The organism is Rheinheimera soli (assembly GCF_021290985.1).
In the GTDB taxonomy this organism is placed as follows: Bacteria; Pseudomonadota; Gammaproteobacteria; order Enterobacterales; family Alteromonadaceae; genus Pararheinheimera; species Pararheinheimera soli.
The window spans coordinates 115,344-230,336 of sequence record NZ_JAJOYU010000002.1 but is presented as its reverse complement, the minus strand read 5'-3'; the positions used below and the strand labels follow the sequence as shown (position 1 = coordinate 230,336).

General features: G+C 46.5%; 111 protein-coding genes and 2 riboswitches (2 of these 113 running past the window's edge). Of the genes, 64 read left to right on the top strand and 47 right to left on the bottom strand.

Translation table 11 applies throughout. From position 1 onward, the window contains the following. Window positions 1-2,044, bottom strand: partial view of a TonB-dependent receptor gene (locus tag LSG37_RS03225; protein ID WP_233078412.1) — the 5' portion only. 1,178 nt of this gene lie to the left of the window's left edge; only the first 2,044 of its 3,222 coding nucleotides appear in the window; its start codon is at window positions 2,042-2,044; its stop codon lies beyond the left edge, outside the window. A 544-nt stretch (window positions 2,045-2,588) separates the two neighbouring features. Here LSG37_RS03225 and LSG37_RS03220 point away from each other — a divergent pair. The 4 genes from LSG37_RS03220 (at window position 2,589) to LSG37_RS03205 (ending at window position 6,237) form a co-directional block, all read left to right on the top strand. Beyond that, complete coding sequence (locus LSG37_RS03220; protein ID WP_233078442.1) at window positions 2,589-4,796, top strand: YgiQ family radical SAM protein; 2,208 nt, start codon at window positions 2,589-2,591, stop codon at window positions 4,794-4,796. A 5-nt stretch (window positions 4,797-4,801) separates the two neighbouring features. Continuing rightward, window positions 4,802-5,320, top strand: a complete 519-nt coding sequence (locus tag LSG37_RS03215) for a GNAT family N-acetyltransferase (protein WP_233078411.1) — start codon at window positions 4,802-4,804, stop codon at window positions 5,318-5,320. A gap of 63 nt (window positions 5,321-5,383) precedes the next feature. Then, a complete protein-coding gene (locus LSG37_RS03210; RefSeq protein WP_233078410.1) occupies window positions 5,384-6,019 on the top strand; it encodes a hypothetical protein in 636 nt (211 codons plus the stop codon). Beyond that, window positions 6,004-6,237, top strand: a complete 234-nt coding sequence (locus LSG37_RS03205) for a hypothetical protein (RefSeq protein WP_233078409.1) — start codon at window positions 6,004-6,006, stop codon at window positions 6,235-6,237. The genes LSG37_RS03210 and LSG37_RS03205 overlap by 16 nt, the downstream gene beginning before the upstream one ends. Window positions 6,238-6,252: 15 nt before the next feature. Here the strand turns inward: LSG37_RS03205 and ygiD are convergent, their stop codons facing one another. The 3 genes from ygiD to LSG37_RS03190 all read right to left on the bottom strand — a co-directional run bounded on the left by ygiD (window position 6,253) and on the right by LSG37_RS03190 (window position 13,497). Continuing rightward, window positions 6,253-7,035, bottom strand: coding sequence for a 4,5-DOPA-extradiol-dioxygenase (gene ygiD / locus LSG37_RS03200; RefSeq protein ID WP_233078408.1), 783 nt, complete (start codon window positions 7,033-7,035; stop codon window positions 6,253-6,255). 95 nt (window positions 7,036-7,130) lie between these two features. Then, window positions 7,131-10,097: a ligand-binding sensor domain-containing diguanylate cyclase gene (locus LSG37_RS03195; protein ID WP_233078407.1), complete on the bottom strand. Its 2,967-nt coding sequence runs from the start codon at window positions 10,095-10,097 to the stop codon at window positions 7,131-7,133. 220 nt (window positions 10,098-10,317) lie between these two features. Further along, window positions 10,318-13,497 carry an amidohydrolase family protein gene (locus LSG37_RS03190; RefSeq protein WP_233078406.1) on the bottom strand — a complete coding sequence of 1,060 codons (3,180 nt, stop codon included), beginning with the start codon at window positions 13,495-13,497 and terminating at the stop codon, window positions 10,318-10,320. 183 nt (window positions 13,498-13,680) lie between these two features. Between LSG37_RS03190 and LSG37_RS03185 the strand changes: the two genes are divergently transcribed. From LSG37_RS03185 to LSG37_RS03175, 3 genes are read left to right on the top strand one after another with little or no spacing between them, the layout of a single operon-like run. Continuing rightward, window positions 13,681-13,932, top strand: a complete 252-nt coding sequence (locus LSG37_RS03185; RefSeq protein ID WP_233078405.1) for a DUF1289 domain-containing protein — start codon at window positions 13,681-13,683, stop codon at window positions 13,930-13,932. After that, entirely contained in the window at window positions 13,929-14,489 is a 561-nt protein-coding gene (locus LSG37_RS03180; RefSeq protein WP_233078404.1) for an MgtC/SapB family protein, read from the top strand. Before LSG37_RS03185 ends, LSG37_RS03180 begins: the two co-directional genes overlap by 4 nt. 23 nt (window positions 14,490-14,512) lie before the next feature. Beyond that, complete coding sequence (locus tag LSG37_RS03175) at window positions 14,513-16,054, top strand: cation:proton antiporter family protein (RefSeq protein WP_233078403.1); 1,542 nt, start codon at window positions 14,513-14,515, stop codon at window positions 16,052-16,054. 46 nt (window positions 16,055-16,100) lie between these two features. Here the strand turns inward: LSG37_RS03175 and sugE are convergent, their stop codons facing one another. From sugE to LSG37_RS03155, 4 genes are all read right to left on the bottom strand, one after another. Next, on the bottom strand, window positions 16,101-16,415 hold the full coding sequence (gene sugE, locus LSG37_RS03170; RefSeq protein ID WP_053423655.1) for a quaternary ammonium compound efflux SMR transporter SugE: 315 nt from the start codon (window positions 16,413-16,415) through the stop codon (window positions 16,101-16,103). A 148-nt stretch (window positions 16,416-16,563) separates the two neighbouring features. Further along, window positions 16,564-17,208 carry a pyroglutamyl-peptidase I gene (gene pcp, locus LSG37_RS03165; protein ID WP_233078402.1) on the bottom strand — a complete coding sequence of 215 codons (645 nt, stop codon included), beginning with the start codon at window positions 17,206-17,208 and terminating at the stop codon, window positions 16,564-16,566. 10 nt (window positions 17,209-17,218) lie between these two features. Then, on the bottom strand, window positions 17,219-18,157 hold the full coding sequence (locus LSG37_RS03160) for a DUF979 domain-containing protein (RefSeq protein WP_233078401.1): 939 nt from the start codon (window positions 18,155-18,157) through the stop codon (window positions 17,219-17,221). Continuing rightward, window positions 18,150-18,875 (bottom strand): DUF969 domain-containing protein, encoded by a 726-nt coding sequence (locus tag LSG37_RS03155; protein ID WP_233078400.1) that lies wholly within the window; start codon window positions 18,873-18,875, stop codon window positions 18,150-18,152. Before LSG37_RS03155 ends, LSG37_RS03160 begins: the two co-directional genes overlap by 8 nt. A 332-nt stretch (window positions 18,876-19,207) precedes the next feature. On the opposite strand from LSG37_RS03155, the gene tig reads away from it, so the two are divergent. From tig to ppiD, 6 genes are all read left to right on the top strand, one after another. Continuing rightward, window positions 19,208-20,518 (top strand): trigger factor, encoded by a 1,311-nt coding sequence (tig, locus tag LSG37_RS03150; RefSeq protein ID WP_233078399.1) that lies wholly within the window; start codon window positions 19,208-19,210, stop codon window positions 20,516-20,518. Window positions 20,519-20,687: 169 nt separating this feature from the next. Next, window positions 20,688-21,311 carry an ATP-dependent Clp endopeptidase proteolytic subunit ClpP gene (gene clpP, locus LSG37_RS03145; RefSeq protein ID WP_301331808.1) on the top strand — a complete coding sequence of 208 codons (624 nt, stop codon included), beginning with the start codon at window positions 20,688-20,690 and terminating at the stop codon, window positions 21,309-21,311. A gap of 65 nt (window positions 21,312-21,376) precedes the next feature. Further along, complete coding sequence (gene clpX, locus LSG37_RS03140; RefSeq protein ID WP_233078398.1) at window positions 21,377-22,651, top strand: ATP-dependent protease ATP-binding subunit ClpX; 1,275 nt, start codon at window positions 21,377-21,379, stop codon at window positions 22,649-22,651. Between the two features lie 151 nt (window positions 22,652-22,802). Then, window positions 22,803-25,199 carry an endopeptidase La gene (lon, locus tag LSG37_RS03135; RefSeq protein WP_233078397.1) on the top strand — a complete coding sequence of 799 codons (2,397 nt, stop codon included), beginning with the start codon at window positions 22,803-22,805 and terminating at the stop codon, window positions 25,197-25,199. Between the two features lie 209 nt (window positions 25,200-25,408). Beyond that, window positions 25,409-25,681, top strand: coding sequence for a nucleoid-associated protein HU-beta (gene hupB / locus LSG37_RS03130; RefSeq protein WP_008898812.1), 273 nt, complete (start codon window positions 25,409-25,411; stop codon window positions 25,679-25,681). A 190-nt stretch (window positions 25,682-25,871) separates the two neighbouring features. Further along, entirely contained in the window at window positions 25,872-27,785 is a 1,914-nt protein-coding gene (gene ppiD, locus LSG37_RS03125) for a peptidylprolyl isomerase (protein WP_233078396.1), read from the top strand. Between the two features lie 68 nt (window positions 27,786-27,853). Here ppiD and LSG37_RS03120 read toward each other — a convergent pair whose 3' ends face one another. The 6 genes from LSG37_RS03120 to pspF are packed head-to-tail and all read right to left on the bottom strand — an operon-like array spanning window position 27,854 to window position 34,219. Next, window positions 27,854-28,624, bottom strand: coding sequence for an ATP-binding cassette domain-containing protein (locus LSG37_RS03120; protein ID WP_233078395.1), 771 nt, complete (start codon window positions 28,622-28,624; stop codon window positions 27,854-27,856). Then, on the bottom strand, window positions 28,621-29,613 hold the full coding sequence (locus LSG37_RS03115; protein WP_233078394.1) for a peptide ABC transporter ATP-binding protein: 993 nt from the start codon (window positions 29,611-29,613) through the stop codon (window positions 28,621-28,623). The genes LSG37_RS03120 and LSG37_RS03115 overlap by 4 nt, the downstream gene beginning before the upstream one ends. Continuing rightward, on the bottom strand, window positions 29,613-30,506 hold the full coding sequence (locus LSG37_RS03110; protein ID WP_233078393.1) for an ABC transporter permease subunit: 894 nt from the start codon (window positions 30,504-30,506) through the stop codon (window positions 29,613-29,615). The genes LSG37_RS03115 and LSG37_RS03110 overlap by 1 nt, the downstream gene beginning before the upstream one ends. Before the next feature lies 1 nt (window position 30,507). Beyond that, a complete protein-coding gene (locus LSG37_RS03105) occupies window positions 30,508-31,527 on the bottom strand; it encodes an ABC transporter permease (RefSeq protein WP_233078392.1) in 1,020 nt (339 codons plus the stop codon). Beyond that, complete coding sequence (locus LSG37_RS03100) at window positions 31,524-33,140, bottom strand: ABC transporter substrate-binding protein (protein ID WP_233078391.1); 1,617 nt, start codon at window positions 33,138-33,140, stop codon at window positions 31,524-31,526. Before LSG37_RS03100 ends, LSG37_RS03105 begins: the two co-directional genes overlap by 4 nt. Further along, window positions 33,137-34,219, bottom strand: coding sequence for a phage shock protein operon transcriptional activator (gene pspF / locus LSG37_RS03095; protein ID WP_233078390.1), 1,083 nt, complete (start codon window positions 34,217-34,219; stop codon window positions 33,137-33,139). The genes LSG37_RS03100 and pspF overlap by 4 nt, the downstream gene beginning before the upstream one ends. Before the next feature lie 183 nt (window positions 34,220-34,402). Here pspF and pspA point away from each other — a divergent pair, with 183 nt between their 5' ends. The 14 genes from pspA to LSG37_RS03025 all read left to right on the top strand — a co-directional run bounded on the left by pspA (window position 34,403) and on the right by LSG37_RS03025 (window position 47,040). Beyond that, window positions 34,403-35,071: a phage shock protein PspA gene (gene pspA, locus LSG37_RS03090; RefSeq protein ID WP_233078389.1), complete on the top strand. Its 669-nt coding sequence runs from the start codon at window positions 34,403-34,405 to the stop codon at window positions 35,069-35,071. Window positions 35,072-35,096: 25 nt separating this feature from the next. Beyond that, window positions 35,097-35,333 carry an envelope stress response membrane protein PspB gene (gene pspB, locus LSG37_RS03085; RefSeq protein WP_233010168.1) on the top strand — a complete coding sequence of 79 codons (237 nt, stop codon included), beginning with the start codon at window positions 35,097-35,099 and terminating at the stop codon, window positions 35,331-35,333. Continuing rightward, a complete protein-coding gene (gene pspC, locus LSG37_RS03080; RefSeq protein WP_233078388.1) occupies window positions 35,326-35,736 on the top strand; it encodes an envelope stress response membrane protein PspC in 411 nt (136 codons plus the stop codon). The genes pspB and pspC overlap by 8 nt, the downstream gene beginning before the upstream one ends. Before the next feature lie 35 nt (window positions 35,737-35,771). Further along, a complete protein-coding gene (locus LSG37_RS03075) occupies window positions 35,772-37,151 on the top strand; it encodes a YcjX family protein (protein WP_233078387.1) in 1,380 nt (459 codons plus the stop codon). Continuing rightward, a complete protein-coding gene (locus LSG37_RS03070; RefSeq protein WP_233078386.1) occupies window positions 37,148-38,161 on the top strand; it encodes a TIGR01620 family protein in 1,014 nt (337 codons plus the stop codon). The genes LSG37_RS03075 and LSG37_RS03070 overlap by 4 nt, the downstream gene beginning before the upstream one ends. 139 nt (window positions 38,162-38,300) lie before the next feature. Continuing rightward, entirely contained in the window at window positions 38,301-39,506 is a 1,206-nt protein-coding gene (megL, locus tag LSG37_RS03065; RefSeq protein WP_233078385.1) for a methionine gamma-lyase, read from the top strand. A 151-nt stretch (window positions 39,507-39,657) separates the two neighbouring features. Continuing rightward, window positions 39,658-40,458 (top strand): phenylalanine 4-monooxygenase, encoded by an 801-nt coding sequence (gene phhA, locus LSG37_RS03060; protein ID WP_233078384.1) that lies wholly within the window; start codon window positions 39,658-39,660, stop codon window positions 40,456-40,458. A gap of 27 nt (window positions 40,459-40,485) precedes the next feature. Next, the gene (locus LSG37_RS03055; RefSeq protein WP_233078383.1) at window positions 40,486-40,827 is read left to right on the top strand and encodes a 4a-hydroxytetrahydrobiopterin dehydratase; all 342 of its coding nucleotides are present in this window, start codon (window positions 40,486-40,488) and stop codon (window positions 40,825-40,827) included. Between the two features lie 209 nt (window positions 40,828-41,036). Beyond that, window positions 41,037-42,599 (top strand): transcriptional regulator TyrR, encoded by a 1,563-nt coding sequence (gene tyrR, locus LSG37_RS03050; RefSeq protein WP_233078382.1) that lies wholly within the window; start codon window positions 41,037-41,039, stop codon window positions 42,597-42,599. Between the two features lie 218 nt (window positions 42,600-42,817). Then, window positions 42,818-43,882, top strand: coding sequence for a 4-hydroxyphenylpyruvate dioxygenase (gene hppD, locus LSG37_RS03045; RefSeq protein WP_233078381.1), 1,065 nt, complete (start codon window positions 42,818-42,820; stop codon window positions 43,880-43,882). 2 nt (window positions 43,883-43,884) lie between these two features. Next, window positions 43,885-45,027, top strand: a complete 1,143-nt coding sequence (locus LSG37_RS03040; protein WP_233078380.1) for a homogentisate 1,2-dioxygenase — start codon at window positions 43,885-43,887, stop codon at window positions 45,025-45,027. Window positions 45,028-45,036: 9 nt separating this feature from the next. After that, entirely contained in the window at window positions 45,037-46,053 is a 1,017-nt protein-coding gene (locus LSG37_RS03035) for a fumarylacetoacetate hydrolase family protein (RefSeq protein WP_233078379.1), read from the top strand. A gap of 84 nt (window positions 46,054-46,137) precedes the next feature. After that, the gene (gene maiA / locus LSG37_RS03030) at window positions 46,138-46,776 is read left to right on the top strand and encodes a maleylacetoacetate isomerase (protein WP_233078378.1); all 639 of its coding nucleotides are present in this window, start codon (window positions 46,138-46,140) and stop codon (window positions 46,774-46,776) included. A gap of 63 nt (window positions 46,777-46,839) precedes the next feature. After that, window positions 46,840-47,040 (top strand): hypothetical protein, encoded by a 201-nt coding sequence (locus LSG37_RS03025; protein ID WP_233078377.1) that lies wholly within the window; start codon window positions 46,840-46,842, stop codon window positions 47,038-47,040. Window positions 47,041-47,060: 20 nt separating this feature from the next. On the opposite strand, the gene LSG37_RS03020 is transcribed toward LSG37_RS03025, so the two are convergent. The 3 genes from LSG37_RS03020 to gloB form a co-directional block, all read right to left on the bottom strand. Further along, complete coding sequence (locus tag LSG37_RS03020) at window positions 47,061-47,549, bottom strand: hypothetical protein (protein ID WP_233078376.1); 489 nt, start codon at window positions 47,547-47,549, stop codon at window positions 47,061-47,063. Between the two features lie 35 nt (window positions 47,550-47,584). Next, the gene (locus LSG37_RS03015; RefSeq protein ID WP_233078375.1) at window positions 47,585-49,168 is read right to left on the bottom strand and encodes a lytic transglycosylase; all 1,584 of its coding nucleotides are present in this window, start codon (window positions 49,166-49,168) and stop codon (window positions 47,585-47,587) included. Window positions 49,169-49,235: 67 nt separating this feature from the next. Beyond that, window positions 49,236-49,991: a hydroxyacylglutathione hydrolase gene (gloB, locus tag LSG37_RS03010; RefSeq protein WP_233078374.1), complete on the bottom strand. Its 756-nt coding sequence runs from the start codon at window positions 49,989-49,991 to the stop codon at window positions 49,236-49,238. A 45-nt stretch (window positions 49,992-50,036) separates the two neighbouring features. Between gloB and LSG37_RS03005 the strand changes: the two genes are divergently transcribed. After that, the gene (locus LSG37_RS03005) at window positions 50,037-50,777 is read left to right on the top strand and encodes a class I SAM-dependent methyltransferase (RefSeq protein WP_233078373.1); all 741 of its coding nucleotides are present in this window, start codon (window positions 50,037-50,039) and stop codon (window positions 50,775-50,777) included. Here LSG37_RS03005 and LSG37_RS03000 read toward each other — a convergent pair. From LSG37_RS03000 to LSG37_RS02980, 5 genes are read right to left on the bottom strand one after another with little or no spacing between them, the layout of a single operon-like run. Then, entirely contained in the window at window positions 50,774-51,229 is a 456-nt protein-coding gene (locus LSG37_RS03000; RefSeq protein WP_233078372.1) for a YaiI/YqxD family protein, read from the bottom strand. The two genes, LSG37_RS03005 and LSG37_RS03000, sit on opposite strands and share 4 nt — an antisense overlap. After that, window positions 51,213-51,731: a GNAT family N-acetyltransferase gene (locus LSG37_RS02995; protein WP_233078371.1), complete on the bottom strand. Its 519-nt coding sequence runs from the start codon at window positions 51,729-51,731 to the stop codon at window positions 51,213-51,215. Before LSG37_RS02995 ends, LSG37_RS03000 begins: the two co-directional genes overlap by 17 nt. Beyond that, on the bottom strand, window positions 51,728-52,588 hold the full coding sequence (locus LSG37_RS02990; protein WP_233078370.1) for a TraB/GumN family protein: 861 nt from the start codon (window positions 52,586-52,588) through the stop codon (window positions 51,728-51,730). Before LSG37_RS02990 ends, LSG37_RS02995 begins: the two co-directional genes overlap by 4 nt. 30 nt (window positions 52,589-52,618) lie before the next feature. Then, a complete protein-coding gene (arfB, locus tag LSG37_RS02985) occupies window positions 52,619-53,047 on the bottom strand; it encodes an alternative ribosome rescue aminoacyl-tRNA hydrolase ArfB (protein WP_233078369.1) in 429 nt (142 codons plus the stop codon). Beyond that, window positions 53,041-53,583 carry a DUF2058 domain-containing protein gene (locus LSG37_RS02980; RefSeq protein WP_233078368.1) on the bottom strand — a complete coding sequence of 181 codons (543 nt, stop codon included), beginning with the start codon at window positions 53,581-53,583 and terminating at the stop codon, window positions 53,041-53,043. Before LSG37_RS02980 ends, arfB begins: the two co-directional genes overlap by 7 nt. Window positions 53,584-53,721: 138 nt before the next feature. On the opposite strand from LSG37_RS02980, the gene LSG37_RS02975 reads away from it, so the two are divergent. Beyond that, window positions 53,722-55,038: a DEAD/DEAH box helicase gene (locus LSG37_RS02975; RefSeq protein WP_233078367.1), complete on the top strand. Its 1,317-nt coding sequence runs from the start codon at window positions 53,722-53,724 to the stop codon at window positions 55,036-55,038. A 289-nt stretch (window positions 55,039-55,327) separates the two neighbouring features. After that, window positions 55,328-55,540, top strand: coding sequence for a cold-shock protein (locus LSG37_RS02970; RefSeq protein WP_008898286.1), 213 nt, complete (start codon window positions 55,328-55,330; stop codon window positions 55,538-55,540). A gap of 117 nt (window positions 55,541-55,657) precedes the next feature. On the opposite strand, the gene dinB is transcribed toward LSG37_RS02970, so the two are convergent. Then, window positions 55,658-56,710: a DNA polymerase IV gene (gene dinB / locus LSG37_RS02965; protein WP_233078366.1), complete on the bottom strand. Its 1,053-nt coding sequence runs from the start codon at window positions 56,708-56,710 to the stop codon at window positions 55,658-55,660. A 234-nt stretch (window positions 56,711-56,944) separates the two neighbouring features. Here dinB and glyA point away from each other — a divergent pair, with 234 nt between their 5' ends. The 10 genes from glyA to LSG37_RS02915 all read left to right on the top strand — a co-directional run bounded on the left by glyA (window position 56,945) and on the right by LSG37_RS02915 (window position 67,196). Further along, on the top strand, window positions 56,945-58,198 hold the full coding sequence (gene glyA, locus LSG37_RS02960) for a serine hydroxymethyltransferase (protein ID WP_233078365.1): 1,254 nt from the start codon (window positions 56,945-56,947) through the stop codon (window positions 58,196-58,198). Window positions 58,199-58,273: 75 nt separating this feature from the next. Next, a complete protein-coding gene (gene nrdR, locus LSG37_RS02955) occupies window positions 58,274-58,726 on the top strand; it encodes a transcriptional regulator NrdR (RefSeq protein WP_233078364.1) in 453 nt (150 codons plus the stop codon). Further along, window positions 58,727-59,851 (top strand): bifunctional diaminohydroxyphosphoribosylaminopyrimidine deaminase/5-amino-6-(5-phosphoribosylamino)uracil reductase RibD, encoded by a 1,125-nt coding sequence (ribD, locus tag LSG37_RS02950; protein WP_233078363.1) that lies wholly within the window; start codon window positions 58,727-58,729, stop codon window positions 59,849-59,851. After that, on the top strand, window positions 59,836-60,486 hold the full coding sequence (locus LSG37_RS02945; protein WP_233078362.1) for a riboflavin synthase: 651 nt from the start codon (window positions 59,836-59,838) through the stop codon (window positions 60,484-60,486). The genes ribD and LSG37_RS02945 overlap by 16 nt, the downstream gene beginning before the upstream one ends. Before the next feature lie 30 nt (window positions 60,487-60,516). Beyond that, a complete protein-coding gene (ribBA, locus tag LSG37_RS02940; RefSeq protein ID WP_233078361.1) occupies window positions 60,517-61,626 on the top strand; it encodes a bifunctional 3,4-dihydroxy-2-butanone-4-phosphate synthase/GTP cyclohydrolase II in 1,110 nt (369 codons plus the stop codon). 128 nt (window positions 61,627-61,754) lie between these two features. Beyond that, window positions 61,755-62,219 carry a 6,7-dimethyl-8-ribityllumazine synthase gene (gene ribH / locus LSG37_RS02935; RefSeq protein ID WP_233078360.1) on the top strand — a complete coding sequence of 155 codons (465 nt, stop codon included), beginning with the start codon at window positions 61,755-61,757 and terminating at the stop codon, window positions 62,217-62,219. Between the two features lie 9 nt (window positions 62,220-62,228). Further along, the gene (gene nusB / locus LSG37_RS02930) at window positions 62,229-62,642 is read left to right on the top strand and encodes a transcription antitermination factor NusB (protein WP_008898294.1); all 414 of its coding nucleotides are present in this window, start codon (window positions 62,229-62,231) and stop codon (window positions 62,640-62,642) included. Between the two features lie 32 nt (window positions 62,643-62,674). After that, entirely contained in the window at window positions 62,675-63,634 is a 960-nt protein-coding gene (thiL, locus tag LSG37_RS02925) for a thiamine-phosphate kinase (protein WP_233078359.1), read from the top strand. Further along, the gene (locus LSG37_RS02920; protein WP_233078358.1) at window positions 63,634-64,128 is read left to right on the top strand and encodes a phosphatidylglycerophosphatase A family protein; all 495 of its coding nucleotides are present in this window, start codon (window positions 63,634-63,636) and stop codon (window positions 64,126-64,128) included. The genes thiL and LSG37_RS02920 overlap by 1 nt, the downstream gene beginning before the upstream one ends. A 32-nt stretch (window positions 64,129-64,160) precedes the next feature. Then, window positions 64,161-67,196 carry a diguanylate cyclase gene (locus tag LSG37_RS02915; RefSeq protein ID WP_233078357.1) on the top strand — a complete coding sequence of 1,012 codons (3,036 nt, stop codon included), beginning with the start codon at window positions 64,161-64,163 and terminating at the stop codon, window positions 67,194-67,196. Between the two features lie 130 nt (window positions 67,197-67,326). Here the strand turns inward: LSG37_RS02915 and dxs are convergent, their stop codons facing one another. From dxs to LSG37_RS02900, 3 genes are read right to left on the bottom strand one after another with little or no spacing between them, the layout of a single operon-like run. Then, window positions 67,327-69,192 carry a 1-deoxy-D-xylulose-5-phosphate synthase gene (gene dxs, locus LSG37_RS02910; RefSeq protein WP_233078356.1) on the bottom strand — a complete coding sequence of 622 codons (1,866 nt, stop codon included), beginning with the start codon at window positions 69,190-69,192 and terminating at the stop codon, window positions 67,327-67,329. 13 nt (window positions 69,193-69,205) lie between these two features. Beyond that, entirely contained in the window at window positions 69,206-70,093 is an 888-nt protein-coding gene (gene ispA, locus LSG37_RS02905) for a (2E,6E)-farnesyl diphosphate synthase (RefSeq protein WP_233078355.1), read from the bottom strand. A 1-nt stretch (window position 70,094) separates the two neighbouring features. After that, complete coding sequence (locus LSG37_RS02900; RefSeq protein WP_008898300.1) at window positions 70,095-70,340, bottom strand: exodeoxyribonuclease VII small subunit; 246 nt, start codon at window positions 70,338-70,340, stop codon at window positions 70,095-70,097. A 210-nt stretch (window positions 70,341-70,550) separates the two neighbouring features. Between LSG37_RS02900 and pomA the strand changes: the two genes are divergently transcribed. The 3 genes from pomA to thiI all read left to right on the top strand — a co-directional run bounded on the left by pomA (window position 70,551) and on the right by thiI (window position 73,818). Then, on the top strand, window positions 70,551-71,324 hold the full coding sequence (gene pomA / locus LSG37_RS02895) for a flagellar motor protein PomA (protein WP_233078354.1): 774 nt from the start codon (window positions 70,551-70,553) through the stop codon (window positions 71,322-71,324). 8 nt (window positions 71,325-71,332) lie between these two features. Then, window positions 71,333-72,277 (top strand): flagellar motor protein MotB, encoded by a 945-nt coding sequence (locus LSG37_RS02890; RefSeq protein ID WP_233078353.1) that lies wholly within the window; start codon window positions 71,333-71,335, stop codon window positions 72,275-72,277. Between the two features lie 80 nt (window positions 72,278-72,357). Continuing rightward, the gene (thiI, locus tag LSG37_RS02885; RefSeq protein ID WP_233078352.1) at window positions 72,358-73,818 is read left to right on the top strand and encodes a tRNA uracil 4-sulfurtransferase ThiI; all 1,461 of its coding nucleotides are present in this window, start codon (window positions 72,358-72,360) and stop codon (window positions 73,816-73,818) included. On the opposite strand, the gene LSG37_RS02880 is transcribed toward thiI, so the two are convergent. Both LSG37_RS02880 and LSG37_RS02875 read right to left on the bottom strand, forming a co-directional pair. Further along, a complete protein-coding gene (locus LSG37_RS02880) occupies window positions 73,800-74,708 on the bottom strand; it encodes a ketopantoate reductase family protein (RefSeq protein WP_233078351.1) in 909 nt (302 codons plus the stop codon). The genes thiI and LSG37_RS02880 overlap by 19 nt on opposite strands. Then, complete coding sequence (locus LSG37_RS02875; protein ID WP_233078350.1) at window positions 74,687-75,037, bottom strand: VanZ family protein; 351 nt, start codon at window positions 75,035-75,037, stop codon at window positions 74,687-74,689. The genes LSG37_RS02880 and LSG37_RS02875 overlap by 22 nt, the downstream gene beginning before the upstream one ends. Before the next feature lie 90 nt (window positions 75,038-75,127). Between LSG37_RS02875 and LSG37_RS21360 the strand changes: the two genes are divergently transcribed. Next, window positions 75,128-75,283, top strand: a complete 156-nt coding sequence (locus LSG37_RS21360) for a nucleotide-binding YajQ family protein (protein ID WP_366515541.1) — start codon at window positions 75,128-75,130, stop codon at window positions 75,281-75,283. Window positions 75,284-75,442: 159 nt separating this feature from the next. On the opposite strand, the gene LSG37_RS02870 is transcribed toward LSG37_RS21360, so the two are convergent. Continuing rightward, window positions 75,443-75,925 (bottom strand): YajQ family cyclic di-GMP-binding protein, encoded by a 483-nt coding sequence (locus tag LSG37_RS02870; protein ID WP_269836442.1) that lies wholly within the window; start codon window positions 75,923-75,925, stop codon window positions 75,443-75,445. Window positions 75,926-76,120: 195 nt separating this feature from the next. Continuing rightward, window positions 76,121-76,339: riboswitch (cobalamin riboswitch) on the top strand. A 34-nt stretch (window positions 76,340-76,373) separates the two neighbouring features. On the opposite strand from LSG37_RS02870, the gene LSG37_RS02865 reads away from it, so the two are divergent. Beyond that, entirely contained in the window at window positions 76,374-78,191 is a 1,818-nt protein-coding gene (locus tag LSG37_RS02865; RefSeq protein WP_233078348.1) for a TonB-dependent receptor domain-containing protein, read from the top strand. Window positions 78,192-78,246: 55 nt separating this feature from the next. On the opposite strand, the gene msrA is transcribed toward LSG37_RS02865, so the two are convergent. Then, window positions 78,247-78,780 (bottom strand): peptide-methionine (S)-S-oxide reductase MsrA, encoded by a 534-nt coding sequence (gene msrA / locus LSG37_RS02860; RefSeq protein WP_233078347.1) that lies wholly within the window; start codon window positions 78,778-78,780, stop codon window positions 78,247-78,249. Between the two features lie 75 nt (window positions 78,781-78,855). Between msrA and LSG37_RS02855 the strand changes: the two genes are divergently transcribed. From LSG37_RS02855 to LSG37_RS02840, 4 genes are all read left to right on the top strand, one after another. Beyond that, window positions 78,856-79,857, top strand: coding sequence for an NAD(P)/FAD-dependent oxidoreductase (locus tag LSG37_RS02855; protein WP_233078346.1), 1,002 nt, complete (start codon window positions 78,856-78,858; stop codon window positions 79,855-79,857). Beyond that, window positions 79,854-80,594 carry an SDR family NAD(P)-dependent oxidoreductase gene (locus LSG37_RS02850; RefSeq protein ID WP_233078345.1) on the top strand — a complete coding sequence of 247 codons (741 nt, stop codon included), beginning with the start codon at window positions 79,854-79,856 and terminating at the stop codon, window positions 80,592-80,594. The genes LSG37_RS02855 and LSG37_RS02850 overlap by 4 nt, the downstream gene beginning before the upstream one ends. A 77-nt stretch (window positions 80,595-80,671) precedes the next feature. Beyond that, window positions 80,672-81,049, top strand: a complete 378-nt coding sequence (locus tag LSG37_RS02845; protein ID WP_233078344.1) for a PH domain-containing protein — start codon at window positions 80,672-80,674, stop codon at window positions 81,047-81,049. Continuing rightward, window positions 81,012-81,932 carry a hypothetical protein gene (locus tag LSG37_RS02840; protein WP_233078343.1) on the top strand — a complete coding sequence of 307 codons (921 nt, stop codon included), beginning with the start codon at window positions 81,012-81,014 and terminating at the stop codon, window positions 81,930-81,932. Before LSG37_RS02845 ends, LSG37_RS02840 begins: the two co-directional genes overlap by 38 nt. A gap of 148 nt (window positions 81,933-82,080) precedes the next feature. On the opposite strand, the gene LSG37_RS02835 is transcribed toward LSG37_RS02840, so the two are convergent. The 9 genes from LSG37_RS02835 to LSG37_RS02795 form a co-directional block, all read right to left on the bottom strand. Continuing rightward, window positions 82,081-82,734 (bottom strand): DUF5610 domain-containing protein, encoded by a 654-nt coding sequence (locus LSG37_RS02835; protein ID WP_233078342.1) that lies wholly within the window; start codon window positions 82,732-82,734, stop codon window positions 82,081-82,083. A gap of 77 nt (window positions 82,735-82,811) precedes the next feature. Beyond that, window positions 82,812-83,669, bottom strand: coding sequence for a cobalamin-binding protein (locus LSG37_RS02830; RefSeq protein WP_233078341.1), 858 nt, complete (start codon window positions 83,667-83,669; stop codon window positions 82,812-82,814). After that, entirely contained in the window at window positions 83,666-84,277 is a 612-nt protein-coding gene (gene cobO / locus LSG37_RS02825; protein ID WP_233078340.1) for a cob(I)yrinic acid a,c-diamide adenosyltransferase, read from the bottom strand. Before cobO ends, LSG37_RS02830 begins: the two co-directional genes overlap by 4 nt. 21 nt (window positions 84,278-84,298) lie before the next feature. Beyond that, on the bottom strand, window positions 84,299-84,901 hold the full coding sequence (locus tag LSG37_RS02820) for a histidine phosphatase family protein (RefSeq protein WP_233078339.1): 603 nt from the start codon (window positions 84,899-84,901) through the stop codon (window positions 84,299-84,301). After that, window positions 84,888-85,418 (bottom strand): bifunctional adenosylcobinamide kinase/adenosylcobinamide-phosphate guanylyltransferase, encoded by a 531-nt coding sequence (gene cobU, locus LSG37_RS02815; protein ID WP_233078338.1) that lies wholly within the window; start codon window positions 85,416-85,418, stop codon window positions 84,888-84,890. The genes LSG37_RS02820 and cobU overlap by 14 nt, the downstream gene beginning before the upstream one ends. Next, a complete protein-coding gene (locus LSG37_RS02810) occupies window positions 85,415-86,200 on the bottom strand; it encodes an adenosylcobinamide-GDP ribazoletransferase (RefSeq protein ID WP_233078337.1) in 786 nt (261 codons plus the stop codon). The genes cobU and LSG37_RS02810 overlap by 4 nt, the downstream gene beginning before the upstream one ends. Continuing rightward, window positions 86,197-87,249 (bottom strand): nicotinate-nucleotide--dimethylbenzimidazole phosphoribosyltransferase, encoded by a 1,053-nt coding sequence (gene cobT, locus LSG37_RS02805; protein ID WP_233078336.1) that lies wholly within the window; start codon window positions 87,247-87,249, stop codon window positions 86,197-86,199. Before cobT ends, LSG37_RS02810 begins: the two co-directional genes overlap by 4 nt. Before the next feature lie 27 nt (window positions 87,250-87,276). Then, window positions 87,277-88,275 (bottom strand): FecCD family ABC transporter permease, encoded by a 999-nt coding sequence (locus tag LSG37_RS02800; protein WP_233078335.1) that lies wholly within the window; start codon window positions 88,273-88,275, stop codon window positions 87,277-87,279. Further along, window positions 88,272-89,057: an ABC transporter ATP-binding protein gene (locus LSG37_RS02795; RefSeq protein ID WP_233078334.1), complete on the bottom strand. Its 786-nt coding sequence runs from the start codon at window positions 89,055-89,057 to the stop codon at window positions 88,272-88,274. Before LSG37_RS02795 ends, LSG37_RS02800 begins: the two co-directional genes overlap by 4 nt. A gap of 105 nt (window positions 89,058-89,162) precedes the next feature. Next, window positions 89,163-89,324: riboswitch (cobalamin riboswitch) on the bottom strand. Between the two features lie 208 nt (window positions 89,325-89,532). Here LSG37_RS02795 and LSG37_RS02790 point away from each other — a divergent pair. Beyond that, the gene (locus LSG37_RS02790; RefSeq protein WP_233078333.1) at window positions 89,533-90,252 is read left to right on the top strand and encodes a substrate-binding periplasmic protein; all 720 of its coding nucleotides are present in this window, start codon (window positions 89,533-89,535) and stop codon (window positions 90,250-90,252) included. Here LSG37_RS02790 and LSG37_RS02785 read toward each other — a convergent pair. From LSG37_RS02785 to LSG37_RS02775, 3 genes are all read right to left on the bottom strand, one after another. Further along, entirely contained in the window at window positions 90,242-91,849 is a 1,608-nt protein-coding gene (locus tag LSG37_RS02785; RefSeq protein WP_233078332.1) for an L-lactate permease, read from the bottom strand. The two genes, LSG37_RS02790 and LSG37_RS02785, sit on opposite strands and share 11 nt — an antisense overlap. Before the next feature lie 182 nt (window positions 91,850-92,031). Beyond that, a complete protein-coding gene (locus tag LSG37_RS02780; protein WP_233078331.1) occupies window positions 92,032-95,145 on the bottom strand; it encodes an efflux RND transporter permease subunit in 3,114 nt (1,037 codons plus the stop codon). Window positions 95,146-95,147: 2 nt separating this feature from the next. Continuing rightward, entirely contained in the window at window positions 95,148-96,077 is a 930-nt protein-coding gene (locus tag LSG37_RS02775) for an efflux RND transporter periplasmic adaptor subunit (RefSeq protein WP_233078330.1), read from the bottom strand. 334 nt (window positions 96,078-96,411) lie between these two features. On the opposite strand from LSG37_RS02775, the gene LSG37_RS02770 reads away from it, so the two are divergent. The 13 genes from LSG37_RS02770 to LSG37_RS02710 all read left to right on the top strand — a co-directional run bounded on the left by LSG37_RS02770 (window position 96,412) and on the right by LSG37_RS02710 (window position 107,498). Then, the gene (locus LSG37_RS02770) at window positions 96,412-97,080 is read left to right on the top strand and encodes a DUF2982 domain-containing protein (RefSeq protein ID WP_233078329.1); all 669 of its coding nucleotides are present in this window, start codon (window positions 96,412-96,414) and stop codon (window positions 97,078-97,080) included. Window positions 97,081-97,144: 64 nt separating this feature from the next. Then, window positions 97,145-97,480 carry a hypothetical protein gene (locus LSG37_RS02765; protein WP_233078328.1) on the top strand — a complete coding sequence of 112 codons (336 nt, stop codon included), beginning with the start codon at window positions 97,145-97,147 and terminating at the stop codon, window positions 97,478-97,480. Window positions 97,481-97,579: 99 nt separating this feature from the next. After that, window positions 97,580-99,256: a flagellar assembly protein A gene (locus LSG37_RS02760; RefSeq protein WP_233078327.1), complete on the top strand. Its 1,677-nt coding sequence runs from the start codon at window positions 97,580-97,582 to the stop codon at window positions 99,254-99,256. Window positions 99,257-99,407: 151 nt separating this feature from the next. Beyond that, window positions 99,408-101,084 (top strand): Lcl C-terminal domain-containing protein, encoded by a 1,677-nt coding sequence (locus LSG37_RS02755; RefSeq protein ID WP_233078326.1) that lies wholly within the window; start codon window positions 99,408-99,410, stop codon window positions 101,082-101,084. Window positions 101,085-101,093: 9 nt separating this feature from the next. Then, window positions 101,094-101,606 (top strand): Lcl C-terminal domain-containing protein, encoded by a 513-nt coding sequence (locus tag LSG37_RS02750; protein WP_233078325.1) that lies wholly within the window; start codon window positions 101,094-101,096, stop codon window positions 101,604-101,606. Between the two features lie 243 nt (window positions 101,607-101,849). Then, entirely contained in the window at window positions 101,850-102,623 is a 774-nt protein-coding gene (locus tag LSG37_RS02745) for a DUF2884 family protein (protein WP_233078324.1), read from the top strand. 50 nt (window positions 102,624-102,673) lie between these two features. Next, window positions 102,674-103,006 carry a DMT family transporter gene (locus LSG37_RS02740; protein WP_233078323.1) on the top strand — a complete coding sequence of 111 codons (333 nt, stop codon included), beginning with the start codon at window positions 102,674-102,676 and terminating at the stop codon, window positions 103,004-103,006. A 215-nt stretch (window positions 103,007-103,221) separates the two neighbouring features. Beyond that, window positions 103,222-103,647, top strand: coding sequence for a BLUF domain-containing protein (locus LSG37_RS02735; protein WP_233078322.1), 426 nt, complete (start codon window positions 103,222-103,224; stop codon window positions 103,645-103,647). 110 nt (window positions 103,648-103,757) lie between these two features. Continuing rightward, window positions 103,758-104,177, top strand: a complete 420-nt coding sequence (locus LSG37_RS02730) for an MAPEG family protein (RefSeq protein WP_233078321.1) — start codon at window positions 103,758-103,760, stop codon at window positions 104,175-104,177. Between the two features lie 342 nt (window positions 104,178-104,519). Beyond that, window positions 104,520-104,972, top strand: coding sequence for a PA2169 family four-helix-bundle protein (locus LSG37_RS02725; protein WP_233078320.1), 453 nt, complete (start codon window positions 104,520-104,522; stop codon window positions 104,970-104,972). A gap of 185 nt (window positions 104,973-105,157) precedes the next feature. After that, window positions 105,158-105,601: a hypothetical protein gene (locus LSG37_RS02720; protein ID WP_233078319.1), complete on the top strand. Its 444-nt coding sequence runs from the start codon at window positions 105,158-105,160 to the stop codon at window positions 105,599-105,601. 103 nt (window positions 105,602-105,704) lie between these two features. Further along, entirely contained in the window at window positions 105,705-106,016 is a 312-nt protein-coding gene (locus LSG37_RS02715; protein ID WP_233078318.1) for a DUF6172 family protein, read from the top strand. Between the two features lie 189 nt (window positions 106,017-106,205). Next, window positions 106,206-107,498 (top strand): DEAD/DEAH box helicase, encoded by a 1,293-nt coding sequence (locus tag LSG37_RS02710; protein WP_233078317.1) that lies wholly within the window; start codon window positions 106,206-106,208, stop codon window positions 107,496-107,498. Between the two features lie 93 nt (window positions 107,499-107,591). Here LSG37_RS02710 and bdpA read toward each other — a convergent pair whose 3' ends face one another. Further along, entirely contained in the window at window positions 107,592-109,085 is a 1,494-nt protein-coding gene (bdpA, locus tag LSG37_RS02705; RefSeq protein ID WP_233078316.1) for a BAR domain-like protein A BdpA, read from the bottom strand. 228 nt (window positions 109,086-109,313) lie between these two features. Between bdpA and LSG37_RS02700 the strand changes: the two genes are divergently transcribed. Beyond that, window positions 109,314-110,906, top strand: a complete 1,593-nt coding sequence (locus LSG37_RS02700) for an MFS transporter (RefSeq protein ID WP_233078441.1) — start codon at window positions 109,314-109,316, stop codon at window positions 110,904-110,906. Window positions 110,907-110,955: 49 nt separating this feature from the next. Here LSG37_RS02700 and LSG37_RS02695 read toward each other — a convergent pair whose 3' ends face one another. The 4 genes from LSG37_RS02695 to LSG37_RS02680 form a co-directional block, all read right to left on the bottom strand. Beyond that, the gene (locus tag LSG37_RS02695; protein ID WP_233078315.1) at window positions 110,956-112,269 is read right to left on the bottom strand and encodes a TonB family protein; all 1,314 of its coding nucleotides are present in this window, start codon (window positions 112,267-112,269) and stop codon (window positions 110,956-110,958) included. 123 nt (window positions 112,270-112,392) lie between these two features. Beyond that, window positions 112,393-112,764 carry a VOC family protein gene (locus LSG37_RS02690; protein WP_233078314.1) on the bottom strand — a complete coding sequence of 124 codons (372 nt, stop codon included), beginning with the start codon at window positions 112,762-112,764 and terminating at the stop codon, window positions 112,393-112,395. A gap of 126 nt (window positions 112,765-112,890) precedes the next feature. Continuing rightward, the gene (locus LSG37_RS02685) at window positions 112,891-114,762 is read right to left on the bottom strand and encodes a DUF885 domain-containing protein (protein ID WP_233078313.1); all 1,872 of its coding nucleotides are present in this window, start codon (window positions 114,760-114,762) and stop codon (window positions 112,891-112,893) included. Between the two features lie 177 nt (window positions 114,763-114,939). Continuing rightward, window positions 114,940-114,993, bottom strand: the final stretch of a protein-coding gene (locus tag LSG37_RS02680; protein WP_233078312.1) for an amidohydrolase. It continues 1,275 nt past the right edge of the window; the window shows 54 of its 1,329 coding nt (coding positions 1,276-1,329); the start codon falls outside the window, past its right edge; it ends in the stop codon at window positions 114,940-114,942.

The following is a 114,993-nucleotide window of genomic DNA, read 5'->3' as shown; positions in this document are numbered from 1 at the left end:
GGATTTCCAGATCAGCAAGCTCAAAATCACCACGCAGATAAAACTCTGTGCGTTGCTCATTCGAAGAACTGATGTTATGTGCCGCAAAAGGCCCTTCAACACGGTTAGGTTTATCGGCATAAGGGACATAAGTACCGGTACAAACCCCATTATTGGCAGCACTTAACGTGGCGTTGTGCCATCCATCTTTACAGCCCTGACGCAATGAATCAGCATAGTTTTTCACCAGATCCATTTTGGGGAATAAGAAGTTGTTTACATTGCCAACAAGAACCTGGCCATTGTAGTAGTCAGAAAAATCAACACGCTCAAATAACTCAGGTCTGTTGACTGCAGCAGCGGCGTTACGATCATTCATGTCCCACGGTGTGCCGATGGCTGACCAGCCTTCATATGCAGTGTCACGAACAGTCAGGTCTTTATCCGTGTAATAAACACCTGCTTTGATGCTGGAGAAAACTCCGTCCAGTTCATAACTTGCATCAAATTTAAAGCTGTCAGCTTCCGCGGTATTGTGCTCTTCCTGCTCCATACCACTGCCAAGAAACAGGTTAGGCACAGGTCCATTCCAGTCACTATTTGGCGACCAGCCTGGAGTCAGAATATTATCGCTCAGAAACTCTACTGTAGGACGCTCGCCACGCATATCGAGGAAATATGGGGATACCACATGCACATGGTTACCACGGGTTTGACCAGACATGCTGTAGTTGTGTACCACTTTTTCCGAATCAATACGCTGATAATCGAGTTCAAGTTTTAAACGATCTGTTGCTTTTATTTTCAGATTCAGAGAAGTGTCTTCCACTGTATTTTCGTTGTAGTTCCAACGACTGCGATAAAAGAATGGAGTTTCCGGACTAACACCAAGGGCAATACCAGAGGTGACATAGCCATTTTCAGTGGTTAAAGGGTGACCATTGGCAGTATCGTCTCTCCAGTTTTGTGAGGAGCCCATAAAGCCTCTGAATCCCTGAGCAGCCTGGCCAATTTGACGTTCATTCCATTCTAAAGATGCGTCAGAGTTAATATGTTCTAAGGTGGCAACTATGGTGTCGTCGACGTTGGCCCACTGCAAAGAAGAGGTGAAGCCAGTGCGTTCCCGGTCATTATCTGCAGTACTCATGTGGATTGCCACTGGCACATGCCAGACACTGCCTGCAGGCTGACCCGGCAGGCCTGGACCATCTACAGGGGAGCTTGGGTCTACACCTGTAATACCGCCCCACTGATCCGTTGTAGGGATAAAGGAGTCACCACGGGAATGGAAATTACCTAAACCAACACCGTCCCCTCTGGATTTGTATTCGGATTTGGAGGCTGCGATCAGGAAACCAAACTTACCAGCTTGGGTTTCCCAGCTATCAGAGAAAAGGCCAGAAAACGAAGGAGTCACCTCTTCGCGGAAATCGCCGTAATTGGCTTTTGTGCTAAAGGCAACCACGCGTTTACTTGAATCAAAAGGTTTGCGGGTGATGAGGTTTACAGTGCCGGCTATGCCACCTGAGATCAGATCTGCCGTTTGGTTTTTAACCACTTCTACTGAACCCAGTAGCTCAGCTGGAAAGTCTTCATAGCTCAAACCACCCCAAGGGTTTGCACTAAAAGCACCGCGGCCGTTTACTTCAGAGCGCACACGATCCAGACCACGAACCAATACACCTGTTCCCTCATCAGCATAGTGTTTTGGGTCATCAGAAGACGCAAAACGTTCAATGGTGACACCAGGAACGCGTTGCAATGCTTCAGTGACTGATTTATCAGGCAGTGCACCTATGTCTGTTGCAGTGATCACGTCTTTGACTGTATCGGCAAAACGCTTCAGGTCCTGGGCCGTCATGATACTGCCACGGATGCCTTTTACCTCTATGACCTCTACTGGATCAGCTTGGGTTTCATTAATGACACCGCTGTCATTTTTTGGCAAATCTTGCGCAACCAGCCAGGCTGGGCTCATGCCCAGCAATGCAGCTGTCACCGCCAGACTAAGTCTGGCTTTTTTAGTGCTGTGATTATGATCGTTAGTGCTGTTTAATTCAGACATAGTTTAAGTCTCTTCTGTTCTTGTTTTAATTTATGCAACACGGCAGTCAAATAAACACTGACTAAGCCATGAGGTATTGACCCTGCTCTTCCTGTTCAAAGCTTTCATTACTACCACATATGTCAAGCTCTGATGTTACTTTGTACCATGATGATTAAAAAGTAAACATGGTTTGATGAAAAAAGTGCGATAAAAAACATCATATGGTAGCCAAGCTTCTATTTGATATCGATTTTATTATGTTACCAAGTAACAAATTGGTTCTAAATGTTAGTGGTTTGATCTGCAGCTTTTGCAATTCAGGCTAATGCCTGCCACAAAGTAAAACAGAAAGGCGCAGCAGCGGGTTCAGCAGGTATTGGCGTGGTAACTTGCTTTCGGCTAAATTTTAATCGATAAAAGGGCTAAAGCAGTTCAGCTTTGGGTTAGTATTCTCCAACTGAGTCAAGTATAATGCGCGGCCATTTTTGGCAGGCAAAACCGAGCGATACAACAGATGCAAATGAATCAGGTCCCTTTAAGAAAATCCGCAGCAGTGGACCGCATGGCGGCCGAGCGGGGATTGTTTTCTTATCCTAAATACTGGGCTGAGTCCTTTGGTACTGCACCATTTTTGCCAATGAGCAGAGCCGAGATGAAGCAACTGGGCTGGGACAGCTGCGATATTATTCTGGTGGTGGGTGATGCTTATGTCGATCACCCAAGTTTTGGTATGGCCGTGGTTGGCCGTATGCTGGAAAGTCAGGGCTTTCGTGTAGGCATGATTGCTCAGCCGGATTGGTCGTCCAAAGATGCCTTTATGACACTTGGCAAACCCAATCTGTTTTTTGGCGTCTCTGCTGGCAATATGGATTCAATGATTAACCGCTACACAGCGGATAAAAAACTACGTCACGACGATGCCTATACACCAGGCAATGAAGGCGGCAAAAGGCCAGATCGTGCGGTACTGGTGTATTCACAGCGCTGCAAAGAAGCTTACAAAGATGTGCCTGTGATCATAGGTGGTATTGAGGCCAGCCTGCGCCGTATCGCTCATTATGATTACTGGCAGGAAAAAGTTCGTCGCTCCATTATTTTTGATGCCAAGGCCGAGATGCTGATCTACGGCAACGCCGAACGTCCGCTGGTGGAAGTAGCGCATCGTATTGCCAACGGCGAAGATATCAATACATTGCACGATATCCGTGGCACAGCAGTTATCCGCAAAGAGCCTTTGCCTGGCTGGCGTGGTGTCGATTCTACCGCTATTGATAAAGTCGGCAAAATCGACCCAGTGCCGAATCCTTATGGTGCTGATGATGTGGGTTGTGGCACTTTTTCTGAATTTGCGCAGCAGGGTATTGATTTAAGCAAAGCGCCTGAAGTCGAAGCCAAGCCAATACTGGTGCAGCCGCCACGCCAAAAGCCGTGGGAAAAAACCTATGTCAAACTGCCGGCTTTTGAGCAGGTTAGTGTGAATAAGTCCTTGTATGCCCATGCTTCGCGTATTTTGCACCAGGAAACCAACCCTGGTTGTGCCCGTGCTATTTACCAGCGCCATGGTGACCGTCATTTATGGGTCAATCCTCCTGCTTTCCCGTTGACCACAGAAGAGATGGACGGCGTGTTTGGCCTGCCTTATCAGCGTGTGCCGCATCCTGTCTATGGCAAAGCGAAAATTCCTGCCTATGAGATGATCAAAACCTCGGTCAATATTATGCGTGGCTGTTTTGGTGGCTGTTCCTTTTGTTCTATTACTGAACACGAAGGCCGCGTCATTCAAAGCCGTTCGCAGGAATCGATTTTAAAAGAAATTAAAGAAATTCGTGACAAAGTGCCGGGTTTTACCGGTGTGATCTCGGATTTAGGTGGCCCAACCGCCAATATGTATCGCCTACGTTGTAAAAACCCAAAAGCGGAACAAACCTGCCGCCGGCCTTCTTGTGTCTATCCGACTATTTGCGAACATATGGACACAGACCAAAGCCCGACTGTGGATTTATACCGTGCTGCACGTAAAGTGGATGGCATTAAGAAAATTCTGGTCGCCTCAGGTGTCCGTTACGACTTAGCTGTTGAAGATCCAAACTACGTCAAAGAGTTAGTGCAGCACCATGTAGGTGGTTATTTAAAAATAGCCCCAGAGCATACCGAAACCGGTCCATTGTCAAAGATGATGAAACCAGGCATGGGCGCCTATGACAAGTTTAAAGAAATGTTCGACCGTTTCAGCCGCGAGGCCGGTAAAGAGCAATACCTGATCCCGTATTTTATTTCTGCGCATCCGGGTACGACAGACAAAGACATGGTGAATTTAGCGCTCTGGCTGAAAGAACGAGACTTTAAACTAGATCAGGTGCAGAACTTCTACCCAAGCCCTATGGCAAACGCGACTACCATCTATCACACCGAGATGAACTCGCTGAAAAATATCAAAGGCAATACCGAAGTAGTGCCTGTGCCTAAAGGTGAACGTCAGCGCCGCTTGCACAAAGCCTTGCTGCGTTACCACGACCCGAAAGGCTGGCCGATGATCCGCGAAGCTTTAGTCAAAATGGGCTTAAAACACCTGATAGGCAGAAGCAAAGGTTGTCTGGTGCCGGAAGAGGGCAAAGAAGACCTATTCCTGCGTACCATCAAAGTACCAGGCAAAAAGCCTGGTCAGGTGGCGTTAACCCGTCACACTGGGGTAAACCCTGCGGCTAAAGCTGTGGAAAAAATTAAACGCTCATCTGGCAAGCCGTCTTTTAGCAAAAAAGCTAAAGGGTAAGACTTATGGCAATGGATGCTGTGCTTGAAACGCCTCGTTTACTAATGCGGGCTTTTACGCTGGATGATGTTGATGCTATGTATCAACTGATGACAGTGCCAGAGGTGATACGTTATGTCGGTAATAAACCAGCTCAGTCGAAACAGGATGTGCTGGATTATTTGCAACAGCATCCGTTGCGGGATTATCAGGTTTATGGTTATGGCCGTTTTGCCTGTGTCTGGAAGGAAACGGGGCAGGTGATAGGTTTTAGTGGCATTAAGTATCTTGAAGAAATTCAGGAAGCCGAGCTTGGTTATCGTTTTTTGCCAGAGTTTTGGCGTAAGGGGCTGGCCACTGAAGCCGGACAAGCTGTGATTGAGTTTGCTCAAGGATTAGGTTTGGAAAGATTAGTGGCAGTGATCCATCCACAGAACGAAGGTTCACAGCAGGTTGCTTTGCGTCTTGGTTTTACTCTGGAAAGTAAAACCAAGCTGTCCTTGATTGAAGAATGCGATTTATTACTATTTTCCCGCGCCATTTAAATAAGCCGCTTTAGTACTGATTCAGGCTCTGTTAAACTTTGCCGCCTTTTGATTGGAGTTTGTATGGCGTTGAAGTTTCAGCTCAATTTACAATCTGTTGCTGCACAGTGGTTGTTCTGCCTGCTACTTAGTGTTGCTGCTATTTATGCTTATCAGGCCAAACCCTGGTTGGCATTTATGCTGCTGCCTGAACCTATGACCCAATCTCAGTTAAATCAAGCTAATGATTTTGAACAAAAAAGTCCGGAAGCTGCCCAAGTGCTTCATGCCTATTTAGGTATTCGAGCTTTGATGGCTAAAGAAAAAGTCTTGTTGGAACACCATGCAAGCTGGGACTCACAGGACAGAGATGAAGGCTGGGCTGAAGCCACCGAATACCTGTTAGCGCATTTGGCGGTAACTACCACTAATAACGAGTTGCGTATTCTTGCCAGCGAATGCCGTAATACCTTGTGTCAGGTTAAATTAATGGCACCTACACCTTTGACAAAAGAATTCACCGCTAAAATTCTGGATTACGCCAAAGTATTAAAAGCGGGTGAGCTGGAATATGCTGATCTGGAAACTTTGCCAGGCGCCGTGTTGTTAAAACTCAAAGCCAACAAGCGCTATAAGTTTGACGAGGCGACCACCAAAAATTTATGGCCAGAAGAGCGGACGCAATGGGAACAGGAGCTGAAAACATGGTACACAAAATAAAGTATCCGGCCGTTTTTCTGCTGGTGTATCTGGTTTGTGCTTTGATTGATTTTGGTACAACCTATTACCGTCAGGCAAAAATTCCTGTAACAGAGCACAGCAGTGCAGAATTGTCCGAAGCTATGCAGCAGTTGATGCAACAACACCGCCTTAGCGGCGCTGAATTGTCGCAGGCTATCAATGATCTGCAACAGCAGAAAAAACGTTACCTTGAGTAAGGCTTATCTGCTGTTTTAATCTCGCTTGCTGGTGTTCAGTTGCACTGACAACATACTCAATGCTCCATACACAATCTCATCGTTAAACAGACTCAGATCATCGCTATCCAGCATGCTGCCAAGCACATAAAGCAAAGGTAAAAAGTGGTCAGGATGTGGTACTGCCAATCTGGCGTGTTCAGCAATATCCTGATATTGGGCTATGGCACTAAAGTTTTTTGTCAGCAAAAGCTCTTTGATCCGTGCGTTAAACTGTTTTGCCCACAAAGGTGGCTCTGTGCTTTGCCAGTCCAGTAAACGCAGGTTATGCACCACATTACCGGAACCCACAATCATCACACCTTGCTTGCGAAGTGGAGCCAGCTTTTTTGCCAACTCCAGATGCTCAGCCGGACTCAAATTCTGATCAAGACTGAGTTGCACAACAGGCACCTCTGCCTGTGGAAACATATGCATCAATACCGACCAGGCACCGTGATCCAAACCCCAGTTCAAATCCAGTTGCACCGGATGAGGGGCTAACAGCTTCTGGATCTCTGTTGCTAGTTCAGGGCTGCCTGGGGCAGGGTATTGCACCTGCTGCAGTTTTTCAGGAAAACCGTAAAAGTCATGAATAGTTCTGGGGGAGGCCATAGCCGTTACCGCTGTGCCTTGGGTATACCAATGAGCAGAAATCATCAGAATGGCTTTGGGTGTATAACTTTGTACCACTGAATGCCATTGCTGCACTGCAGTATTTTGTTCCAGCGCATTCATAGGACTGCCATGACCAATAAAAAAGGCGGGTTCGATCGACATGACATCACTCCAGAACTGAAAAAAGCAGTATAGAAGTTATGGCTTCGACTGAATATGGCTAAATATGCCCGCTTTCTTTCGATTATTTAGCTTAGTTAACCTGGAGCTGTATCAGCCTGATACAGCACTACTTTATTGCGACCTGTTCTTTTGCCCTGATACAAAGCCAGATCCGCGGCGGATTGCCAGCGGATCAGCTCCAGTTGCAAGTCATCCAGTTGAGCCAAGCCCAAAGTTGCTGTGACCGAAATCTGCTGTTCATCATACAGAATGTTCATTTGCGTCAGGCTTTGACGTAGCTCTTCGCAGACAATAAGGGCACCTTCTGCTGAGGTTTCAGGCAATAATAAAATAAACTCTTCACCCCCCCAGCGTGCCAGCACATCCCGTTGACGCAAACGTTGAGTTAAACTTTGCGCCACTTTTGCCAAAACCACATCACCTGCATCATGGCCATAGGTATCATTAATGGCTTTAAAGTGATCAATATCCAGCAGCACTAAAGTAAAAGGCGATTTTTGCCGTATGGCCTGACGTTGCAGTAATTCAAACTGTTCAGAAAACGCCAACCGGTTAGGCAGCTTTGTTAGAAAGTCGGTGCGGGCCTGTTGGTTCAGCGCTAAGTTCGCTTGCTCCAAATCTTTAGTTCGCTGGCTCACAAGTTCGTTGAGCCTGGAGTTTTGTTGATGCAAATTACGGGTCCGTACTTGCCACATTAGCCAGACTGATAACAAGCCAACCAGACAAACAAACAACCAGAGGCGCTTGTCCTGCCATAAAGGTGCTGGGATCACAAAATGCAGTCTGGCAGTGCTTTGCTCTGAATGCTCCAGACTGTTTCGTACTTCAAAGCTGTAACGACCAGGCGGCAATCTGTTGAAGCTGACCTGATGCTGGTGACCTAGGTAATTCCACTCGGGGTCTGAGCCGGAGAATCTGTACTCATACTGGTGGCCATCGGTGAAAAAATACTCCAGAAAACTGAAGTGAATGCTGATCTCTTTGGTATGAGCTGGTAATTCTATTGGACCCTGCTCTGAACTTTGTGGGTCTAGCCATTGTTGCTGATCGGCTTTGAGTTTGCTGATCACCATAGGGGCGTTAAATTTGTAATCCTGCATCAGGCTCGGCGTAAATTGATACAAACCCGCTGCAGTACCTAACCAGAATTGGCCTGACGCAGTGCGGTTCAGCGCTCTGGTTTCCAGTAACAACGCATTGATATTGGCTTTTTCAGCAAAACGCCTGAAGGTTTTACTGGTTAAATTCAGTTCAGCCAGACCTCTTTTGGTACTGACCCAGACTGAACCTGGCTCTTGTGCATTGATGGCCACCACTCTGTTGTCCGGCAGTCCCTGAGCCACCTGATAAAGTTCACTCTGGTTTTGTTTTAAGTCCATAAAAAACAGCCCCTGATTGGTGCAAACCCATAACTGGTATTCGTTGAGTTTTTCAAGGCAAAGCAGAACGTCGCTGGGCAGCTGTATCAGGCTGTTGGCTCCGCTATGGTAGCGCGTGATCATCCCTGTGCTGCGCTCTAAGCTATACAAACCACTGAAGCGACTCACCATCCAGATGCTGTCTGAGGTATCGCTGATAATGCTGATCACGGCGTCGCCTGGTTGTGAAGTAATACTGTAGTGTTCAAGTTGTCCTTGTGGGTTTTGTTGTGGCCACTTCACCAGGCCCTTTTCCCAAATGCCAAGCCATAACGAACCATCAGCATCTGCTGCCACTGAAGTGATGCCGGCAAGCTGCCTGATGGCATCAGGTAAAGCCTGTTGACTGAATTCTTGTTCCGGTGCAACTGATACAAACAACCCCAAATCAGTACCGACCCAATACTGCCCTTGATGATCCCGGGTTACGGCCTGAATTTGATTGTGGGGGCGACGGGTGGGTAAGCGGTGTGTTTGCCAGTGTTGTTGTTTGAGATCGTAACTGACCAGATCATGATCCACCCCAAGCCAAATCCTGTCGTCGATAATGGTCTGACTGTAAATACGTCTTAAGGTTTTTTCTGCCATGCCGGGTTTAAGCGGCAGCGGTACTGCCTTGAAATTTTGAGGCAAAGGGTTCACTTTAAAGACCCCTCTGTTGCGGCTTGCTACCCAAATGACTCCGGTTTGGTCTTTAAAAAACTTACGGATATCTGCGGTTTGCAAAAAGTGTTCTGGCGTTTGAGGTTGCGCCAATCCGGTGTTTATTTTGAACAAACCTGCGCCGCTGCCCACCCAAAGCTGGCCCGGTTCTGGTTGAAACAACGTATTGATCACACCAAATTCAGCCGGGTAACGTGAGGTGACTTGCCCAAGCTCAAAGCTAAAGAAAAACAAGCCAAGCTGAGTACCAAGCCAAATTCCTTGATCTACCAACACCAGGGTGCGGATCTCGGCTGGATTCAGGCTGACATCTTCCTCTGAGAGCGCAGGCAATGGCTTGTGCTGCAACTCTGTTAAATCTTCCGACAAACTGTACAAACCTCTTGAGGTTGCCAGCCACAGAGTACCGTCGTCGGATTGCATCACTTGCCACACCCTTAAATCAGGCAAGAGTTGAACCTGATGCAAGCTGGAAGGATCTGCCGCATGCACATAACGGAGTCCTTCTACTGTACCTATCCATATTCTTTGTTGCTGATCTTCAAAAAAACTCTGAGCTCTGTCAGAAGGGAGTTGTTGTGCCGGATTAGCTTTGGTGTGATAACGCATGCTGATAGTGAGTTGTTGGTCCAACAAGGTCACACCCTGACCCCAGGTACTAACCCAAAGTCGCTGCTGGCTGTCGACTAGTAGCTGGTTGACATTGGCCATAGCGGACTGAAGTTCTTTGTCTGTCAGTATCTTCCTGTGGCTCAATTCATACCCATCAAAACGTTGCAGACCATCCAGCTCACTGGCAAACCAGATGTAGCCTTTCTGATCTTGTTTGATGTCGTAACTGATTAAAGGCGCATCTGGATGCTGTTGTGCCAAAGATGAGAATTGCATGGAGGCCAATAAAGAGCAGGGAAGCAACATCAGCAAAGCGAATAACAACGACCATATGAAAATTGGATGCATAGTAGGAAAAGCCTCGGAAAAACAAAGAAATGGGCTTAAATGCGAATATCTGTTCAGATCCTAGCAGTCAAAATTACAGAAGCAAACTAAGCATGGCAATTTGTTTAAAGAAAAAACCGGCCGGAGCCGGTTTTGGGGGGAAAGAAGTATATCAGCCAAGCAAAGCCGTTTCACTGAAGCTAAGACTGAGCGCATACTTCCAATTCAAACTAATCAACTCTTAGCTTTTTGGACTAAAAAACCAAGGTGCCCGTTGTTTTTTCTCAGGATACACCTGGTTCATCGATTCTGCGTCATACAAACGGCCATTGACCATGGTGTATTTCACTTTGTCAGTGTCCTGAATATTATTCAGCGGATCGGCATCCAGGATAATCAGGTCGGCCAGTTTGCCTGCTTTGATGGAACCTAACTGGTGATCCATGCCAAAAGTCTTGGCTGGATTGATAGTCGCAGTTTTTAAAGCTTCAAGCGGGCTCATGCCCCCTTGCGCAAACATCCAGATTTCCCAATGAGCGCCTAAACTTTCACGCTGGCCGTGAGCGCCAATATTAGTGACCACTCCTAAGTCGGATAACTCTTTCGCCATTTTTGCGATCGAGATATGGTTGTAGTGGTGGTCCGGTGCTTTAGGGCGGCGCATACTACGTGGACGCAGTTCATCAGCCGGCACATACTGGCTTAAGCGTGGATGCTTCCATACGTCGGTTTTATCGTACCAGTAGTTTTCACCAAAGATACCGCCGTACGCCACCACTAAGGTTGGGGTATAGGCTGTGTTGCTTTGTTGCCATAATTGCTTCACGTCATCATAAAGCACAGCAGCAGCCAAAGAGTGCTCCAGCGTGGTATGACCGTCTACCACCATACTGAGGTTATGCTGCATTAAAGAGCCACCTTCAGGCACAACCATCATCTCAAGTTCACGCGCAGCTTCAATCACCTGTTGACGCTGATCGCGGCGTGGCTGGTTGTAGCTCTTGACTGAAAAAGCACCGACTTTTTTCAGCCGTTCCAGATGGAATTTGGCATCGTCCAGGCTGTCAATGTGCGAGGTATACCCTGCACCATAAGCACCATACAAAATAGTACCAGTAGAAAATATCCGTGGGCCCACTGTGATGCCTGCTTTTTGCATCTCACTGGCAGTAAATATTTCCTGAGTATCATTCGACGGGTCATGAATCGAAGTGACACCCAAAGCTAGGCTTGCGTAGTTGGCATAGTTTTGTTGTGGGATCAGCTGATTCACGCCCTGAGCGCCATGCGCATGAGCATCAAATAAGCCTGGCAATAAAGTTTTGCCGCTGATGTCGATGACTTCAGCGCCCGCTGGCACTTTTACCTGCTCTTTAGTGCCCACAGCTTTGATTTTATTGCCTTCGACCAGCACCACTGCATCCTGCAGCACTGTGTCACCTTCCATTGTAATCACCTGACCACCGACAAAAGCGATTTGGCCTTGTGGTTTGTCCATAGGCACAGTAAAGCTAATATTGCTGCCGTTTTTGGCATCGACTTTCACTTTGCTGTTGACGTCAAACAAACCGGCAATGCTGTGGTGGTACAACTCTGGCCCTAAGTGCCAGTACAAGCTGCTGCTGTCAGAGGTCCAGCTGATATCAGTGCCAGCCTTAACCGATAGCTGTTTCACTGGAAATTGCTTGTCTGAGCCGCTGATATCTATCACTGCGCCACGCTCAGTAAAAGGGGTCACGTACACTTTAAAACGATCGACAAAAGCTAAATACTTGCCATCAGGCGACAGCTTAAATTCTGTGCCGTATTTAGCTGTGTATAAAGTGCGTTGCTGCTCTGTGGCCAAATCTATGCTGAGTAGTGTCGGCGATTCGCCATAATCCTGTGCAAAAACTCTTTTGTTGTCTTTGCCAAACATAGGGGCAAAACCATTGCGGCTGATAAGTTTCGGCTGCTCTGCGCCACTAACAGTGACCAGATACAGGCCAGTATTTAGTGACCACTTTTTATCCAGTAAAGAGCCAGCCCCGGATTTACGGTAAACCACAGTGCGGCCATCAGGGCTGAAGGTGGGTTCAACGTATTTACCTGGTTCAGGGGTTAAATCACGGCTTTGACCTGAAGCTAAATCCAGCAGTTTGACCCGACCTTGTTCTGTGTCGTGCCAACTGACATACACCAGCTTGCTGCCATCACGGGAGAATTGAGGGTAAAACTCAAAGTGGTCATTCTGGCTGGTTAAACGTTTGGCTGAACCTGATTTTAAGTCTTTGATATATAAATGACCTAAAGCCGAATACACAGCTTTTTTACCATCAGGCGACATATGCAGGTTGCCCAGCACTTTGACGTCCAGCTGATCTTTGTCTAAATCCTGTTTGAATTTCACCGCAGTTTGTATGGTTTTGCTGCGATCAACAGAAAACGGAATATCTGTTTTGCTTTTGCTGGCAATATCCAGACTGTTGATTTTACCGCCGGCCCAATACACCAGCTTTTTGTTATCCGGTGTCCAGCTTAAGGTTGGATAAACGCCATGAATAGCCCAGGTTTCCTGCATATCACGGTCAAGCTGGTTATCCAGTTGCGTGTGTTCGCCACTTTCTAAATTGTATAAAAATAAGCTGGTTTGGAAATCGACACGGCGGATATAAGCCAGATATTTACCATCAGGGGATGGTGTAGGTCGGATAGCGCCACCAGCACCTTGCAACAGCACATCAATTTTGCCGGTTTCACGCTCAAAACGTTTAATAACATAAATGCCTTGTTCTGAGTCTTTGCTGTAATGGAAGGTTTTGCCCGGCGTATCATCCTGAGAAAAATAAATGTAGTTACCATCAGGTGAAAAGGCCGGCTCTCCGAGGTCTTTTTGATCATTGGCTTTGGCGGTTAACATCACACCTGCCCCACCTGATTTATGGTATTGCCATACTTCGCCTGCACCTAAAGAACGGCTGGCGGTAAAGTGTTTACGGGCGACGATAAATTCGCCATCCGGGCTCCAGGCCGGGCTGTTTAATAAACGGAAGGTCTCTTCTGTGACGGCTTTTTGATCCGAGCCATCTGCTTTCATTACCCAAATATTATCGCCACCGCCCTGATCGCTGGTAAAGGCAATGTATTTGCCATCCGGACTGAATACCGGCTGCATTTGCCAGCCAATATCTGAAGTCAGGGCTTTGGCTTTGCCTCCTCCGATCGGCATGGTGTAAATATCGCCCAATAAATCAAAGGCAATGGTTTTGCCGTCAGGACTGACACTGACATTCATCCAGGTGCCTTGTTGCACGTTGATTTTGATATCAGTGAATTTCCCAGTAGGTTTATCGACATTCCAGCTTGGTTTTTTATCATCGGCTGCAATGGCCAGAGTGGAGCATAAAGCCAGGGCAATCAGACTGTAGTTATAGTTTTTCATCAGTGGACCTCTTGTTGGTTGCCCGTACGCTGCCACAAAGCGAAAGCCGGGTAAAGTCTCTGCAGCAAAACTGCGGTTAAAAGCCAGACTTATCCGACTGATTACCTTAGTTTGGAGTAAAACTTTGGCCTGCATCAAAAAGTGGTTACACTGGAGTGAGTTAGAATAAAAGCCGGAGTTGAAGTGGAATCTCCTTGTGTGGCCTGCTGCAGGCTAAATGACGAAAAAATTTGTGTTGGTTGTTACCGCCATATGGATGAAATAGTCGACTGGCGCCGAAAAACGCCAGAAGAGTACCAACAAATAGCCATTAATATTCAGCAGCGTAAAGCGGTAGCCCGCAGTTTGGGTGAAACTGTGCCCATGACAGAAGCTGAATGGAAAGCTGCCCGTGCGCGCAATGCGGAAAAATCATTGGCTGGGGGGGCATTATGATGCTGGACCCAGCCTGGTTTGATATCAGCCCATTATCCTGGCAAGCCATAGGTGTCACCTTATTAGCAGGCAGTATTGTTGGTCTGGAACGTCAGCTACGCGGCAAACCCGCAGGGATCCGAACTTCTATTTTGATCACTATGGGGACTTATTTATTCGTTGCTTTGTCCTTACCGCTGGGGCATTCAGTGGTTGACTCCAGCCGTTTGGTTGGGCAAGTGGTCACAGATCCAAGCCGTATTATCGGCCAGGTGGTGACTGGTATAGGTTTTCTTGGCGCAGGCGTGATGCTGACTCGTGAAGGTATAGTGGTTGGCGTGACATCTGCCGCGACTATTTGGGTGCTGGCAGCCATAGGGGTAGCTACAGGTCTGGGCCATTATCAGGTGGCGATTTGGTTGTCTGTCGTGGTCGTAGGGGTTCTTACCGGAGTAGATACTCTGGAAAACGCCAGCAGCGCATTGCGTCGTGGCGTGCACAGAACCACAAAAGACTGGATCTCCCGAAAAACAGAAGCAAATAAAAGCCATGACTCAGAGCCTGATGAAGGCAAGTAATAAACACTAAATACAGGAATGTTATGTTAGAAGCAGTATGGATAGGTTTTGCCTTTAGCTTAGGTTTGTTAGTGCGCTTAATTGGTTTGCCGCCATTGATTGGTTATCTGGCTGCTGGCTTTATGATCACTGCAACTGCCACAGATTTGGACCTACCCAAAGAAGGCAATGCCATTATTGCCCATGTTGCCCACTTAGGTGTGTTGTTGCTGCTGTTTACCGTTGGTTTAAAACTTAATATCCGCAGTTTGGGTAAACCCGAAGTATTAGGCGGCAGTCTGGCGCATTTTGCCAGCTCAGTCTTGCTCTATACCCCCATCATTTATCTGACCTTTGAACCAGACTGGTATTACGCCTTGATGCTGGCTGCCGCTTTGGCGTTTTCAAGCACTGTACTGGCCGCTAAAGTACTGGAAGGCAAAAGGGAAATTCGGGCTTTTCACGGCCGGGTTGCCATAGGCATACTGGTTATGCAGGATTTAATTGCGATGGGACTCTTGAGTTTTACTCAGGGCATCACGCCATCCCCTTTTGCTTTACTGGTGCTGCTGGTGCCTCTGCTAAGACCTCTGCTTTATAAGCTGATGGATTTAACAGGTCATGATGACTTACAAATTTTATTTGGTGTGCTGTTGGCAGTGGTTATAGGCGGCTCAGGTTTTCTTGCTATAGGGTTAAGCTCTGAATTAGGGGCTTTGGTATTTGGTGCTTTGCTTGCTGGGCACAACAGAGCAGGGGAGCTGTCTAAAACTTTATGGGGCTTAAAAGAGTTTTTCCTGGTGGGTTTTTTCCTCAAAATTGGTTTAGGAGGTTTACCTGATCAGCAAGCCTGGTTATTTGCCGCTTTGATGACAGTGTTATTGCCTTTCAAAGCTGTGCTGTTTTTTGCCTTATTGGTGTTATTCAAGTTAAGAGCCCGTAGTGCGTTTTTATCGGGTTTAGCCCTGAGTAATTACAGCGAGTTTGCTTTGATTGTAGCCGCCAGTGTGATGCCACAATTTTTGATCCCATTGGCCTTAACTGTGGCTTTATCTTTTGTAGTTTCAGCCCCGCTAAACCGCTTTGCTCACCCTTTGTATGAACGTTTGGCACACCGGCTTATTCCGTACGAGCGGGATATTCACCATCCAGATGAGCAACCTGTGTCTCTGGGCGAGGCAGAAGTCTTGATTATGGGTATGGGCCGCACTGGGTCTGCTGCTTATGAATACTTGGAGCACAAATGCCATTTGGTTGCACTGGATTCGGATCCATCTAAAGTAGCGGAACATCAGGAAAAAGGTAATAACGTACTCTTTGCCGATGCAGAGGACCAGGTGTTTTGGCAAGGCTTAAAACTGGTTGGTATTAAAGCTGTCGTACTTTGCTTAAATGATGTGGAAGCCAAAGTGATAGCCACCAAAAAACTGGGACAAGCGGGCTTTAGCGGCTTAATCGTATCGCACAGTATGCATAAAGATGAAGCTGCTGCGATTTTAGACGCTGGTGCTGATCACACTTACCTGACGATGTCAGAAGCAGGTGTTGGTTTAGGTGAAAGGGTGCGTCAGCATATTAGCTTGTAGTTTTTGTTTTTATGTAAAAAGGGCCACATGCAGTGGCCCAATCTTATTAACTACTTAGTTTTAAACCAATAATACCTAACAAAATCAAACCAATACTAATGAGGCGTCCAGCGGTTGCCGGGTCGCCTAGCAGGTAAATGCCGACTATCACTGTGCCAACAGCACCAATACCGGTCCAGACCGCATAAGCTGTACCTACAGGTAAGTCCCGCATCGCAAGTCCGAGCATAGTAATGCTTAACAGCATAGCGCCTAGAGTCCAGACAGAGGGCCAGAACTTGGTAAAACCTTCAGTGTATTTCAAACCCACGGCCCAGCCGACTTCCAATAAGCCAGCCACAACAAGCAATAACCAGTTCATAAGGTATTCCAGTTTTTGAAGTTGGGGTCGTCCCCGAATTATTGATGCGCTATTGGGTCGTCCCGATAGGCTTTTGACTAAGGCTTTGTAGAAAAAGCGCCGCAATTTTAACCATACGAGCGTTTTATGGCAAGCTTTAGGCTGAAATTTAGTCGAGCGTGCCCGCCGCTATTTGTAAATCTTCAGTGGTTAAAAGCGCCACAGGCAAACAGATTTTTAATGCTTGTACCACCATGTCTACAGGCATTGAAGCCACAGCTTTGCCGATAGCTTGCTCCGGTGCATAAGGAATATGTAAAAAACCAGCCGGTACTTTGGGTTTATCTTTCAACTGGTGCATCAGCGCATAAAACACTGTATTGCAGACGTAAGTGCCTGCTGTGTAAGACACAGCTGCGGGTATACCTTGTTGTCTCAGGCTATTGACCATGGCTTTAACTGGCAGAGTGGTGAAATAAGCAGTTGGGCCATCACTGACCACAGGCTTGTCCACCGGTTGCTGGCCTGCATTATCAGCAATACGGGCATCAATAAAATTAATAGCGACTTTCTCAAAACAAAGCTCAGTACGACCACCAGCCTGACCCAGAGCCAACACCAGTACTGGGTTGAATTCTTCTATCGCCGTTTCAAGTTCATGCTGACTCTTTTCAAACACACAAGAGAGTTGGCGGCTGACAATCTGCACTTCATCGTCCAGTTGATAACCATCAAGTTGCTGTGCAGCCTGCCAGGACGGATTGCTTTGTTCGCCGCCGAAAGGCTCAAAGCCGGTCAGTAAAATAGTCTGCATTGTTGCTCCGTTAGAACATAAGGACATACATCAGGATAATATTGACCCCAAGCAACAGCACTGCTGTGGGGGCCTGGGCTTTAATCACGGCATTTTTATCCGGCAGCTCCAGAAGTGCGGCCGGCACTATATTAAAGTTTGCCGCCATAGGGGTGAGCAAAGTGCCACAATAGCCACAAAACATGCCGATAGCCGCCATTATGGCTGGGTTACCGCCGTGCTGGATCACTAAAAGCGGAATACCTATACCAGCAGTGATCACCGGAAATGCGGCAAAAGCGTTGCCCATAATGATAGTAAATAAGGCCATGCCAATGGCATAACAAGCCACAGCCAGCAGCGGATGATTTAAATTTAAATACAAGCTCGTCAACTGCGATACGGTTTCACCCACGCCAGCCTGATTAAATAACAGACCTAAAGTGGCCAGTAACTGAGGTAATAAAAAGGCCCAGCCTATGGCTTCAATTAAACGTGAGGATTCTTTTAGGGCTTGTTGTGGTTTTTCCCGCGTCAGATACAAAGCCGCTAATATGGCTAAAAAGGCCGCTAAACCTAAAGCCGATAAAGTGGCATTATTTTGGTCCAGTAAAGACCAGCCATCGCCTTGAATATGCACCAGAACCAATACAGAAAATACCGTTAGAAGTGGGATCATCAAAGCCGGGACAAATAATTTGTTGCCAAGGCGTTTCACCGAATCCAGTCGTTGTTGTAGTGCCAAGGTTTGATAGGTTCCACCTTTGACACCACCAAAACCTGCGACTAAAGCCATCAGCACGACCAAAGCGCCGACCAAAGCGGGCGGCATCAAATCACCCAATAAGAAAATCAGGCCATAACTGAACCAGAACAAAGCGCTGCTGTATCTTTTATCTTTGGCACTAAAAAACGCCACAGCGAAAAACAGCACAGCAGCAACATAATACAGCAGAGTCATACTAATCATGGCGCTGCTCCTGCTGAGGTACTTGTTTCAGTTCATTTTTAAGCTGTCGTGCCAGATAAGCGTCAAATCTTAGTAAACGGCTACCATGAATTAAAAAAGCAGCTATGGCTGTTGGAATACCCCAAAGCGCAATTTGCAGCGGGTCGGTTTCAATACCGGATTCACGTAAAAAGGTATGCATTAAAATAATGGCGCCAAAAGCGACAAAAATATCTTCACCAAAAAACAGCCCTATATTGTCAGTCGCGGCCGACATAGCGCGGATTTTGAATTTGATTTTATCCGGCAAGGTTAAATGTTTTTTCTCAAAAGCCGCTTCAGCCATAGGGGAAAGTAAGGGCCGCACCACTTGTGGATGGCCACCTAAACTGGTTAGGCCCGCAGCTGCTGTACTCTCCCTTAATGCCAGATAGACCAACAACAAACGCCCTGTAGTCGCCGCTTTGATGTTTTGGATCCAACCCTGAGCTTTTTCGCGCAGGCCGTGGCGCTCCAAAAGACCAATGACAGCCAGAGGTAACAACAAAATAAGTGGTAAGTTACGGGTTTTTATAAAAGCTGTGCCCAGTGATTCCAGCCAGGTCAAAATCGGCATCTTCACGGCCATGCCAGTGGCAAAAGCCGCCACTGTCACCACCAGCACAGGGTTAAACTTTAATAAGAAACCAAGCATCACGACGGCGATGCCAAGCAAAGGCCAAAGGCTGAAATCGGGCATAAAAAGTCCTGTTGTTTTTGTTATCTGTGCTATTGCTACACAAAATAGCGGGCTAAGGCGAGAGTAAAACGCTAAAAATCATTGGAAAAGCGATGCTTGCCCTTTGCTGTTTTCTCTTGTTAAAACTTCGGCGCTGAACAAGAAAATGATGTGAAATTAGGCCTCTAAGCCGCGTCAAATCTGATGTTTTATCAAAAGCTCGACTCAGCGAAAAACCCTCGCTATAATGCCGCGTCCTATATAACAGGTCTGGATTGTGTGCGTAAAGACAGAACCCGGACAAGCGAAAAGATGGCGTATTGAGACGCCCGATTTGATTTTGAGGTAACAAGATGCAAGTTTCTGTTGAAACCACACAGGGTTTAGAACGCCGTTTGACCATTACTGTACCAGCTGCTGCTATCAGCACTGAAGTTGACAAAGAATTAAGAAACATCGCGAAAAATCGCCGTGTTGACGGTTTCCGTCCAGGTAAAGCGCCTGTTGCAATGATCAAAAAAATGTTTGGTCTGTCTGTTTTACAAGACGTGGCTTCACGTCAAATGCAAAACCATTTTTATCAGGCGATCATTGCGAACAAATTAACACCTGCTGGCGCTCCGACTTTTGCTCCTGGCCAACTGGCTGAAGGCAAAGATTTAGAATTCGCAGCCACCTTCGAAGTGTATCCGGAAGTTCAATTGAACGCTCTGGAGAAAATTGAAGTGACTAAGCCAGTGGTTGAAATCACTGCTGATGACTTAGAAACTATGTTAGGCACTTTGCGTAAGCAACATGCAACATGGGCAAAAACTGAAGCTGCAGCAGCTTCAGGTGATCGCGTGATCATCGACTTCGTTGGTTCTATCGATGGTGAAGAGTTTGAAGGCGGCAAAGCTTCTGACTTCACGTTAGAATTAGGCCAGGGTCGTATGATCCCAGGTTTTGAAGACGGCATCATCGGCAAAAAAGCCGGTGAAGAAGTGACTGTAGAAGTGACTTTCCCTGCTGAATACCATGCTGAAAACTTAAAAGGCAAAGCAGCTAGCTTTGCTGTGACTGTAAAAGCAGTTGAAGCTCAACAATTACCAGAAGTAAACGATGAGTTCGCTAAACTGTTCGGTTTAGCTGAAGCGACTGTTGATGCATTAAAAGTTGAAGTGAAAAAGAACATGGAGCGCGAGCTGAACAACAGCATCAAAGCCCGTGTAAAAGATCAGGTGATCAAAGGTTTGTTAGCGACTCACGAAGTTGAAGTGCCACAAGCTCTGATCGACAGCGAAATCGATGTATTACGTCGTCAGGCGTTACAGCGTTTTGGCAATAACCTGGATCCAAAACAATTACCAGAACTGCCAGCTGCTCTGTTCACTGAACAAGCCAAAGACCGCGTGAAAGTAGGTCTGTTATTAGGCGAAGTGATCAAAACAAACAGCCTGCAAGTTGAAGATGCCCGTGTTCAGTCTCTGATTGAAACTGTGGCTTCTGCGTATGAAGATCCACAAGAAGTGATCCAGTACTACAACAGCAACAAAGAATTGTTACAAGGCATGCGTAATGTTGCTTTAGAAGAGCAGGCCATTGACCTGGTTCTGACTAAAGCGAAAGTAACAGAAGAAAAAGCCAAGTTTGATGAGATCATGAATCCACAAGCTGCAAACTAAGATTTGACATCTGTTTGTCAGGCAGTTTTAATGGCTCGAACATCATAGTTCGGGCCATTTTCATTTATAGCCGTCGTACTTGAAGCTGCTGCATTGTGGACAGCGCGCTGCAACATCAATGACGCAGGCTCTATAACACAGCCCTCTTTTCAATGAAGGAAGTCGCATTATGGCATTTGAGCCAAGAATGAATGAGTTAGTGAATGCCTTAGTTCCTATCGTTATCGAACAAACTGCTAAGGGTGAGCGCTCTTTTGATATTTACTCACGTTTATTAAAAGAACGGGTGATTTTTTTAACTGGCCAGGTCGAAGACCATATGGCCAATCTGATTGTCGCTCAGCTGTTATTCTTAGAATCAGAGAACCCGGAAAAAGATATTTATATCTATATCAACTCACCGGGTGGTTCTGTCACTGCGGGTATGTCTATTTACGACACCATGAAGTACATCAAGCCAAATATCGCCACAGTCTGCGTCGGTCAGGCTTGCAGCATGGGCGCTTTCTTATTATCTGGCGGTACCAAAGGCAAGCGTTACTGCTTACCCAACGCCCGTGTGATGATCCACCAGCCATTAGGTGGTTTCCAGGGCCAGGCCACAGATTTTGAAATTCATGCCCGCGAAATTCTGTCTATCAAAGAGAAATTAAACCGCTTGATGGCTGAGCATTGTGACAAAACGTATGAGCAGGTTTGTAAAGATACAGAGCGTGATAACTTCTTAAGTGCACAGCAAGCCTTGGAATATGGCCTAATCGATGCCATATTAACTCAAAGGGATGCGAAGTAAGTTTAATTCAGGGGTGGAAAAGGGCGCGAAGCCGGCCATCTCTATGTAGTGGAAGAGGAAGTTACATGTCTGATCATCGCTCTGATGGCGAGAAAAGCAGCAAGTTGTTGTATTGCTCTTTTTGCGGCAAATCACAACATGAAGTGCGCAAACTGATTGCAGGCCCACAGGTGTATATCTGTGATGAATGTGTCGACTTGTGCAACGATATTATTCGCGAAGAAATTAAAGATATTTCGCCAAAACGCGACAGCAATAAATTGCCGGTGCCAAAAGAGATCCGTGCCCACCTGGATGACTATGTCATAGGTCAGGAGCATGCGAAAAAAGTTCTGGCGGTGGCGGTCTACAACCACTACAAACGTTTACGCAGCATGCAGCATAAACAGGACGTTGAGCTGAGCAAAAGTAACATACTGCTGATTGGCCCTACAGGTAGCGGTAAAACTTTATTGGCCGAAACCTTAGCCCGTTTACTGGATGTGCCATTTACCATGGCCGATGCCACCACTTTAACTGAAGCAGGTTATGTCGGTGAAGACGTTGAAAACATCATCCAGAAGTTACTGCAAAAATGTGATTACGATGTAGAAAAAGCCCAGCGTGGCATTGTTTATATCGATGAAATCGACAAAATTTCGCGTAAATCAGACAATCCATCTATTACCCGTGACGTTTCAGGTGAAGGCGTGCAGCAGGCATTGCTGAAACTGATTGAAGGCACTGTAGCCTCAGTTCCTCCTCAGGGTGGCCGTAAGCATCCACAGCAAGAGTTTTTACAGGTTGATACCTCGAAAATTCTGTTTATCTGTGGTGGCGCTTTTGCTGGTTTGGATAAAGTCATTGAACAACGTTGTGCTAAAGGTTCAGGCATAGGTTTTGCTGCTGAAGTGCGTGCAACCTCACAAAGCCGTACTTTGACCGAAAGTTTTAAAGATGTGGAACCTGAAGATTTAGTCAAATACGGTTTAATTCCAGAGTTTATTGGTCGTCTGCCTGTGGTTGCGACTTTAACTGAGCTGGATTTAGCTGCATTGATGCAAATCTTAAGTGAGCCGAAAAACGCTCTGGTAAAACAGTTTGGCGCCTTATTCCAGATGGAAAATGTGGAGCTGGAGTTCCGTGAAGATGCGCTTAAAGCCATAGCGCAAAAAGCCATGGAACGTAAAACCGGTGCCCGTGGCTTGCGCTCTATAGTCGAAAATGTCTTGCTGGATACCATGTATGATTTACCGTCTATGGAGCATGTCAGCAAAGTTGTTATTGACGAGACAGTGATCCGCGGCGAGTCTCAACCCATATTGATCTATGAGACTGTAGAAGCTGCTGCTTCCCAGTAAGTAAAAAGGTCAGATCACATCATGCAACATGAATGTGATCTGACCCCATTTTAGAAGTCCAAATTTTTTGCTAACTCATTGAAGTGACATAAACAGCCCCCATATACTGTTGAATCATGTCACCTGCAGTAAATAATTCGAGAGAGATTTCATGACAGTAGCAAAGACTGAACGTTTGCATATGCCTGTATTGGCATTAAGAGACGTGGTCGTTTATCCGCATATGGTGATCCCGCTGTTCGTTGGCCGGGCTAAATCCATCAAATGCCTGGATGCCGCGATGGAAAAAGAGAAACAAATCTTTTTAGTTGCGCAAAAAGACGCCACGCTGGACGACCCTAAAGATACTGATCTGTATCAGGTGGGTACTGTCGCCACTATTTTGCAATTGCTCAAGCTTCCTGATGGCACGGTCAAAGTGCTGGTGGAAGGGGGCAAGCGTGCTCAACTGGTCGAATTTACCGACACCGAAGATACATTCGCCGCTTATGTTGATTTAATTCCGACACCGGAAATGGACAGCCGCGAGCAGGAAGTGATTCTGCGCTCTGCAGTGAATCAGTTTGAAGGTTATATCAAACTGAACAAAAAAATCCCACCTGAGGTGCTGACGGCGCTTTCTGGCATAGATGACGCTGCACGTCTGGCTGATACTATGGCTGCTCATATGCCATTAAAAGTCGACGACAAGCAGAAGGTATTAGAAATCATTGATGTGACGGAACGTTTAGAGTTCCTGATGGCAATGATGGAAAGTGAAATCGACATTCTGCAGGTAGAACGTCGCATTCGCAGCCGTGTCAAAAAGCAGATGGAGAAAAGCCAGCGCGAGTATTACCTGAATGAGCAAATGAAAGCTATTCAGCGTGAACTGGGTGAACTGGAAGATACTCCGGATGAATTTGAAACTCTGTCGAAAAAAATCGAACAGGCTCAAATGCCGGAAGAAGCCCGCACTAAAGCGACGGCTGAACTGCAAAAGTTAAAAATGATGTCACCTATGTCGGCTGAAGCCACAGTGGTGCGCAGCTATATCGATTGGCTGACCAATGTGCCCTGGAAAAAACGCAGTAAGGTGAAAAAAGACCTGGCTGGCGCAGAACGTATTCTGGACTCGGACCACTATGGTCTGGATAAAGTCAAAGAACGCATTCTGGAATATCTGGCTGTGCAGCAGCGCGTCAACAAATTAAAAGGCCCGATTTTATGTTTAGTCGGACCTCCAGGTGTAGGTAAAACTTCACTGGGTATGTCTGTTGCCAAAGCAACAGGCCGTAAATATGTACGTATGGCCTTAGGTGGTGTGCGTGACGAAGCGGAAATTCGCGGTCACAGACGCACTTACATAGGCTCTATGCCTGGCAAAATCATTCAGAAAATGGCCAAAGTTGGGGTGCGTAACCCACTGTTCCTGCTGGATGAAATTGACAAAATGGCATCAGATTTCCGCGGTGATCCGGCTGCTGCTTTGCTTGAGGTATTAGATCCTGAGCAAAACACCTCCTTCAGTGATCACTATCTGGAAGTGGACTACGACTTATCCGACGTGATGTTCTTCGCCACATCGAACAGCTTAAATATTCCGGCAGCCTTACTGGACCGGATGGAAGTGATTCGTTTAGCGGGCTACACCGAAGATGAGAAGCTGAATATTTCCAAGCAGCATCTGATCAACAAGCAGATTGAACGCAATGGCTTAAAACCTCACGAAATTGAGATTGAAGACAGCGCTATAGTCGGCATTATCCGTTATTACACCCGTGAAGCTGGTGTGCGTAACTTAGAGCGTGAAATCTCCAAGTTATGCCGCAAAGCAGTGAAAAATATTCTGCTGGGCAAAGATCTGAAGAAAGTTGTGATTAATCAGGACAATCTGGAAGATTTCTTAGGTGTACAACGTCATGACTACGGCAAAGCCGAAGACAGCAACCGTATTGGTCAGGTCACAGGCTTAGCCTGGACTTCTGTCGGTGGCGATTTACTGACGATTGAAGCGGCCGCTGTGGTAGGTAAAGGCAAACTGACGTACACAGGCTCTTTGGGCGATGTGATGAAAGAGTCGATTCAGGCTGCGATGACAGTGGTTCGAAGCCGTGCTGAGAAGCTGCGTATTAACGAAGATTTCTACGAAAAGCGTGATATTCACGTGCACGTGCCAGAAGGCGCCACACCTAAAGATGGTCCAAGTGCTGGTATTGCTATGGTGACGGCTTTGGTCTCCAGCTTAACGGGTAATCCGGTTCGTGCTGATGTGGCGATGACAGGTGAAATCACCTTACGGGGTGAAGTTCTGCCTATAGGTGGCTTAAAAGAGAAGCTGTTAGCTGCACACCGTGGTGGTATCAAACGGGTTTTAATCCCTCATGATAACGTTCGGGACTTAAAAGATATCCCGGATAACGTCAAAGGTGACATTGAAATTCGTGCAGTAAAATGGATTGACGAAGTGTTGGAATTAGCTCTGCAAGAGCCGCCAACAGGGATGTCGGTGCTTGAAGTGGAAAAAATTCCAGCAAAAAGCAAAAAAATCCAAAAAAATCCGGCTTAGGGGCTTTTCAATTGCTCTGGCTGTGTTAAGTTATGGGCAGTTTCGACGCAGCCCTTGCGCAGCAAGGGTTGTGGCCTAACAGAAATTTTTGTAGTGCGTCGTTTTGTGCTTGCAAGCCCACATAAGGCTTGATATAACAAACACGCAACTACGACAAAGCAAATTTACTGTAGTTGTTGAAAATAATAACAATTGAAGGGGATGATATTGTGAACAAGTCTCAACTTATCGACAAAATCGCTGCTGGTGCAGATATTTCTAAAGCGGCAGCTGGTCGTTCTCTGGACGCGTTCATCGACGCTGTTACTGAGGCTCTTAAGGAAGGCGATTCAGTAGCCTTAGTTGGTTTTGGTACATTTGCAGTTCGCGAGCGCGCTGCACGTTCAGGCCGTAATCCACAAACTGGTGAAACTATCCAAATCGCTTCTGCGAAAATTCCTTCGTTCAAGCCAGGTAAAGCGCTGAAAGACAGCGTAAACTAAGCTGAACGCTTGGCTGTTAGAGTCAAGCCTATGAAGCTGATGGTTCTGCCTAAGTCATTATTGATTTTCGCGGAGAAAAGCAAAACGCATTAAGCCTGACGCTGCCACAGCTTTTATGAAAAAGGCGTATCTGTTAAGATGCGCTTTTTTTTTAAGACAACCAAAAGTTGCCAAAAGAGACGTAGATACAATGTTAGAAAAGATCAGAGAAGGTTCGCAGGGTATGATCGCCAAGGTCATTCTTGGCTTTGTGATCCTGACTTTTGCTTTAGCCGGGGTTGGCAGTTATCTTGGCAACAGCAGCGAAGTGCCTGTTGCCACCGTCAACGGTGATGAAATTACCAAAGTTCAGTTTGATACTGCGTACCAGAACGAAAGAGCCAGAATGCAGCAGCAGTTTGGTGAAATGTTTGGCATGCTGTCAGCTGACAGCAATTATATGAGCAATTTCCGCAATTCAGTGCTGGAGAAGCTGATTGATGAACAATTACAACGTCAATTAGTCACAGAGCTGGATTTAATGGTCAGTGACGATGTGTTACGTGACACTATTCGCAGCATGCCTGAATTTCAGGTGGACGGTGTATTTAATAATGACCGTTATATAGCCCTGCTGCGTCAGAATGGCTATGAGCCAAATCAGTTCCGTGATTATTTACGTGCACAAATGTCGGCCAATCAACTGGTTGTTGGTTTAGCAGGTTCAGAGTTTGCGACCATATCAGAAATGCAATTGTTGTCTAAGTTACAAATGCAAAGCCGCGATATTCAGTACGCTGTATTAAAAGCTGCTGATTTTGCCGCTGCCGTTGAAATCAATGATCAATTGCTGCAGGACTACTATCAAAGCAATACCAACCAGTTTGTGTCACCAGAAACAGTGTCTGTGGACTATGTGCAGTTAACAGCTGCAGATATAGCTGCGACAGTTGAAGTGACAGATGCTGATTTGCAAGCCTACTACGAAGCCAACCAGGCTCGTTATCAGACTGAAGAACGTCGTCGGGTTTCGCATATCCTGCTAGAATCCGCAGAAGACAATGCTGAAATTGAAGCCAAAGCTGAAGCTTTAGCAGCGCAATTACAGCAAGGTGCTGATTTTGCTGAACTGGCAAAAAAGGAATCTGCTGATACTTTTTCAGCTGAAAAAGGTGGTGACTTAGATTTTATCGAAAAAGGTGTGATGGATGCTGAATTTGAAAAGGCAGCCTATGCTCTGGCCAAAGCTGGTGATATCAGCCCTGTGGTAAAAACTGAATTTGGTTACCATATTATTCAGTTAACCGAAGTGCAGCCTGGTTCAGTGAAAGCTTTTGCTGATGTGAAAGATCAAATTCTGACCACGGTCAAAGATGATAAAGCTGCTGAGAAGTTTATTGATCTGCAACAGCTGTTAGGTGAAAAGAGCTTCGAAATCGCGGATAGCCTGCAAGAAGCTGCTGAAGCTGTTGGGACTAAAGTCGTTTCAGTGCCAGCCTTTAGCCGTTCGACTGCCCCTGCTGAATTAACTGCACCTAAAGTACTGGAAACCTTGTTTTCAGATGACTTTATCAGTGCTGGTGTAAACAGTGACGTGATTGAAGTTGCACCACAACATGTGGTGGTAGTGCGGGTGAATGCACATCAACCAGAAACCACGAAGAAACTTGAAGAAGTGAAAGACCAGGTACAAGCTGCTGTTGTAGCAACGAAAAGCTCTGAGTTAGCCAAAGCGAAAGCTGAAGCTTTACTGGCTGAAGTTCAGGCAGGCAAGTCTTTGTCTGACGTAGCTGCAGCAGCAGAGTTAACTCTGGAAACTAAAGCTGCTGTCACTCGTTTTGGTGGTGATATCGATTCAGACATCCGTACCAAAGCTTTTGAGCTGGCTAAACCTGCGGCAGAGCAACCTGCTACTGTGGCTATGTTAAATCTGGCGAGTGGTGATGCTGCTTTAGTCGCTGTGACTAAGGTGACTGATACTGAAGTGACAGACAAGCCTCCGGTTGACCAGTTACAACAGTTTGCTGATCAAAAGGCACAAAGTAGTTTTGGTGCATTGCTGGCTGCATTAAAAGCCAAGGCTGAAATTACCCGTTCTTTACCTGAAGCTGCTGCTGACGAATAATCCTCATAGTCACCAGCCATAAAGAAACCAACCTTAGGGTTGGTTTTTTTATGGCAAGAAACGAACACTTAGCTTTGTGCGCTGTTAATCAGTTTTCTACTGTAATCGTGTTGAGGGTGAGCAAAGACGTGATTGGTTGGACCGTAATCCAGTGCTTTGCCTTGATGTAAGACCAGCATGCTGTCGCTGATATGTCGTACAAGGCGCAGGTGGTTGGTGATCAGCAGGTAAGATAAACCAGTAGTTTTTTGCAGCTCCAGCAGCAGATTGACAATCTGAGCCCGTAATGAAGGGTCCAGCGCCGTTAAAGCTTCATCCAGTATCAGCAGCTTAGGATCCATAATAAGGGCTCTGGCGAGCGCTACGCGCTGTAATTGCCCCCCTGAGAACATATGTGGGTAGTAAGCGGCGTGCTCTTCCATTAAACCCAATTGGGCTAAGGTTTGATGAATTTTCTGCTGACGCTGCTGTTCATTCAAATCTGTGCTGTAACGCAGCACATCCTCCAGCATTTGTCCTACCCGTTGATGAGGATTCAATGAGCGGGCCGGGTCCTGAAAAATATAGCGAATCACATGATTGTATTTTTTATGGTCGCTGATGGTGACAGCTTCACCTTCCAGCAGTATTTCACCACTGTCAGGGGTTTCTATACCTACCAATAATTTAGCCAGGGTACTTTTACCTGAGCCTGTTTCACCTACTATTGCCAGTGTCTGGCCCGGATATAAACTAAAGCTGATATCGGACAAGGCCTGAATGGTTTTACGGCCAAAGATCCCTTGAGCTTTCTGATAACTTTTATACAGCTGCCGGATCTCAAGTAATGGAGCTGTCATGTTTTTTTACCCTGTAACGGAAAATGGCAACTGAAGTAGTGATTTTGCAGGCGCTCCAGTACAGGTGTTTTAACACATTCCTTACGGGCATTGGGGCAACGTGGCCCTAAACGGCAGCCTATCGGCAAATGCTGTAAGGTGGGAATGCTACCATGCAAAGCATACAAAGGTTGTTTACTGGCCAGTTGCGGCTGGAATTCAGGCACACTTTTGATCAGTGCATCGGTATAAGGGTGAAAAGGAGACTTTAAAATAGCCGCAGTTTCACCTGCTTCAACCAACTGGCCACAATACAATACGCTTAAGGTCTGAGTATTACGGGCCACGGTTTCAAGCTCATGGCTGATTAATAAAATCGACATACCTTTGAGCTGGTTAAAGCTGGCTAATAAACGAAACAACTGCGCCTGAGTGGTACTTTCCAGCGCTGTCGTAGGTTCGTCAGCAATTAGCAGCTTCGGCTTTTTGGCAATCGCCATGGCAATCATTATTTTCTGACAGACCCCTTCAGGTAACTGATAAGGGTAAGAGTTTAAAATTGCCTGGTGATCTCTGATCCCTACCTTATGCAGCAGGGCTATGGCTTTTTTGCGCCGTTCAAAAGGCCGTCCCCACCAGCGGCTTTCCAGTTCAGAATCCGGAATAGCTTCCAGTAACTGATCCAGAATAGGGGCCGTTGGGTCCATACTGCGGCTTGGTTCCTGATAAATCATCGCTATATCGCGGCCAATAATTTTGCGCTGTTCTTCATAAGATAAACGCAATAAATCCTGACCCGCCCAGCTGAATCTGTCCGCTGTGATATGCCATCTTTTATTCAGTACACCTACTATGGCTTTGGCGATTAAACTTTTACCTGAACCTGATTCGCCCACTAAACCACGAATTTCACCTTCTCGGATCGTCAGGTTTACTTTGTCTACGGCACGAATTAAGCCTTCCGGGGTTTCCAGCTCAATCGTCATGTTTTTAATATCAAGCAAAATCATCAGTTTTCCCGCCGCTTTGTCATCGCCGTGCGTAAGCCATCACCCACCAGATTCACCGACAGTACCGAAGCAAAAACTAAAATACCGGGCAGAGCTATGGCCCAGGGCGCCAGATAAATTAAATCTAAAGCGTCTGCGATCATCACACCCCATTCAGAAGTGGGGGCCTGAGCACCTAAGCCTAAAAAGCCCAAAGCTGCGACATCGAGGATCGCGGTGGACAATGCCATAGTGGCCATCACAGTGAGATGTTCCCAGATATTGGGCAAGACCGCATAACGCAATACTTGCCAGTTGGACGCGCCGTCCAGCCGGTAGGCTGCTACATAATCTTGTTTTAAAGTGTCTTGTATCGCATTACGAATACCATGTACAAACTGCGGTAGTAGCGCCAGCATAATGGCCCAGGTGGTGTTCCACAAACCAGGGCCTAATACTGCCACTATGATAATGGCCAACAGCAGGGAAGGGATGGTCAGCGCCAAATCCAGCACATGGTTAAAAATACTGGATTTGACACCTTTGCTCATGCCCGCCATAGCACCCAAAGCCAAACCCATCAGCAAAGCTCCAATCACTGTGATTAAGGCAATACCAAAGGTGTAAGTGGCCCCTTTCATCAGCCGCGACATTAAATCACGACCTAAATCATCTGTACCAAAAGGATACTGTACTAAGCCTTGTTCGCTCCATGAAGGAGCCAGCAACAACAAATCAGCGTTTTGCAGATAGGGGTCGTGAGGGCTGAGCAGTGGTGCAAATAAGGTCAGCAACAGAAAAAAAGAAAACATCACCAGACCAAAAACTGCCGCATGCTGGCGCTGAAATTGCTGCCAGAGTTGAGTTAAAGGGCCGCGATTGTGTTCCTCAAAATACAGCCGGAATTTTTTCATCTTAAGCTTTCCTGGCCAGAGGATTAAACAAAGTATGCAGAATTTCAGTCAGCATATTTACCACTATCACCAGGCAGGACACTACTAATAAGCCCCCCTGAATGGCCGGGTAATTGCGCTGATAAATACTGTCCAGTAACCACTGACCTATACCAGGCCAGGAAAAAATCACTTCGGTGATCATCGCCAGCGTAATTAAGGTGCTGAACTGCAAGCCAATCTGACGTATCACTGGCAATAACGCATTACGTAGACCATGGTGATACAGCACCTGAGCGCGGCTTAAGCCTTTAGCGCGCGCCGTTTTGATATAACTTTGTTCCAGTACCGCCAGCATCGAATCCCGGGTAAAACGGATCATCACTGTTGTTGGGTAAGTCGCCAGCACTATGGCAGGCAACAACAAGTGCCTCAGCGCATCCATGGTGGCTTCTGATTTATAGCGGATATCAGACAGCCAGATATCAGGCAGCATAAAACCAGTCGTTGTAGGTATATCAAACAAAACATTGATGCGACCTGCGGTAGGCAGCAGGCCTAGGGTCAGCGAAAACAGCATGATAAGCAGCAGTGCCCACCAAAAAATAGGGATGGAATAAGCCACCAGCGTAATACCAGAGACCAGCTTGCCGAAAAAGCTGTCGGCTTTGACTGCGGCAAATAACCCTAGCGGAATACCCAACACAAAAGATAAAATCAGTGCATAACTGGCCAGCTCCAGAGTGGCCGGAAACACGGCAATAATTTCAGCTAAAACGGGTTGTTGGCTGGAAAAAGACAGACCCCATTCACCATCCAGAATACGGTTGACGTAAGCCAGATACTGCATCAGCACAGACTGATCCAAAGCGTAATATTGAATAAGCGCTTGCTGCTGTTCAGGTGCAATGTTGGTCAGGCCTGAGACGTTATTCAGCACGTCACCGGGGAACAAATAACTTAAACTGAAGGCGAGTACTGTCAGGGCAACAAAAACAAAGCCTATTAAAAAAGTGCGGCGTAAAAAGTAGTGCAGCATCATAAAGATTTTCTCGCTGCAGCCATAGAGATACCGCCATAGGGGTTAATGGTCACCCCGGTAATTTTGACACTTTTGGCCTGAAAACGTTTGGAATGGGCAATACTGACCAGCGGCATTTGTTCATCAAGATAAAGCTGAGCTGTTAAATAAAAACTGCGTCTTTGCTTAATATCGGCCGTCAGCAGGGCCTGATTAATCAGATTGTCAAAATTCGGATCGCACCAGTTGGCTCTGTTACTGCCAGATTCTGCTGCACTGCAACTCAAAAGCGGCCGGAAGAAGTTATCCGGATCCGCATTGTCAGCCGCCCAGCCAATCAGCACTGAGTCATGTTCAAATTCGGATAGTTTGCGTCTGAAGCTGTTCCATTCAAAAGAAACGACAGAGGCTTTGACGCCAATTTTGGCTAAATCGGCTTGCATCAACTCGGCCATTTTTAACGCATTCGGATTATACAAACGCTGCACTGGCATAGCCCATATGTCCATACTAAAGCCTTTAGGGTACCCGGCTTGTGCCAGCAACTCTTTGGCTTTGATTGGATCGTACTGTTGTTCAGGCAGGTCGTGGTAAAAAGCCCAGGACGTAGGAGGGAGCAAGGTTTTTGCCTTGTCAGCATAACCAAAGTAAACCGCATCCAGAATGGCATCTTTGTTGATGGCATAAGCTAAAGCTTTGCGCACCAGTACATTATCAAAAGGAGGTTTTTTGGTATTAAAAGCCCAGAAACCCACGTTCATACTGATTTGGCTTTGTACTTCGACATCAGAGCGTTCAGTGATCAGGTTCAGCTCTGCATTGCGTGGATAAGCGACTACATCACATTCATGAGTCAGTAATTTCGCCATACGTTTAGCATTGTCAGGTACTAAATCAAAAACCAGTTGAGTCAGATCCACTTTGCCACGCCAGTATTCAGGATGGCGGTAATAACGAATAAACTGATTTTTTTTGTATTCTTTAAAGAAAAACGGGCCTGTGCCTATGGGTCTTTGATCCAATAATTCTGGCTGATTTTGTTGCAACAGCTGTTCTGCATATTCAGCAGATAAAATAGCGGCAAAATCGGTAGCCAGATTGGATAAAAACGAACTGTCAGGACGGGTCAGTTCAAAACGTACTGTGTTGCTGTTTTCTGCCACTACGGCTTTGACCAGGGAGCCCCAGTCAACACTTTGAAAATAAGGATAAACCGCACCTCCAATCGCATGGTAAGGATGATCCGCTTGCGTTATACGATTAAAGGTAAAAGTGACATCGTTGGCATTTAAGGTTCTGCCAGGTGAAAAGAACACTGTGTGATGAAACTGTACATCGGGGCGTAAGGTAAACCAGTAGGTTTTACCATCTTCACTCAAATGCCATTGGGTTGCCAGGGCTGGCAACAGCTCACCACTTGCCGGGTCTATATCCAGCAGGCGGTCGTAGAGTTGCTGACTGATGGCATCAATGGTGGTGCCAGATGTCACTCTCTGTGGGTTAAAGCTCTCAGGAGAGCCTTCGGAGCAATACACCATACCTTGCTGAATAGTTTCAGGAATATCAGGCTGACAAGCGCTGAGTATCAACACAGAGCCACAGGGGACTATCAGGCTCAGTAAGGCTTTGATCATTGTTGGCTGTCCAGCAGTTTGTACTTTTTCATATAACCACGTAACTGATGATAGGTCAGATTCAGTGCTTCAGCCGTTTTCTTCTGATTGAATTGACTGGCAGCAAGGGCTTGTTTGATAAGATCCATTTCAAAGTTTTCTGACAAGACTTTAAAATCCTGCACCTGATTAAAATCAAAGGACGAAGCTGCTTTGGCCACAGCAGGCAGATTATCGCTGCTTTGTTCTCTGATAGCTACCACTGCGTTTTCTGCAGGCGGTCTGCGGTCCAGAGTACGAACGCGGGTCCGGGGCCTGAACGGGGATTCAAAAGGGTCGAGCTGAATATGATGCACTGGCACATAAGGGTTGTTGGTGCGGTACACACTGCGCTCTACCACGTTTTTCAACTCCCGCACATTACCTGGCCATTCATGCTCCAGCAAAATACGTTTGGCTTTTTCACTAAAGCCGCTAAAGAGTTCAAAGCCCAGTTCACGCGCCATATTGACGGCAAAATGTTCTGCCAATACCAGAATATCTTCACGTCGCTCCCGCATAGGGGGCAAGGTGATCACATCAAAGGCCAGCCGGTCGAGTAAGTCAGCCCTAAACTCGCCTTGTTCGGCCATTGAAGGTAAATCTTCGTTGGTGGCGCAAATTAAACGCACATCCACTTTCACTGAACGACTGCCACCAACCCGTTCAAATTCACCGTATTCAATCACCCGCAGCAACTTTTCCTGCACCATAGCTGGTGTATTGGCTAATTCATCCAGAAATAATGTGCCGCCATTGGCCCGTTCAAACCGGCCTTCATGGCGTTTGGCTGCGCCGGTAAAAGCGCCTGCTTCATGGCCAAAGAGTTCACTTTCCAGCAGATTTTCATTCAGCGCAGCGCAGTTTAAGGTTAAATAATTTTGATCCCAGCGCTGAGACAGGTAATGTAAACGGGCTGCAATCAGTTCTTTACCCGTGCCCCTTTCGCCAATGATCAGCACAGGTTTGTGCAAGGGCGCAATTTGAGATACCTGATCCAATACGTTTAAAAAGCTATTGGACTGACCTATTAAGTTGTCTTGCTGAAAACTTCTGCTCATCTGGGCTCACGAAGTGGTGAAATTAACTAATAAGTAGTGTATTTCATAACTCAGGCTTGGCATAGTCTTTTTGCGATATAAATAAAATCAATATAAAACAATGATTTAAAATAGTTTGGCAAGTTGGCAGGAAACCTGAATAGGTAATAGCGAATCCAACACGTCATTAAGAGGTAAAACATTATGGGTATCTTCTCTCGCTTTTCAGATATCGTAAACTCCAACATCAATGCTTTATTAGATAAAGCAGAAGATCCGGAAAAAATGGTCCGCCTGATTATTCAGGAAATGGAAGACACGCTGGTTGAAGTACGTTCTACCTCAGCCAAAACCATTGCAGAGAAAAAAGAACTGCAACGTGTAGTGTCTAAATTGGAAGCTGAAGTGGCCGACTGGCAGGCTAAAGCTGAACTGGCTTTAAGCAAAGAACGTGAAGACTTAGCCCGTGCTGCGCTGATTGAACGTCAAAAAGCGGCTGACCAGGCTGCAGCGGTAGCTGCTGATATCAGTCATTTAGATGAGCATGTCAGTAAATTACAGGATGAAGTCAGCCAGTTACAAGACAAGTTAGCGGATGCTAAAGCTCGTCAGAAAGCCATGCTGATGCGCCAGAAAACTGTGTCATCTCGTTTAGATGTAAAGCGCAGTTTAGACAGCAACCGTTTAAACGACGCCATGTACAAGTTTGAACGCTATGAGCAAAAAATCGATTCACTGGAAGCTCAGGTTGAATCGTACGATTTAGGTAAAAAAACCTTAAAAGATGAGTTTGCAGAATTGGCTTCATCTGAGAAAATCGATAACGAACTGGCTGAATTAAAAGCTAAAATGTCTAAAAAAGATAACGCCTGATTATCAGGCGTTTTAGGAGCTGGCAATGACACTTCATGAAATTATTGGTGTACCTTTTATCCTGTTCATGATTTTTGTGGCGCCGCTGTGGGTCTTTATGCACTACAGAAGCAAAAACAAAATTGGTGAAGGCTTGGGGGACAGTGAACTGGCTCAACTGAATGAGTTGTCCCATCGTGCCGAAAAAATGGCCGACCGCATAAAAACGTTGGAAGCGATCTTAGATGCTGAGTCGCCGAAGTGGAGGGAGAAACATGACTAAAATACGCAAAGAGCTGTTGCGGGATGACCGCAACGGCAAACTGGCCGGGGTCTGTGCTGGTATTGCAGACTACTTCGGTTGGGAAGTGTGGTTAGTGCGGTTGATTGTGGTTACTTCGGTGTTATTAGGTTTAGGTGGTTTGTTACCTGTATTGTATGTAGCAGCCTGGTTTATTCTGGAGAAGAAATCAGTGCATGAAGCAAAAAAAGGCGTGACTGAATCTGCGTACGATGAACGCCCTGTAGAAGTAAAAACCCGGGTATGGCAACGGGGTGAAGTGCCCAAGTCGGCCTTACATCATCTGGTCAATCAATTTAATAGCCTGGAATTACGTTTACGCGACATGGAAACTCATGTCACCTCTGCCAAGTTTCAATTGAACAGAGAAATCAGCAAGTTATAGTGAGTCTGTCGAAAGACGCCATATAGGAACACTGCATGGATTGGTTAAAAAAGGCGCGCTGGCATTCAGAACAATTGACGCAGCGTGCCTTTCACCGTCAGCTCAGACTGGGCGTTACCGGCTTAAGCGGCGCAGGAAAAACTGCGCTCTTAACTGCAATAGTGCACCAGCTAACCCAAAGTCACTCTTCTTATTTACCCTTTTTCTCTGTGATGCAAAAACGTTGGTTAGGTGCTCGTATTGATGACAATCAATTGCCACAGCTGCCTCGTTTTGGGTTTGAAAAAAACTTAAGTTACCTGCAGCAACAGCCTGCTTGCTGGCCACCTTCGACTGTCGGCTGGAGTCAGTTGACTTTAGCTTTGCGTTATCAGAGTGAATCGAGTTTGCGCGCCCGTTTTCAGGATTTTCAGGAAACTGAATTGGTGCTGGTGGATTATCCGGGCGAGTGGCTGCTGGACTTACCTATGCTGCAACAAAGTTACCAGCAGTGGTGTGAACAAAGCTGGTTGCTATTTGCCCAATCCCATAGGGCCGCCACCGCAGAAGGATTTAAACAGCGACTACAAGGCATTGATTTAAATGATACGTCAGTGCTTTCTGTGCAAGAGCTGTGCAGTGAATACAGCACCTTATTGAAGCAATTCCGTGAAGTTGCAGGGGCTTATTTAAATCAGCCGGGCCGTTTACTGGTACCGGGTGAATTTGATGGGACTCCGCTTTTGCAACTGCTTCCTCTGTTGCCGGAACAACTGGCACAAGGCGGCGCTCTGGTGGACTTGATGCAAAAGCACTTTGTCAGTTACCAAAGCAAAGTGATTGAGCCTTTTTACCGTCAGTACTTTTCAGGTTTAGACCGTCAGGTGGTGCTGGTTGATATTTTGGGCGCACTGAATGCCGGTGAATCCGCGCTCTTGGAGTTGAAACAAAGTTTATTGCTGATTTTACAGAGTTTTGATTATGGCCCTGAACACTGGCTGCGGCGTATTTTTAAACCACGGATCAGTAAAGTGTTGTTTGCGGTTAGTAAAGCTGACCATGTCACACCGGATCAGCATCAGGCACTGACTTTGTTGTTGCAGCAGTTGTTGTTGCAGCATCTGCAGAGCGTGAAGTTTCAACTTTGTCCGTACGAAGTGATGGCGATAGCCGCTATTAAGGCCAGCGAAGCGGGTTTTGTGAAACAAAATGGTCAGCAGCAGCACTGTTTACGGGGGATTAGTGCATCAACAGGTGAAGCCTTGACTTATTATCCCGGCGACGTGCCACGCTACTGGCCGGATCATCAGCTTTTTACCGAACATCATTTTGAGTTTCAGTCATTGGCACCTTTGCCATGGCCTAAACAGCAAGTGCTGCAACATATCCGTTTGGATCATCTGCTGGAGTACCTGCTAGGAGATAAACTGACATGAGCGATTTAAAACAAGCGAAAAGCTTTAAAGAGGCCGATTTTATTGGTTCAGATATGGTTTCAGAACTGCCTATGACCAAAGCACAGCAGTTTGAACAGACGGATTTTGTGCTCGAGCCACAAGTCGAACCAGAACCACCAAAACGCAAGCCTGTGTCTGCATTGCTATGGGCTGGCATCAGCAGTGTTGTGCTATTAGTGACGGTGGCTTTATACAGCGCCGTGACTACTATCCAGCAGGCTTTTACAGCACCAGGTATCAGTACTGTGCTGGAAGCCTTATTTTGTGTCGCTTTATTAACCTTAGGCAGCCTGCTGCTGCTGCGTGAATGGCGTTTATGGCGGCGTTTAGCAAAAACCAGAAAGTGGCAACAAGCGCATCAGCGTATTCATGCCAGTATTCAATACGGTGAAGCCGAGCAGCTCTGTCTGGATATCGCCGCCGTTTTGCCTGAATCTACACAACAGGATGTGGCTGACTGGAAAGCACAAAAACAAACAGAACACAGCGATCAGGAACTGCTGGATTTGTTTGAATTAAAGGTGCTGAGTAAAGCCGATGCCCGTGTGCGACAACAAATACATCAGGCCTCTGCCGACGCTGCTATGGCTGTGGCTGTCAGTCCTTTTGCCTTGGCAGATATGTTGCTGGTGCTGTGGCGCACCAGTAAATTATTGCGCCAGATGGCAGAAAGTTACGGTGCTTCATTAGGGCAATTGCGTAGCCTGCTGTTGATCAAACATTTATTTGCCGCTTTATTATGGGCGGGTAGTTCCGAGCTGGCGCTGGATTTAGGTTCTGATCTGATAGGAGCTGAACTGACCAGCAAATTGTCGATGCGTGCAGGGCAAGGCTTAATAGCAGGTATGTTGGTTGCTCGTTTAGGTTTAGCCGCACAGCAGTTGTTAAGGCCTTTGCCATTGGCGCAAAGCCAGAAGCTAAGTTTACTGGATTTAAGCAAAGCCTTAGTGCGGCGTCTGCTGGGTAAAGCTGCTCCTTTGTCAACTTAACGCTACATCTCTCCTTGTTTTTGTGAAAACTGACGGTGCTGCTTCAGACCGTCAGATGTCTATATGCCTTGTCGCTGATCTGCCTGCTCGGTATAAAAAACTCATAAAAAATAAAACAATAGCAATGACAGGTGTTTTTATGAGTAAACAGCAGTACAGTCATCCTGATACGGTATGTATACATGCCGGAAAAAGCGGTTTAAATCCACACGGCGCTTTAGCCACTCCTTTGTACCAAACCTCCACTTTTGTATTTGACAGTGCCGAACAAGGCGCAGCCCGTTTTGCCGGTGAAGAGCAAGGTTATATCTACACCCGTTTAGGTAATCCAACCACAAGAGAACTGGAGCTGAAAGTTGCAGCGCTGGAAGGCATGGAAGATGCCGCTGCGACAGCCACTGGCATGGGCGCTGTGGCCGCTGCCACTATGGCTTTTTTACAACAAGGTGATCACCTGATTGCCAGCAAAGCCATTTATGGCTGCAGTTTTGCGCTGTTTAATCATCAGTTTGCCCGTTATGGCATAGACGTCAGTTTCGTGGATATGACCGACCACAACGCCATCAAACAAGCCCTTAAAGCCAACACCAAAATGATTTTTGCGGAAACGCCAATTAACCCGACTTTGACCGTGCTGGATTTAGATTTTATTGGCCAGTTTGCTACACAGCACCAATTGATCTCGGTGATCGATAACACCTTTCTGACCCCTTTGCTGCAAAAGCCGGCGGACTATGGCATAGACCTGATTTTGCACAGCGCCACCAAGTACCTGAACGGACATGGCGATGTGGTGGCAGGCATTATCGTCGGAAGCACTGAACGTATTACACAAATTAAGCTGACTACCCTAAAAGATATGGGCGCAACCATCAGCCCCCATGATGCCTGGCTGATTATCCGAGGTTTAAAAACCTTGTCGGTGCGAATGGAGCGGCATTGTCAAAATGCACAAAAAGTTGCGGAGTATCTGGAATCACACCCTGCTATAGGCCAGGTCTATTACCCAGGCTTAAAATCGCATCCGGGTTACAAATTTATCGGCAAACAAATGAAAGCCGCTGGTGGAGTGTTGGCGTTCGAGCTCAACGGCAGCCTGGATGATGGCCGATATTTTATTAATCAGTGTCAGTTACTAAGCCTTGCGGTCAGCCTTGGTGATGCAGAGTCGCTTATTCAGCATCCGGCTTCAATGACTCATAGTCCTTATACGTCAGAAGAACGCCAAATGGCTGGTATCAGTGATGGCCTCATTCGTATTTCTGTCGGACTTGAGCATGTCGAAGATATCATTGCTGATCTGCAGCAAGCGCTCGCCTTGATGTGCAAACGTCAGCAAAGCTAAGCACTTTGTTGTAACCATAGCTTTACAAAACCAGCAGAGTTGACGTGAACGTCAACTCTGCTATGGGTTAACAGTCGTTGTCCAATCCTCTAGTATCGGCCGCAACTAAAAGGTTGATAAAACCGCTATAAGATCGAAACAACAGGGTTCTATGAGCAAATCAAGTAAATACATATCGCACCAGTCGGACGAAGATGGCTTTATTCACTGGTCGGCTGAAGAAAATCAAATCTGGTCTGAGTTAATGCAGCGTCAGCTGTCCTGTATTGAAGGCAAAGCCTGCGATGAATACCTGGATGGACTGAAGAAGCTGAATTTGCCACTGGATCGTATTCCACAGCTGGCCGAAATTAATGCAGTATTAGAGCCTGCTACTGGCTGGAAAGTGACTGAAGTACCAGCACTCATTAGTTTTGACAGGTTTTTTCAGCTGTTAGCCAACAAAGAATTTCCTGTTGCTACTTTTATCCGCAGCAGGGAAGAGTTTGATTACCTGCAAGAGCCCGATGTGTTTCATGAAATATTTGGTCATTGCGCCATGCTGACTCATCCTGCTTTTGCCCAATTTACCCATACTTATGGCAAATTGGGCTTAGCGGCCAGCAAAGAAGACCGGGTATATCTGGCACGTTTGTATTGGTTTACCATCGAATTTGGCCTGTTAAGCAGCAAAGATGGTTTGCGTATTTATGGTGGCGGTATTTTATCCTCACCTGGCGAAACTTTATACGCTATCAGCTCTGAAGTGCCGGAGCGTAAAGTGTTTGATGTGGTAGATGTGCTGCGTACGCCTTACCGTATCGACATTATGCAGCCGGTGTATTTTATGATTAACTCGATTAACGATTTATTTGATGTATCCCAACTGGATTTGATGGCGATGGTCCAACAGGCTCGCTCCCTGGGTTTACATGCACCTAAATTTCCGCCTAAAGAAAAAAAGGCAAGCTAAGCTCTGCCGATAACTGAGAACACACTGATGTCTGAATTAAAACAAGCGAAATGTGAAGCCTGCCGTGCTGATGCTCCCAAGGTATCGGCTGAAGAATTAGCTCAACTGATGCACCAGATCCCGGATTGGACCCCAGTGGCCCGTGACGGCATTTTGCAGCTGGAACGTGAATTTAAATTTAAAAACTTTAAGCTGGCATGGGCTTTTCATCAGAAAGTAGCACAGCTGGCTGAAGATGAAGGTCACCATCCGGCCTTGTTGCTGGAGTGGGGCAAGCTGACCGTGACCTGGTGGTCGCATTCGATTAAAGGCCTGCATAAAAACGATTTTATTTGTGCTGCTAAAACTGATGCCTTGTTAGTTTCTTAATATCTACCGTTGTAGGGGATGGGCTTGTCCCATCCCGTCTTATCCATACCATAGCGTCCAAACGGTTCGATCCCTGCTAGTCGAGACTCACCATTCTTTGCAGATAGTTCAAAGAGGTTGTGCATATTTCTTTACAAATAATACTGGTCTGCCCGAGCATCTTTACCGTATGATTAAATCTAAGCACAAGCTTGAGGTGGTTTTTTATCATGAGGTTAGAAATTCATTGCCAGGACCGACTGGGGATTACCCAGGAAGTGTTAAATATCCTGGTCAGTTATCAGTTGGATTTACGTGGTATAGAAGTGGATCCGACTCTTGGGCGGATTTTTGTATCATTCCCTACCGTTGAGTTTGAAAAGTTTCAGGAACTGATGGCGAAAATTCGCCGTATTCCCGGTGTTGACGATGTCAAAACCACTGCTTTTATGCCATCCGAACGTGAACACAACGAGCTGAGCACTTTGTTACGCACCTTGCCTGACGGCATTATTGCGATAGATACCCGTGCCAATGTCACCATTATTAACGAAGCCGCGCTTGAAGCTTTATCGATGGAGCGCAGCGCTATTGAAGGTCAATCGCTGACTGCCATGGTCAAAGGTTTTAATTTAAGCCGTTGGCTGGAAAGTGATGATGTGCTGGCGCAAACCCGCAGGGTAGAAATTCAGAACAAACGCTTTATCGCTGACTTATTGCCTGTGTTGGTGCCGGGTGATGCAGGCAACGATATTCTGGCCGGTGCTGTACTGAACCTTAAATCTGAAAGCCGTTTAGGCGAGCAGATGGTGGTGTTTAAAAAAGGTGATCAGGAAAGCTTTAATAACTTACATGCCCACAGCAACTTAATGCGCAAAGTGGTGCGTGAAGCAAAAAAAATGGCTCAGCTGGACGCCCCTATTTTGATTATGGGTGAAACCGGCACAGGCAAAGAAGTTCTGGCCCGCGCTTGCCATGCGGCGAGCAGCAGAACAGGCAAACCTTTTTTAGCGGTAAACGTGGCTGCTATGCCGGATTTAGTCGCTGAGTCAGAGCTTTTTGGCCATGGCCCTAATGCTTTTCCTGGGGCCAGTGAAGCGAAAAAGGGTATTTTTGAACAGGCCAACAAAGGCACAGTGTTTCTTGATGAAGTAGGTGAGATGTCGCGTGAGCTGCAAACCAAGCTCATTCGATTTTTACAGGATGGCAGTTTCCGCCGTGTTGGTGACGAAAACGAAGTGAAAGTGGACGTGCGGGTGATTTGCACCACACAAAAAGACTTACCGGCCATGGTGCAGGAAGGCAAATTCCGCGAAGACTTGTTTTACCGTTTAAACGTACTCACTCTGAATCTGCCGCCACTTCGTGAGCGTAAACAGGATGTGGTGCCTTTAGCTGAGTTTTTTATCGCCCGTTTTGCTGCCCGCCTGGGTCGTAAAGCACCCAAGATGACAGACTCCTGCGCGCATTTCCTGCAGCATTACCCCTGGCCTGGCAATGTACGTCAGCTGGAAAATGCCTTGTACCGCGCTGTCACTTTGCTCGAGGGCTATGAGCTGGATAAAGAGCATATGCAGCTGCCAAGTTACACCAGTGACTTTGGTTATCTGGAAAAAGACTTCGATGGCACGCTGGATGAAGCGGTACGAAATTTCGAAGCGGATTTATTACGCAAACTCTATCCTGCTTATCCAAGTTCACGTCAATTGGCGAAAAAACTGGGTTTAAGTCACACAGCAGTGGCGAATAAATTGCGCGAATATGGCATTAATCGTAAGAGCGTAAAAATTTAAGTACGCTTTGTGTGATTTGAACTACAAATAATAGGCCCTAAAGCTCCTTTTAGGGCCTTTTTGTTCCTTATTTAACCAAAGTGGCGTTTTTGTCAGTTATTCTGTACAAAATCGACCTTTTTCCGTAATTCTGCCATCCGTTGAGCCTCTCTTCCTTTTTTTTCCGGCAAGCGCAAGATAAGCACAAACTTGCCTTATTTATGTCTGGAGACACTCTGATGTTTGACCCTATTAACCCTTTGGGTACCGATGGTTTTGAATTTGTTGAATACACTGCGGCTACAGAGCAGGGTATTGCTGATCTGAAGCAACTGTTTAAGTCTTTAGGTTTTACTGAAGTGGCGAAACACCGCTCTAAAGAAGCCTGGTTATACAAACAGGGTGATGTGAATTTTATTGTGAACGGTCAGCCAAATTCTCAGGCAGAGCAATTTGCCGCTGAACATGGCCCGAGCGTCTGTGCTATGGCTTTCCGGGTGAAAGATGCCGCTGAAGCCTTACAACATGCTGTGGCTAATGGCGCTAAAGCCTATCAGAATCAGGTTGGCCCTATGGAGCTGAATATCCCGGCTGTGTACGGCATTGGTAGCAGCCTGCTGTATTTTGTTGACCGTTATGGTCAGAATTCTGTCTATGACGTTGATTTTAAATTCTACGATAACTGGCAAGCTGAAATGGCAAAAAACCAGGTTGGTTTGGACGTCATCGATCACCTGACGCACAACGTCCGTCGTGGCAATATGGCGCTGTGGGCTGGTTTTTATGAGCGTATAGGTAACTTCCGCGAAATCCGTTATTTTGATATTGAAGGCAAGCTGACAGGCTTAGTCTCTAAAGCCATGACTGCGCCTTGTGGCAAAATCCGTATTCCAATCAATGAGTCTTCTGATGATAAATCTCAGATTGAAGAGTTTATCCGCGAATATAAAGGTGAAGGCATTCAACACATTGCGATGACCACAGAGGATATTTATGAAACTGTGCGTACACTGCGTCAGCGTGGTATGGACTTTATGCCAACGCCTGATACCTACTACGAGCGAGTAAACGCCCGTGTTGAAGGCCATACTGAAGATCTGGACCAATTGAAAGAGCTGCGTGTGCTGATTGACGGTGCACCGATGAAAGACGGTATTTTATTGCAGATCTTTACCAAAACTGTGATTGGCCCTGTATTCTTTGAAATCATTCAGCGTAAAGGCAATGAAGGTTTTGGCGAAGGCAACTTCAAAGCTCTGTTTGAATCCATTGAAGAAGATCAAATCCGTCGCGGAGTACTGTAACTATGCGTAAGTGGGCGTCTTTTCCGGTAAAAGAAGGCGAAATTTCCCGTCAGGCTCATGCTGATTTCCCAGACAGAGCCATTTATGAGCGTGAAGTGGGCCGCAGTGGCTTTTTTGGCCCTGCGACACATTTCCATCACACCCATGCCCCAACGGGCTGGAGTGACTGGGAAGGGCCGTTAAAACCACGTTTGTATAACTTTAACGACATAGCCGGTAATCAAAACGTGTCGCCATGGCAGGTGCCCACTTTATTGCACAACGCGCACTGTAAAATGCGCACCTGGCGTTTAACAGAGTCGATGGATTATCTGGTTCGCAATGCCGACGGCGATGAGCTGTTGTTTGTGCATGAAGGTGCGGCAGAACTGTATTGCGACTACGGCCATTTAAGCTTACGTGACGGTGATTATGTGGTGATCCCACGTTCCACCATGTGGCGTTTAGAAGTCACAGAGCCGCTGTTTTTATTGCTGATTGAAGCGACCAATGACTCTTTCCAATTACCGGAAAAAGGTTTGGTCGGTAATCATGCTATTTTTGATGCAGCGATGATCGATACACCAAAAATAGATGATGCTTTTAAAGCGCAGTACAGCGAGCAGCAGAGCAAGGTGCAGGTAAAACGTCACGATCAGGTGTCAGTCATTACCTATCCATACAATCCACTGGATGCGATTGGCTGGCACGGTGATTTATCGGTGATGCGGATCAACTGGCGTGATATCAGGCCTTTAATGAGCCACAGATACCACTTACCACCGTCTGCGCACACCACTTTTGTCGCGCAGCGTTTTGTGGTTTGTACCTTTGTACCTCGTCCTATTGAAAGCGATCCTGGTGCGTTAAAAGTACCGTTTTACCATAACAATGACGATTACGACGAAGTGCTGTTTTACCATGCAGGGGATTTTTTCAGCCGCGACAATATTGAACGTGGCATGGTGACTTTCCATCCTGCGGGTTTTACTCATGGCCCTCATCCGAAAGCTTTTCAGGCCGGTCGTGAGTATAAAAAGAAATTTACCGATGAAGTGGCTGTGATGCTGGATACCCGTGATGCACTTTTTGTGGGTGACGCGGCTTTAGCCACTGAAAACCCGGACTACGTAAATAGCTGGAAAACTAAACCGGCTGCGGTGTAAGGATTAAAAATGAAGTTAGCAAGTTTAAAAAACGGCCAGCGTGATGGTCAGTTAGTGGTGGTCAGCCGTGATTTGAGCCGTTGTTTAGCGGTGTCGCATATTGCAGCTACTATGCAGCAGGCGCTGGATCACTGGTCTGTGGCCGCTCCGCAGCTGTCTGAAGTATATCAGGCGCTGAACAGTGGCTCTGTGCAAGGCGAACAAGCCTTTGAGCAGGCGCAGTGTGAATCGCCTTTGCCACGGGCTTATCAATGGGCGGATGGCAGTGCTTATGTCAATCATGTTGAGCTGGTGCGTCGTGCCCGTAATTCCGAAATGCCACCTAGTTTCTGGACTGATCCTTTGATGTATCAGGGCGGCTCAGATGACTTTATAGGTCCACGCGATCAGATTGAGGTGGTTAGTGAAGACTACGGCATCGATTTTGAAGGCGAAGTGGCTGTGATCACCGACGACGTGCCGATGGCCATCAGTGCCGAAGAAGCCCGTCATAAAATCCGTCTGGTGATGCTGGTGAACGACGTGTCTTTACGTGGGTTAATTCCCAATGAACTGGCCAAAGGTTTTGGTTTCTTTCAATCAAAACCTGCGTCTGCTTTCAGCCCTGTGGCCGTGACTCCAGATGAATTAGGCACTGATTGGCAAGATGCCAAGCTGCATCTGCCTTTGGTATCGCATTTAAACGGTAAGCTGTTTGGCAAACCAAATGCCGGTGTTGATATGACCTTTGATTTTGGACAACTGGTGGCTCATGCGTCGAAAACCCGCAATTTGGGCGCTGGAGCTGTGATAGGTTCTGGTACTGTGTCAAACAAACAAGGTACGGATTATGGGACTTCGATTGATGAAGGTGGTTTAGGTTACAGTTGTATCGCCGAAATCCGTATGATAGAAACCATTCGTGATGGCGCGCCTAAAACTTCCTTTATGAAGTTTGGCGATAGTATTCGTCTCGAAATGCTGGATGCCAAAGGTCAGTCTGTGTTTGGTGCCATTGAGCAAAAAGTGGTGAAATACGGCGTTTAATTGACGTGAAAACATCAAGCCAGTCGATTTCTCTGTCAGGGGCGGCTGGCTTTTTTGTATCTGCTTTACAGGGAAAATCACAACATGAAATTACATGGTTATTGGCGCTCCAGCGCCGCCTACAGGGTACGTATCGCGTTGAATATCAAAGGTCTGGAGGCAGAGCATTGTCCTGTGCATCTGGTTAATAATGACGGAGAGCAGCACAGTGCCGGTTACCAGCTATTAAATCCCGCACAACTAGTGCCGACACTGGAAAATGGCGATCTCAGCTTGAATCAGTCACTGGCCATTATTCAGTATCTGGAAGACCGCTATCCTCAGGTTGCATTATACCCAGCGGACCCAGCGCAGAAGGCGGCTGTGATGGCTTTTGCGTTAGATATTGCCTGTGACATTCACCCTTTGAATAACCTGCGGGTGCTGCAGTACCTGACCGGGCCTTTGGCATTATCCGAAGTACAAAAAATGCAGTGGATAAAACACTGGCTTGCTATTGGTTTTACTGCACTGGAAAAACGTTTAGCGGCAACGGCTGGGCGTTATTGTTTTGGCGAGACTGTTACTGTCGCCGATCTGTGTTTAGTACCTCAGGTGTATAACGCTTTACGTTTTCAACTGGATATGGCGGAGTATCCTTTAATCAGCGCTATTTATCAGCGTTGTAATGCATTGGAGGCTTTTCAAAAAGCAGCTCCTGAGCAGCAGGCAGATGCTGTTTAAGTCGCTTCAGGCCAGTGTATTTGCTAGGCTAGTGTTATTGAAGTAGTAAGAGAGTAAAGCAGAATGAAACTGCCCAAAAAACCTGTAAATGCGGTGTTGTTTTATATTGGAACTCTGGGATTGTTGACTCAGGTGCTGGTTAGTTTTTACTTACTGACTCAAGGCCGCACCATGGAGTGGCACTGGTGGTTTCACTGGCTGGCACCAACACTTTGTTTGTTATGGGGCCTGATCCCGAGACTGCAATTGCAAAAGGAAAATTAGGGACCTGAAGCAAAAGTTGTTTAGCGTCCCGGTGTAAACATACCCTCAATACGCACTTCACTGACCCCGTCTTTGTCAAAATGAAATTTGATTTGCGCCATATTTTTGTGGAAAAAGTATGGCGTATTATCAAAAGTCAGCACATAACCACCACGGGCTTTATCCTTATATTTCGGATCGGTGTTTTTACTGAGTTTAAAGTTGTGTTTTCCCAGTGACCATTCAAAACCTTGCAAAGGTTTGTTGATCCAATCTGTGACCCAGATTTGTTCATCCTGATGCAGTACCAGAGCCAAGGTATATTTTGACGGCAATTCAGCAACTTCAACCACCTGAATACCAGCCTGAAATACTTCAGTACCATTTTGCTGTTTAAAGGCAAAACCAAACTGCAGGCTTTGTTTTGTTCCGTCCAGCAAGGTCAGCTGGCCTTGTCCAGGCACAGTAAAATAGGCCCATGTGGTGGGAACCCATAGCAAAAAGAGCAACATCAGGCTCGTTTTAACCATACAACACCTCAAACTCCATGTGAGACTTCAGTCAGTTAGCTTGTCAAATACAAAGTGAGTTCTTGACCAGGCTGTAAGTACTTATTTGTTTTAATATTATTCCATTTCACGATATCAGCAACTTTTACCTTAAAACGCTGCGCTATGCTGGCTAAGGAGTCACCAGGCCTGACTTTATAGGTCATGCTTTTTGCCGAAGACGTGGTTTGTTGTGCTGACTCTGTGTAGTAGGTCAGCTTTTGGCCTGGTTTCAATTGAGCTTTGGTGCCCAATTTATTCCAGTTGCTCAGTTGCGCAGTGCTGACATTCAGCTTTTTGCCTATCTCCCATAAGCTATCGCCACTTTTAACTGTATAAGTTTGCACCGCTGAAGCTGTTGCAGTGGTTTTTTGCGTCGAGCGGGCGGTAACCGCAGGTTCGTCAGGCGTTGCCAAACCTGGGATAGTCAACAGCTGGCCAATTTTTAACTGGCTGGAATTTAAATTATTGGCGCGCTGTAAGGCTTTTACAGAAGTTTTGTGAGCTGCAGCAATCTTACTTAAGCTGTCACCTGATTTGACCTTATAGCGGCCAGTGGAAGCAACAGGGGCTACTTTTACATTGGGCAAAGCGGCTATCTGCTGATCGATATCATCGGCTGCACCAAAAGGCACCACTAACTGATAGCTGGCACTGGGCACAGTGGTGGTTTTGAAACCTGGATTCAGACGTCTGAGTTCGGCCACTCTCAGATTCAGTAAATCCGCAGCTTTGACTAAATCCAAACCTCTGTTGATTTGAATCACTTTGGTTTGTGGCTGATTAGCCAGCACAGGCATAGGGATAGCGTATTTTTCCGGTTTTTTTAACAGTTCTGCCAATGCTAGTAGCTTGGGTATATAGCTGGTATTTTGTTTTGGCAGATGAAGCGACCAGAAATCAGTAGGTTGGCCTCTGTATTTATTACGTTCTATGGCTTTAAAGACCCGACCTTCCCCTGCATTAAAAGCGGCAACAGCACTTAGCCAATCCTGCTCTACATTGCTGTACAGATACTGCAGGTAGTCCATAGCAGCCCGGCTGGATTCAATCACATCACGGCGACCGTCATACCAGGCATTTTGTTTTAAACCAAAATTGCGGCCCGTGCCTGGGGTGAATTGCCAAATTCCCAGTACTCCGGCGAAAGAACCCGCTTTTGGATTGTAGGTACTTTCGACTATAGGCAACAGTGCCAGTTCAAGCGGCATCTTGCGTCGTTCAAGTTCCGTCACTATATGGTATAAAAAAGGTTCTGCATTGTCGGAAGCGGTTTTTAACAATTTTTGATTACGGATAAAAAAACGCTTTTGAGTTTCAATATCATCGTTATTTGGTACTGTTAACGTCATTTGATCGGCGATACGTTGCCACAAATTATCGTATTGAGTTAACTTTGCATCGGGTTGTAACGGAGAATTATGCTTCAATAAGGCATTGGCGACTTGCTGAGCCGTAGCCGCTTTATCCTGCATGGATGTATCCGAGCCTGAAGTTTGGTATTGATCGTCAGCAGGTCCTGCTGTTTTATCCTGTGAGGTTGGAACGGCACAACTGGCCAGCAGTGCAGCCGCTACAGCGACAGATAATCTTTTCAGCATTCGCTTTTCCCAAAATCAAAAATCCGCCTTATGTTACCTGCTCAGCCTTCAAAAGCAAGGTTGTCGATCAAAATCGATCTTTGGCGGATCGTAACGCAGTGAATAGATCCACAGCATTGTGTTGTTGCCAGCGGTGTTGCAATGCTGCATCTTCAGCCCTTAAAAAAGGGTTAATTTGCCGCTGCACAGACAAAGGGGTGGGCAAGGTGGCTTGCTGTTGTTCCCTTTGTTGTTGACACCAGTGTTGATAGTCCGCAAGTTTTGTATTGTCCGGATCGGCCCAGCGGGCAAATTCCAGGTTAGCCAAGGTATATTCGTGGGTGGCGTACACTAAAGTTTGATCGGGTAATGTCAGAATACGTGACAAACTCTGCCACATCTGCGCTGCTGACCCTTCAAACAGACGACCACAACCTGCGTTAAATAAAGTATCACCGCAAAACAGAACGGGCGCTGAATAGTAGGCTATATGACCTAGCGTATGACCAGGAAGTTGCATCACCTGAAAAGTTAAATCGAAATCGGGCAGTGCAATCTGATCGTTGTCCTGTAACCAGATATCTGCATAGGGGATTTTTTGTTGTTCTAAAGCTGGCGCATAAACTACAGCATTGGGCCAACGCTGCTTTAGTTCGTTGATGCCACCTGTATGATCAGGATGATGGTGGGTGATCAGGATCACCGCTAATTGCAGCTGCTGTTGTTGCAGGTAGTGCTGCACCACTGCGGCATCACCTGGATCGACAATCAAAGCCAACTCTGCTTGGCGCAGGCACCAAATGTAGTTATCCTTAAAAGCGGCTAGAGCAGTGATGTCTGGCATAAGTAATTTCCATAGCTGATGTTCTGATGAAGTGAAGTGTACCTGATGAAACCTGCGTTAAGTTACCACAGTACAACAGTACCCCGACAGTGGCAGCAATTGCCGCAGGGTGAACTGATGGCTAAAGCTTTAGAGCAGCAGCTAAGTCAGTGGTGGCCAAAAATTTTTGGTTATCATCTGCTCAAAGTGGGAAGTTTAAGTAGTGGCTTAGATACTTCCGGCTGTAACATCAAGCACCAAATTTGTTTAAACGAGCACCTTGAGCAGGCTTCTGTAGTGGCTGACCCTGATGCTTTACCTTTTCTGGAACAATCAATAGACGCAGTCTTACTGGCGCATTGTCTGGAATTTTATCCGGATCCTCACCATATAGTGCGTGAAGCTCACAGAGTACTGATGCCTGACGGCTATTTATTATTAAGTGGTTACAATCCGTTAAGCAGTGCCGGATTACTGAAACTATGGCCCGGTGTGAAGCAGCAATTACCTTGGGCTGGCCGTTTTTTTACGCCATCCCGCGTGAAAGACTGGTTGCATTTATTGGGTTTTGAAGTGATGTACGAGCAACGTTTTTTCTGGTCCAGTTTACTTGGACAGCACAATCCTGATAGCCGCTGGCAGAAATGGTGTGAAACTTATTTAGGGTATTTTGGTGCTTCTTATGTACTGGTTGCACGTAAAAGAGTACTGCCTTTAACTCCAATACGGCCGAAATGGCAACGAGCGCCAGCTTTTCAAACTGCGGTAAAAGGCATTAGTGCCCGGCAAGGAGTCAATCAGGATTAGGAGGTTTTGGGCTGTTTTTGCAGCCACTGATCCAACTGATTGGCGAACTGCTGTTTATCTTGCTGGCCCAATGGCGCCGGGCCAGATAGCTGCACGCCACTGTTGCGCAGTTCTTCCTGCAAATTGCGTATGGTCAGTCTGTCGCTGATATTGTCCGGAGTCAGTAATCTGCCTTTACTGGTGATACAAAGCGCACCTTTAGCCACAGCAGCAGCTGCCAGCGGAATATCGTTGCTGATCAGCAAATCCCCTTCAGCTATACGTTCTTCGATATAACGGTCTGCTACATCAAAACCATGTTCAACCTGCACTGCTCTGATATAAGGGCTGCGTGGAATTTGAAAGCTATGATTCGCAACCAGATAGAGCTGGACTTGTCGGCGTTCTGCCGCCTTAAACAACATCTCTTTTAATACTTTGGGGCAGGAGTCTGCATCAACCCAGATTGGCATCCTGATGATCCTTTAATAGTTGTCTGGCTTGCTTGTGGCTTAATTTCATAAAAAACAGCAATGGGTCGGCGATACCAGGTTGTTCGGCTTCAACAAAACCTAATTGCCGATAACACTGTACCGCTATCTGGTTGTTCTGATAAACAAACAACGAAAAATCCCGTTGTGGCTGCTGTTGTAAACCTTGCGCAATCAAACCTTTGATCAGCGTTTTGCTATGGCCCTGACCTCTGCTATCCGGATGCACTAATAAACGGGCCAGATGATTGCAGTCAAACCGATCACAAAGCTGGCCAAAGGCAACACGTTGTCTGTGCTGATACAACCAATAACTTTGTGTGCCCGGCAAATACAGTTGCTGTAAAAACTGCAAGGCTCTGATCGGAAACTGAAAGCCTTCGCCACCCCATTGATCCAGGTCTTGTTGTGAATCAAACCAGATGTGTAAATAGGCCGATTGTTCTGGTGTCACTGGACTTAATTGATAAGGGGCATGTTTCATACCTTATCCTTCAGCGGCGTGATCTGGTATCCCTGTTGAGTCAGTTGTTCAATTAAGCCCTGATCTCCGGCCAGATGCAAAGCGCCGACCACAACAAAAAACGGCTTAGTCTTAGGTTCAGCGACCAGCTGTTTCACCCATGCATTGTTCCTTTTAACAATAAGGGTCTGATAAATAGCTGGGTAGTTTTTTAAGTCGTCCAGGTATAAGTGGTCTAACTGCTCGAGATCGCCGCTGCGCCAGGCTTTTCGCATAGCATCAAAGTCTTCGCTACTGTCTTTTAAATCATCCATGGTGCTTTTGATCAGCGTTTCAGCGCCGCTGTTATTCAACTCTGTAATGACATCCAGATGCTGTTGCATCGTTTCAAGGCCTGCGATCTTTTTGCCGGATTTTTTAGCTTCATCCTGCAAAAAGGCGTCGACTCCCGGTGCATTGGCTCCTTGAGCTTGCAGTTGAGTGGTGGTCAGCATAATGGCGGCAAATGCAGGTTTAAAGCGGGTGATTTGCTCCAGTGGTATCTTATGTTGTCTGCAGTAATCAGCCAGTTGTTTTGCCAAGGGCGCTGAGAGATGTTGCAACAAGTTTTCGCCTGAAGGGTAGGAGTTTAAACTGATCATTTGCTGTATGCCCGAGGGACTTGATAATTGCTCTAGATCCGTTTCCAGCACTAAGGAGTCACTCTGTTGCAGTGCCAGTAGGTATTCAGGCGGTAAAGGGTAATCTTGGGCGCTTAGCATATGAACTGAGCCGGCAAGATAAAAATGCTGTTTGCCTTTGCTGATTTTCCAGACGCCATCGGCTGATACGGTGCTGCTAAGCAGCAGTAGAATACAAGAAAGAAAAATACGGCTCACTGCACAAAACCTCTGGTGTAAAACATCTGACTAATCAAAAGAGCCTACTTTGCCTCGTAGTTTTTTGCGTTCTTTGTGCTGAGTTTTTTGCTTCAGCCTGTCCATTCGAGCGCCAAAAGTGGGTTTGGTTGCACGCCGCTTTTTCGCTTCAAAACTGGCACTTTGTAACAGTTGCATTAATTTAGCCACCGCATCTTCTTTATTCATATCCTGACTGCGGTGTGCTTGTGCTTTAATCACTATCACGCCACTTTTACTGATCCTGTCATCCGGGTACTGCAGCAGCTTTTGTTTAAACTCATCCGGCAAACTGCTGCGTTCTATATCAAAACGCAGTTGTGCCGCTGTAGATACCTTATTGACATGCTGACCGCCGCTGCCCTGAGCCCGGATAAAACTGAATTCCAGTTCATCCAGATCAAGCTCAAGGCCAGCTTTGATTTCAACTAAAGTTACCACATCAAATCATCCGGAATTTGATAAGCGGCGTACGGATCATCTTCCGCCTGCACTTCGGCACTTTGTCCTATGTTGTGCAGTACTATGATGGTTTCAGCCAAACGTTGCTGGATTTTCTCCGCCACTTTCACCGGGATCACATAATACTGCTCTGCAAGCTTAGCAATCGCCGCCTGACCTTTGGTCAGTTCTGCGTGGACACGGTTACTGACGTATAAGCGTTTGACCAGACTGCCATCGGTAAAGTTAAAGGCGGTTTCACCTTTATGCGCGATGGTGTTGAGTTCTACCAGCTGTTTAACCTGTGCTGCTAATGCTTTTTTATCCTGTTCAGCTTTGCGCTGACGGTTTAATTCCTGGTCGCGTTGCAGTTGTTGCTGCCTCGCTTGTTCGGCGAGCACCGAAGCTTCATTGACCACTGTGCCATTTTTCCCGGCTTGCACCCGCTCTTTATGTTTTTCTTTTTTAATGGCTTTTAATTTTTTCTCATTGCCCAAACCGGCTTTGAGCAATTGTTCCTGCAGTGATTTACTCATACAAAAGTCCTGTCAATCTGATGGCGCTATTGTTTCATGTTAAAGCCGCGCTGCAAAGAGCAGAAGGCCAGACTAACTGCCCATGCTAAAAATGCGTTATGATAAGGCACTTTTATTGAATTTGTCCGGGACCTTATCTTGTTATTTCACGATCTTGCGTTAGACCCTCGTTTAGTCCGTTCTATCCAGCATCTTGGCTTTGCGAAACCAACGCCAATTCAGCAGGAGGCTGTGCCTGCCGCTATGACGGGCAAAGACTTAATGGTTTCTTCGCAAACCGGTTCAGGAAAAACTCTGGCTTATTTACTGCCGATGATGCAGCGCTTGTTGCGCAGCAGACCTTTATCCAAACAAGATGCCCGGGCTTTAATTCTGGTACCCACCCGTGAACTGGCGCATCAGGTCTATGCCAAATTACGTTTATTTGTTGCCAATACACCCTTAACCAGCGCGTTAATAGTGGGCGGTGAGAACTTTAACGAGCAGGAAAAAATACTGAAGCGTCAGCCGACTATCATAGTGGCAACCCCAGGTCGTTTTATTGATCACCTGCAGCACAAAACGTTTTTTATTCAAGGCCTGGAAATGCTGATTTTAGATGAAGCAGACCGGATGCTGGATTTAGGTTTTATGCCACAACTGAATGAAATCAATAGAGCTGCTGATCACCGCTTACGTCAGACGCTGATGTTCTCAGCCACTTTAGATCACGCCGAAGTGAATGAGCTGGCGATGTCCTTGTTAAAGTCGCCACACAGAGTTTCAGTAGGCGCTTCTTATCAACAGCATGAAGATATAGAACAGCGTTGTTATTTTGCCGATCATTTGTCCCACAAAGAGGCCTTATTGGCTTATTTGCTCAAGCAGGAACAAATCAGTCAGCTGATTATTTTTACTGCGACCCGCGAAGATACCGATCGTCTGGCAAAACTATGTGACTCTTTAGGTTATCCGGCTGTAGGTTTAAGTGGCAAGTTAACTCAAGGTCAGCGTAACGCTGTGATGCAGGGCTTTTCCGCCAATAAACATCAGGTTCTGGTCACCACAGATGTCGCATCCCGTGGGCTTGATTTATTGCAAGTCAGTCATGTGGTGAACTTTGATTTACCTAAACATGCAGAAGAGTATGTACACCGTATAGGTCGTACCGGTAGAGCTGGCGCTAAAGGTATTGCGATTTCTTTGGTAGGTCCAAAAGACTGGGTTGCTTTTTGTGCTATTGAAAGCTTTTTACGCCGTCCTTTACCTATGGAGAAAGTGGAGTCTTTACCGGCAAAATTTAAAGGCGTGGATCTGCATGCACCGGTAAAAGCCGTGAAGAAAACTAAGCCTGTGGTCAGAAAAGCTAAACCAAAATCAGCAGATACAACCACCCAAACCAAGCCTGCAGCAAAACCTAATTTTTATCAGGCAGGCGATGATGGCATGACTCCGGTGAAGAAAAAGATCAAATAATTTACAGTAGTATGTTTTTTATTCGGAAAATAGTGCTACACTCAAGTTGTTACTTTGTAGATTTGTTCGACAGTTTTTATTGCAAGCAATTGTTTTGGCTGAAGAATTATTTAGAGTAACTGGAACGGCCAAAACCAGAAAAACTATTTTTCTGTCGGATCAGTAATAGCTATTGACCACTTTGTCGGGTTCACTGATAATGGGGTCGTAATATGTACTAGCTCGAACACGGCCGGTAATATTTAAGTCGCCAAACAATTGGCAAATTTAGTTAAAGTAAGAGAATGTTATGTCACAATTAATTTCCGGTACCGTTAAGTGGTTCAACGAAGATAAAGGTTTTGGTTTCATCGAGCGTGAAGGCGGCAAAGACGTATTCGTACATTTCCGCGCTATCAATGGCACAGGCCGCAGAACTTTAGTTGAAGGTCAACGCGTAACTTTCGAAGTTACTGAAGGCCAAAAAGGTCCTCAGGCTGAGAACGTAACTGTTACCGGTTAATAGTTTTCTGAAAAAGAGCCAACTTTAAGTTGGCTTTTTTTATGCCTGAAATTCAGTGGGTATATTGTATAAGTTGTTGTTTTAATTGGTTAATTTTATATTTTCTTTAATTTTATATCAAAGTTCCAACGACAACTGAGCCTGAGCTTCCTGCGCTTTTAATCCAACATGAATACCCACCAGCCGCACTTTTTTACCATGACCTCTGTGCCAGGCTTGTTCTAATAACTGCTTTAAGCTGGCCATATCCAATTCGGGTTGCTGTTTCTCTACAGTCGTTTGCTGAAAGTCGGCAAATTTCAGTTTAATGCCAATTTTCTGAATATGAGCACTAGCTTCACAGCGCTCAATACGGCGCCGAAGTTTAGGTAAAAGCTCTGACAGACTTTGTTGGCCTGCATTCAGATCGGGTAAATCTTCCGTATAAGTATGCTCAACAGCGACAGACTTTCGTGGGTAGTCGTTTTGTACATCACGGCTGTCGCGGCCGAAACTGCGTTCTATCAAGGTTTCAGCAAAACTACCAAAGTGTTTAACCAGCGTATGCAAAGGCGCATTTTGGATATCGACGCATTTATAGAAACCTAAGGTGGCTAGCCGTTCAGCAGTTTTTTTCCCTACACCTGGGATTTTATGCAAAGGCAGGAATTTGACGAAATCGCTGATTTTGTCGGGTGGTAACACAAATAACCCATCAGGTTTATTTTCATCACTGGCTATTTTGGCGAGAAATTTATTCGGCGCTACACCAGCTGAAGCTGTTAAACCAGTTTCGGCAAAAATTACCCGGCGAATTTCTTCGGCAATGCGGGTAGCACTGCCAGAAAACAAAGTGCTGTCGCTGACATCCAGATAAGCCTCATCTAAAGACAGTGGCTCCACCTTGTCGGTATACCGATGAAAAATGGCCTGAATTTGTAAACTGGCTTCTTTGTATTTTTCCATATTGCCGGGTAATAACAGCAGATGAGGGCAGAGCTTTAGGGCTTGTCCTGTGGGCATAGCAGAACGCACACCATACACACGGGCAGGGTAGTTGCAGGTGCTGATCACGCCTCGCTCGGTGCGACTACCACCTATTGCCAGAGGAATGGTGCGCCAGCCTGGTCTGTCCCGCATTTCTACCGCGGCAAAAAAACAGTCCATGTCGATATGAATGATTTTTTTCATTTACAAAGCACTGTTGGTTTATACAGCTATATAATTGACCAGTTTTCTCATTTTGTAAAGGTGAGCACTGTTTATATTTACAGTTAATCATCTGACTCAACCGACCACTGCTTAGATATTGAGTTTTGGATGTTTAGATGGCTATTTAATAGCTGCATCTTTAGTAGATTCCATGTAGAATGCTGCGCAGTTTTTTGTAAATAGTCTGGCCCTTTTGGCCCACTGGGAGCAAGCATGTTAAAGCGCGAAATGAACATTGCCGATTTTGATCCGGAATTATGGCAATCCATTACCAACGAAACCCAACGTCAGGAAGATCACATCGAGCTGATCGCTTCTGAAAACTATGCCAGCCCACGTGTACTGCAGGCTCAGGGTTCTCAGTTAACCAACAAATATGCTGAAGGTTACCCGCATAAACGTTATTACGGTGGTTGTGAGTACGTGGACGTGGCTGAAGATTTAGCTATCGCCCGTGCCAAAGAATTGTTTGGTGCAGATTACGCAAACGTGCAACCGCACTCAGGCTCTCAGGCCAACTCAGCGGTATTTTTAGCTTTATTAAATGCAGGCGATACTATTTTAGGCATGAGTCTGGCGCACGGTGGTCACTTGACTCACGGTGCTACGGTCAGCTCTTCAGGTAAGTTGTACAAAGCTGTGCAATATGGCCTGCATCCTGAAACTGGTGTGATTGACTACGCTCAGGCTGAAGCCTTAGCTTTGGAACACAAACCTAAACTGATCATCGCTGGTTTTTCAGCTTACTCAGGCATTATCGACTGGCAGAAATTCCGTGAAATCGCCGACAAAGTGGGCGCCTACCTGATGGTAGATATGGCACATGTGGCAGGTTTAGTGGCCGCAGGTTTGTATCCAAACCCTGTGCCAGTGGCTGATGTAGTCACTACCACTACTCACAAAACTTTAGCTGGTCCTCGTGGCGGTCTAATTCTGGCCCGTAAAAACGAAGAACTTGAAAAGAAACTCAACTCTGCTGTTTTCCCTGGTGGTCAGGGTGGTCCTTTGATGCATGTCATTGCTGCAAAAGCTGTTGCATTTAAAGAAGCGCTGCAACCAGAATTTAAAGTCTATCAGCAACAAGTGTTGAAAAACGCTGTGGCTATGTGTGATGAAATGATCAAACGTGGCTACAAAATTGTATCTGGTGGCACCCAAAACCATTTATTCCTGATGGATTTAATCGACAAAAACATCACCGGTAAAGAAGCGGATGCCTGGTTAGGCCTAGCTCATATCACTGTAAATAAAAACTCAGTGCCAAATGATCCTCGCTCTCCGTTTGTGACCAGTGGTTTACGTATCGGTACTCCTGCTATTACCCGTCGCGGTTTTAAAGAAGCAGAAGCCCGTTTAGTTGCAAGCCTGATCTGTGACGTGTTGGACAGCCGCGGTGACGCTGGTGTGATCGACAAAGTACGTGCCCAAGTGTCTGAAGTCTGTGGCCGTCTGCCGGTTTATGCCTGATTGCCAGCTATGACTGAACAAAGATAGAGTGTTATGATGGCCGCCTAATGCGGCCATTTTTTTCGGAGAAATTCCGTGTTTTGTCCTTTTTGTCGTGCCGACGATACCAAAGTTATAGACTCCCGCTTAGTGGCGGAGGGGTCTCAAGTAAAAAGACGACGTGAATGTGGCGCTTGCCATGAACGTTTTACCACTTTTGAAGCCGCCGAACTGGTGATGCCCCGTATCGTGAAACGTGATGGCTCCCGTGAGCCTTATAACGAGGCCAAATTGCGCAGCGGTGTAATGCGCTCACTGGAAAAACGTCCTGTACCGACGGAGCAGATTGAATCTCTGATCAGCAAAGTGGAAAGCTTATTACGTGCCACAGGCGAGCGTGAAGTACCAAGCCAGTTACTGGGCACACTCATTATGGATGAGCTGGTGAAACTCGATAAAGTGGCTTATGTGCGCTTTGCGTCCGTCTACCGCTCCTTTAAAGATATCCGCGAGTTTGGCGAAGAAATTGCCCGGCTTGGAGACAATTAGGTGAGCTTTACTGAACTCGATCATCTTTATATGGCCCGAGCCATAGAACTCGCCTCTAAAGGCCGTTTTACCACTGCACCTAACCCTAATGTCGGTTCTGTCATAGTGCGCGACGGCGAAGTTGTAGGAGAAGGTTATCATCGTCAGGCCGGTGGCCCGCATGCTGAGGTATTTGCTTTGCGTCAGGCAGAGCATCTCGCTTTAGGTGCAACCTGCTATGTCACCTTAGAGCCTTGCAGTCATTATGGCCGCACTGGCCCTTGTGCTTTGGCGCTTGTGAATGCTGGTGTAAAAAAAGTCATAGTGGCGATGCTGGATCCCAATCCTTTAGTGGCAGGCAAGGGCATTGAACTGTTAAAAGACGCTGGCATTGAAGTGCATGTAGGCCTCTTAGAAGACAAAGCCCGCGCCTTAAATCCTGGTTTTTTAAGCAGGATGGAGCGGCAAAAACCTTATATCCGGCTTAAACTTGCCACCAGTTTGGATGGGCGTATTGCGCTTGCAAATGGCAAAAGCCAGTGGATAAGCTCGGCAGAATCCCGTTCTGATGTGCAGCTGATGCGAACTCAAGCTCATGCCATTTTATCGACCGCTACTACTGTGCTTGCAGACAATGCCCGTTTAACCGTGCGATCTGACGGCCTTTCCATACCGTCTTTGGACGATGGCTCTGTACGTCAGCCAATTCGGGTTATTTTAGACCGCAGTCTTAAATTAACAGGCCAGGAGCTTTTGTTTTCACAAAATGGCCCCATAGTGCTGGTGCATGATAAGCAATTCAAGCCTTTATTTGAGCACCCGCAAGTACGTTTTATAGCGTTGAGTGCTGATGAGTCAGGACTGAATTTAAACGAATTAATGTTTGTATTAGCGGCAGAAAACATCAATGACCTTTGGGTTGAAGCTGGTGCTGTGCTGGCAGGGTCGTTGTGGCAGGCGGGGTTAGTGGATGAACTCATCATCTATCAGGCGCCCGTGCTGTTAGGTGATAAAGCCAAAGCTATGCTGCAGTTACCAAACTACAGTGAGCTGTCAGAGGCTCAGCATTTTGTATGGACTTCAGTCGAGACACTGGGGCCTGATTTAAAATTAACAGCAAGGTTAGAGCCATGTTTACCGGAATAATCGAAGCGACGGGTCGGGTGAGCGCCATTAAAACGTCAGGTGTAGATTTGAAGCTGACTATTGAATCCGACAATCTGGACTTTTCTGACGTCAAACTCGGCGACAGTATTGCCAGTAATGGTGTTTGTCTGACCGTAACGGCTCTGCATGGCAAAAGTTTTAATGCTGATGTGTCAGGCGAAACCGTCAAACGTACATTGTTTGGAAAGTACAAAGCTGGGCAGTTACTGAACCTGGAAAAGGCTTTGCTGGCGACAGGTCGCTTAGGCGGACATCTGGTCAGCGGCCATGTGGATGGCATCAGCAGTGTTGAAAAAATTGAGAAGTTTGGCGAAGCCTGGCAAGTCTGGATAAAAATGCCAAAAGACTTAGCATATTACATCGCTGAAAAAGGCTCTATTACGGTGGATGGCATCAGCCTGACCGTCAATGAATTAAGTTCTAGCGCTTTTCGTTTAACCATAGTGCCTCATACGGCACGGGAAACCACTTTGATGAGCCTTAAAGCTGGCAGTCAAGTGCATCTGGAAGTGGATTTAATAGCGCGTTATTTAGAACGTTTGCTGCAAGGCCGAGAAGGCGCTGGTAGCAAAGGCGTGACTATGGATTTATTGCAACAACGTGGTTTTTTATAACGCAGTAAGGCCCGGGGCCTGAGGTGAAGTATGCAACTGAATACACCAGCAGAAATTATTGAAGATATTCGTCAGGGTAAAATGGTTATTCTGATGGATGACGAAGACCGCGAAAACGAAGGCGATTTAGTCATGGCGGCTGAATACGTCACGCCTGATGCAGTTAATTTTATGGCCACTCATGGTCGTGGTTTAATTTGTTTAACGCTGACGAAAAAACGCTGTGAGCAGTTAAAGCTACCCCTGATGGTGGATAAAAACTTATCGCCATTCTCAACTGCTTTTACTTTGTCTATTGAGGCAGCCGAAGGTGTGACTACAGGTATTTCAGCGGCCGACCGTGCCCGTACAGTAAAAGCTGCAGTCGCTCGTGATGCCAAGCCTACAGATATTGTTTATCCAGGTCATATCTTCCCTTTAATGGCGCAGGATGGTGGTGTTTTAGTACGAGCTGGTCATACTGAAGCAGGCTGCGACTTAGCCCGTATGGCGGGTTTAGAGCCTGCAGCTGTCATTGTCGAAATTTTAAATGAAGACGGCACTATGGCGCGTCGTCCGGATTTAGAAGTTTTTGGTAAAAAACACGGTATAAAAATTGGCACTATTGCCGATTTAATTGAATACCGTAACCTGCATGAAACCACCATAGAGCAAGTGGCAAGTTGTCAGTTACCTACTGAATTTGGTGAGTTTAATCTGGTCACTTTCCGTGACACTATCGACAATCAAATTCATTTTGCTTTGGTCAAAGGTGTGGTTGAAGCAGAGCAACCGACCTTAGTTCGTGTGCATTTACACAATACCTTCAGTGATTTGTTGTTATCCGACCGCGGAGCCAATCGCAGTTTTTCGTTGCACTGTGCCATGAAGCGTATTGCCGATGAAGGGGGCGTGCTGGTGCTTTTAGGTAAAAATGAAAGCAGTGAAGAGCTGATGCAGATGGTGCAAAACTTTGAAGCTGAAGATAAAGGCGAAAAAGCGAAGACCGATCTTTGGAAAGGCACATCACGTAATGTCGGTGTGGGTTCGCAAATTTTGGCCAGTTTAGGCGTGAAAAAAATGCGTTTACTAAGCGCACCGAAAAAATACCACGCCTTGTCCGGTTTTGGGTTAGAAGTAGTGGATTATGTCTCTGAGTAAAAGTCTTAAAAGACGGGTGCAGAAACAGTAGCAGGGCACGGGCTATCTTGTGTTATCATGGCGCCCGTTTTTTGAATTCTGGTTTTTTAAAACCATTTTTTGCAGCTAAATTGCAATAAGGACCTCCAATGCAGGTGATTGAAGCAGGGTTAACCGCTAAAGGTAAAAAATTTGCCATCGTTGTGGCCAGATTCAACAGCTTTATTGTCGAAAGTTTATTAGACGGTGCTGTAGATACTTTAAAGCGTGTTGGTGACGTCGCTGATCAAGACATCACAGTGGTTCGCATTCCAGGTGCTTTTGAAATGCCATTAGCAGTACAAAAAGTAGCAGCCAGTGGCAAATATGACGCGATCATCGCCTTAGGTGCAGTGATCCGTGGTGGTACACCTCATTTTGAATATGTAGCAGGCGAATGCACCAAGGGCTTGGCTCAGGTGATGATGCAGCACAGTATTCCTGTTGCTTTTGGCGTATTGACTGTAGACAGTATCGAGCAGGCTGTTGAGCGTGCTGGTACCAAAATGGGCAATAAAGGCGCAGAAGCAGCGATGTCCTCGCTGGAAATGGTAAACGTTCTCTCTCAGTTGTAGGATTTGTTGATGAAACCTAATGCACGTCGTTTGGCCCGTTCTTTGGCCGTTCAGGGAGTTTATAGCTGGCAGGTCAGCAAGAACCCTATTGGTGATATTGAACAGCAGTTATTGCTGGAACAAAACACCAAACATCTGGACGTGGGCTATTTCCAGGATATTTTGCGTGGTGTGGCTGTGAATCATCCTGTATTGGATGAAGCTGTAAAGCCGTTTTTAGACCGTCCATTTGAAGAAATTGATCTGGTCGAAAAAGCCATACTACGAGTATCAGCTTACGAGCTGAAATACCGTCTGGATGTGCCGTACAAGGTGGTGATCAACGAGGCCATCGAACTGGCAAAAGCCTTCGCGGCCGATGACAGCCACAAGTTTGTCAACGGCATACTTGATAAAGCCGTTAAACGCCTGCGAACCGAATAAAAAATGGAGAGCCGGCGTAAGTCGGCTTTTTTATGGGTGAATTTGAGTTAATTCAACGTTGTTTTGCCGAAGCGGGCCGTAAACGCACGGACGTTGCCATTGGTATTGGCGATGATGGTGCTGTTGTGCAGGTGCGTGACGGCTGTGATCTGGTGATCACCACCGACAGCATGGTCGAAGGCATCCATTTTTTCCCGGACGTCGATCCGCGTTCGCTTGGGCATAAATTGGTGGCAGTCAATGTCAGCGATTTAGCTGCCATGGGCGCTGAACCCTGCTGGTTATCTTTAGCTTTAACTTTACCTAAAGTCGATGAAGACTGGTTGCTAGCTTTTGCCGAAGGATTAAGTGAAACGGCGGATTATTACAATTGCCAGCTGATTGGCGGCGATACCACCCGTGGGCCTTTAAGCTTAACCATGATTGCCAAAGGCTTAGTGCCTAAGGGCAAAGCCATTACCCGTGCCGGGGCGCAAAACGGTGACTATCTGTATGTAACAGGCACTTTGGGTGATGCGGCTTTAGGTTTACAACTGGTGCAAAACAAAGTTGAGATCAGCAAAAAACACCGGGCTCATATACTGCAACGTTTTCATTACCCAACGGCCCGTGTCGCTTTAGGTCAGGCGCTGCGTAATATCGCCAGTTCTGCTATGGATGTTTCCGACGGTCTTGCAGGCGATTTACCTCATATTTTACGTCGCTCCAAAGTAGGAGCTGTGGTCGATGTCAGCAAGCTGCCGATGTCGCAGGCGTTAAAAGACAGCTGCAGCGCAGAACAAGCATTGCAATATGCCTTGTCCGGTGGTGAAGACTACGAACTGTTGTTCACCGTACCGGAAAATCGCCGTGGTTCGCTGGAAGTGTTGTTATCTCCTTATGGCGTGCCTGTGACCTGCATTGGCCGTATTACCGGTGCTGTGGGTAAACTGGAGTTTAAACAGGGCGAATTGCCCTTTGTATACCAGCATCAAGGCTTTGAGCACTTTTAATGACATCTCCTCAAAAATCCGATCCTAAATTTGACTTGAGAAAGTGGACCCATTTTCTCGCTTTGGGTTTTGGTTCTGGTCTGGCACCAAAAGCACCCGGTACTTTTGGTACTTTGGCGGCTTTACCTTTAATTTATCTGCAGTCTTTAGTGAGCCCTCAGCTTGCGTTGGTTTGGGTCTTGTTCGCTTTTGTGCTGGGCTGCTATGTTTGTGGTCAGACAGCCAAAGATATTGGTGAACATGATCACGGTGCTATCGTCTGGGATGAAGTTGCAGGTTATAGTTTGGCCATGTGGTGTATTCCGTTTGAATGGCAATACCTGTTGGCTGGTTTTTTACTCTTCCGCTTTTTTGATATCGTCAAACCCTGGCCTATTCGTTTGCTGGATAAAAAAATCCACGGCGGTTTTGGCATTATGATTGACGATATGTTGGCTGGTTTCTTTAGCTGGCTGATCCTCTTCGCGCTGGTGCAGTGGCAAGCTTTTAGTTAATATAAATTTTTCCCTGCAAAGCGGTGATCTTTGTGCGTTTTTCGCTTCTGGTTTTTTTAGCCTTTTTTTCTGTAGCCGCAGTCGGCCAGAGCCAGTCTGGTTCTATTTATGATTTTGATATCAAACACTGGAACAGTGCCGACGGCCTGTCGTCGAATTCCGTTCGGGCGATCAGCCAGGACCAATTGGGTTATTTGTGGGTTGGTACTTTATACGGTTTAAATCGTTTTGACGGCCATCATTTCACCCAGTTCAGTACTAAAACAAGCCGCCAGCTTGCCAGCAACTCCATTAATAAACTCTTGTTGGATCAACAAGGTTATATGTGGGTGGGCACTAAAGCTGGTTTATCTGGTTTTAATCCACAAACTTTGAAGTTTGATCGATACCCTATTTTGGCTGAAGTGACCTCTATAGTGCAGGTGGCTCCGGATGAAATATGGGTGGCCGCCGAAAATTTATTTAAAGTAAAACAAGGCAAAGTCAGTCGTATCCGTAGCATTAAAGAATCAGTGGTACAGATGGAAATGGCTGGTGACTCAGTATTAATCAGCACGACCAGATATTTATATAAACTGAGCCCACAGAGTGAAATCCAGCAGATCCCCTTACCTGATGAACTGCAACAACATCCCTTATACGATTTAAGCTGGTTTAACGATACCTTGCATTTCGCCAGTGAGTCAGGATATTTCCATCTGGATAAAACACAACAGGTGGTTCGCTGTGATATTCATGGTGTGGATAATTCAGCCATTTATAAATTGTTCAGAGACAGCTCAGGCAATGACTGGATATCAGGGTACAACAAGTTGTATCACCGTCATGCCGGACAAAAATGGCAACACATCAGTGCAGAGGAACTGGGCAGCTCGCCTTGGTTCAGTGATATTTTTGAAGACAGAGACAACAACATTTGGTTGGCGAGTTTCAGCGAGGGTTTATACCGGGCTTCTCCCGGAAAAATGCGCCGTGTGGTCGGTGTAGGCCAGCAGGATATGGTAGTGCGCAGCGTGCGCTATTCTGCTCGTTTAAACAGCCTTTTGGTCGCTACACAAACCAATGTCGGATTGTTAAAAGCCGATCAGCATTTTGTCGAGCTGGTGGATCATCAATCGCTGGGTCAAAGTACAGTCTATGATTTTTACGACAGGAGTAATCAGCTGTGGCTGGGTACTGACAATGGTTTACTGCTGTATAACTTTGACGATGCCAAAGTCAGCCGACCTTTTAAAGAGTTGGCAACTGCCTCTATTCGTGTGGTGCAGCCTCACGCCGAGTCCGGCTTATGGTTTGGTGGTGCCAGTGGCTTGTACCATTATGATGGTGAAACACTGAAAGCCGCTCCTTTTAATTCGGATCTGGAATCAGCTTTTGTCACCGTTATTGAAAATCAAGGCCAGGATTTACTGATCGGAACGACCAGCGGTTTGTATTGGTATCAGCAGGAAAAACTCAACAGGGTAGGATTAGGCACTCCTTTATTCGGCGCTTATATCACCAGTGTTTTAACCTTGGCTGATCAACAAATGCTGGTGGCTACGCTGGACGATGGTTTGTTTATCAAAAACCCACAAGGGCAATGGCGGCAGTATGACAGCAGCAATGGTTTGCCTTTGGATCCGGTGATCAGTTTATGGTACGACAGAGATACTGATTATCTGTGGGCCAGCAGCTTAAAAGGTGTGTTCAGATTTAAGCCCAGGTCGGAGAAAAATGGTAATCAGCCACTTAACTTTGAACTGATTTTGTCACCTTATGACAGGCAATTGGGCACTGCACCAGGCCGCTGTTGTAATGGCGCTGGTCACAGCAAAGTGGCGAAATGGCAGGATCAGCTATGGTATCCAAGCTTAAAGGGGCTGGTGGCAGTGCCTTTACAATTGGCTATGGCTCCAGACAGGCTGCTGCAACCTTTATTGCAGGATGTTGTCGGTCAAAATTCATACCGCTTATTGCCCGATCAGAATCAGTTGGTGCTGGAAACCTCAGACCGCAATATCAGTATCCGCTACAGTGCGCTGGAGTTTATTAAAGCCAATGCCATTGAGTTCCGTTATCAGCTTAAGGGTTTTGATCAGGAATGGCAGCAAGTGGGTCAGCGACGTGAGGCTATTTATACCAATTTGCCACCTGGCAGTTATCAGTTTGTCGTGCAGGCCCGCTATTCCAGCCAGGGCTGGACGGATCAACAGCAATTAAAACTGGATTTGGTGGTGCCGAGATTATTCACTGAAACTGTGGTGTATCAAGGCTTGTGGGCCTTGTTAGTGATCCTCGCTTTGTATGGTCTGGCCTGGCTATGGCGCCGCAATGCTGTGATGCAACAGCAAGAGCTGAGTAAACTGGTGCGTCTACGCACTGCAGAGCTGGAAAACAGCAACTCACGTTTGAGTGAGCTGAATGAACAGCTGTCGCAACTGACTCACAAAGACACTTTAACTGGCCTTAGAAACCGCCGCTTTTTGTTTGAGCAATTACCCAAAGACGTGGAGCAGTATCAGCACAACAGAGACGCCATGCTGCAACAGGGCAAGTGTATAGCACTGCTGCAACTAGATATGGATAATTTTAAGTCCATCAATGATTTATACGGCAATAGCGCAGGGGACAGTGTACTGCAGCAAATCAGTGGTTTGTTGTTACGTGAAAGCCGTGGAGCCGACTATGTGGTGCGATATGCCGGTGAGCAGTTTGTCCTGGTGCTGCGAGACGTTGAATTTGCCACAGTACGTGATTTTGCATTGCAGTTGAATCAGTTGGTAGCACAAGCTCATTTCCAGATCCCTGACGGGCGAACTGCGTCTTTGACCTGTTCCATTGGCTACAGTTGCTTCCCGCTGGAGTTGTTAGGCGGGCAACTGATTTCGTGGGAGATTTCATTACAGTTGGCAGAAATTGCTTTAAGTAAAGTAAAAGAATCAGGTCGCAATGGCTGTGCTACTTTAGGTTTTGACCCGCAAGTAGACGCCTTTGAATTTGAGGATTCAGGTCTTATTGATATGCAGATTGAAAAACTATTGGCCGATGGTCTGGCTTGGTTTGAAGTAAAAAGCTACCGACCTTAGCCGTCGTCCTTGAAGCCGCAGCTTTGTTGCCTGCGCTGCTCGCCAGAATTGAATTGGAATTTGAGACGGGCGGGTGGTAGGGGCTGGGCTTGTCCCCGCCCTTTCTACCCGCCCCTACAGTAGGAAAGGATTAACGACTAAGAAAAGCTTCAACTTTTGCCTGAATACCGACACAGTCTAAACCAAGTTCGGCGTAGATCTGCTCCTGAGTACCATGCTTGATAAAAATATCAGGCAAACCGATATTTAAAAGCTTCACAGGCAACTGCTCTGCAATGCAGTATTCATTCACCGCAGAACCTGCGCCACCCATCAAGGCATTGTCTTCAATAGTGACAAAATGACTATGAGTTTTGCTTAATTCTGTCAGCAACTGCTGATCCAGAGGTTTAACAAAACGCATATCCACCAAAGTGGCGTTTAATTGCTCTGCTACTGTATGGCAAGCCTGTAATAAAGGGCCAAACGCCAGTAAGGCCACTTTTTCACCCTGACGGCGAACCAGACCCTTACCTAAAGCCAATTCGCTCATGACGGTCTCTGGTGCTTCACCATTGCCGCTGCCCCGAGGATAACGCACCGCGGCAGGACCTTTGTGCTGATAGCCGGTATACAACATCTGGCGGCATTCATTTTCGTCCGAAGGCACCATAATCAGCATATTCGGAATACAGCGCATAAAACTTAAATCGAATGAGCCCTGGTGAGTAGGGCCATCGGCGCCTACAACACCAGCGCGGTCTATGGCAAATAATACATCCAGGTTCTGGATTGCAATGTCGTGAATAAGCTGATCGTAACCGCGTTGCAGAAAGCTGGAATAGATAGCCACTACAGGTTTTAAGCCTTCAATCGCCATACCTGCAGCTAAAGTCACCGCATGTTGTTCTGCAATAGCCACATCAAAATAACGCTCAGGGTAATTCTTTGAAAACTGGACTAAATCTGAGCCTTCGCGCATAGCTGGTGTAATGCCCTGCAGCTTCGGATCAACAGCTGCCATATCGCAAATCCACTGACCAAAAATATTGGAAAAGGTGGCTTTCCCGGCTTTTTTCGCCGGTTGACACTGGGCCGCAGGGTCAAATTTACTGACCGCATGATAACCAATAGGGTCTTGCTCTGCCGGTAAATAGCCTTTGCCTTTTTTGGTCACTACATGCAGTAATTGCGGGCCTTTGAGGTTACGCATATTACGAATAGTATCAGCCAGGCCTGTGACATCATGGCCATCAATAGGCCCTATATAGTTAAAGCCCAGTTCTTCAAAGAAAGTACCAGGGGTGACCATGCCTTTAAAATGTTCTTCAGCGCGGCTGGCTAATTGATGCAAAGGCGGAACACCACTTAAAATCTTTTTGCCGCCTTCACGCAGGCTGGTATAAAAATTACCGGATAAAATGCGGGCAAAGTAACGATTCAGCGCTCCGACATTTTCAGAAATCGACATTTCGTTGTCGTTTAAAATCACCAGCATATCGGGTTTGACTTCACCTGCATGGTTCAGCGCTTCAAAAGCCATACCAGCAGTAATAGCGCCATCGCCAATCACAGCCACAACTTTACGGTTTTTTTGTTCAGCACGGGCCGCTATCGCCATGCCCAAAGCGGCACTGATGGATGTGCTGGAATGGCCCACACTTAAGGTGTCGTATTCACTTTCTTCCCGCCAAGGAAAAGGGTGCAGGCCATCTTTCTGGCGAATGCTGTGCATTTGATCGCGGCGGCCTGTCAGAATTTTATGCGGATAAGCCTGATGACCCACATCCCAAATCAGCCGATCAAAAGGGGTGTTATAGACATAATGCAAAGCAACTGTCAGTTCGATAGTGCCAAGACCTGAGGCAAAATGGCCACTGCTTTGGCTGACTGTTTTTAACAAAAATGCTCTTAATTCGTCGCTGAGTGCGGGCAGTTGGTCCTGCGGTAACTGGCGCAGTTCTGCAGGCCAGTTGGCTTTTTGCAGCAAAGGGAAATCGTGACTAGCTCGTGTCATGAGAATGCCTGTATTAAAACTGTCGGGCAATAACGTACCGGGCCAACGCCACCAGTTCGTCCGTTGCATAAGGGAGTTCACGCAAAGCGGCTAAAGCCTCTTCAACCAATAATTGTGCTTTTTGTCTGGCTTGTTCCAGGCCTAATAACGCCGGGTAAGTGGCTTTATTGGCTTTTTGATCTGAGCCTGCGGTTTTACCCAGCACTTGAGTGTCGCCTTCGATATCCAGAATGTCGTCCTGCACCTGAAAGGCTAATCCTATGGCTCTGCTGTAGCGCACCAATGCGTCTAAATGAGCTGCATTATCTACTGGACTGGCCAGATAAGCAAAACGCACTGAACATTCAATTAAAGCGCCGGTTTTTAATTGGTGCATCTGCTCCAAAGCTTCAACCGACATTTTCTGATTGGTATGAGCCAAATCAATAGCCTGACCACCGCACATACCGTTGTACCCTGCATGCAGCGCCAGTTGTTGCACCATAGCGAGAACACGTTGTGCCGACACCTGTTGGTAGTCATGACTACTTAATAGTTCAAAAGCGAAGGTCTGCAATGCATCGCCAGCCAAAATAGCGCTAGCTTCATCAAAAGCTTTGTGACAGGTCGCTTTACCACGACGTAAATCGTCATTATCCATGGCTGGTAAATCGTCATGGATTAAAGAATAGGTATGCAAGGCTTCAATAGCTGCCGCAGGGCCATCTAAATCCGCTAAAGAAGCGCCCAACATCTGACCACAGCTATAGACTAAAAAAGGCCTCATACGTTTGCCACCCAGCAGCAAGCTGTAGGCCATGGCCTGATGCAGGCGTGGGTCGGTCAGCGGTTTTTTTTCTAATTGGTGTTGCAGCACCTGTTCCAGCCTTTGCTGGTGCGAGGTTAAAGAAACTAACGTCAAATCATTCACCTTCACTTGTCACAAAAGGTTCCAGCTGGTCCTGACCTGCATCCTGGACTAATAACTGGACTTTTTGTTGTGCAGCCTGTAATTGCTGCTGACTGGTACGGGAGAGTTCGATACCACGTTCAAATTGTTGCAAGGCTTGATCAAGACTTAAGTCGCCTTGCTCCAGTTGCTGTACTATCTGTTCCAGCTCGGCAATACTTTGCTCAAAATGGCTGAAATCTGTTTTCTTTTTTGTCATATTTTCGCCTGATAATGGATGTCTGACCAAGCCCAGCGCGCTATTATGAGCAATCAGGACCGCATTGGGAAAGGATAAATTTGTTTGAGGCCTGAATTTATAGTTAACTATCCCATACTTTTGCCGATAACTCACTATAAGCTAAGATAAAACCAGCTCAATGCTGGTACAAAACCAAATATTTGCATTCAGTTTTCCGGGAGATACGCAGTGGATTTAGCAACCGTCATAGGATTAGTCGCGGTCATGGGCATGATGGGCTGGGCGATGTTTTTAAGCTCCAGCGGCAACATTGGCATGTTTTACGATTTTGTTTCGATCGTTATTGTATTTGGTGGCAGCCTGACTGCTGTGGTAATTAAGTTCACTTTTACTCAATTAGCAGACTCGATGAAAGCTGTGGGTAAAGCCTTTATGTTTAAAATTGAATCGGCAGAGGAGCTGATTGAAAAAGCGGTGCAATTGGCTGATGCGGCTCGTAAAGGTGGTTTTCTGGCATTAGAAGAAGCGGAGATCCCCAATGCCTTTATGCAAAAAGGCATTAATATGCTGGTCGATGGCCATGATGCCGATGTGGTGCGGGGCACTTTAGAAAAAGATATCGAATTAACCTATAACCGGCATAACACTGCTATTAATGTGTTTAAACAGTTAGGCGATTTAGGCCCGGCTATGGGCATGATAGGAACTTTGATTGGTCTGGTTGCCATGCTCTCCAACATGTCCGATCCAAAAGCGATAGGGCCAGCTATGGCAGTAGCGTTGTTGACGACTATGTACGGTGCTATTCAGGCTAACTGTATCTTTTTGCCATTGTCAGAAAAAATGGCGGTGCGTAATGAAGAAGAAAAAACCAATAATGAGCTTATTCTGGACGCCATCATGGGCATACAGGATGGGCAGAATCCTAAGGTTATTGAAGGCATATTGCGTAATTACCTTGCCGCTAAAAAACGTGAGCCAGCTGCTCCGGCTGCAGAGTAGGAGTTTGTATGGCAAAGTGTCCAAAGTGTCCACCACCGGGTTTACCAGCTTATATGGGAACCTTTGCTGATCTGATGGCGCTTTTGATGTGCTTCTTTGTTTTGTTGCTGTCCTTCTCCGAAATGGACGTGCTGAAATTTAAGCAAATCGCAGGTTCAATGCAGTTTGCTTTTGGTGTGCAAAATAAAATTGAAGTGAAAGACATCCCCAAAGGCACCAGTGTCATTGCGATGGAGTTCCGTCCAGGCCGCCCTGATCCAACCCCTATTGATACCATTCAACAGCAAACCGTGGAAATGACGCAGCAAATGCTGAATTTCCAGGCGGGTAAAGAAGACGAAGCCGGAGGCAGACAAGAACAGCGGGAAGATAAAACCGGTGGCCAGTCTACCAGTACCGAAGAAGAACCTATGGATACGGTTGCAGCTGCTGCTGAGTTACAGGAACAGACCAATGAGCTGCTGAAAAAAATTGCTGAGCAACTGGAAAAACAAATTATGGATGGCGCTATAGAGCTTGAATCTTTAGGCCAGCAAATCATTATCCGTATTCGTGAAAATGGCTCTTTTCCGTCAGGCTCTTCGTTTTTACAGCCGAGATTTAAACCTATTATTCAGAACATCGGTGCTTTATTAAAAGATGTGCCTGGTGAAATCACTGTGTCAGGGCATACGGATGCCGAGCAAGTGGCAGATGAATTACACAGCAATAACTGGGATTTGTCAGCTCAGCGTGCGGTGTCAGTGGCGTCTGAAATGATTAAAGCGCCTGGTTTTGATAAAAACCGTCTGGTCGTGGTGGGGCATGCTGAAACCCGTCCTTTGGTGCCCAACGACAGTGAAAGTAACAAAAGACGAAACCGCCGGGTAGAAATTTCTATTATGCAGGGTAAGCCGAAAGAGTCAGAGCCTATTAGCCTCGAACCTGCTGCTCAAGGCACGCCTAATCAATAAACACAGCAACAATAAAAGCTAAACTGTTGATGCAAGGCGCGCTATAATTCGCGCCTTTATTTTTTAGCGAGCTTTACCTGATGGAATTTTTAGTCAAACTGCACCCGGAAATATCGATTAAAAGTAAATCGGTTCGGAAACGTCAGACCATGCTTTTAGAGCAAAATCTGAAGACCATTTTGTTGCGGTTAGACCCATCCGTTACTGTTAAAAATAATTACGATCATTTACTGGTGCAAACGGCGTCCGACAGTCCTAAATTGCGCCAGCAGATGATTGACCATTTGGCCTGTATTCCCGGCATAGTGCAGTTTATGGAAATGCAGTCTGGCACTTATAGCTCTTTGCACGATATTTTTGAGCAAGTCAAAACTGTGTTTAGCCAAAGATTGGAAGGCAAAAGCTTTTGTGTGCGGGTAAAACGCACTGGTGATCATGAATTTAGCTCCCTTGAAGCCGAGCGTTATATTGGTGGCGGCTTAAATCAGCATATTCCTTCGGCTCGTGTGCAACTAAAGAACCCTGCGGAAGTCGTTCGTGTAGAGATTAAACGTGATCAGTTGATTATCGTCAGCCAGGTATTTGAAGGCATGGGCGGTTTTCCTTTGCCAAGCCAAACTGATGTGTTGTCTTTAATTTCTGGTGGTTTTGACTCAGCTGTAGCCAGCTACCTGATGATCCGCAAAGGTTTGCGTACTCATTACCTGTTTTTTAATTTAGGTGGTGCAGCACATGAAACCGGTGTGCGGCAGATGGCGTTTTATCTGTGGCAAAAATTCAGCTTGTCGCACAAGGTAAAATTTATCAGTGTTGATTTTGCGCCTGTAGTGACTGAAATTCTGAAAAAAGTCGACAATGGTCTGATGGGCGTCATACTCAAGCGCCAGATGATGCGCGCTGCTGCTATTGTGGCTGAGCGTTTAGGCGTTCAGGCGATAGTGACAGGGGAGAGTGTGGGCCAGGTCGCCAGTCAGACTATCGCCAATTTAAGTGTGATAGATAAAGCCACTGACACCCTGGTGTTGCGTCCGCTGATTTATCAGGATAAGCAAGAAATCATCGATTTAGCCCGTAAAATTGGCGCTGAAGATATGGCCAAAACTATGCCAGAGTATTGTGGTGTTATTTCGAATAACCCTACGGTCAATGCAGACTTAAACAAAGTACTATTGGCTGAACAGCAATTGAATTTGGTGGCGTTGGAACAACTGGCGTTGGATGCGAACGTGCTGGATATTCGCACTGTTGAGTTTCAGGCAGAGCAGCAAATCAGCACTGTGCTGGACGAAAGCGCTATGGCCGCCGACGCTATTATTCTGGATATTCGTGCGCCGGATGAAGTGGATGTGAAACCTTTAACCGGGGTCAGCCATCAGCTGCAGTTATTGCCATTCTACAAGCTGGCCAGTCAGTTTAGTCAGTTGGATCAAACACAACAGTATTATTTGTACTGTGAACGTGGCGTGATGAGCCGTCTGCAGGCATTGTTGCTGACCGAGCAGGGTCATACCAATGTTGGGGTTTATCGCGGCGATTTTTGAAGCAGCAACTGATAAATCGCCTGATGGGCAGGCAGTTGCAGTTGATGCTGCTCTGCCTGTTTCAGCACAAAGCCTGTAATGTAATCCAGTTCTGAACGACGGCCTTTAGCGAAATCCTGCTGCATAGAGGAATAATTATCGGCCGTTTGCTTTATCACCAAAGCTACTCTTTGCTCTATAGCTTCAATGCTAACCTCTTGGCCAGATGCTTTTGCAAGGAGCACAAACTCTTCAATCAAGAGCCGAATAGCTGCAGCGTATTTTATATTCTCAAGCTCGCCATTTTTACATTGGTGTAATGCGGTGAGCGGATTAATCACTGCATTCACTGCCAGTTTTAGCCACAGTGCCGGCCAGATATCCTCCAACACTGTGAATGGGCCTAAAGCAGCTTGCATAGCTTGTTCAACCTCCAGCTGTTGCGCCAGAGCGGCTTGATTTAATGCACCTGACACCGATTGTCCCATGCCACTATGGACCACTGTTGCATCATCAGATTTAAAAGCACCATGACTGGTGCTTAAAAACCACAATCCCTGGCTGGGTTTCAGCAGTGGCAGCACCTGTTCTATGGTACCCATGCCATTATGGCTCAGTACCAGTTGGGCATTGTCAGCTAGTAAGGGGAGCAACTGGTGCAAGGCATCCAGAACTGCATAGGCTTTGACGGGTAAAAGAACATAAGAATAAGGCGGTTGTGCCTGATGTGGCAGATGGATCTGTTGCGAAACAGCTGCAGACTGGAAAACAAATTGAAAAGGGCCGTTCACACGACGATGCAGTTGCACCGGATAACCAGCCCTGTAAAGCCTTGCTGCCGCCAGAAGGCCAATAGCACCTTCACCTACGACAGTCCAAAGCGGACGCTCTATTGAGTGCGGTTGCGCCATTTTTTTACAGCGAAGTAGCAGAGATAAAATGCAGTCATGCCCAGAACATCTGCAACCCAATCCATCAACTCTGCTCGACGATAACTGGTCAGGTAATTTTGCAGGAACTCAATAGCGACACCATACCCAGCCATAATCACGACGGCTTGCCATAATTTAGGTTTGTAGCTCCATTGCAACAGAGCGGTAAGGCAGAAAAAGACCAAAAAGTGCAGATGTTTGTCGTAGCTATTAAGGTTCAGACCGCTGCTTTTTACTTCCATCAGAAAGCCATAAGTAGCCCCGGTAAACACCAACAAACAAATCGCATGGTAAAGATGACGCTTCACAAGATACTCTTCTTTAAAAGACCTGCCCGGATTGTATCAGTTTTAAGGTGATAATCTCCAGCCTGAAACCAACAGCCTCTTTTTGCCTTTATTCGACATCCAAAGAGTGATCAACAAGAAGTACTGGACACTGTGGATAATTTCAACAGTGAATTGGCAACCTGCTTTTACTTTCGGGGTGTTCAGGCCAGTAATGAGTTAAAAAATAAGCAAGTCAGCATCACAGCTAAAACTGCATTTCAGTGACAACAAATGATCGAAATTTTTTTGTTCAGAGCGATAAAAGCTTGATTGTAGCTTAGCTGACCAAAATCAGGCTTTGTGAGCTTTTAGGAGGAGCTACCGTTTTTGCGGTTCGGTGTCTCCTCCTGTTAAAGCTTTTGCTTAGACCTATGGAGAACGAACTTAGTCTCTGAAGTTCTTAAACTGAAACGGCTGACCCAAGTCGCTTGTTCTGACCAACTGCATCACAGCTTGCAAGTCATCGCGCTTTTTACCTGTGACACGCAGCTCTTCTCCCTGAATAGCCACTTGTACTTTAATACTGCTTTCTTTAATCAGTTTAATGACCTTTTTTGCTATCTCTTTGTCGATGCCTTGCTTGATGCTGACATGGCGCGTTATGTATTTGCCGTGACGATCTTCTTTTTCAATTTTGAAACTACTGACGTCCAACTGAAGTTTGCTTGCCTTGGTGGCAAAAATATCAAACAGCTGCATAACTTGCTGATCCGCTTCTGCAGTGAGTTCTATGTGCTCTTTATTCATCTCAATTTTGGCATCAACGCCCCGAAAATCGAATCGGGTTTCAAGCTCGCGTTTTGCGTTCTCAACTGCGTTTTTTGCTTGGTTCATATCAATTTCTGAAACAATATCAAATGAAGGCATGGTGTTCTCTTTTTTTCCATTGAAATTTATGAAGCCATTATAAGCTAAAGAATCCAGGGAGCGAACCCATCTGCAGCTAATTACAAGCTGTTTGCAGGCAGAGTTTAACGAAGAGCCAAAACGTCAGGCTATTTACATCGAACGACAAAAGCAGACGTCTGGATTTCTGTTGACTTTCATATTGCCGCCGCTACACTGACCCCGCGTTTTTCAGGTGCCCATAGAATGTGATCCACATTTGAGGGTGAAACGGGAATCTGGTGAAAATCCAGAGCTGCCCCCGCAACGGTAAAACAACAGAGAGCTTTGCTCTGGCTTTAATCAAACCACTGTCTTGGGATGGGAAGGGATTAAAGTAACTATTGAAAATAGTCTGCTGTCAGCCCGGAGACCGGCCTGAAAAGTTCATTCACTATTCAGGACGCGGTGGGCGTCTTTGGGAGACATCATGTTTAAAAAATCTATGCTGGCGACAGTAGTCGTTGGCCTGCCTGCTTTTATATTTACCGCCCAAGCTGACGACAGCTCAGACGATCCACTGGAACATATCAGTGTTTATGCAACCCGTCAGGCTCAGCCTGTGCATCAGATTTTATCCTCAGTCACCGTCTTAGACCGTGAGCAAATTGAGCAGGCTCAGGTGTCTGATCTGCCTGCTTTGCTGCGCCAGGTGGCAGGTGTGCAAATCAGTCGTTCTGGTGGTAAAGGCCAAACCAATACCTTATTTCTGCGTGGGGGCGCGGCAGGTCATACACTAGTATTGATCGATGGTGTTCGTGCTGGTTCAGCCACTTTGGGCTATGCCTCTTTAGCTGAACTATCTTTGCAGCAGATTGAGCAAATTGAAGTAATTAAAGGGCCAAAAGCTGCCTTATATGGTTCAGATGCTTTAGCCGGTGTGATTGCCATTACCACTCGTAAAGCGGACAACACTTCAGTGCAATTAAAAACCGGTCGTTATCAAAGCCATGAAGCCGACATTGCGACCAGCCAGACTTATGGCGCGTTAAAAGTTCGCAGTAATTTAGGCTGGTCGGATAGTGAAGGTTTTGATGTAAGGCCTGGTACTCAAGCGGACCGAGATGGTTTTGATCAGCACTACGGTAAATTGGGCGCAGAATACAACACAGCTTATGGCGTATGGTCTGCGGATCATAATGTGCTGCGAAGCCGTGCTCACTATGATTTTGATCCAGCATGGGGGCCTGGTGCTGATCAGGTTGAGACAAGAACCAATCAAAGTCGTTTGGGCTGGGCTTTAGACAGTGATAATTCAAAACAGAAACTAAGTCTGTCCCAGAACCAGACCGAAGATCTAAACTGGGGAGAAGACAGCCCGCTCAGCCTGTTTGAAACAAAGCGGCGGGAGCTTGACTACCAATACAGCCGTCAACTGACTCAAAGCTTAACGGTGTTAACTGGCGTGAATTGGTATCAGGAAGATGTGTCAGGTAGCGATTTGGGCTATGAGGTAGATTCTCGTATCAATAAAGCTATTTTTGCCGGTGTCAGTTATCAGTCCGGAGCCTGGTTGGCTAATGTCACTGGCCGTCATGATAAACAAAGTCAGTATGGTCATGCTGACACCTATGAAGTGGGTTTGGGTTATCAGTTAACAAACGAGCTATTAGTTCGTGCCAGCAGAAGCAGTGCGTTTAAAGCGCCGAGTTTTAACGACTTGTATTATCCTTTGAGTGGTAATGCTGATTTAGCACCTGAAACTGCAACTTCAGATGAATTGGGTCTTCGCTACCGCACCGGCGATTTACAGATTGAAAGCTCGGTCTATCAGCAAAATGTGACTAACCTGATCCAGTGGGCTCCTGTGGCTGATGGCAACTGGGTACCACAAAACGTCGGTGAAGCTAAAATCAAGGGCGCTGAGCTGAGCGTCAGTCACAACTGGCAGCAACTGCATCAGCAACTGGCTTACAGCTATACGGACGCAAAAGATAAAACCACAGGCGCCGCTCTGATTAAACGCTCTAAGCACACAGTGCATTGGCAGGGCGCTTATCAATGGCAGGACTGGCGGGTATTTGTCACCTCTGACTATCAGAGCGACTTCCGGACAGGTGATTTTGCGATTCCACAACTGGGGGGGTACACCTTGTGGGGCGCTGGTGTGAGTTATGAGGTAAGTCATAGTTTGCAAGTTGCAGCCAAAGCAGACAACCTGACCAATAAAGATTATCTATACCTGCCAGGTTACGCCACTGCAGGTGCTGAATGGTCGCTGCGTTTAAACTGGACCCCTGATATTTAATATCCTGTTTTAATCTGAAGGGCAAAGTCTTGGCTTTGCCCTTTTTTATTTCTGATTAAGCCTTCAATAAAGTCACAAAAGTCTGGCGGAATTTAGCCAGTTTGGGTGTGATTAAAAACTGACAGTAAGGCTGGCTGGTGTTCTGCCAATAATAGCCTTGATGATAGGACTCCGCCGGATAAAAAGTACTGGCTGGGCTGACCTCTGTCACTATAGGTAAATCAAATAGTGGCTGTGCTGCGCTGATAGATGCAAGCGCCTGTTGCCGTTGCAGTTCTGAGTGATAAAACACAGCTGAACGGTACTGAGTGCCGATGTCGTTGCCTTGTCTGTTGAGCTGAGTCGGGTCGTGCAAGAACCACAACACCTGCAACAACTGCTCAAAACTCACGTGCGCAGGGTCGAACTCCAGCTGTACTACTTCGGCATGACCGCTGGTTCCTGTGCACACCTGACGATAATCCGGGTTTAATGTCTGGCCGCCCATATAACCGCTGACTGCCTTTTGTACTCCGTGCAGTTGATTGAACGCTGATTCAATACACCAAAAACAACCTGCGCCAAAGGTCGCAATTTCAGTTTGACTCATGGGGTGATGCTCCGTCATTGATCCTTAGCTTATGATACAGCGTAAATCTGTTACCAGTTCAAAAGAAAAGCGACGATGAAAAAAATAGCAGTTATAGGGGCGGGGCTGACAGGTGCAGCAGCGGCAGCGACGCTTATGGAACAGGGCTATCAGGTTACTGTGTTTGATAAAGGCCGTTCAGCAGGCGGGCGCATGAGCAGCAAAAGGACGGAACAGGGCTATCTGGATATGGGCGCTCAATATTTCACGGCCCGAAGCGAAGAATTTAAGCAGCAAGTTCAACTCTGGCTTGAGGCAGGTAAAGCAGGCGTCTGGGCGTGCAATACCGCGCTGTTGTGTAATGAAGATGGTCATTCATCCCTCAAAAATTCAACTGACGACCAAGCACGTTTTATCGGCATACCTTCGATGCAAAGCCCGTTAAATGCCTTATTGCAAGATATTCCTTTGATCACAAGTTGCAGAATTCAAAAGCTCGAACTTAGCCAGAAGCGCTGGACATTAGTTTGCGAGACGGGTTTAAGTTACACAGATTTTGATGCTGTGCTTTTGACTCTTCCTCCGGTTCAGGCTCAGCAATTACTGAAGCAAAGTCGGTTACCAGAGTTGTTTCATGATGCAACTACCTTGTTGGAACCTTGCTGGGCTGTCGCTATGCAGGCAGATGCATCGCCTGCAGGGGATGCTATTTTCTGCCAGCATCCAAAATTAAGATTCATTAGCCATCAGCAACACAAAACTGGGCGGAACTCCTGTTATATCCTGCATTTTAATGCAGCTTTCAGTGCTGAACACCTGCACAAGCCACCTGAGTTCTGGTTTGCTGAAGCGAGAGTCATTTTGAGTGAAGAACTGAAAATACAGCAAAATATTGAGCCTCTTGTGGCGCATCGTTGGCTTTATGCAAGCCAAAATGATCAGGTTCCAGCGCCAGGTTTAATTACTTTACCTGATCAACAACTCTGGATTGGTGGAGACTGGAGTTATGGCGGGCGTGTTGAAAATGCATATTTGGCTGGTTTAAAGCTGGCGCAGGCTATTATTCACAACTACAAGCTGCAACAGGAGACTGTATGAGTGCAGTACTTATCATTGGCGCCAGTAGTGCTATAGGTTCTGCTTTGGCACAACACTATCTGCAGCAGGGCGAGCAGGTGATTTGGTTATCCCGCTATGCCGCAGATTTTAGTGATCCTAAACTTCTGTTGATGACAGCGCCTGATTTGACGGATGCCACGGACTGGGCAAGGCATCAGGACTTTTTCAGTTCGGTGATCAACACATTGCAGCAGCATCAGGTGAGTCTTATGTTTAACTGTATTGGTTGGTTGCATCAGGGCGGCGAAGCCAAACTCTTGCCAGAAAAAAGCTTAAGCCAAAGCTCAGCACTGTTATTGCGCAAAACCTTGTTGCTGAATCTGGAGCTGCCGGTGTTTTATTTGCAAGGGCTCTGGCCCTACTTAACAAAAACGCCTCAGCTTCGTTATCTGCAATTGAGCGCTAAAGTGGGGAGTATCAGTGATAACCAACTGGGAGGCTGGTACAGTTACCGCTCTGCAAAAGCAGCGTTAAATCAATGGGTTAAAACAGCAAGCATAGAGCTGGAGCGCAGTAATAAAACGGCGGCCTTGGTTACTTTGCACCCGGGAACTACTGATTCTGCTTTATCTGCGCCTTTTCAGCGTAATTTACCACAAGGGCAGCTGAAAACTCCGGCCCAGACTGCTGCATACCTGGCTGCGGTTGCGCAACAGCTTCACTCAGAGCAAAGTGGCATGTTGCTGAATTGGGATGGCAGTGTTCTGAGTTTTTAACCCTTGCTGTTGGTTCAAGGCAGGGATAAGCTCAGCATTTAGGCTGTTTCAGCGAAGCGCTCGGATAAGGAATAAAAATGGGACTTTTTAGTGGTTTATTAGGCAATGCAGGTCAAATTGATTTAGCTGACGTTGAAGAAGAGTTCAACCAGATTTTATTACCAGACGAAAAATTGCAGCAAGCCTATAAAGTGATACGTGACCTGATCGTCTTTACTGACAAACGTTTGATATTGGTCGATAAACAAGGGATCACGGGCTCTAAAAAAGAATTTATGTCGATACCTTATCGCTCTGTAGTGCGGTTCAGCGCTGAAACTAAAGGCCACTTTGATCTGGAATCTGACTTACATATCTGGTTAAGCAGTACAGACACGCCTATTACTAAAACCTTTAACAAAGACGGCTCCATTTTAGATGTACAAAAAGCGCTGGCTTTGTATTGCTGCCGTTAACCGCTTTATGAAATTCTTCAGAGTGCTCCGACGGGCTGTTGTGCTGCTGCTTGCGCTAAGCCTGTTTGGTTGCGCCTCAGCACCAAAACCAGAATTTAATGCTGTGGACCTGCCGGTAGAACTGTCAGAAAGCTCAGGGCTGCTTTGTATGGGCGATGAGTTTGTCAGCTTTAACGATTCCGGTGGTTTACCTGTGCTGTATCGTTTTAATGCTGCAGGGCAAATTCTGCAACAACTGGAATTGTCGGTAAGGAATATCGACTGGGAAGCCATTACCTCGGATGGTCAATTTTTGTACCTGGCTGATACGGGTAATAATGCGGGTAAACGTACCAGTGTATTGATCCACAAAATACCGCTGGATTGGCGTATGTTAAAGCAGCCTTATCAGCCTGTGACTTTGGAAATCACCTTGCCACAACAAGGTGCGCTAAAAGCATACCAGCACGATCTGGATTTTGAAGCTCTGGTCTATCAGCAGGGAGCTTTATGGTTGATCAGCAAAAGCTGGGCCAGCCAGCAGCCTCAGCGTTATCGGCTTGATCCCAGCTTAAAGTTTCAAGCGTTAGGGAAGGCTTTACCTTTACAAGCACCTGATTTTTTAGTCACAGACGCCAGCTTCAACAGCAGCACTGAACAATGGTGGCTGGTGGGCTATACCAATCCTTATAAAGCCATCTGGGCTTACATCACCAACTCAGGGTTTCAGGCGCAAATAGCCCGCTATGATGCACAGTTTCAATTACTGGAAGTGCAAACACTGCCAACTCAAGGTCAGGTAGAAGGGCTTTGTATTGACCAGTGGCAACAGATTTGGATCAGCGAAGAAGCGGGTAAACAAAAACCTGCACGTTTGATTAAAACCGGCTTAAGCAGTAGATAGGGTTATTTTTATAACCAGACGAGCTTGGTTTTGGACAAGACGCAAAGAAAAAAACTGGTCTTCACCACGTAAGACCAGTGTATAAACGGCTGGCTTCAAGGCTTAACTGAAACCAGCTTATCAGGAGTAGTTACAACAGCAAATAAAGTTACACTTTCACCGAAAACCGCAGTTCGCTGCCCGTATTGACGGCAACCGACTCAGTAATATCCTGATCTTCGGTGGTTTTATCAGGGTTTAAAATCATTTCACGGAATTTGGCAAAACCGTCCTGGATTAAGGAGTAGGTGCTGTCGATATCGTCAGACACTTTACCATTCAGTACACCCAAACCATCCAGAATACCGCGGGCATCTTCAAAACCTTTATCGACGCCACCGCCCACTAAGGCGATAAATTTATCCAGTCGTTCTTCTTCTGGCATATCCGGGTTTTGCTCAGAAAACTTTTGGTAAAAGGCTGTGGCAAAACCAACAATACGATCCGCAGTAGCTTGTGGTGAAGTATCCACACCGCTGCTTTTAATTTTTTCAGCCGCATTAGGGCCAAACTCGGCTTCCAGTTCGCTGTTAATGCCTTCAAGCGCCGTTTTATACAATAACCGCATCGAGTTATCGTCATCACCTGTGCTTAGCTTCAGCTGATTTTCCATAATAGTGGCATTCAGCTTTTGCTTATTCATCTGTGACGATTCATAGCCTGAAAGTTTTTTCTCTTCGGTCGTTTCAGTGGTTTCAGCAGCTTTGTTGGCTTGAGCCTGGGCTGCTGTATTTGACGAGCCGACACCGTTAACAGATGACATAACACACTCCCTTTGGGTGTTTGTGAGGTTCAGTATAGTTCTGACTAATCAGGCTATCGGCTTGTGCTTGAATAACTTTAGGACTTTTTGGCAAAAAATTGCCGGGTTTTATCGATGTCGGCGCAAAGTTGCCGCACGCCTTGTAGCATTCTGCTTGTGGTGCGGTGTACCAGATCTGAGTCAGGTTGGCTAAACTGTTGATATTTAACAGCAGGAATAGCAGGCCAACGGCTCCAGTCGAGTAAAGCGCGTGGCTCATTGACCGAAACAGGCTGAATAATCAGTTGCGGCTGACTGGCGACTACATGCTCTAAACTCACCTGCGGATAATCCCCAAGGGCAGTGGCAAAAGGGTTTGAGGCTCCACAAAGCTCCAGTTGTTGCTGTGGCCAGGCTTTTTGCGCCACGGTCGAAAATGGCTGCTGCCACAGCTCATAAAACACCACAACTTTTGTTTTAGTGCTGTAGCTCTGACGCAGCTCGGCCAGGCCTTGTTCCATCAACTGAGCTTGCTGTTCTGCAGCTTCCACTGCACCTGTAAGTTGCCCTAACACACGCAGCTCTTTGGCTATGTCTGTCAGTAGCAATGGGTTAGAGTCCACCACATTTAAACCAAACTGCCGCAGTTTATTTAAATCGGCCGGTGGATTGCCGTCAGTCCATGCCAAAATCAGATCCGGTTTTAACGCCAGAATTCTTTCAACCTTTAATTGAGCGTAATTGCCAACGCGTGGAATGTTTTTCGCCTGTTGCGGATAGTCGGCATGGTCAGTGGTGCCAACTATCTTGTCACCCACGCCAATGCTATACAGCTGCTCTACTAAATGCGGAGAGAGCGCAATAATACGTTGAGCGGGTTCGGCTTGTGCTTGTACTGCAAATAGCGCGCAGCAGCACAACATGCAACTTACTACATACCTTGCGGTATAAATCACCAATCCACTCCTTTTTGCACCTGGATGCCAGAGTCGAAAGCATGTTTGATGGACTGCACTTCACTGACTGTGTCGGCCATCTCTATTAAAGTTCGGTGAGCGGCGCGGCCTGTGATCACTACATGCTGAGTTGAGGGTCTGTTATTCAGTGCTTTGACCACTCTGTCCAAATCAATGTAATGGTAACTGACCATATAGGTCAGCTCGTCCAGCAGCACCAGTTGAATACTGTCGTCCTGTAAAAACTGTTCGGCTTTAGCCCATACCAGTTCTGCGGCGGCAATATCGGCGGCTCTGTCCTGAGTATCCCAGGTAAAACCTGTGTTCATCACGGCAAACTCAACACCGTGTTGCTGTAATAAATTGCGCTCACCACAGTCCCATGTGCCTTTAATAAACTGCGCTACGGCAGCTTTTAAACCATGTCCTACGGCGCGGGCCACTGTGCCAAAACCTGCGGTGGATTTACCTTTGCCATTGCCGGTGATTACTAACAATAAAGCTTTATCGGTGCTGGCGGCAGCGATTCGGCTATCAACTTGCTCTTTCAGTTTTTGCTGACGCTTTTTATGGTTTTGCTGTTTTACATCTGTTTTTTGTTCAGTCATGTCGTCTCTCTTTTGAAAAAATTAAAAGCCAGCGCCGCCAATACAGTGGATTTGCCATGGGCTTTGTTCGTTATAACGGCTGATCCGGCTGACGCTGCCATAAGCTATGGACAATTGCTGCAGCCAGTGGCTTTGTTTTAAGTCGATATTTAATAAGTTCGCCAGCAGCAGGCGGATCACACCGCCATGCACTAACCATAAAGTCTGCGGGTGCTGCTGCTCGTATTGAGAGCTGCTGTGCAATTCAAAAGCTCGTAAAACCCGTTGTTGAAAATGAGTTAAAGATTCGCCTTCAGGTGGCGTGATCGCAAAAGGCTGTTGCCAGAATTGTTGTTGCGCAGGCCAGTGCGGGCTTTGCTGATCAAAAGGCACTCCGTCCCAAAGACCAAAGTTCATCTCTCTTAAATCGGGCTCAATGCTCAGTTTCAGCTGTAAGCGCTTTGCCTGTGCTTCCGCACTTAAAAGGCAGCGTTGTAGTGGAGAACTCAGGATATGCTGATAAGACTGCGCACAGAGCCAATCAAGACAAGTAGGGGACTGCTGCTGAAGTTGCACATCAGTCCAGCCGTATAACGCAGCTGGGCCAGCAACAGGACCATGGCGCACTAAATCAATCTGCTGCATCAGCGCCTCGCTTTAAATAAAGGGGTAGGCCGGCTGCAACAAAAATCACGTTTTCACAGACTGTTGCCATCAACTGATTCAGCCAGCCTTGCTGATCAACAAAAATACGATTCAGCTCGCCGATAGGTACCAGCCCCATACCTACTTCGTTGCTCACCAGAATGAGCTTGCCATTGAACTGACTGACTGCATCAGCCAACTGCTGGCGTGCCAAAGCGAAATCCTGTTCTGGTTGGTGATACAGTTGATTATTCAGCCACAAGGTTAAGCAATCAACCAATACGGTCTGGCCTGAACCAGAAAGCTGTTGCAAGGCTTCAGCGAGTAACAAAGGGCATTCGAGTAAACGCCAGTCTTTGGGTCTTTGTTGCTGGTGCAGTTTTATTCTTTGGCTCATTTCGACGTCAAAAGCCGTGGCTGTGGCTATATAAGTGACTTGCTCTGATGTCTTCGCAATAGTTTCTGCCAGACTGGATTTACCACTTCGCGCGCCGCCTAAAATCAGTGTTTTTGTCATCCCTGCTGTCTCCACCAGATCAACCACACCAGATATAAACTCAGTTCAGTGACTTGTTGCGCTGCGCCTAACAAATCGCCGGTATAGCCTTGTAGTTGGCTGCGGTAATAAAAAAACAACAAAGCAAAACAGATCAATAAGGTAGCGAGAAGAGACAAGGCCAAAGACAAAGGCACAAAATATAAAAGGGGTAACACAAAAAGCCAGATCCAAATCAAGGCACGTTTTTGTAATGAAGTCGCGATAGGTTTGGTTTTACTGACGGCATCAAGCTGCTGATAAGGCAATACAAAAGTGACGCTGACTGCAGTGGCGCGCGATAATCCTGCCACCAGCACTAAAGCCCAGATGGCTTCTGTCTCCAAAGCCTGCAGGCTTTGCCATTTGATCAAAAAAATGGATAACAGCGCCACCAGACCATAAGTGCCCACTCTGCTGTCTTTCATGATCTCCAGCTTACGCTCAAGACTTAAACCACCGCCTAAGCCATCCGCAGTGTCGGCCAAACCATCTTCATGAAAAGCACCGGTCAGCACCAGGCCTGCCATTAAGGCCAGTAACACAGCAATAGAAAAGGGCAGCACCTGAGCTGTGCCAGCCAGAACCAAAGCTTGCAGGGCACCCAGTACTAGCCCCACTAAACTTAAATAGCGGCTGCTTTGATTCAATAGTTCCGGGCTGTAGGGGGTGGATGCGGGCACAGGAATTCGGCTGAAAAACGATAAAGCCAGGCAAAACAATTGCCATTGCTTGTATGGCCACTTCAGCAATAGCTCGATCACTCTGGCGCTCCATCTTCCACCACTTGAGTGACTCCAGCGTCGGCAAAACTGGCCATATCGTTGTAAAAACTGATGGCAGCTTTTAATAGTGGCACAGCCAAAGCCGCCCCTGTGCCTTCGCCTAAACGTAAACCTAAATCCAGTAACACAGTGGCGTTTAAAGCTTTTAGCACAGCCTGATGGCCAGCTTCAGCGCCTTGGTGAGCAAAAATTAAATAATCACGGCAATGTGGGGCGATCTGACAAGCCAATAAAGCAGCTACCGAGACTATAAAACCATCAATCAGCACAGGTTTTTTCAGCGCAGCAGCACCTAAAATAGCACCACAAAGCTGGACTATTTCAAAGCCGCCAAATTCAGCGAGTATCGACAGTGGCTCTTTTGTATAAGGCCGCTGCAACGCCTGCTTAATCAAAGCCTGTTTTAGTTCAAATTGTGCATCGCTGATGCCAGTGCCACGACCGACACAAGTTTCAACCGGCAAATCAGTGGCCGCCGCCAATAAAGCTGCAGCACTGCTGGTATTGGCGATACCCATTTCACCTAACAGCAGTAAATCACAGCCTGCCAGGATTTGTTGCCGCGCAACATGACGACCTAAAGCTAAACCTGCTTCAACCTGCGCCAGACTCATGGCTTGGCCTTGGCTGAAATCTGCGGTGCCGCAACCTAAAGAGTGTTGAATTAAGCCTGCAGCATCCGGCAGTGGCAGCAATATTCCTGCATCGACCACAAAAAGCTCAATGTCATTAGCACGGCAGAAACAGTTAGCAGCTGCGCCGCCTGCTAAAAAGTTCAACACCATCTGCTGAGTCACTGCGCTTGGCGCTATGCTGACGCCGTGGGTATTGATGCCATGATCAGCGGCAAAAATCAGCAGCACGGGTTTATTCAGCGATAAGCGGCTATTAGGGCTCTGCAGCAGGGCCAGCTGTAACGCCAAGGTCTCCAGCAGACCCAAAGCGCCGGCAGGTTTAGTTTTTAAATTAATACGCTGCTGTATAGCTGGCGTCGCCGTTTTATCTAAAGCAGGTATTTCAAATAACATAACAAGCGACTCCGTTTTCATCAGCATTTAACCGCGACGGTATTTAAATAACATGGATAAAAAGAACAGGCTGCCGATGGCTGAGGTAACCACTCCTATGGGCAATTCCTGCTCGGGTAATAGGCTGCGGGATAAGGTGTCCACACCTGTTAAAAACACTGCGCCCAGCCAGACTGAACCCAGTAACAAAGCCACGCTGGATAAGCCAAATAAAGAGCGTACCAGATGAGGGATCATCAAACCGACAAAGGCGATACCACCACAAAAAGCCACAATAGCAGCGCTGACGGCAGCACAAAGCAGCAAAATCACTAAACGTAAAGGCTGGACATTGACTCCTAAACTACGGGCGCTTTCGTCGCTTAATACCAAAGCGTCCAGTTGACGACGATACAACAAACCCAGCAGCAAGGTGATAAACACCAAAGGGCTGATAAAAGCGACATGAGTCAGACTGGCCTGACTTAAACTGCCCATCAGCCAAAACATCACGCGGTTGGCAGCAAAAGGTTCAGATAAATACAACAAGGTCGTCGTGATGGCACTGAGCATAAAGCTGACAGCCACGCCACAAAGCAATAAACTTTCCAGCCGCTGCCAGCGACTACTGGCACCTATAACCAACACCAGAAACACCGCCAGCAAAGCACCAAAAAAGGCGAACAGTGGCGTGAGCAATTGCCATTCGGGCACCACTATAGTGGCAATGGTGGCGCCTAAGGCAGCTCCTGAGACTATGCCAAATAAATAAGGATCAGCCAGTGGGTTACGGCTGGCATTTTGCAGTAAAGCCCCACAAAGAGCTAAACCAGCACCTGCCAGCAAGGCGAGTAGTAAACGAGGGAAACGCAGTTGCCACAGTACAGTCGATTGCATTTCATCTAAAGGGGATAAACCAAACAATGCGCTGATAGAAATAGGCACAGCACCTGTGCTTAATGCACAAAAGCACACCAGTAATAGCAAAGCTATTGCCAGCAACAGGCGCAAGGGCACAGGCAAGGCAGCTAATAACACTTTACTCATAAGTCGTCCTTATAACCAAAGCTAACCCGGGGACAATCACCAAAAGGGTTTTGATCGATTAAACAAGGAATACGGAACACCTCTGTCAGCAGCTCTTGAGTGAGCACCTGTTCTGCGGTGCCATCAGCCACCAGTTGACCTTTGTTCAGCAGCAACAAGCGGTCGCAGTACCGTGAAGCCAGGTTTAAATCATGAATACTGGCGATCACTGTAATAGAGAGCGCTTTGGCAATACGCAACACCTGATGCTGATAATACAAATCCAGATGGTTGGTGGGCTCGTCTAACAATAACAACAGAGGTTTTTGCATCACAGCGCGGGCCAATAACACCCGTTGTTGTTCACCCCCTGATAAATGGGCAAAGGAGTGACGCTCTTTATCTGCCAGCCCCACCAATTTCAGGCTTTGCTTTAACTGAAGCAGATCTTGTTCTGTATTGGTTTGCCACAAGGCTTTATGCGGAATAAGCCCCATCAGCACCACGTCGGCCACTGTTAAATCAAATAAAGGGCCGGATAACTGACTGACTAAGGCTACTTTGGCCGCAAGTTCAGACTGGTTAAAACTGCCAAGAGGCTGATTTTTAAACTTAATCTGGCCGGAAGATGGGTGATATTCTTTTTGCAGCAGTCGTAACAGACTGGTTTTTCCTGCGCCATTGGGGCCAAGCAAGCCAACAAATTGACCCTGCTCAATAGCAAAGGTCAGCTCAGTCAAAATCTGCTGCTGATCTATATGCAACTGCACCTGCAAAAATTCGACAACCGGGGTGTGGCCCACTGAAACGCTCCATTAAAAAACGGGCAGGGACCAGGACAAGCAGCAACAAAGCCACAGAGTTCCGGCACAGTGTAAGCCCGCACTGTGTGCTGCAATGAGTTGCAACGCCTGAGGTTTGTAAAGGCAGGACATCTGACTTGCCAGCCTGTTGACAGGTCAACAGCGGCTTACAGTTGCGGGTACAGTACAGGACTTCCACCTGTTTCCCTTTTAAGTTCCTGCATGAGCTATTCGCTTTTGCAGAACACCTTCAACAAAACCAGCGCAGTGTATCAGAGCGGGAGGGCAAACGTCAGCACAAAGCCCTGGCTTTTGTTTATCCTCTGCTCGCCATCTCTGGCAAAGCGGCTCAGGCCGTGCAATAGTAGAGTCATAGTAGAATTGTCTGATCTAACCCATAGGATCTTTGATGCTGAAGGGATTGTTGCTTTGGATTCTGTTGTATTCTGGACTGGCCCATGCGTGTGTCTTGCGAATGGCTGCGGAAACCAATTTTCCGCCCTATCTGCTGCTCAAAGAGCAAAGTTGGCAGGGCCAGACAGTGGAACTTGCACAATTACTTGCAACTGAAGTGGGTTGTGAATTGCAGCTTGTAGATATTCCCTGGTTGCGCGCTTTAGCACAAATTAAAACCGGAGAGTTGGATTTTGTTAGTCATTTGTCCTACAGCGATGCCAGGACAAAAGACTTTTCTTTTGTCGGCCCCCATCATATGGAGTCCATGTGGCTAATTGGTAATCCTACCAAATTGCCAAAATTCAAAACGTTAAAAGATTTAGGTGAAAATGTTGACCTTGGTCGCATTGCAGAATTGATTGGCGCTTATTACGGTGAAGAATTTGCACTGCTTAAGCAAAATCCTTTTTTTGCCCGGCAGTTAGTCAGTATCAGCAGTATTCAGGACAAGCTGGCTTTGTTAGAGGCCGGCAGGGTGAATGCGATATTAGAAGATGACACTGTGCTGCACTACTGGCAGAACCAAAGGTATAAAAATGCAGAAAAATACCACCCTTTAGTGCTGGTCTACCAAAGCCCGGTGTATTTTGGCTTCAGTAAAAATACCTTGTCCAAACCTATGTTAATCAAACTGCAAAAAGCCTGGCAGAAGTTGTATGAGCAGGGCGAAATAACAAAAGTAGTGCAGCGTTATCAGGCTAAAACTGCTGATGCACTGACTCCTGCTGCTAGGTTATAAAGCCTGAAATCACCACTGCAACAGTGCTTGCCAGTAAACAATACAGCGCCATAGGGATTAGAGTGAAGCGCATAATTTGACCTTCCTGACCTGTTAATCTGACCACTGAAGCGGCAGCAACGACGTTGACTACACACAGCATATTGCCTGCATTGGCTCCCAGCATTTGCAATGCCAGCACCAATTGCAGCGGCAGTTCTGAGTCTGTAGCCAGTTGTTGCTGCATACTGGCAAACATCAGATTAGAAAAGGTCGCAGAACCGGCAATAAAGGAACCCAAAGCACCGACCCAGGGCGCACACCATAACCAGATATCTGCCAGATGTTCGCTGGCAATGGCGGCCAGATACATAGGCATAGCAGGCAATTCAGCGCTGTTCAGGTCTGAATGTAAAAACAATCGCACCATAGGCACAGCGCTTGCCAGAGTAATAGCTGCAGGCCAGATCCTGCTTAAACTTTCAGTAGTCGCTTTATACAGCAGTTGGCGACGCTTTGTTTGCCATGGCAGTAGCACTAAGACGGTCAGCACAAATAAGCTTCCTGGCAAATACAAAGGTTGTACAGTGGCGGATAAGGTAGAACCAAAAATGTCTGCCCACTGTAATTCGACAGCCTGCAGCATTGCTTTAAAAGGCAAAAACTCCAGCCGGCTGAGGATCAATAAGGTTGCCAGCAACACATAAGCGCCCCAGGCTTTGAATACACTGAGTTTGCTCAATGCTGTGCTGTTTTCCGTTGCTGTTTCCTGCGCTTCAGGCTGGCAGCGCCACACCACAGCGGGTACAGCTATACCAAAACGCACCAATAGGCTCAGTAACATCAAGCCAGACAAAGCACCCAACAAAGACGGAAACTCAGGTCCAAGATAACGGGCCACCAAAAAGGCGGGCAGGCTGTAACAAAGACCGGATAAAAAAGCCAATGGTGCAATAGCTAAACCCGAACGCCAGCTTGGGCTATCACTAAAAAAACGGCATAACAGCATGCACATCAAAACTGGTATTAAACTGGCGCAAAACAAATCAATACTGGCCGCCATCACAGCGCTTTGTTGAATAAGCTCAGGCGACACACCGGGTAAACCATTGGTTAATCCAACCAGCACCGGAGTGCCAATGGCACCAAAAGACACAGGCACTGAATCTGCAATTAAGGTTAGTACCACAGCAGCCAGAGGTTTGAAGCCCAAAGCAATCAGCAAGGGTGCGGCTATAGCAGCCGGAGTACCAAAACCTGCAGCCCCTTCCAAAAATGCCACCAGTAACCAGCCAACAAACAATAACTGAATACGCTGATCGCTGGAGATGCTGGCAAAACCACGGCGGATCAGTAAAAAACTGCCATTGTTTTCCAGCAGGTTCAGCAGCAATAAAGCGCCAAACACCACCCACAACACAGTGGCGGCGATCACCAGACCTTCAGCTACACTGGCAGCAATGTGTAAAGCTGGTACAGCCCATAAAGTGGCACTGAGAACCGCAGTTCCCAGCAGACACAAGGGCATAGCTTTACGGGCAGGCCAGCGTAAGATCACCAGAAAAAGAAACACGCTCAGCACAGGAAAAAGTGCGCAAACCAGCAGCCAGTAATCCATTGTCCTTTGTTCCCTTCAGCACTATATGTCTGTGGCTAAGGTAGCTGATTTTTAACTGAATAAACCAGATCTATAACAAAGACTAATGAATTGTGTTGGCAAAGAACATAAACAGGGGTATCAACCGGGTAAAGAACAGCCTCTGCAGCACTATAAAGAGTGCAGAGGCTGTGATGAAGGGCTTAGTGAGGCTGTTCTGATTTGGCTGGCGCTTCAGAGTCCAGTTGTTCCAATTGCTTACTGATAGCCTGCGGTGAGCCTGTATTGCGGGCCAATACCATATAAGCCACAGGCACTACATAAATCGTCAGCAAAGTGGCGACACCTACGCCAGCGAAAATCACCATCCCTATCACCATCCGGCTTTCTGAGCCCGGACCAGTCGTGACAATCAACGGAATGGCGCTGAATACAGTGGTAAAAGCTGTCATCACAATAGGGCGTAAACGCAAGGCGGAAGCCCGTTTAATGGCTTCTTCAAACTCTACTCCGGCGTCACGCAGCTGGTTGGCAAATTCGACTATTAAAATACCGTTTTTCGCCACCAAACCTATCAGCATCACCAAGCCTATTTGACTGTATATATTCAGCGTCATACCTGCTAAATACAGACCTGCTAAAGCACCCACTAAACCCAGCGGTACTGTCAGCATGATCACAAAAGGATGGATAAAACTTTCAAACTGAGCGGCCAATACCAGGTAGGTGATCAAAAGCGCCAGCGCAAAAATAAGCACTGTGGACTCACCACTTTCTTTAAACAGCAATGACTCACCTTTGTAGTCTATCCCCACCGGCGCTTCGATATTTTCTCTGACAGTGGTTTCTAAAAACTCCAAAGCTTCACCTAAGCTGTAACCTGGTGCCAGATTGGCTGTGATAGTAATACTGCGCATCCTGTTATAACGGTTCAGGCTGGATGTCGTTGCCGCTTCTTTTAACGTGACTAAGTTATCCAGCGGCACCAACTGGCCAGACTGAGTAGAGCGCACATAGACATTGCTGATACTGCCGGGTTGCGCAAAATCTTTGTCTTCACCTTCCAGTATCACATCATATTCTTTGCCTCTGTCGAGGAAAGTTGTGACCCTGCGGCCGCCCAGCATAGCTTCCAGCGCCTGACCCACAGCACCCACTGAGATACCTAAATCGGCAGCCCGTTCGCTGTTAATTTCAACCAGCACCTGAGGCACTGTTTCTTTGTAGTCATGATCCAGCATTTGCAGATTTGGATTGTCTGCGGCTTTGGCCAGTACTATGTCACGCCACTCTACAAGTTCCTGATAGGTATTGCCCTGAATAACAAACTGCACAGGACGACCACCGCCACGACCGCCACCTAAGCCACTGCGCATAAAGGTAAAAGCTTTTACGTCTGGCAATTCGTTCAGCTTACCGCTGACTTCCTGCATCAGCTCTGAGGTCCGTCTTTTTCCGTTGGTCCAGTTTTCAGTGCCAATGATGGCTACGCCTCCTGAGTTACCCCAGCCAGGAACCCTGATCAACAAGCGGTTAAATTCACCTGTTTCGTAGTAGGGCATCAAAATGTCTTCAATCAGCCGCATATTCCTGCTGTTGTTGCCGTAACTTGCGCCTTCAGCACCACTCATATTGACAAAAAAGGTTCCTCTGTCTTCTTGCGGTGCTAGTTCAGAAGGAATGAGTTTTAGCAGCAGCAGAGTCGCCACAAAGCTCAGCACTAACACAGCGAGCGTAGGCCAACGATAATTCATCACGCCATTCAGTTGATTACGGTAACCTGTTTCCAGTCTCGCGAAGCCTTTGTGCATAGCGGCGCTGAAACGGGACTCACGTTTTTTATGGGTCAGTAATTTACTGGCCAGCATAGGGGACAGCGTTAATGCTGTAATACCAGAGAACACCACAGCGGCAGCTACTGCTAAGGCAAACTCAGTAAAGAGTTTGCCCAGTTCACCTTGCATAAACACCAGCGGCACAAAGACAGAAATAAGTACCAAAGTAGTAGCTACTACTGCAAAACCTACTTCTCGGGCACCACGGTACGATGCTAAAAGCGGATGTTCGCCTTCTTCAATACGGCGATAGATGTTTTCTAAAACAACAATGGAGTCATCTACGACTAAACCTATCGCCAGCACCATAGCCAGCAAGGTTAATAAGTTGATGGAAAAATCCAAAGCGTACAGCACAGTCACAGCGGCAACTAAGGCCACAGGCACAGTGACAGCAGGAATAAAGGTTGCGCGTAAATTCCCCAGGAACAGGAAGATCACCAGCACCACCATACCCATGGCAATACCTAAGGTGTTGTAGACCTCTTTGATCGATTCAGCGATAAACAAGGAGGAGTCGTAGCCTGGTTCAATCGTAGTGCCAGCGGGTAAAATGGCTTTTACTTTTTCCATTTCTGCCCTGGCATTTTTCACTACATCCAGCGTATTGGCTTTGGACTGCTTGATAATGCCGATACCCAGCAGGTTTTTACCATCACCGCGGAATTCGTTTTCTTCGTCTTCCGAGCTTAAAATCACCTGAGCCACTTCGCCCAAACGCACCAGATAATTGTCTTCACCCCGTTTAATGGCTAAACGGTTAAAGTCCTGTTGTGTTTTGTAAGTACGCACTACCCGAACGGTAAAGTTCCGGTCTTCAGATTTGATGTTACCGGCGGGCAGCTCAACGTTCTCTGCGCGCAGCACAGTTTCAATATCCTGTACTGTGACACCACGGGCGGCCATCGCATCTTTATCCAGCCACAACCGCATTGCATAACGGCGTTCGCCGCCAATTTGAATTCGGGCCACACCATCTACTACTGAAAAACGCTCGACTATGTAACGGTCGGCGTAGTCGGATAATTCCAGGTTGGTCATGGTTTCGCTGTTCAGCACAAACCAGGCAATAGTGTCATCGTCTCCGTCTGCTTTAAATACTTCAGGTGGGAAAGCCTGGTCCGGCAGGTTGTCCAGAATCCGCGACACCCGCTCGCGCACATCATTGGCTGCTGCATCGATGTCACGATTGACATTAAATTCGATGGTGACATTAGAACGGCCATCACGACTGTTGGAACTGATGTTTTTGATGCCCTCAATACCCGAGATCCTGTCTTCAATAGGCTGAGTGATTTTGGTCTCAACAATCTCTGCGGAAGCGCCAGGGTAGTCGGTACTGACTGTCACTATAGGCGCATCAATATCCGGGAATTCACGCAGTGGCAGCATAGTGAAACAGACAATACCGAAAATCAGTAAAATCAGATTCACTACTGTGGCAAAAACCGGCCTTTTGACCGAAACGTCTGAAAGCCACATGTTTATTGCCCCACTTTAGTGATCAATGAACCAGAGCGAATTTTGGTGGTGCCTTCAATCACCACTTCATCACCTGAGCTCAGACCAGACACTATCTCCACCAGACCCGGCATACGCTGGCCTAACTGAACTTCGGTTTGTGTCACGCTGTTGTCTTTGTTCACCACAAAGACGTAATGCTTATTCTGTAACGGCACTATAGCCTTTTCTGAAATTTGCAGCGCTTGCAGTTCATCCAATGTCACTCCCACATTCAGCAACATGCCTGGACGTAATTCCAGTTGCTCGTTAGGCACTAAAGCATGCACTTTCACAGAGCGGGTGACAGGGTCTAAACGGGTATCAATAGCCTTGATCTGACCAGTAAATACTTTGCCAGGGTAAGCAACACTGCTGGAGTTAACGGCCATACCGGGTTTCAACTGAGCCAGATAATATTCAGCCACACTAAATTCCAGTCGAATGAGGTTTAAATCATCCAGCGTGGTCAGCACTGTGCCAGAAGTTAAATACGCGCCTTCACTGACCTGACGTAAACCCAGCACACCACTAAAAGGGGCGCGAATGGTCATTTCATTTAAACGGGCTTTGACCGCATCGAGCTGAGCCTGGGTGGTGTTTACTCTGGTTTGTTGTTCGTCTAGTAAAGACTGAGCTGTGGCCTGAGTTTTTGCCAGATTTTTCACCCTGTCTAACTGGCGTTTTTGATCCAGCAAAGAGGCAGACAATTCGGCAACACGGGCGCGTTCTTCCACATCATTTAACTGTGCAATTAATTGGCCTTTTTCAACACGCTGACCTTCATTGATATGCAATGCTGTCAGGTAGTCACTGGTGTTCGTCACGATTTGCACTGACTCATTCGCAAGAGCAGTACCGAGGCTAGTGACCTGACGTACTAAGGCAGAAGGACTGACTACTTGAGTCGTCACTAAAGTGGCTGAATTTGTCGCTTTTTGCTCTTCTGCAGGTGATTGATTTTGAAGAAAAAGAAAGACAACAAATGCGGACATGCCAATTAGTAAAACCCATATCAGGCGCGAATTTTTTTGCGTCACGGTAACTCCAGTCTGGTACTCTTTAAATAATGGGCTTTATTGTAGGGAATATTAGCCAACACAGTTCACTGGTTATCGCAATGACTCAGGTGTTGGTCGTATCGGAGGAGCGAATGTCGGAACAAAAGTGTGAGTTTTGCCACAATATGCGCTTTTATATCGTCTGGGTTGTGCTGATGGCGGCCTTTTATTTTTGGTATATGGATTAATGGAAAAACTCCAGTACAGAGCAGCTACAGCCAGAGGTGGCGTCAAAACCCTGTTATTCAGCAGTGCAGCTTTGCTGTTATGGCTGTTGTTGTTACTGCTGATCCCCGATCTGCTGCATAGCACGGCTTGGGTGTTATTGCTGATCTGTTGTCTGTTAGGCCTGTTCGCTGGCTATGCCAAACTTACAGAACCTTTGTATGTGATAGAGTTGGACCAACAAGGTTTTGCTTATGTGCATCATAAAGGCCGTTGGTTTGTGCCGTGGCAGGGGTTGTCTTTTATCGCCATTCCCGAGCTTGCGGGAGAAGAATTAGCTTATGTAGGCGTGAAATTGCGTGACTATGATGAGTTCTTGCTACAACTGCAGCCTCGTCTGGCTGTTAATCTGATGGTGGAACAGCGCCACCTGCTTATCGCGGCCTTAGGCCGCAATTGCCCAACCGGTACTTGCCCTTCAGATCTGTTAATTGAAGTAGGTGAATACAGGACTGCAGTACGCAGCTACAAAGGGGCTATTGCAATGTTTGCCCGACGCATGCAATTATTGCGGCAATTAACCGGCTTTGATCTGTTTATTCCAATAACTTCTATAGGCACTGAACCTGCTGATTTTTGCCGCAAAGTGAATCAAATCCGGTTACAATGTTTAAACAATACAGTCACCTAGACACTTGATGTGCGTCTGTATCATAATGGCGCTATAAAATAAAATTAAAAACGGTATTTCAGTTATGAATAATTACGAAAAAGCATTTTTAGTCAGTGGACGTAACACCTTGATCCACAAGCAGAAAAAAGTGGATTTAGTTATTGTTAATGATACTGGTGATCCGGTGATTGTGGCGACTCGCCATGGTGTGAAAATATTTACTGAAGAAGTCCCTTCCAGCAAAGTGGACGCCAAAGCCCGTTATCTGGAGTTGGTCGATATCGCCAGTTCAGACGTATTTAGCGAAAACAAGACCTTGTTATTTGTGCAGGCGCTGAATAATAAAGAGTACAAAGTAGATTACAGCAAAGCGGGAACAGATTTATTTATCCGTATCCACCAAGAGAACTATATTTAAATAGTTATTAGGCACAAATCCTGAATCCGGGCATAGATAGTTCTCATGCCTGATGAATTTGTTGTAGTGGCGGCTTGCTCTATAAAGTGGTAATTGCTTGTGACAGTAAACGTGTTAGCGTGTCAATTCAGCCTCAAAGACGATTTAGTCTTTATTCACATGCCCGTCACTCAGACAAATCTGACTGCTGACTTGTTAAAAGCGCAATTGCAGCAAGCGGGCTATGGCCGTTGTTTGCTGCTGCAGGACCAGATCAAAAATCTGTTGCTGGAATACCAGCAAATCCAGCAAAAAATCAAACAACAGCTGCAGGCCGAAGGCCATGTATTAAAATACAAAGTTGCTGAACGTATACACGCCCAATTAAAAGTAGAAATCAGCAGCGACGCTATGCTCGCTACTGCAGAAATCACTGCTGCATACGGCGGTAATCCTGTTTCTGCCAACGAGGCTGTCAAGGCCGGACAAGAAGCAGGTATAGTTTTTGGTTTCCAGAAAGAACAAATTCTTCAGTTAGTGGCTCAGGCCAGCCGGGCAGAACCTGGTAGCAAAATCAGCGCCGAAATAGCGGCAGGCAAATTACCGACGCCAGGCCGTGATTCTGTATTCGAGCTATTGATCCGCGACATGTCCAACCGCAGCAAACAACCTATAGCCCGTTCTGAAGGCAAGGTAGATTTACGCGACTTTGGTGCTATTGCTTCGGTGAAAACCGGTGAAGCGCTGATGCGTCGTCATCCTCCAACAAAAGGCAAAGAGGGGATGACTGTTACTGGCACTCGTTTGTCTGCGCTTGATGGTCAACAATTACCCTGGGGCACAGCAGAAGGTTCTGCCGTGTCTGCTGATAACCCTGATTTATTAGTAGCCAGTCGTGACGGCATGCCACGTTTACTGGATAACTGCGTTGCTGTGGACGAAGTTTTTGTCATTAATAAAGTAGATGCAGGTTCGGGTCATATTATTTTTAAAGGCGCTGTGGTTATTAACGGCGATGTCGCTGAAGCGATGAAAGTGATTGCTGGCGGCAATGTGTTTGTCAAAGGTATCTTTGAAGGCGAACTGATTGAGTCCGGTGGTGATATCACCATAGGCGGTGCCATCATTGGCCATCAGGTCAGCGAAGTGGGTGCAGATACTGTGCTGAGTACGCAAGTGCGAGCCAAAGGCAACGTACACTGCACTTTGGCGCAATATGCCAGCATCAAATGCGAAGGTCGTCTGACGGTGGCCAAACAATTGCTGCATTGTCAGGTTGAAGCGGATTCGGTATTGGCTGGTACTGAAGAAAAAGCCAATGGAAAAATTGTCGGTGGTCGTTATTATCTGGGAAATGGCTTGCGCTGCGGTAATCTTGGGGCTCCGTCCGGCAGTTTGTTACAGATAACGCTGAACAAGCAAATGGACCCATTGATTGAAAAGCAAAATGTGTTACGCGCCAGTTTAGTGGGTTTAAAAGCTGAAATGGAACTGGTGAAACAGCACGTAGACCAGCTTAAACAGATGGATAAATCGCCGGCAGTGCAAGAACAAATGGCTGCTATGGTCGAAGAATTTGAAGAACATCGCAGTATTGCTTCGGCTTTTATTGCGGATATTAAACAGCTGGAAGAGCAAAGACGGCAGTTATTGTTATCTGTTTGTATCGAAGTGACACAGCAACTTTTTGCCGGTGTGGAAAGCAGTTTTGGCAATGAAGTGTTAAGAACTAAAAAAGAGTATGGAGCGTCCCGCATACGATTGTCCGAACAAGGTGTGGTCGTCGAATCCCTATAACGGCCAGCTCCTGATACCAGTCTTGTCGCTTTTTCCTACAAAACTGGCCTGCCTTTTGCTTTGTTTTCTCTGAATGACTTCTGACGTCAAATTTTTGTTGCGACGGGCGCTGACTGGCAGCGTCATCGCTGCATGCGATGGAATAAACACAATGATCCGAACACAACGATGGTTTATTTTACTTTTGCTGAGCACTGCGTTGCTGGGATGTGGCGGTGGTGGCGGTGATGATTCAGACACAGGTGGTTCGGCTTCCAGCGTGAATGCCGGAGTTAATCAGACTGTTGATGAAACCAACAGCTTTACATTAAATGCGGTGGGAGACCCCGTAGGAGGGACTTTCGCCTGGCGTCAATTATCCGGAATTACTGTCACTGGTATACCTGCAACTACAGCCTCTGTGACCCTGACGGCACCTGCCGTAAAAGCTGACAGCATTTTAGTATTTCAGGTCACTTACACTACACCAACGGGGCAAAATCTGACCGACGAAGTGCAGGTTAGAGTCGTGGCGAAAAATCAGGCGCCTGTTGCCGTACTGCAAATTACTCAACCCGCTATATTACCAGTCGCTCAGGGCTTAACCGCAACAGTAAGTGCGGCATCGTCGTATGATTTAGATGCAGACGGTCGTATTGTTACCTATCTGTGGACTCAGGCTGCTGGCCCTGCAGTAGCGCTCAGTGGAGTCAATACAGCCACAGTCAGCTTTGTCGCACCTCTGGTTGCCAGCCAAACTGATGTAGAGCTTATGCTGACTATTACCGATGATGAAGGTGCAACAGGGCAGGGCAGTATCAAAGTGCCGGTCAGAGCCAGCACTCAACAAATTGTTGCCGACGCCGGGCCTGATCAACAGGTACGTGAATTTGCCGAAGTGCAACTGGATGGCAGTGGCACCCGCACAGTGACAGGCAGCTTCAGTTGCCGTTGGAGCCAGTTGAAAGGCCAGGCTTTGGTTTTGGTCAATCCAACCTCTTGCCAGGCTTCTTTTATCGCCCCTGATATTTCGGGCACCAGTCAGCTGGAATTGCAGTTAACGGTAACAGACAGTAATAACCAAACGGCTACTGACACCATGCTGGTGACTGTCAGTAATGCTGTATTGGGTGATTTACCTGATACTGGCGTGTTGAACTGCTACGACATTTCCGGCGTGATCCCCTGTGGTGATGAGACTTACCCACGTCAGGACGCTGATGGTGGTCGCGACAGCGTAGTGCAGTATTTACGCAAAATTGGTAAAGGTGAAAAGGCCTTTGATTTTACCAAGCTGGACCAGTTTGGCGATGAACTGGCAGATACGGCAAATGATTTTTCCTGTATTCGTGACAATGTCACAGGCTTGATTTGGGAATTAAAAGAACCTGTGATTGCAGTTCCTCCGGCTAGCACCTTAAGAGCTGCCAATAACAGATACAGTTTTGTAAATAGTAATGCTGGCAATGGTGACGAAGCAGGAGTGCCTGCACCGGCTTTAAGTTCTTGCCCTAGTGCAGAAAACTGCGGCTTAGAGGTCTATGTTGAAGAGGTAAATGAAACCGCCTATTGCGGTGGTGCAAACTGGCGTTTACCTACCCTGGAAGAATTGATGTCTATCGCCGATTTCGGCCGTGTTGGCGAAAACCACTTATTAGACCCGGCGTTTTTCCGTTTTGAACCTGATTCTGCTGTGCAGAACAATATGTTCTACTGGACGACCCAAAGTAGCGCAGAAGGTGGTGGTGGGGTTTCAGCCTGGGTATTTGATATCCGTAATGGCAATGACAATACCTTGCCTAAACAGCAAAATCAGTTGGGTTATGTGCGCCTTGTGCGCTCGCCATAAGGGAATTTTATGTCAAAATATTTCTGTTTAATGCTGATGTTTGCGTTGCCTGTTCAGGCAGCGCAGGTGTGCTACACCGATATCACGACCACTAAACCTATCAGTAGTTTTCAGCTCAATACAGACGGTACTGTGTTGGATACTACGACTAAGTTGATGTGGTCCCGTTGTCTGGTTGGGCAAAGCTGGGACAGTTCCAGCCGCAGTTGCACTGGCACAGCCCAGCAACTCGACTGGCCTGAAGCTTTAACCGAGTCTAAACGTAGTACTTTGGCCGGATTCAGCACTTGGCGTTTACCTAATGCCAAAGAGGTACTGACCTTAATTGAACGCAGCTGTGTAGACCCTGCAATTAATCTGACGGCTTTTCCGGCCAGTAACAGTGAAAATATGTGGACCGGCACTACAGTAGTGAATGAGCCTGATCGAGCCTGGGCCATTGCCATGTATAGCGGCAAAAACAATACAAAAGAAAAAATTGTGCGTTTGTATGTACGTTTAGTGCGGTTTAGTGACGAGTAAAAAATCTCTTTGGTCAAACTGACCCGAGTTGCCGCACAGCAAAAGCGCAGGGGCGTGGTTTATTCACGCCGCCTTGCTGTTTAAACCAGTACCGAAGCCAGCCTTGTTCTGCAAAAGTTGGCTGCTGACCAAGCTGTGGTTTCAGAGCTTTTCGATGAAAGACCACCGCAATGCGTTACTTCCTGATGATCTGATTGTGTTTTTCACCTAAGCTAGCCTCAATTGCCTTGAGCATTGTCCCGAATGAGAGTTGATACTTTGCGTTTTATTCTGATCCTGTTACTTATGTTCTGCAGTTGGCCGGGCTTTGCAAACCAGTGCAATATGGCATTTCGCCATGGTATCTTAATTTCCCCAGAGCAAATTCGTATTCAGACCACCAACCGCACTGTATTCCAGATTAATAATGATCAGGACTTATTTATTCGTGGTGAATGGATCACCTTAAACCCGGCAGAGCAGGAACTGGTGCGTCAGTATGCTCAAGGCTTGCGTAAATTTGTGCCTGAGTTGGTCAGCATAGCTGTAGATAGTGTGGAACTTGGCTTAACTGCTATAGAAAACATGCTGGTGGGTATTGGCAATAGTTCTCAGCAGCAGGAATGGCAGGCACTGATCCGCGAAACCACATATCAGCTGACTTCACGTTTTGTCCGAAGCGGCGAACATTTTTATCTTGCCCCTCAAAGCCTGAACGAGCTGGACGCCTTTTTACATGGTGAATTAAAGACGCAACTGAAGGATCTTGCCAAATACACTGTAGGCGCAGTATGGGACGCGCTGCGTGATGCTCTGCGCCAGAGCGAAGATAATTTTGAGCGTACTGAAAGCCAGAACTGGCAACCCGCCGATGAATTATTGGCAAAAATTAACACTGGCCTGGATTTAAAAGCCGACGAGCTTGAGCAAAAATCAGTGTTGTTTTGCCAGCGACTGACCGAGCTTGATCAAATCGAAACCCAGTTACAACAACGTCTGCCGCAACTGCTGGCGTACGATGTGGTGACTATGAAGTAAGCTGTTTAACTCCCATCTAGTCTAAAAGTATCTCAATCAAAGGCTTGTCTATGAAACACTGGTTATTTTTAGCAACAGCCATAGTGGCTGAAACCATTGCCACTTCATCGCTTAAAGCCAGTGAAGGTTTTACCAGGTTCTGGCCTTCAGTGCTGGTGGTCGTGGGTTTTGTTGTAGCCTTTTATTTCCTTTCGCTCACCTTAAAAGTGATACCTGTAGGCATAGCCTATGCAGTGTGGTCTGGTGTAGGCATCGTATTGATCACCACCATATCCTGGTTTTTATTCGGCCAGAAACTCGACCTTCCCGCCTTAATTGGCATAGCACTGATCATTGCTGGAGTAGTAGTTATGCAAGTGTTTTCTAAGGCAGTGAGTCATTAACGGCTAGAGGTTGCTGACCTTTATTTGAGTGATGTCAGAAAAACCTGTTGAAATAGTGTTGCATCGACACGAGTTTGGGCCCGGTATACTGCATCAAAGCAGATAAACTCTTTGACTCATCTGCCAGCAAACAGCACTGGTCAGAACGCCGACCCCCTATGGATCCTGATGCTAAATTAGGATAAAAATAGTGCTCCACTTACTGAGGATTCATTATGGCATTGATTACTTTAATCTATGTAAGCTCAGCAGTCAGGTCGGTCTCCTACTCAGATATACAAGATATTTTAAGACAGAGTCGTGAAGCCAATGGGAAAAAAGGCATTACCGGGCTGCTGCTTTTTCAAGACGGAAACTTTATGCAGGTCCTGGAAGGTAATGCTGAGTTTGTGGATGAATTACATCAAAAAATATCAAATGACCCAAGACACGGCGGAATCATTACCTTATTCAGGGAACCGATACTGACGCGCAGTTTCAGTGACTGGAAAATGGGGTTTAAGGATATAGGCGATCTTACGGAAGACGAAAAGGCCGGGCGCAGTGATTATCTGGAGCTGCCGCTAAATGATGCTTTGTATATTTCCAACCCGAATGAGGCCTTTATTCTTCTGCAAGCTTTCCGGAATACGGTTCGTTAGTAGTCACACTGTTTGTTCTAAGAGCATAAAAAGAGCTTACAGTATCAATGCTGCTGAACGGATGATAAGGTGATTTGTCTTGTGCGCTACATCTGAAAAAGGGAGTTTAAATGGATAGTCCCACAGTGATTGCTTTGTTGGGTTTTGTCTTATGGACACTGTTTTTACTTATAGTGATGGAAGTGATGCGTGTGTGGTGGGTTTTGGCGAAGACGTTTCCTGCCAACGAATTTAAGCCTGATAACTCCAATCTATCGCCATTTTTGCAGCGACTGGCACGAGCTCACGCGAATTGTATTGAAGGTATTCCGGTTTTTGGTGGCTTGTTTATCATCGCGTTGCTTACGGAGCAGACTGCGGTGACGGATCCGCTGGCTTATTTATTTTTGGCTGCCCGAATAGCTCAATCCTTAGCACATCTGCTCTCACTTCATGTGATGGCGGTTAATCTTCGATTTGTGTTTTTTACCGTTCAACTGGTTCTGGGTTTTTATTGGGCAGTCAAACTTATCTTAGCACTGGTGCAATAAGGCCGGCTCATTTCAGGTTTGCTCAGATTTTTTGGAACATCAACCACTGTCCGGCCAGAACAGGGAGGTAAAAATTACCTGGTTCTGCAGCAATGTATGAAATTAATTCCGCTGGCAAGAGTACGAAGTGCCAGAGTTTGTGATGCTGCTATACGAGTTTTACTTTTAATTATGTAAGTGAATTCAATGCTTTAGTTCTTGTTTTTTTGTATTCCCCTCCTTGTTGCTCAGTCTGGCCTGTAACCTGCACCTGTTTAATTGTCCTGTTGCCCGGACGAGTTCATCCCCCGGTTGACCACAAGGTCACCGTTACTGTTTTTACTTATCAAGGAGAACCTTACTATGGCACAGTTAAATACACCTCGAGTGAATCATGCAGCCGATATTATTCAGGTATTAAACAGCGGCATTGAATTTTACACTGAAGCGAAAGAGCAAGTCCGTGATCCACGGCTGGTGCAGTTATTTGACCGTATGCTCACTGCGCGTCGTATGGTGAAAGAGCGTTTACAACCCTTTGCCGTGCTGGAAGACTGTAAACGCGAAGAAGGCTCGGCTTTTTCTGTTGAAGTCAGAAAAGTCTACACCAAAGTAATAGGCGCTCTATCTTCAGATACAGATCACGCTTATATCAGCCAATTGGAAGAGGTTGAAGATAAAACGCTGGAAGAGTTACGTATAGCGCTGAAAGATAACCAACCACCGCAGTATGAAGCGGCACTGCTGCAATCTATGACAACTATGCAGGACTGCCATGATGAAATGCGGGCGTTGAAACGCAGCATCAGCCTATAAGCTTCATTCTGACAACTATCTTCTGCTAGTCAGTTCACTCACAGGTGCATCAGTTGCATAGCCGCTGATGCACCTGCTTTAATCCGCTGTCCATAACCTCTTGTCCCAACTATTCTGCCTTTGATCCCACCACTGCGCCGCACCTGGCTTTAATAGGCTGTAGTCATCTGAAACAAGGAGGACATATGACTAAATTATGCTTAGCTGGTTTCTGCTTTTTATTCATTGCAAATGCTGGTGCCGTACAGCTGAAAGTACTATCGGCCGAAGAGTTAAAAGCCAAGGTCGTTGAAATTACCACAGCACAAAATCAGGTGATGTTAAAAGGTTCTGCCCAAGCTGATGTGGATAAACTTTTTGCGCTTTATAGCGACGATTTTGTCTATCGCCACGATGCTTATGGCGGCAACTACAGCAAAGAACAACTCTATGTCAACACGCTTAGGCTGTTAGCTATGGGCAAGTACGACAAAACCGGGCCACGTTATCGTATTATCAGCCAAATTCCTGGCTATAACGCTATCGCAGTTGAACGGCAGGAGGTACATAAAGGCGTGGTGAAAAATCATCTGGCGGTATTTGAGTTTAATGAAGACAAAGTGACAAAAATCAGTGAATACTGGAAGTAGGGCGGTTGGCCTGTTAAATTTTGCCAGAAAATAGCAGTCTTGTGCTCATCCATGTAGAATGCGCGCTTATAAGCTTGACCAGTACATATCTGTAGGAATTTTGATGAGAAAGACAATAGCGTTAACCCACCCTAAACTGCAACCTGCTCGTTTGGTGGACTCCATTAAGTATGATATTAAAAAATACCTGAACAGAGAGCGTCGCAAGACCCTGCCTGCTGGTATGGATTACTGGACTTTCGACTGTCGCTTTGGTGCGTCAGTGGATGTCGCTGAAAAGATTTTTACCTCTGAAATCAATAAACATATTGATGCTGCTGTGGCACAAGAGCTGGAGAGTTTCTATGTAGAAATTCTTGCTCGTGCTTGTAAACATAAGCCACGTGAACTTGGCTTTGACATCGACGAAGGTTAATACGAAGGATGCTTGTCGCAGCAGATAAGCATTTCACTTTTTAATCTAAAGCGACCTGACTTAGTCGCCTAACATTACAGAAAAACTGCGTAAAATTCATTCAATCACAAAGAATTGTCTCTTCTACCGCTAAAATACTGTATATTCTGCCCTCATTTTTTACTGTAGCTATTCTACAGAGGAACTCTTATGCAATTTTCATCTTTAGATTTAGCCCCGGATTTACTCCGCGCCCTTGTAGAATGTGGCTACAGTGATATGACCCCGGTCCAAGAACAGGCCATTGTGCCTGCGCGCCGCGGTAAAGATTTACAAGTTACGGCACAAACAGGTACAGGTAAAACTGCTGCTTTTGCTATTCCGGTATTGCAACGCATGCTGGATAAGCCAAAAGAGACAGCAGCTCAGCGTCCACGCGCCTTAATCCTGACACCAACCCGCGAATTAGCTGAACAAATTGCTGAAGCTATTACTGCTTATGCGAAGTTCGTCGCTATCAGCGTGACTGCCTTGTACGGTGGCGTGAAAATGGGTGGTCAGGCCAATAAATTAAAAGCTGGTGTGGATATTCTGATCAGCACACCAGGTCGTTTGATTGAGCATATGGCCCTTGGCAACGTCATCTTAAGTGATGTTGAATTTGTGGTGCTGGATGAAGCCGACCGTATGCTGGATATGGGCTTTGTCACAGACGTAACGAAGCTGATGCAAATGACGGCGACTACTCGCCAAACCATGCTGTTTTCGGCAACCACTTCACCAGCTGTGAATGAACTGTCGCATAAAATTCTGAAAAATCATCAGCAAATCCGTGTGGCGAAAACCAACAGTACAGCGGATACAGTCCACCATGTGGTTTATCCGGTCGAAGAAAGTCGCAAAATCGAATTATTTGAACAATTACTGGCAGAAAAAAACTGGTTCCAGGTGTTGGTCTTTACCAGTACCAAAGAGCAGGCAGACCGCTTGTTAGCAGGATTGCAACAGCGCAAAATTGAAGCAGCAGTCTGCCATGGCGATAAAAGCCAGGGCGCTCGACGTCGTGCTATCGCTGATTTTAAATCCGCTAAGTTACAGGTATTGATTGCGACCGAAGTGGCGGCCCGTGGTCTGGATATTCAAGGTCTGGATTATGTAGTGAATTTTAACCTGCCGTATTTGCCGGAAGACTATGTACACCGTATAGGTCGTACCGGCCGTGCTGGTGCTGAAGGTCAGGCGATTTCATTTGTCAGTCGTGAAGAAGAACAAACTTTAGAGCGTATTCAAAAGCTGATTGGCAGCACTATCCAACGTGTAGTTACCCCAGGCTTTGAAGTCAGCAACCGCCAATCGCTGTTAAAAAGTATTTCACGCAAAGTATTGTCAGGCCGTTCAAACAAGGCCAGTGCAACCCAGATCGATCTGGACAGTGCCAATAAAGTGAAACCAAAAGCCAAGCCTAAAGCCAAGCCTAAAGCTAAACCTCGTACCGCTAAATAATTTTGTGTTCTAAAACCAGTCAAAGCTGCTGTGCTTTGACTGGTTCTTCTCGTTTACCTACAATCCCTTACCTGCTTTGTTTACCCAGTTTGCTTACATATAGGCTTTGGCAAAAGCTTCCTTCGACTGCTTGATGTAGCTACGTGCTTTTTGCGCGTGTTGCTCCCATGCCGCTTTATCTTTGGCGTCAGTAAAGGGGTTTTGATCCGGAGCTACCGAGCGCTCAAACTTGTCGTAAAAGGTAATGGCCGACGAGGTGATCTGGTTAAAGCGTTCTTTAAATTCCTGCATACCTTCGAGCTGCTCTGAGGTTTTCAGCATGTATTGAATAAGCTGCGTATTGTTGTTGGCAGCCAGATAACCCTGAGCTTTATTGGTGACGTTTTCACCTACCTCGCTAATCACCAGCGCACGAATAGATTCTTCTTTGCTCATCACCCGACTGTAATTCTCCTGAGTGCGGGCAAGGCCAGCGTGCTGAAGATAGTCTCGCAGGTGTTTGTCTAAATCTTTGCGGAATACTTCAACATTTTTCAGCATGTTTTGTAAGTCATTTTCCAGCGTAGACACCTGCACCAGTTCACGTTCCAGCTCTGTTAAAAATTTCTCGGCCTGCTCGTAAATCTTTAAACCGTTTTCCTCGGCAAATTTACGATCTTTGCGGTTTAAATCGGCATTTTCGTAATTGGATTTATCAAAAGCTGTGGCCAGAAAGGACTTAAAAGGCTCAGCAAAAGCGGCATATAAACCACCGCTGACCACAGTTAAAGTGGCAGTGGTTAAATCACCAAAAGGTTTCACCATTGAATTGAGTCGGGCTTGTTGCAGAGGGGAGGCCACTCTTTTGGTGTCAGCTAAAATAGTGCGGAACGACGAGTAGGCCATAGGATTCGACATTTTATTGCGCTCAGAACTTGCCAGCGCAAAAGTGATGGTCGAATAAATAGCGTTAGCGTATTCCAGATATTGACGTTGGCTTTCCAGCTGAGCCGCATAGTTTTTACCTATAGTGCGGAACGACTCGCTTTGCAGCTCATAGTTTTTATTAGTCTGCAGCTTATCCAGAATACCGGTGATAATTTTTTGCTCGTTTTTTTGCAGCGCCGTATCCAGCAAAATGCGATCTAAAACTACATCATCCAGCGCGACACCACCGTGCAGGCTTTCAATATCCAACCGCAGGTACTTGCGCCCCGGGTCGTCAATGGATATACGGTGTGCCATATAGTTTTCAGTGCCTGGCGGTGCTTCGACCAGACCTACCTGTTGCCACTGCGCGTCTAAAGCCACAGAAGAAGAAGTTAAAATATTAATACGGTAACTGGTAAAGGCTGATTGAGGCTTCACCCAAAATTCCAGTAAGCCTAGTTCTGACACCGGATAACGGCTGACCAAAGAGCTGCTGCCATCCTGACAAAACAAGCTGCTGACACCAGTTCTGGCCATTTCAGAACTGCGCTGGCAACCGGCCAGAATGTTCCATTGATGAGCGTCCTTTTCAAAGTCGCTGGAAAACACCAGTTCACCGGGTTTAGCCACAGCAAAACCACTGAATAAACAAAGCAAAGCAACAGAAAAGCGACGCATACAATCCTCAGGTTAAATTGGGTTGGCCCCATAGAGTCGAGGCTGACAGAATGAAGATTTATGGTAGCTGAATTTGCCAGCCAAAACAGCGCAATTTTTTGTTTTCCAATCAAAGGCTTTTACGACAAATAGCTGTCGCTGTAACACTTGCTATAACAGCGGGTTGCCCAGTATGCTCTGCGCTTACAAAAAGTGCCTCACAAGGGGCCAATCACAGAGATACATTTGATGAAATCACAGGGATTAAATTTTTACCATCCAGTAGCCTTTTGGTTAGGCTGCATTGGCATCACCTTGGGTGTGCTGGCGCATGTGCCCATGTTTATGCACGCGTCCCATATGAACTACCAGATGGTGGGTATGCCAATGGACAGCAATATGCTGATTGGCATGGGGCTTATTCCACTAGGCTTGTTGCTCGCTATGTATGGCATGATGCCACGGCTGGATCAGCTGCGTAGCACCGACAACAGCAGATTACATTTTCATGTGGCCGATCAGTTACCGCTGAATAAAGAACACTGGACCTTAGTGATGGTGCTGATGGCCGCCGTAATAGTGGATGTGATGAAACCTGCCACTTTAGGTTTTGTTATGCCAGGCATGAAGGCCGAATATGGTATCAGCTCAAAAGAGGCCGGGGTACTGGCGCTGGTGGCGCTGACTGGTACTACTATAGGCTCAGTGATCTGGGGCATGATGGCGGATTTATTTGGCCGAAGAGCTGCTATTTTATTGTCGGCATTGATGTTTATCGGCACTGCAATTTGTGGCGCTATGCCGTCTTTTGAGTGGAATCTCGTGATGTGCTTTTTAATGGGCTTGTCAGCAGGGGGCTTATTGCCTATTACTTTTACGCTGATGGCCGAAACTATACCAGCAGCCCACCGTGGTTGGTTATTGGTTGCTTTAGGTGGTTTTGGCACTGCGGCAGGTTATCTGGCCGCGTCAGGGTCTGCAGCTATACTGGAGCCATTGTTTAGCTGGCGTATTTTATGGATGCTGGGTTTACCTACAGGTTTGTTGGTGATTTTTTTAAACCGTTATATTCCGGAATCACCACGTTATCTGGCCAGCAAAGGCTTAACCAGCGAAGCTCGTTTGGTGTTGCAGCGGTTTAGCGGCGTGCAAGCACAGGATCAAAGCAGCATAGTGGTCGAAGAAGAGCCAGCTGTGCAGCATTCAGGATTTAAACAGTTGCTACAAGGGCATTACGCCGGTATTACCCTAGGTTTAGTGGCAGCTGGTGTTGCATGGGGTTTGGTGAATTTTGGCTTTATGCTATGGCTACCAACGAACTTAGGCGAAATGGGTTTAGCGGGGCAGGCCAGCGCTATTATTACGAAGTCGGCCTTTTTTGCCTTGCCAGGAGTGGCTTTAGTGATCTGGCTTTATCATAGCTGGAACAGTATTAAAACCTTGCTGTTATTTATTCTGCTTACCGCTTTGTCTTTATTCAGTTTTTGTATTTTTGACTGGCTGGATAGCCGTTCGGTAACTTTGCTTTCAGTGTCTATCGCTTTGCTGCTGGTTAGCTCAAGTGGCGTTATTGCAATGTTGATCCCTTACGCTGCTGAAATATACCCGGTGCATTTACGAGGCACAGGGTCAGGCATAGTCGCTGCCAGTTCAAAATTTGGTGGTATTTTAGGTGCTTTGCTTGGCGTGATGGGCTTATTTGATCAAATGGCATTATCTGGTCTGGTGATTATTGCCGCTTTAGTTACAGCTGCTTTTTTACTGCAGCGCCATGGTATTGATACCAGAGGAATAAGGCTGGAAGACATGCATGCAGCATTAGAAAAGAAGTCTGAGCGTTAAAGAAAAGCCCACACTGAGGTGGGCTGAGCTATAGGGTATTTGAAAGAGCTTAAAGCGTAGCTTTAAGTTCTGCTGCCAACTCATAGTTTTGTGCTACGGCTTTATCCAGCAGTAATTGTCCTTCAACTTTATCGCCCTGCAGAATTTTACGTACACCAGACCAGGTCTGTACTTGTGGATCGTTATTCAGCAGCAGGTAATTTTCCCATTGTGGCGAGAATGCGGCCAGTTGACGTTGTGCATCCAGACTGCCGTTTTTAGCAGCCATGTTCCACCAGTAATGACCACTATGCAACTGGGACAGGGTGATCACTGGTTCTACAACAGCGACTTTACCCGGATCAGCCCATAGTTTGTAATGACCCTGACTGGCGTCTTCATCCAGCTCTTTGCCAACTAACAAGGCAGAGGCTTGTTGCAACTCCATTTTGTCGGAAGAGACAACACGAGTGATGACACCTTTCTCATTGGTGTTCACTTCAGCGCTGCCATAAAAACCTTCTATCCTTGTTTTAAAGGATGAGTTACGGCTAAAAAATTGTTCAGGTAACTCTTTGCTCACTTCCACTGGCAGGTCTTTGTCTACATTCACGTGATAGTTGGCATTAGTCGCCAGAAGATCCATCATGGTACCGAGCATATATTGATGCTGTGGAGAGCCTGCAAGTGCGTATTCAACCAATTGATTTTTCTGCATAAATTGGGTTACTTTGTGTTTTGAAAGCGGCCCTAAGCTATAGTGCAATGCTACTTTACCCTGATGCTTTTGCCCTGTTGCTGCATATTTCCAGGATTGAATGGCTCTGATAGACGCTTTATCAAAGGTTTTGGCTGGAAAAGAGCCCAGAACTTCCACTGCAGACACATTGCCTTGTTCATCAATGACAAACCTCAGCACGTTGTAGCCAAAAAGTCCTTTGTGGGCAGCGTCTTTTGGGTAAGCAGGTGCTTTGCGGCTTACCACTTCGGGAAAATTGACGCGGTCTGAATTATCTTCTTCCAACGTTTTTACCAGCACTTGTTCAAGCAACAGGTGGGACTGTTCATCTGCCTGTTGTAGCTCTGTGGCAGATAATTGTTTAGAGATGGAGCTGATCACTCCCGCAGCTCTGGTATCGCCAAGTTCGGCTGCCAGTTGAAAATAAGCCAGAGCTTTGACCGGATCTTTGGCTGTACCTTCACCTTTATAAGACATCACGGCTAGATTAAAAGCTGCAACCTCGTTACCAAGTGGCAGTAACTGCGTAAATTCAGCAGTGGCTTTAGGGTAGTCTTTTCGCTCGTAGTGCTGTAATGCATCCAGTAAGTCGGCTTGCGCCAAAGTGCTGAGCAGCAGGCTAGCTGCCAATAATGATTTGCGCATGGTTGCGTCCCTGTAATCAGTGTAATAGTGAACACAAGGTTAACATTTGAAAAGCTAAAAACACAACCTTTAAATCATCATGGCAATAAGCCTGAATACTCAGACTTATTGCCTTGTAGCGGGTTAACCGAAATGATTAAAACAAAGTTTATTACCATCTAAATCCCGCACGTAAGCCCCGTAAAAGGTCTTTTCAATACGTTGTCCTGGTGCTCCCTCGCAACGTGCGCCTAGTGATATAGCTTTATGATACAGCTCATCTACTTTTTCTTTGCTACCCGGAGCTATGGACAACATAGTGCCATTGCCTGGTGTGGCCGGTTCCTGGTTGAAAGGAATGCAAATGGCCAACATAGGGCTTTGCATATTTTTACCAATAAATACAATACGATCCATTTTAATCAGAGTTTTTGCACCCTGATCCTTTAATAAATCCAGATAAAACTGTACTGATTTGTTTAAATCATTAGAACCTAAAGTGGCGTAGCTAAACATAAAAGCATCCTGTTGTGAAAAAACTGTAGTCAATACGTCCGCAGTAGCGAACTGGTTGCACGGAAATCCAAAGTGAGACAAAAAAATGGCCCATTCAAGGGCCATTTTAAACTCTTTGTCACTGGATTAAGCGGCTTTTACGCTGTCTACCCAGTTCTGTACACGTTTTTCCAGTACTTGCAGAGGTAATGCACCGCCACCTAAGATGGTGTCGTGAAAACCACGGATATCGAACTTGTCGCCTAACTGCTCTTTGGCTTTAGCACGGATTTCCAGAATTTTTAACATACCAATTTTGTAGGCTGTTGCCTGGCCTGGCCATACTAAATAACGACGCACTTCAGAGGTGACTGCGCCTTCAGCAACAGGAGTTTTTTCTTTGAAGTACTCAATACCTTGTTGTTCAGTCCAGCCTTTGCTGTGCATACCTGTATCAACCACTAAACGAACGGCACGCCACATTTCTGTGATTAAGCGGCCGAAGTCGGAGTAGTCATTCTGGTAGGCACCCATTTCTTTGGCCAGCAATTCAGAGTACAAAGCCCAGCCTTCAATATAGGCAGTGAAACTAGCCTGAGTACGGAACGTTGGAACTGATGTCAATTCCTGAGCAATAGAAATTTGCATATGGTGGCCAGGGCTACCTTCGTGATAGGCAATGGCTTCCATTTCATTTTTTGGCATTTGTTTCATATCAGACAAATGCGCGTAGTAAATGCCTGGACGTTTACCATCTGGTGTACCCGGGAAATAATGCTGAGCCGCACCTGGTTGTTCACGGAAGGCTTCAACCCGTTTTACTGTCAAGGCAGCTTTGGGCAGAATGCCAAAGTATTCCGGCAGTTTTTTCTCAATAAAGGCTAAATAAGCTTCTGAGTCAGTGATATAACCCTGACGGCCTTCATCTGTATCCGGATAAAAGAACTGAGCGTCAGTTTTGATAAAAGTGAAGAACTCTTTTAACGAGCCTTTAAAGCCCACTTTATCTTTGATAGCAATCATTTCTTTGGTCAGGCGGTCTACTTCATTTAAACCAATCTGATGAATTTCGTCAGCAGTTAAGTTTGTTGTCGTCGATTGCGCCAAGCGATGGTTGTAATACGCCACGCCATTGGGCTGAGTCGATACACCTGTCACATTGACCTGAGTTTTATCCAGTTCGCTGGTTAAAAAGGCAGTTAAGGCTTCATAAGAAGGCTGGAATTGAGTAGTTAAGGCAGATTTAGCATCGGCCAGTAACTGCTCGGCTTTTTTATCATCCAGTTTGTCGGCTTTTTTCAGTGCTTCCACTTTAGCTTTAGCATCAGCCCATAAAGGCGCGTCTTTATCGCTTTCTTTAAATGGTGCGCCATTTAACAGGTTATTGACCTGTTCCAGTACACCTTCGTAAGCAAAACGTGGAGGGCGTACACCTGCTTCGGCGTATTTGGCGGCACGTTGCTGTAAATCCGCAATGGCTTTAGCGATGCCACCAATACGTTTGACGTAGGCTTCCATATCAACCACTTCGTCTACTTTATGGAAGTTCATCAGCAATTGTGGCAACAAGGCATGTATGCCCTGCATCTGGTTAAACACGTAGTTGTTTACACGAAATGCTGCGGCGTCACGGCTTTGTTCGTACTGGTAAATCCATAGGTCATAAGAGGTTTTGGCTTCAGTATCTAACTTGGTGTAATCAAACTGAGATTTTAACTCTTCAACAGAAGCAGCAGCCCAGGCCAATTGTTTGTCTTCGGCTTCTTCTGTGACGTCGTCAATTTGATCCTGCTTATCTTTACGGCCTAAAAAGGTCATTTGCAGCGGGCTCATTTGCAGCTGCTCTTCGTATTTGGTTTCAAACCACTGGTTCAAACGCTCGGATTCAGATAAAGCCGCTTTGGTTTCTGCTGCCGTGGTCGTTTCAGCTGTGGTTGTGGTGGTGGTTGATGTGTCCTGGGCCGGACTACAGCCTGCCAGTAATGCGGCAATGCTAAGAGCTAACAATGAATGGCGCACTTTGCGTTTTCCTTTTAGTTATTGATTATGGAGCATCATCAGGTTCAAACAACATCACTGATAATGCAGATACCAGACTAACCTGATTTCCCCTAAGAGTCGAAACTCAATTGTAAGTTTATCTTTCAAAAAGGCCTGTCAAAGACAAGGCCTGACCAGCACCAACCGCAGTCTGATTTATTGTTTAGGCATCAAATCAAGCAACGCCACTACTGTGGCTTCTACACCGGC

What these genes read in the sequence shown, in the direction of transcription:
- LSG37_RS03220 (WP_233078442.1), top strand. Translation starts at nt 2,589, where the DNA reads ATGGCGGCCGAGCGGGGATTGTTTTCTTATCCTAAATACTGGGCTGAG.
- LSG37_RS03215 (WP_233078411.1), top strand. Translation starts at nt 4,802, where the DNA reads ATGGCAATGGATGCTGTGCTTGAAACGCCTCGTTTACTAATGCGGGCT.
- LSG37_RS03210 (WP_233078410.1), top strand. Translation starts at nt 5,384, where the DNA reads ATGGCGTTGAAGTTTCAGCTCAATTTACAATCTGTTGCTGCACAGTGG.
- LSG37_RS03205 (WP_233078409.1), top strand. Translation starts at nt 6,004, where the DNA reads ATGGTACACAAAATAAAGTATCCGGCCGTTTTTCTGCTGGTGTATCTG.
- ygiD (WP_233078408.1), bottom strand. Translation starts at nt 7,035, where the DNA reads ATGTCGATCGAACCCGCCTTTTTTATTGGTCATGGCAGTCCTATGAAT.
- LSG37_RS03195 (WP_233078407.1), bottom strand. Translation starts at nt 10,097, where the DNA reads ATGCATCCAATTTTCATATGGTCGTTGTTATTCGCTTTGCTGATGTTG.
- LSG37_RS03190 (WP_233078406.1), bottom strand. Translation starts at nt 13,497, where the DNA reads ATGAAAAACTATAACTACAGTCTGATTGCCCTGGCTTTATGCTCCACT.
- LSG37_RS03180 (WP_233078404.1), top strand. Translation starts at nt 13,929, where the DNA reads ATGATGCTGGACCCAGCCTGGTTTGATATCAGCCCATTATCCTGGCAA.
- LSG37_RS03175 (WP_233078403.1), top strand. Translation starts at nt 14,513, where the DNA reads ATGTTAGAAGCAGTATGGATAGGTTTTGCCTTTAGCTTAGGTTTGTTA.
- sugE (WP_053423655.1), bottom strand. Translation starts at nt 16,415, where the DNA reads ATGAACTGGTTATTGCTTGTTGTGGCTGGCTTATTGGAAGTCGGCTGG.
- pcp (WP_233078402.1), bottom strand. Translation starts at nt 17,208, where the DNA reads ATGCAGACTATTTTACTGACCGGCTTTGAGCCTTTCGGCGGCGAACAA.
- LSG37_RS03160 (WP_233078401.1), bottom strand. Translation starts at nt 18,157, where the DNA reads ATGATTAGTATGACTCTGCTGTATTATGTTGCTGCTGTGCTGTTTTTC.
- LSG37_RS03155 (WP_233078400.1), bottom strand. Translation starts at nt 18,875, where the DNA reads ATGCCCGATTTCAGCCTTTGGCCTTTGCTTGGCATCGCCGTCGTGATG.
- tig (WP_233078399.1), top strand. Translation starts at nt 19,208, where the DNA reads ATGCAAGTTTCTGTTGAAACCACACAGGGTTTAGAACGCCGTTTGACC.
- clpP (WP_301331808.1), top strand. Translation starts at nt 20,688, where the DNA reads ATGGCATTTGAGCCAAGAATGAATGAGTTAGTGAATGCCTTAGTTCCT.
- clpX (WP_233078398.1), top strand. Translation starts at nt 21,377, where the DNA reads ATGTCTGATCATCGCTCTGATGGCGAGAAAAGCAGCAAGTTGTTGTAT.
- lon (WP_233078397.1), top strand. Translation starts at nt 22,803, where the DNA reads ATGACAGTAGCAAAGACTGAACGTTTGCATATGCCTGTATTGGCATTA.
- ppiD (WP_233078396.1), top strand. Translation starts at nt 25,872, where the DNA reads ATGTTAGAAAAGATCAGAGAAGGTTCGCAGGGTATGATCGCCAAGGTC.
- LSG37_RS03120 (WP_233078395.1), bottom strand. Translation starts at nt 28,624, where the DNA reads ATGACAGCTCCATTACTTGAGATCCGGCAGCTGTATAAAAGTTATCAG.
- LSG37_RS03115 (WP_233078394.1), bottom strand. Translation starts at nt 29,613, where the DNA reads ATGATTTTGCTTGATATTAAAAACATGACGATTGAGCTGGAAACCCCG.
- LSG37_RS03110 (WP_233078393.1), bottom strand. Translation starts at nt 30,506, where the DNA reads ATGAAAAAATTCCGGCTGTATTTTGAGGAACACAATCGCGGCCCTTTA.
- LSG37_RS03105 (WP_233078392.1), bottom strand. Translation starts at nt 31,527, where the DNA reads ATGATGCTGCACTACTTTTTACGCCGCACTTTTTTAATAGGCTTTGTT.
- LSG37_RS03100 (WP_233078391.1), bottom strand. Translation starts at nt 33,140, where the DNA reads ATGATCAAAGCCTTACTGAGCCTGATAGTCCCCTGTGGCTCTGTGTTG.
- pspF (WP_233078390.1), bottom strand. Translation starts at nt 34,219, where the DNA reads ATGAGCAGAAGTTTTCAGCAAGACAACTTAATAGGTCAGTCCAATAGC.
- pspA (WP_233078389.1), top strand. Translation starts at nt 34,403, where the DNA reads ATGGGTATCTTCTCTCGCTTTTCAGATATCGTAAACTCCAACATCAAT.
- pspB (WP_233010168.1), top strand. Translation starts at nt 35,097, where the DNA reads ATGACACTTCATGAAATTATTGGTGTACCTTTTATCCTGTTCATGATT.
- pspC (WP_233078388.1), top strand. Translation starts at nt 35,326, where the DNA reads ATGACTAAAATACGCAAAGAGCTGTTGCGGGATGACCGCAACGGCAAA.
- LSG37_RS03075 (WP_233078387.1), top strand. Translation starts at nt 35,772, where the DNA reads ATGGATTGGTTAAAAAAGGCGCGCTGGCATTCAGAACAATTGACGCAG.
- LSG37_RS03070 (WP_233078386.1), top strand. Translation starts at nt 37,148, where the DNA reads ATGAGCGATTTAAAACAAGCGAAAAGCTTTAAAGAGGCCGATTTTATT.
- megL (WP_233078385.1), top strand. Translation starts at nt 38,301, where the DNA reads ATGAGTAAACAGCAGTACAGTCATCCTGATACGGTATGTATACATGCC.
- phhA (WP_233078384.1), top strand. Translation starts at nt 39,658, where the DNA reads ATGAGCAAATCAAGTAAATACATATCGCACCAGTCGGACGAAGATGGC.
- LSG37_RS03055 (WP_233078383.1), top strand. Translation starts at nt 40,486, where the DNA reads ATGTCTGAATTAAAACAAGCGAAATGTGAAGCCTGCCGTGCTGATGCT.
- tyrR (WP_233078382.1), top strand. Translation starts at nt 41,037, where the DNA reads ATGAGGTTAGAAATTCATTGCCAGGACCGACTGGGGATTACCCAGGAA.
- hppD (WP_233078381.1), top strand. Translation starts at nt 42,818, where the DNA reads ATGTTTGACCCTATTAACCCTTTGGGTACCGATGGTTTTGAATTTGTT.
- LSG37_RS03040 (WP_233078380.1), top strand. Translation starts at nt 43,885, where the DNA reads ATGCGTAAGTGGGCGTCTTTTCCGGTAAAAGAAGGCGAAATTTCCCGT.
- LSG37_RS03035 (WP_233078379.1), top strand. Translation starts at nt 45,037, where the DNA reads ATGAAGTTAGCAAGTTTAAAAAACGGCCAGCGTGATGGTCAGTTAGTG.
- maiA (WP_233078378.1), top strand. Translation starts at nt 46,138, where the DNA reads ATGAAATTACATGGTTATTGGCGCTCCAGCGCCGCCTACAGGGTACGT.
- LSG37_RS03025 (WP_233078377.1), top strand. Translation starts at nt 46,840, where the DNA reads ATGAAACTGCCCAAAAAACCTGTAAATGCGGTGTTGTTTTATATTGGA.
- LSG37_RS03020 (WP_233078376.1), bottom strand. Translation starts at nt 47,549, where the DNA reads ATGGTTAAAACGAGCCTGATGTTGCTCTTTTTGCTATGGGTTCCCACC.
- LSG37_RS03015 (WP_233078375.1), bottom strand. Translation starts at nt 49,168, where the DNA reads ATGCTGAAAAGATTATCTGTCGCTGTAGCGGCTGCACTGCTGGCCAGT.
- gloB (WP_233078374.1), bottom strand. Translation starts at nt 49,991, where the DNA reads ATGCCAGACATCACTGCTCTAGCCGCTTTTAAGGATAACTACATTTGG.
- LSG37_RS03005 (WP_233078373.1), top strand. Translation starts at nt 50,037, where the DNA reads ATGAAACCTGCGTTAAGTTACCACAGTACAACAGTACCCCGACAGTGG.
- LSG37_RS03000 (WP_233078372.1), bottom strand. Translation starts at nt 51,229, where the DNA reads ATGCCAATCTGGGTTGATGCAGACTCCTGCCCCAAAGTATTAAAAGAG.
- LSG37_RS02995 (WP_233078371.1), bottom strand. Translation starts at nt 51,731, where the DNA reads ATGAAACATGCCCCTTATCAATTAAGTCCAGTGACACCAGAACAATCG.
- LSG37_RS02980 (WP_233078368.1), bottom strand. Translation starts at nt 53,583, where the DNA reads ATGAGTAAATCACTGCAGGAACAATTGCTCAAAGCCGGTTTGGGCAAT.
- LSG37_RS02970 (WP_008898286.1), top strand. Translation starts at nt 55,328, where the DNA reads ATGTCACAATTAATTTCCGGTACCGTTAAGTGGTTCAACGAAGATAAA.
- dinB (WP_233078366.1), bottom strand. Translation starts at nt 56,710, where the DNA reads ATGAAAAAAATCATTCATATCGACATGGACTGTTTTTTTGCCGCGGTA.
- glyA (WP_233078365.1), top strand. Translation starts at nt 56,945, where the DNA reads ATGTTAAAGCGCGAAATGAACATTGCCGATTTTGATCCGGAATTATGG.
- LSG37_RS02945 (WP_233078362.1), top strand. Translation starts at nt 59,836, where the DNA reads ATGTTTACCGGAATAATCGAAGCGACGGGTCGGGTGAGCGCCATTAAA.
- ribBA (WP_233078361.1), top strand. Translation starts at nt 60,517, where the DNA reads ATGCAACTGAATACACCAGCAGAAATTATTGAAGATATTCGTCAGGGT.
- ribH (WP_233078360.1), top strand. Translation starts at nt 61,755, where the DNA reads ATGCAGGTGATTGAAGCAGGGTTAACCGCTAAAGGTAAAAAATTTGCC.
- nusB (WP_008898294.1), top strand. Translation starts at nt 62,229, where the DNA reads ATGAAACCTAATGCACGTCGTTTGGCCCGTTCTTTGGCCGTTCAGGGA.
- thiL (WP_233078359.1), top strand. Translation starts at nt 62,675, where the DNA reads ATGGGTGAATTTGAGTTAATTCAACGTTGTTTTGCCGAAGCGGGCCGT.
- LSG37_RS02920 (WP_233078358.1), top strand. Translation starts at nt 63,634, where the DNA reads ATGACATCTCCTCAAAAATCCGATCCTAAATTTGACTTGAGAAAGTGG.
- dxs (WP_233078356.1), bottom strand. Translation starts at nt 69,192, where the DNA reads ATGACACGAGCTAGTCACGATTTCCCTTTGCTGCAAAAAGCCAACTGG.
- LSG37_RS02900 (WP_008898300.1), bottom strand. Translation starts at nt 70,340, where the DNA reads ATGACAAAAAAGAAAACAGATTTCAGCCATTTTGAGCAAAGTATTGCC.
- LSG37_RS02890 (WP_233078353.1), top strand. Translation starts at nt 71,333, where the DNA reads ATGGCAAAGTGTCCAAAGTGTCCACCACCGGGTTTACCAGCTTATATG.
- thiI (WP_233078352.1), top strand. Translation starts at nt 72,358, where the DNA reads ATGGAATTTTTAGTCAAACTGCACCCGGAAATATCGATTAAAAGTAAA.
- LSG37_RS02880 (WP_233078351.1), bottom strand. Translation starts at nt 74,708, where the DNA reads ATGGCGCAACCGCACTCAATAGAGCGTCCGCTTTGGACTGTCGTAGGT.
- LSG37_RS02870 (WP_269836442.1), bottom strand. Translation starts at nt 75,925, where the DNA reads ATGCCTTCATTTGATATTGTTTCAGAAATTGATATGAACCAAGCAAAA.
- LSG37_RS02865 (WP_233078348.1), top strand. Translation starts at nt 76,374, where the DNA reads ATGTTTAAAAAATCTATGCTGGCGACAGTAGTCGTTGGCCTGCCTGCT.
- msrA (WP_233078347.1), bottom strand. Translation starts at nt 78,780, where the DNA reads ATGAGTCAAACTGAAATTGCGACCTTTGGCGCAGGTTGTTTTTGGTGT.
- LSG37_RS02855 (WP_233078346.1), top strand. Translation starts at nt 78,856, where the DNA reads ATGAAAAAAATAGCAGTTATAGGGGCGGGGCTGACAGGTGCAGCAGCG.
- LSG37_RS02850 (WP_233078345.1), top strand. Translation starts at nt 79,854, where the DNA reads ATGAGTGCAGTACTTATCATTGGCGCCAGTAGTGCTATAGGTTCTGCT.
- LSG37_RS02845 (WP_233078344.1), top strand. Translation starts at nt 80,672, where the DNA reads ATGGGACTTTTTAGTGGTTTATTAGGCAATGCAGGTCAAATTGATTTA.
- LSG37_RS02840 (WP_233078343.1), top strand. Translation starts at nt 81,012, where the DNA reads ATGTACAAAAAGCGCTGGCTTTGTATTGCTGCCGTTAACCGCTTTATG.
- LSG37_RS02835 (WP_233078342.1), bottom strand. Translation starts at nt 82,734, where the DNA reads ATGTCATCTGTTAACGGTGTCGGCTCGTCAAATACAGCAGCCCAGGCT.
- cobO (WP_233078340.1), bottom strand. Translation starts at nt 84,277, where the DNA reads ATGACTGAACAAAAAACAGATGTAAAACAGCAAAACCATAAAAAGCGT.
- LSG37_RS02820 (WP_233078339.1), bottom strand. Translation starts at nt 84,901, where the DNA reads ATGCAGCAGATTGATTTAGTGCGCCATGGTCCTGTTGCTGGCCCAGCT.
- cobU (WP_233078338.1), bottom strand. Translation starts at nt 85,418, where the DNA reads ATGACAAAAACACTGATTTTAGGCGGCGCGCGAAGTGGTAAATCCAGT.
- cobT (WP_233078336.1), bottom strand. Translation starts at nt 87,249, where the DNA reads ATGTTATTTGAAATACCTGCTTTAGATAAAACGGCGACGCCAGCTATA.
- LSG37_RS02800 (WP_233078335.1), bottom strand. Translation starts at nt 88,275, where the DNA reads ATGAGTAAAGTGTTATTAGCTGCCTTGCCTGTGCCCTTGCGCCTGTTG.
- LSG37_RS02790 (WP_233078333.1), top strand. Translation starts at nt 89,533, where the DNA reads ATGGCTGCGGAAACCAATTTTCCGCCCTATCTGCTGCTCAAAGAGCAA.
- LSG37_RS02785 (WP_233078332.1), bottom strand. Translation starts at nt 91,849, where the DNA reads ATGGATTACTGGCTGCTGGTTTGCGCACTTTTTCCTGTGCTGAGCGTG.
- LSG37_RS02780 (WP_233078331.1), bottom strand. Translation starts at nt 95,145, where the DNA reads ATGTGGCTTTCAGACGTTTCGGTCAAAAGGCCGGTTTTTGCCACAGTA.
- LSG37_RS02770 (WP_233078329.1), top strand. Translation starts at nt 96,412, where the DNA reads ATGGAAAAACTCCAGTACAGAGCAGCTACAGCCAGAGGTGGCGTCAAA.
- LSG37_RS02765 (WP_233078328.1), top strand. Translation starts at nt 97,145, where the DNA reads ATGAATAATTACGAAAAAGCATTTTTAGTCAGTGGACGTAACACCTTG.
- LSG37_RS02755 (WP_233078326.1), top strand. Translation starts at nt 99,408, where the DNA reads ATGATCCGAACACAACGATGGTTTATTTTACTTTTGCTGAGCACTGCG.
- LSG37_RS02750 (WP_233078325.1), top strand. Translation starts at nt 101,094, where the DNA reads ATGTCAAAATATTTCTGTTTAATGCTGATGTTTGCGTTGCCTGTTCAG.
- LSG37_RS02745 (WP_233078324.1), top strand. Translation starts at nt 101,850, where the DNA reads ATGAGAGTTGATACTTTGCGTTTTATTCTGATCCTGTTACTTATGTTC.
- LSG37_RS02740 (WP_233078323.1), top strand. Translation starts at nt 102,674, where the DNA reads ATGAAACACTGGTTATTTTTAGCAACAGCCATAGTGGCTGAAACCATT.
- LSG37_RS02735 (WP_233078322.1), top strand. Translation starts at nt 103,222, where the DNA reads ATGGCATTGATTACTTTAATCTATGTAAGCTCAGCAGTCAGGTCGGTC.
- LSG37_RS02730 (WP_233078321.1), top strand. Translation starts at nt 103,758, where the DNA reads ATGGATAGTCCCACAGTGATTGCTTTGTTGGGTTTTGTCTTATGGACA.
- LSG37_RS02725 (WP_233078320.1), top strand. Translation starts at nt 104,520, where the DNA reads ATGGCACAGTTAAATACACCTCGAGTGAATCATGCAGCCGATATTATT.
- LSG37_RS02720 (WP_233078319.1), top strand. Translation starts at nt 105,158, where the DNA reads ATGACTAAATTATGCTTAGCTGGTTTCTGCTTTTTATTCATTGCAAAT.
- LSG37_RS02715 (WP_233078318.1), top strand. Translation starts at nt 105,705, where the DNA reads ATGAGAAAGACAATAGCGTTAACCCACCCTAAACTGCAACCTGCTCGT.
- LSG37_RS02710 (WP_233078317.1), top strand. Translation starts at nt 106,206, where the DNA reads ATGCAATTTTCATCTTTAGATTTAGCCCCGGATTTACTCCGCGCCCTT.
- bdpA (WP_233078316.1), bottom strand. Translation starts at nt 109,085, where the DNA reads ATGCGTCGCTTTTCTGTTGCTTTGCTTTGTTTATTCAGTGGTTTTGCT.
- LSG37_RS02700 (WP_233078441.1), top strand. Translation starts at nt 109,314, where the DNA reads ATGAAATCACAGGGATTAAATTTTTACCATCCAGTAGCCTTTTGGTTA.
- LSG37_RS02695 (WP_233078315.1), bottom strand. Translation starts at nt 112,269, where the DNA reads ATGCGCAAATCATTATTGGCAGCTAGCCTGCTGCTCAGCACTTTGGCG.
- LSG37_RS02690 (WP_233078314.1), bottom strand. Translation starts at nt 112,764, where the DNA reads ATGTTTAGCTACGCCACTTTAGGTTCTAATGATTTAAACAAATCAGTA.